100 protein-coding genes, 6 pseudogenes and 1 riboswitch (1 of these 107 running past the window's edge) are annotated in these 114563 nt (G+C 69.5%); of the genes and pseudogenes, 39 read left to right on the forward strand and 67 right to left on the reverse strand.

Going from position 1 to position 114563, the window contains the following annotated elements:
- A pseudogene (locus ACFVYE_RS22310) lies at positions 1-73 on the reverse strand (nuclear transport factor 2 family protein); the annotation flags it as partial.
- 81 nt (positions 74-154) lie between these two features.
- Positions 155-1117: a TetR/AcrR family transcriptional regulator C-terminal domain-containing protein gene (locus ACFVYE_RS22315; protein WP_383971608.1), complete on the reverse strand. Its 963-nt coding sequence runs from the start codon at positions 1115-1117 to the stop codon at positions 155-157.
- A gap of 166 nt (positions 1118-1283) precedes the next feature.
- Here ACFVYE_RS22315 and ACFVYE_RS22320 point away from each other — a divergent pair, with 166 nt between their 5' ends.
- Positions 1284-2393 (forward strand): FAD-dependent monooxygenase, encoded by a 1110-nt coding sequence (locus ACFVYE_RS22320; RefSeq protein ID WP_389607032.1) that lies wholly within the window; start codon positions 1284-1286, stop codon positions 2391-2393.
- A gap of 63 nt (positions 2394-2456) precedes the next feature.
- Here the strand turns inward: ACFVYE_RS22320 and ACFVYE_RS22325 are convergent.
- Positions 2457-2711 (reverse strand): annotated as a pseudogene (locus ACFVYE_RS22325) (site-specific integrase); the annotation flags it as partial.
- A 713-nt stretch (positions 2712-3424) separates the two neighbouring features.
- On the opposite strand from ACFVYE_RS22325, the gene ACFVYE_RS22330 reads away from it, so the two are divergent.
- Entirely contained in the window at positions 3425-4438 is a 1014-nt protein-coding gene (locus tag ACFVYE_RS22330) for an NAD-dependent epimerase/dehydratase family protein (protein ID WP_383971600.1), read from the forward strand.
- Here ACFVYE_RS22330 and ACFVYE_RS22335 read toward each other — a convergent pair whose 3' ends face one another.
- Positions 4439-5761, reverse strand: coding sequence for a DNA-binding protein (locus ACFVYE_RS22335; protein ID WP_383971598.1), 1323 nt, complete (start codon positions 5759-5761; stop codon positions 4439-4441).
- A 380-nt stretch (positions 5762-6141) separates the two neighbouring features.
- On the opposite strand from ACFVYE_RS22335, the gene ACFVYE_RS22340 reads away from it, so the two are divergent.
- From ACFVYE_RS22340 to fxlM, 8 genes and pseudogenes are all read left to right on the forward strand, one after another.
- Positions 6142-6498 carry a hypothetical protein gene (locus ACFVYE_RS22340; RefSeq protein ID WP_383971595.1) on the forward strand — a complete coding sequence of 119 codons (357 nt, stop codon included), beginning with the start codon at positions 6142-6144 and terminating at the stop codon, positions 6496-6498.
- A gap of 34 nt (positions 6499-6532) precedes the next feature.
- Positions 6533-6673: pseudogene (locus tag ACFVYE_RS22345) on the forward strand (helix-turn-helix domain-containing protein); the annotation flags it as partial.
- Between the two features lie 75 nt (positions 6674-6748).
- Positions 6749-7363 carry a hypothetical protein gene (locus ACFVYE_RS22350; RefSeq protein WP_383971643.1) on the forward strand — a complete coding sequence of 205 codons (615 nt, stop codon included), beginning with the start codon at positions 6749-6751 and terminating at the stop codon, positions 7361-7363.
- Positions 7357-7806: a DUF6415 family natural product biosynthesis protein gene (locus tag ACFVYE_RS22355; RefSeq protein WP_383971592.1), complete on the forward strand. Its 450-nt coding sequence runs from the start codon at positions 7357-7359 to the stop codon at positions 7804-7806. Before ACFVYE_RS22350 ends, ACFVYE_RS22355 begins: the two co-directional genes overlap by 7 nt.
- Positions 7807-8333: 527 nt before the next feature.
- Positions 8334-9131 carry a hypothetical protein gene (locus tag ACFVYE_RS22360; protein WP_383971586.1) on the forward strand — a complete coding sequence of 266 codons (798 nt, stop codon included), beginning with the start codon at positions 8334-8336 and terminating at the stop codon, positions 9129-9131.
- A gap of 92 nt (positions 9132-9223) precedes the next feature.
- A complete protein-coding gene (locus tag ACFVYE_RS22365) occupies positions 9224-12310 on the forward strand; it encodes a lantibiotic dehydratase (RefSeq protein ID WP_389607035.1) in 3087 nt (1028 codons plus the stop codon).
- On the forward strand, positions 12307-13572 hold the full coding sequence (locus tag ACFVYE_RS22370) for a lanthionine synthetase C family protein (RefSeq protein WP_389607037.1): 1266 nt from the start codon (positions 12307-12309) through the stop codon (positions 13570-13572). The genes ACFVYE_RS22365 and ACFVYE_RS22370 overlap by 4 nt, the downstream gene beginning before the upstream one ends.
- Positions 13573-13585: 13 nt before the next feature.
- The gene (gene fxlM / locus ACFVYE_RS22375) at positions 13586-15670 is read left to right on the forward strand and encodes a methyltransferase, FxLD system (RefSeq protein ID WP_389607039.1); all 2085 of its coding nucleotides are present in this window, start codon (positions 13586-13588) and stop codon (positions 15668-15670) included.
- A 104-nt stretch (positions 15671-15774) separates the two neighbouring features.
- Here the strand turns inward: fxlM and ACFVYE_RS22380 are convergent, their stop codons facing one another.
- The 4 genes from ACFVYE_RS22380 to ACFVYE_RS22395 form a co-directional block, all read right to left on the reverse strand.
- On the reverse strand, positions 15775-16077 hold the full coding sequence (locus ACFVYE_RS22380) for a hypothetical protein (RefSeq protein WP_383971574.1): 303 nt from the start codon (positions 16075-16077) through the stop codon (positions 15775-15777).
- A 215-nt stretch (positions 16078-16292) separates the two neighbouring features.
- Positions 16293-17738 (reverse strand): aldehyde dehydrogenase family protein, encoded by a 1446-nt coding sequence (locus ACFVYE_RS22385; protein ID WP_383974695.1) that lies wholly within the window; start codon positions 17736-17738, stop codon positions 16293-16295.
- Positions 17739-17953: 215 nt separating this feature from the next.
- Positions 17954-19549, reverse strand: coding sequence for a PucR family transcriptional regulator (locus ACFVYE_RS22390; RefSeq protein ID WP_389607041.1), 1596 nt, complete (start codon positions 19547-19549; stop codon positions 17954-17956).
- A gap of 123 nt (positions 19550-19672) precedes the next feature.
- Positions 19673-22066, reverse strand: a complete 2394-nt coding sequence (locus ACFVYE_RS22395; RefSeq protein ID WP_389607043.1) for an ATP/GTP-binding protein — start codon at positions 22064-22066, stop codon at positions 19673-19675.
- A gap of 300 nt (positions 22067-22366) precedes the next feature.
- Here ACFVYE_RS22395 and gabT point away from each other — a divergent pair, with 300 nt between their 5' ends.
- Positions 22367-23707, forward strand: coding sequence for a 4-aminobutyrate--2-oxoglutarate transaminase (gabT, locus tag ACFVYE_RS22400; protein WP_383974702.1), 1341 nt, complete (start codon positions 22367-22369; stop codon positions 23705-23707).
- 148 nt (positions 23708-23855) lie between these two features.
- Complete coding sequence (locus ACFVYE_RS22405; protein WP_383974705.1) at positions 23856-24671, forward strand: phosphatase PAP2 family protein; 816 nt, start codon at positions 23856-23858, stop codon at positions 24669-24671.
- Here the strand turns inward: ACFVYE_RS22405 and ACFVYE_RS22410 are convergent.
- The 8 genes and pseudogenes from ACFVYE_RS22410 to ACFVYE_RS22445 form a co-directional block, all read right to left on the reverse strand.
- A pseudogene (locus ACFVYE_RS22410) lies at positions 24622-25254 on the reverse strand (chitinase); the annotation flags it as partial. The gene ACFVYE_RS22405 and the pseudogene ACFVYE_RS22410 sit on opposite strands and share 50 nt — an antisense overlap.
- Positions 25253-25498 (reverse strand): annotated as a pseudogene (locus ACFVYE_RS22415) (hypothetical protein); the annotation flags it as partial. The pseudogenes ACFVYE_RS22410 and ACFVYE_RS22415, both read right to left, overlap by 2 nt.
- 144 nt (positions 25499-25642) lie before the next feature.
- The gene (locus ACFVYE_RS22420; RefSeq protein ID WP_389607046.1) at positions 25643-27058 is read right to left on the reverse strand and encodes an NAD(P)/FAD-dependent oxidoreductase; all 1416 of its coding nucleotides are present in this window, start codon (positions 27056-27058) and stop codon (positions 25643-25645) included.
- Positions 27059-27082: 24 nt separating this feature from the next.
- Entirely contained in the window at positions 27083-27883 is an 801-nt protein-coding gene (locus ACFVYE_RS22425) for an ABC transporter permease (protein ID WP_389607048.1), read from the reverse strand.
- Positions 27883-28809 carry an ABC transporter permease gene (locus tag ACFVYE_RS22430; protein ID WP_383974714.1) on the reverse strand — a complete coding sequence of 309 codons (927 nt, stop codon included), beginning with the start codon at positions 28807-28809 and terminating at the stop codon, positions 27883-27885. The genes ACFVYE_RS22425 and ACFVYE_RS22430 overlap by 1 nt, the downstream gene beginning before the upstream one ends.
- Positions 28806-29972, reverse strand: a complete 1167-nt coding sequence (locus ACFVYE_RS22435; RefSeq protein WP_383974718.1) for an ABC transporter ATP-binding protein — start codon at positions 29970-29972, stop codon at positions 28806-28808. Before ACFVYE_RS22435 ends, ACFVYE_RS22430 begins: the two co-directional genes overlap by 4 nt.
- A gap of 59 nt (positions 29973-30031) precedes the next feature.
- Entirely contained in the window at positions 30032-31282 is a 1251-nt protein-coding gene (locus ACFVYE_RS22440; protein ID WP_383974721.1) for a PotD/PotF family extracellular solute-binding protein, read from the reverse strand.
- Between the two features lie 42 nt (positions 31283-31324).
- Positions 31325-32839 (reverse strand): gamma-aminobutyraldehyde dehydrogenase, encoded by a 1515-nt coding sequence (locus ACFVYE_RS22445; RefSeq protein ID WP_383974724.1) that lies wholly within the window; start codon positions 32837-32839, stop codon positions 31325-31327.
- A gap of 215 nt (positions 32840-33054) precedes the next feature.
- Here ACFVYE_RS22445 and ACFVYE_RS22450 point away from each other — a divergent pair, with 215 nt between their 5' ends.
- The gene (locus ACFVYE_RS22450) at positions 33055-33594 is read left to right on the forward strand and encodes an NADAR family protein (protein ID WP_383974727.1); all 540 of its coding nucleotides are present in this window, start codon (positions 33055-33057) and stop codon (positions 33592-33594) included.
- Positions 33595-33704: 110 nt separating this feature from the next.
- Here ACFVYE_RS22450 and ACFVYE_RS22455 read toward each other — a convergent pair whose 3' ends face one another.
- Positions 33705-34463, reverse strand: coding sequence for a DUF4190 domain-containing protein (locus ACFVYE_RS22455; protein ID WP_389607051.1), 759 nt, complete (start codon positions 34461-34463; stop codon positions 33705-33707).
- A 135-nt stretch (positions 34464-34598) separates the two neighbouring features.
- On the opposite strand from ACFVYE_RS22455, the gene ACFVYE_RS22460 reads away from it, so the two are divergent.
- The 6 genes from ACFVYE_RS22460 (at position 34599) to ACFVYE_RS22485 (ending at position 40447) form a co-directional block, all read left to right on the forward strand.
- Positions 34599-35633, forward strand: a complete 1035-nt coding sequence (locus ACFVYE_RS22460) for an adenosine deaminase (protein WP_389607053.1) — start codon at positions 34599-34601, stop codon at positions 35631-35633.
- A 24-nt stretch (positions 35634-35657) separates the two neighbouring features.
- Positions 35658-36362 carry a glycerophosphodiester phosphodiesterase gene (locus tag ACFVYE_RS22465; RefSeq protein WP_383971938.1) on the forward strand — a complete coding sequence of 235 codons (705 nt, stop codon included), beginning with the start codon at positions 35658-35660 and terminating at the stop codon, positions 36360-36362.
- Positions 36363-36430: 68 nt separating this feature from the next.
- Positions 36431-37231 (forward strand): SAM-dependent methyltransferase, encoded by an 801-nt coding sequence (locus tag ACFVYE_RS22470; RefSeq protein WP_383971941.1) that lies wholly within the window; start codon positions 36431-36433, stop codon positions 37229-37231.
- A 12-nt stretch (positions 37232-37243) separates the two neighbouring features.
- Positions 37244-38440, forward strand: a complete 1197-nt coding sequence (locus ACFVYE_RS22475) for a sensor histidine kinase (protein ID WP_389607056.1) — start codon at positions 37244-37246, stop codon at positions 38438-38440.
- The gene (locus ACFVYE_RS22480; protein WP_383971947.1) at positions 38437-39129 is read left to right on the forward strand and encodes a response regulator; all 693 of its coding nucleotides are present in this window, start codon (positions 38437-38439) and stop codon (positions 39127-39129) included. Before ACFVYE_RS22475 ends, ACFVYE_RS22480 begins: the two co-directional genes overlap by 4 nt.
- A gap of 109 nt (positions 39130-39238) precedes the next feature.
- Complete coding sequence (locus tag ACFVYE_RS22485; protein ID WP_383971986.1) at positions 39239-40447, forward strand: serine hydrolase domain-containing protein; 1209 nt, start codon at positions 39239-39241, stop codon at positions 40445-40447.
- Position 40448: 1 nt separating this feature from the next.
- Here ACFVYE_RS22485 and ACFVYE_RS22490 read toward each other — a convergent pair whose 3' ends face one another.
- The 3 genes from ACFVYE_RS22490 to ACFVYE_RS22500 form a co-directional block, all read right to left on the reverse strand.
- Positions 40449-40994, reverse strand: coding sequence for a hypothetical protein (locus ACFVYE_RS22490; RefSeq protein WP_383971950.1), 546 nt, complete (start codon positions 40992-40994; stop codon positions 40449-40451).
- A gap of 53 nt (positions 40995-41047) precedes the next feature.
- Positions 41048-42211: an extracellular solute-binding protein gene (locus ACFVYE_RS22495; protein WP_383971989.1), complete on the reverse strand. Its 1164-nt coding sequence runs from the start codon at positions 42209-42211 to the stop codon at positions 41048-41050.
- A 190-nt stretch (positions 42212-42401) separates the two neighbouring features.
- Positions 42402-43841, reverse strand: a complete 1440-nt coding sequence (locus tag ACFVYE_RS22500; protein WP_383971953.1) for a gamma-aminobutyraldehyde dehydrogenase — start codon at positions 43839-43841, stop codon at positions 42402-42404.
- Positions 43842-44019: 178 nt separating this feature from the next.
- On the opposite strand from ACFVYE_RS22500, the gene ACFVYE_RS22505 reads away from it, so the two are divergent.
- The 5 genes from ACFVYE_RS22505 (at position 44020) to ACFVYE_RS22525 (ending at position 49295) form a co-directional block, all read left to right on the forward strand.
- Positions 44020-44511 carry an Lrp/AsnC family transcriptional regulator gene (locus ACFVYE_RS22505; RefSeq protein WP_383971956.1) on the forward strand — a complete coding sequence of 164 codons (492 nt, stop codon included), beginning with the start codon at positions 44020-44022 and terminating at the stop codon, positions 44509-44511.
- Positions 44496-45875: an aspartate aminotransferase family protein gene (locus ACFVYE_RS22510; protein ID WP_383971959.1), complete on the forward strand. Its 1380-nt coding sequence runs from the start codon at positions 44496-44498 to the stop codon at positions 45873-45875. Before ACFVYE_RS22505 ends, ACFVYE_RS22510 begins: the two co-directional genes overlap by 16 nt.
- A gap of 334 nt (positions 45876-46209) precedes the next feature.
- Positions 46210-46947, forward strand: a complete 738-nt coding sequence (locus ACFVYE_RS22515) for an ABC transporter ATP-binding protein (protein WP_383971962.1) — start codon at positions 46210-46212, stop codon at positions 46945-46947.
- Complete coding sequence (locus tag ACFVYE_RS22520; protein WP_389607060.1) at positions 46929-48113, forward strand: hypothetical protein; 1185 nt, start codon at positions 46929-46931, stop codon at positions 48111-48113. The genes ACFVYE_RS22515 and ACFVYE_RS22520 overlap by 19 nt, the downstream gene beginning before the upstream one ends.
- 57 nt (positions 48114-48170) lie before the next feature.
- On the forward strand, positions 48171-49295 hold the full coding sequence (locus tag ACFVYE_RS22525) for an LOG family protein (RefSeq protein WP_383971968.1): 1125 nt from the start codon (positions 48171-48173) through the stop codon (positions 49293-49295).
- An 11-nt stretch (positions 49296-49306) separates the two neighbouring features.
- On the opposite strand, the gene ACFVYE_RS22530 is transcribed toward ACFVYE_RS22525, so the two are convergent.
- From ACFVYE_RS22530 to rpsB, 10 genes are all read right to left on the reverse strand, one after another.
- The gene (locus ACFVYE_RS22530; RefSeq protein ID WP_383971970.1) at positions 49307-49759 is read right to left on the reverse strand and encodes an SRPBCC domain-containing protein; all 453 of its coding nucleotides are present in this window, start codon (positions 49757-49759) and stop codon (positions 49307-49309) included.
- Between the two features lie 203 nt (positions 49760-49962).
- Positions 49963-50988: an ABC transporter ATP-binding protein gene (locus tag ACFVYE_RS22535; RefSeq protein ID WP_383971973.1), complete on the reverse strand. Its 1026-nt coding sequence runs from the start codon at positions 50986-50988 to the stop codon at positions 49963-49965.
- A 2-nt stretch (positions 50989-50990) separates the two neighbouring features.
- The gene (locus ACFVYE_RS22540; RefSeq protein WP_383971991.1) at positions 50991-52604 is read right to left on the reverse strand and encodes an ABC transporter permease; all 1614 of its coding nucleotides are present in this window, start codon (positions 52602-52604) and stop codon (positions 50991-50993) included.
- Positions 52605-52765: 161 nt separating this feature from the next.
- Entirely contained in the window at positions 52766-53875 is a 1110-nt protein-coding gene (locus tag ACFVYE_RS22545) for a thiamine ABC transporter substrate binding subunit (RefSeq protein WP_383971976.1), read from the reverse strand.
- Positions 53876-53949: 74 nt separating this feature from the next.
- A riboswitch (TPP riboswitch) is annotated at positions 53950-54066 on the reverse strand.
- A gap of 41 nt (positions 54067-54107) precedes the next feature.
- Positions 54108-55214: a 23S rRNA (adenine(2503)-C(2))-methyltransferase RlmN gene (gene rlmN / locus ACFVYE_RS22550; RefSeq protein ID WP_383971978.1), complete on the reverse strand. Its 1107-nt coding sequence runs from the start codon at positions 55212-55214 to the stop codon at positions 54108-54110.
- 101 nt (positions 55215-55315) lie between these two features.
- The gene (locus ACFVYE_RS22555; protein WP_389607063.1) at positions 55316-56401 is read right to left on the reverse strand and encodes a phosphatidate cytidylyltransferase; all 1086 of its coding nucleotides are present in this window, start codon (positions 56399-56401) and stop codon (positions 55316-55318) included.
- Positions 56401-56958: a ribosome recycling factor gene (gene frr, locus ACFVYE_RS22560; protein ID WP_093899080.1), complete on the reverse strand. Its 558-nt coding sequence runs from the start codon at positions 56956-56958 to the stop codon at positions 56401-56403. The genes ACFVYE_RS22555 and frr overlap by 1 nt, the downstream gene beginning before the upstream one ends.
- 180 nt (positions 56959-57138) lie before the next feature.
- Entirely contained in the window at positions 57139-57915 is a 777-nt protein-coding gene (gene pyrH, locus ACFVYE_RS22565) for a UMP kinase (RefSeq protein ID WP_114246924.1), read from the reverse strand.
- A 158-nt stretch (positions 57916-58073) separates the two neighbouring features.
- Positions 58074-58910, reverse strand: a complete 837-nt coding sequence (gene tsf, locus ACFVYE_RS22570) for a translation elongation factor Ts (protein ID WP_327272669.1) — start codon at positions 58908-58910, stop codon at positions 58074-58076.
- A 102-nt stretch (positions 58911-59012) separates the two neighbouring features.
- On the reverse strand, positions 59013-59927 hold the full coding sequence (gene rpsB / locus ACFVYE_RS22575; RefSeq protein WP_389607066.1) for a 30S ribosomal protein S2: 915 nt from the start codon (positions 59925-59927) through the stop codon (positions 59013-59015).
- A 277-nt stretch (positions 59928-60204) separates the two neighbouring features.
- On the opposite strand from rpsB, the pseudogene ACFVYE_RS22580 reads away from it, so the two are divergent.
- Positions 60205-60699: pseudogene (locus ACFVYE_RS22580) on the forward strand (peptidoglycan DD-metalloendopeptidase family protein); the annotation flags it as partial.
- A gap of 214 nt (positions 60700-60913) precedes the next feature.
- Here the strand turns inward: ACFVYE_RS22580 and ACFVYE_RS22585 are convergent.
- The 18 genes from ACFVYE_RS22585 to proS all read right to left on the reverse strand — a co-directional run bounded on the left by ACFVYE_RS22585 (position 60914) and on the right by proS (position 75412).
- Complete coding sequence (locus ACFVYE_RS22585; RefSeq protein ID WP_383966369.1) at positions 60914-61480, reverse strand: TetR/AcrR family transcriptional regulator; 567 nt, start codon at positions 61478-61480, stop codon at positions 60914-60916.
- Between the two features lie 117 nt (positions 61481-61597).
- Positions 61598-62434: an RNA polymerase sigma factor WhiG gene (whiG, locus tag ACFVYE_RS22590; RefSeq protein WP_383966291.1), complete on the reverse strand. Its 837-nt coding sequence runs from the start codon at positions 62432-62434 to the stop codon at positions 61598-61600.
- Positions 62435-62676: 242 nt separating this feature from the next.
- Positions 62677-63831, reverse strand: a complete 1155-nt coding sequence (gene dprA / locus ACFVYE_RS22595) for a DNA-processing protein DprA (RefSeq protein WP_383966294.1) — start codon at positions 63829-63831, stop codon at positions 62677-62679.
- Positions 63832-63917: 86 nt separating this feature from the next.
- Entirely contained in the window at positions 63918-65543 is a 1626-nt protein-coding gene (locus tag ACFVYE_RS22600) for a YifB family Mg chelatase-like AAA ATPase (protein WP_389607069.1), read from the reverse strand.
- Positions 65543-65902, reverse strand: a complete 360-nt coding sequence (locus ACFVYE_RS22605) for a YraN family protein (RefSeq protein ID WP_093899088.1) — start codon at positions 65900-65902, stop codon at positions 65543-65545. The genes ACFVYE_RS22600 and ACFVYE_RS22605 overlap by 1 nt, the downstream gene beginning before the upstream one ends.
- Positions 65903-66029: 127 nt before the next feature.
- Positions 66030-66338, reverse strand: a complete 309-nt coding sequence (locus ACFVYE_RS22610; protein ID WP_003965949.1) for a DUF2469 domain-containing protein — start codon at positions 66336-66338, stop codon at positions 66030-66032.
- Positions 66339-66402: 64 nt separating this feature from the next.
- Positions 66403-66891, reverse strand: a complete 489-nt coding sequence (locus tag ACFVYE_RS22615) for an NUDIX hydrolase (RefSeq protein WP_383966299.1) — start codon at positions 66889-66891, stop codon at positions 66403-66405.
- On the reverse strand, positions 66881-67630 hold the full coding sequence (lepB, locus tag ACFVYE_RS22620; RefSeq protein WP_383966302.1) for a signal peptidase I: 750 nt from the start codon (positions 67628-67630) through the stop codon (positions 66881-66883). Before lepB (ACFVYE_RS22620) ends, ACFVYE_RS22615 begins: the two co-directional genes overlap by 11 nt.
- Before the next feature lie 51 nt (positions 67631-67681).
- Positions 67682-68596, reverse strand: a complete 915-nt coding sequence (lepB, locus tag ACFVYE_RS22625) for a signal peptidase I (RefSeq protein WP_389607123.1) — start codon at positions 68594-68596, stop codon at positions 67682-67684.
- Positions 68496-69572, reverse strand: coding sequence for a signal peptidase I (gene lepB, locus ACFVYE_RS22630; RefSeq protein WP_389607072.1), 1077 nt, complete (start codon positions 69570-69572; stop codon positions 68496-68498). Before lepB (ACFVYE_RS22630) ends, lepB (ACFVYE_RS22625) begins: the two co-directional genes overlap by 101 nt.
- Positions 69565-70335: a signal peptidase I gene (gene lepB, locus ACFVYE_RS22635; RefSeq protein ID WP_389607074.1), complete on the reverse strand. Its 771-nt coding sequence runs from the start codon at positions 70333-70335 to the stop codon at positions 69565-69567. The genes lepB (ACFVYE_RS22630) and lepB (ACFVYE_RS22635) overlap by 8 nt, the downstream gene beginning before the upstream one ends.
- Positions 70336-70380: 45 nt before the next feature.
- The gene (rplS, locus tag ACFVYE_RS22640; RefSeq protein WP_093899094.1) at positions 70381-70731 is read right to left on the reverse strand and encodes a 50S ribosomal protein L19; all 351 of its coding nucleotides are present in this window, start codon (positions 70729-70731) and stop codon (positions 70381-70383) included.
- 129 nt (positions 70732-70860) lie between these two features.
- Positions 70861-71682, reverse strand: a complete 822-nt coding sequence (trmD, locus tag ACFVYE_RS22645) for a tRNA (guanosine(37)-N1)-methyltransferase TrmD (RefSeq protein WP_389607076.1) — start codon at positions 71680-71682, stop codon at positions 70861-70863.
- Positions 71682-72266, reverse strand: a complete 585-nt coding sequence (gene rimM, locus ACFVYE_RS22650) for a ribosome maturation factor RimM (RefSeq protein ID WP_189279058.1) — start codon at positions 72264-72266, stop codon at positions 71682-71684. Before rimM ends, trmD begins: the two co-directional genes overlap by 1 nt.
- Before the next feature lie 79 nt (positions 72267-72345).
- A complete protein-coding gene (locus ACFVYE_RS22655) occupies positions 72346-72585 on the reverse strand; it encodes an RNA-binding protein (protein ID WP_005311361.1) in 240 nt (79 codons plus the stop codon).
- 2 nt (positions 72586-72587) lie between these two features.
- On the reverse strand, positions 72588-73031 hold the full coding sequence (gene rpsP, locus ACFVYE_RS22660; protein WP_030928571.1) for a 30S ribosomal protein S16: 444 nt from the start codon (positions 73029-73031) through the stop codon (positions 72588-72590).
- Positions 73032-73188: 157 nt separating this feature from the next.
- The gene (locus ACFVYE_RS22665; protein WP_030928573.1) at positions 73189-73782 is read right to left on the reverse strand and encodes a hypothetical protein; all 594 of its coding nucleotides are present in this window, start codon (positions 73780-73782) and stop codon (positions 73189-73191) included.
- 214 nt (positions 73783-73996) lie between these two features.
- Entirely contained in the window at positions 73997-75412 is a 1416-nt protein-coding gene (proS, locus tag ACFVYE_RS22670; RefSeq protein WP_389607078.1) for a proline--tRNA ligase, read from the reverse strand.
- Between the two features lie 238 nt (positions 75413-75650).
- Here proS and ACFVYE_RS22675 point away from each other — a divergent pair, with 238 nt between their 5' ends.
- Positions 75651-76511, forward strand: coding sequence for a methyltransferase domain-containing protein (locus tag ACFVYE_RS22675; RefSeq protein WP_383966316.1), 861 nt, complete (start codon positions 75651-75653; stop codon positions 76509-76511).
- 31 nt (positions 76512-76542) lie between these two features.
- Here ACFVYE_RS22675 and ftsH read toward each other — a convergent pair whose 3' ends face one another.
- A complete protein-coding gene (gene ftsH, locus ACFVYE_RS22680) occupies positions 76543-78456 on the reverse strand; it encodes an ATP-dependent zinc metalloprotease FtsH (protein ID WP_389607080.1) in 1914 nt (637 codons plus the stop codon).
- Between the two features lie 165 nt (positions 78457-78621).
- On the opposite strand from ftsH, the gene yhfZ reads away from it, so the two are divergent.
- From yhfZ to ACFVYE_RS22720, 8 genes are all read left to right on the forward strand, one after another.
- The gene (gene yhfZ, locus ACFVYE_RS22685; protein WP_383966322.1) at positions 78622-79560 is read left to right on the forward strand and encodes a GntR family transcriptional regulator YhfZ; all 939 of its coding nucleotides are present in this window, start codon (positions 78622-78624) and stop codon (positions 79558-79560) included.
- A 96-nt stretch (positions 79561-79656) separates the two neighbouring features.
- Complete coding sequence (locus tag ACFVYE_RS22690) at positions 79657-80043, forward strand: PRD domain-containing protein (RefSeq protein ID WP_383966325.1); 387 nt, start codon at positions 79657-79659, stop codon at positions 80041-80043.
- 67 nt (positions 80044-80110) lie between these two features.
- Positions 80111-80467: a DUF2620 domain-containing protein gene (locus ACFVYE_RS22695; protein ID WP_389607084.1), complete on the forward strand. Its 357-nt coding sequence runs from the start codon at positions 80111-80113 to the stop codon at positions 80465-80467.
- 41 nt (positions 80468-80508) lie between these two features.
- Positions 80509-81843 carry a YhfT family protein gene (locus ACFVYE_RS22700; RefSeq protein ID WP_383966330.1) on the forward strand — a complete coding sequence of 445 codons (1335 nt, stop codon included), beginning with the start codon at positions 80509-80511 and terminating at the stop codon, positions 81841-81843.
- Between the two features lie 36 nt (positions 81844-81879).
- Positions 81880-82836 (forward strand): phosphotriesterase, encoded by a 957-nt coding sequence (locus tag ACFVYE_RS22705; protein ID WP_389607086.1) that lies wholly within the window; start codon positions 81880-81882, stop codon positions 82834-82836.
- Between the two features lie 2 nt (positions 82837-82838).
- On the forward strand, positions 82839-83954 hold the full coding sequence (locus ACFVYE_RS22710; RefSeq protein ID WP_383966336.1) for an aminotransferase class V-fold PLP-dependent enzyme: 1116 nt from the start codon (positions 82839-82841) through the stop codon (positions 83952-83954).
- 2 nt (positions 83955-83956) lie between these two features.
- A complete protein-coding gene (locus ACFVYE_RS22715) occupies positions 83957-85120 on the forward strand; it encodes an alanine racemase (RefSeq protein ID WP_389607089.1) in 1164 nt (387 codons plus the stop codon).
- A 26-nt stretch (positions 85121-85146) separates the two neighbouring features.
- A complete protein-coding gene (locus tag ACFVYE_RS22720; protein ID WP_383966342.1) occupies positions 85147-86388 on the forward strand; it encodes a phosphopentomutase in 1242 nt (413 codons plus the stop codon).
- Between the two features lie 59 nt (positions 86389-86447).
- Here ACFVYE_RS22720 and ffh read toward each other — a convergent pair whose 3' ends face one another.
- The 5 genes from ffh to ACFVYE_RS22745 form a co-directional block, all read right to left on the reverse strand.
- Complete coding sequence (ffh, locus tag ACFVYE_RS22725; protein ID WP_266357542.1) at positions 86448-87998, reverse strand: signal recognition particle protein; 1551 nt, start codon at positions 87996-87998, stop codon at positions 86448-86450.
- A gap of 132 nt (positions 87999-88130) precedes the next feature.
- Entirely contained in the window at positions 88131-90590 is a 2460-nt protein-coding gene (locus tag ACFVYE_RS22730) for a [protein-PII] uridylyltransferase (RefSeq protein ID WP_383966346.1), read from the reverse strand.
- A gap of 29 nt (positions 90591-90619) precedes the next feature.
- Complete coding sequence (locus ACFVYE_RS22735) at positions 90620-90958, reverse strand: P-II family nitrogen regulator (RefSeq protein WP_093899110.1); 339 nt, start codon at positions 90956-90958, stop codon at positions 90620-90622.
- Positions 90955-92313, reverse strand: coding sequence for an ammonium transporter (locus tag ACFVYE_RS22740; RefSeq protein ID WP_383966349.1), 1359 nt, complete (start codon positions 92311-92313; stop codon positions 90955-90957). The genes ACFVYE_RS22735 and ACFVYE_RS22740 overlap by 4 nt, the downstream gene beginning before the upstream one ends.
- A gap of 370 nt (positions 92314-92683) precedes the next feature.
- Positions 92684-94159, reverse strand: a complete 1476-nt coding sequence (locus ACFVYE_RS22745) for a hypothetical protein (RefSeq protein WP_389607093.1) — start codon at positions 94157-94159, stop codon at positions 92684-92686.
- Positions 94160-94581: 422 nt separating this feature from the next.
- Here ACFVYE_RS22745 and ACFVYE_RS22750 point away from each other — a divergent pair, with 422 nt between their 5' ends.
- Positions 94582-95241 carry a bifunctional DNA primase/polymerase gene (locus tag ACFVYE_RS22750; RefSeq protein WP_389607095.1) on the forward strand — a complete coding sequence of 220 codons (660 nt, stop codon included), beginning with the start codon at positions 94582-94584 and terminating at the stop codon, positions 95239-95241.
- Positions 95242-95406: 165 nt separating this feature from the next.
- On the opposite strand, the gene ftsY is transcribed toward ACFVYE_RS22750, so the two are convergent.
- Positions 95407-96618: a signal recognition particle-docking protein FtsY gene (gene ftsY / locus ACFVYE_RS22755; protein ID WP_389607097.1), complete on the reverse strand. Its 1212-nt coding sequence runs from the start codon at positions 96616-96618 to the stop codon at positions 95407-95409.
- Between the two features lie 109 nt (positions 96619-96727).
- Here ftsY and ACFVYE_RS22760 point away from each other — a divergent pair, with 109 nt between their 5' ends.
- Entirely contained in the window at positions 96728-98128 is a 1401-nt protein-coding gene (locus ACFVYE_RS22760; RefSeq protein ID WP_389607099.1) for a purine-cytosine permease family protein, read from the forward strand.
- A 58-nt stretch (positions 98129-98186) separates the two neighbouring features.
- Complete coding sequence (locus ACFVYE_RS22765) at positions 98187-99152, forward strand: LLM class flavin-dependent oxidoreductase (protein ID WP_389607101.1); 966 nt, start codon at positions 98187-98189, stop codon at positions 99150-99152.
- 76 nt (positions 99153-99228) lie between these two features.
- Here the strand turns inward: ACFVYE_RS22765 and ACFVYE_RS22770 are convergent, their stop codons facing one another.
- The 4 genes from ACFVYE_RS22770 to ACFVYE_RS22785 form a co-directional block, all read right to left on the reverse strand.
- Complete coding sequence (locus ACFVYE_RS22770) at positions 99229-100647, reverse strand: sugar porter family MFS transporter (RefSeq protein ID WP_383966363.1); 1419 nt, start codon at positions 100645-100647, stop codon at positions 99229-99231.
- A gap of 223 nt (positions 100648-100870) precedes the next feature.
- A complete protein-coding gene (smc, locus tag ACFVYE_RS22775; protein ID WP_389607103.1) occupies positions 100871-104500 on the reverse strand; it encodes a chromosome segregation protein SMC in 3630 nt (1209 codons plus the stop codon).
- Positions 104501-104817: 317 nt separating this feature from the next.
- Positions 104818-105030, reverse strand: coding sequence for a hypothetical protein (locus ACFVYE_RS22780; RefSeq protein ID WP_018551753.1), 213 nt, complete (start codon positions 105028-105030; stop codon positions 104818-104820).
- 439 nt (positions 105031-105469) lie between these two features.
- Positions 105470-105751, reverse strand: a complete 282-nt coding sequence (locus ACFVYE_RS22785) for an acylphosphatase (protein WP_030928628.1) — start codon at positions 105749-105751, stop codon at positions 105470-105472.
- Positions 105752-105896: 145 nt separating this feature from the next.
- Between ACFVYE_RS22785 and ACFVYE_RS22790 the strand changes: the two genes are divergently transcribed.
- Complete coding sequence (locus ACFVYE_RS22790; protein ID WP_389607105.1) at positions 105897-106838, forward strand: CAP domain-containing protein; 942 nt, start codon at positions 105897-105899, stop codon at positions 106836-106838.
- Between the two features lie 73 nt (positions 106839-106911).
- Complete coding sequence (locus ACFVYE_RS22795; RefSeq protein ID WP_383976672.1) at positions 106912-107316, forward strand: winged helix-turn-helix transcriptional regulator; 405 nt, start codon at positions 106912-106914, stop codon at positions 107314-107316.
- Here the strand turns inward: ACFVYE_RS22795 and mutM are convergent.
- From mutM to recG, 8 genes are all read right to left on the reverse strand, one after another.
- Complete coding sequence (gene mutM / locus ACFVYE_RS22800) at positions 107313-108182, reverse strand: bifunctional DNA-formamidopyrimidine glycosylase/DNA-(apurinic or apyrimidinic site) lyase (RefSeq protein ID WP_383976670.1); 870 nt, start codon at positions 108180-108182, stop codon at positions 107313-107315. The genes ACFVYE_RS22795 and mutM overlap by 4 nt on opposite strands.
- A 93-nt stretch (positions 108183-108275) precedes the next feature.
- Positions 108276-109100: a ribonuclease III gene (gene rnc, locus ACFVYE_RS22805; RefSeq protein WP_329836320.1), complete on the reverse strand. Its 825-nt coding sequence runs from the start codon at positions 109098-109100 to the stop codon at positions 108276-108278.
- Positions 109101-109119: 19 nt separating this feature from the next.
- Positions 109120-109293 (reverse strand): 50S ribosomal protein L32, encoded by a 174-nt coding sequence (gene rpmF / locus ACFVYE_RS22810; RefSeq protein WP_003965982.1) that lies wholly within the window; start codon positions 109291-109293, stop codon positions 109120-109122.
- Positions 109294-109295: 2 nt separating this feature from the next.
- Entirely contained in the window at positions 109296-109964 is a 669-nt protein-coding gene (locus tag ACFVYE_RS22815; RefSeq protein ID WP_383976668.1) for a YceD family protein, read from the reverse strand.
- 147 nt (positions 109965-110111) lie between these two features.
- Positions 110112-111185, reverse strand: coding sequence for a cell division initiation protein (locus tag ACFVYE_RS22820; RefSeq protein ID WP_383976666.1), 1074 nt, complete (start codon positions 111183-111185; stop codon positions 110112-110114).
- A gap of 99 nt (positions 111186-111284) precedes the next feature.
- Complete coding sequence (coaD, locus tag ACFVYE_RS22825) at positions 111285-111764, reverse strand: pantetheine-phosphate adenylyltransferase (protein ID WP_189279123.1); 480 nt, start codon at positions 111762-111764, stop codon at positions 111285-111287.
- A 26-nt stretch (positions 111765-111790) separates the two neighbouring features.
- A complete protein-coding gene (gene rsmD, locus ACFVYE_RS22830) occupies positions 111791-112375 on the reverse strand; it encodes a 16S rRNA (guanine(966)-N(2))-methyltransferase RsmD (RefSeq protein ID WP_327272708.1) in 585 nt (194 codons plus the stop codon).
- Between the two features lie 96 nt (positions 112376-112471).
- A protein-coding gene (gene recG, locus ACFVYE_RS22835; protein ID WP_383976665.1) for an ATP-dependent DNA helicase RecG crosses the window boundary here: on the reverse strand, positions 112472-114563 show its 3' portion. Its footprint extends 179 nt past the window's final position; the window shows 2092 of its 2271 coding nt (coding positions 180-2271); its start codon lies off the right edge, out of view; the stop codon is at positions 112472-112474.

Below are 114563 nucleotides of genomic sequence, written 5' to 3' on the forward strand. Positions count from 1 at the left end.
CATAGCTGTCGTCCGAGGCGTTAAACGCGGAGATGAACGTGTCGATCGCGGAGCGTGCCGTCTCTTCCTGCATGCCCCAGTAATACCAGCCGTTGCGCGTGCGCTCGTCCCGCAAGCCGCCTTCCGATCACGGTGGACCATCCCGGTCACAGCACTAGGCGACAGCTTCCTGACCTTCGACGATGGAAGTCAGGCCGTCGAGGAGCGCCTTGAGGCCGAATTCGAAGAGCGCGTCGAGACGCAGGTCGTAGCCCTCCTCGAAGGCTCCGACCACCTTGGTGAAGGTCGGGAAGCGGCCGGATTCCACCAGTTCTTGGAGGGCGGGGGCGCGGCTGTCCATCCACTGGTCCTCCGACTGGCCCGTGGCGGCTTCGGCGTGCGCTTCCATCTCCAGGTGCATCGCCAAGCCCTGGACATGGCTGTAGAGCAGGACGTGGATGTCGAACAGCGTCGTGGGGTCGAGGCCGTGGCCGTCGAGGGCGCCCAGCACCCACTCGCCGTGGACCATCAGATTGGGTACGAGCAACGGGCGCGTCAGGGAGCCGAGTTGGGCCAGCCACGGGTGCTTCCGGTACAGGCTCCACTGGGTCCGGGCACCCAGCTCGATGCGGGTACGCCAATCCTCGGGGGCGTCCGCGCGGTAGGACTCCTCGCCGAACGCGGCGTCGGCCATGTGCAGGACGAGGTCTTCCTTGCTCGGGACGTACCGGTAGGTCGACATCGCCGCGACGCCGAGGCGGGCTGCGACGCCGCGCATGGAGAGCGCCGAGAGCCCTTCGGCGTCGGCGATCTCGATGGCGGTACGGACGATCCGGTCGAGGCTCAGCTCCTGCTCGGGGTCCGGGGCGGGCAACGGGCGCCTGCGGGCCGGCGCGGCGGGGGCGGCTCCGGCGACGACCGTGCCGATCCGTGGCCGGGCCTCGACAAGTCCCTCCAGCCGCAGGCTGGTCAGGGCCTTGGTGGCGGTGGCGAGCGCGACGCCCCATTCCCCGGCGATCTGGCGGGTCGAGGGAACCCGGTCACCGGGGGCGAGTTCACCGTCCGCGATGCGCCGCCGGATCGCTGCGACGATGCGCAGATAGGGCGGATCACCGGCTGCTCCTGTGGTCTTCGTCACGACCTGTCGCCTTCCTGTCCTGTACTAGTGCAGAAGGTAGCAGCAACAACGCCGATCGGAAGGCTTCTGTCCTAGTACACCTCGCGCATTTGGCCAGTTGAAGCGGCTGAGCGTACGACGTACGTTCACAGTGCGTACACCGTACAGAGCACTGGAGGAGCTTCTTATGCGCACCGTACTCATCTCCGGCGGCGGAATTGCCGGGCCTGTCTTCGCCTACTGGCTGCGCCGCCACGGTTTCGCGCCCACCGTCGTCGAACGCGCTCCAGGCCAACGCCCCGGCGGCCAGGCGGTGGACATCCGCGGTGTCGCGCTCGAAGTCGTGGAGCGGATGGGCCTGCTGGAGCAGGCAGGCCGCGTACGGACCCGGATGCGCGGCATGTCAATCCTCGACCCCGACGGCCACGAGGTCGACCGCTCCACCGAGGCGACCTTCAGCAGCGGCCGGCTCGACAGCGAAGACATCGAGGTGCTGCGCGAGGACCTGGTACGGATGGTGTACGAGCACACGCGCGCAGGCGTCGAGTATCTCTTCGGCGACAGCATCACCGCACTCGACGAGGACGAGACCGGCGTGCGCGTCGACTTCGCGCACAGGCCCTCCCGCGCCTTCGACCTCGTGGTCGGGGCCGACGGCCTCCACTCCACCGTACGACGCTTGGCCTTCGGTCCGGAGGAGCGTTTCGCCCACCACCTGGGGAGCTACCTCTCGGTGTTCAGCGCGGACAACTTCCTCGCCCTGGACAACTGGCAGATGTGGCTGCGGGACGGCGACGCGGGCTTCGGCATCATGCCCGTACGCGACAACACCGAACTCAGGATCGCCTTCGGCTTCGAGTCCGCCCCCCTCGCTCATGACCTCCGCGACGGCGGCACTCTGCGGCAGCTCGTCGTGGACAAGCTCGCGTCGATGCGGTGGGAAGGGACCCGCCTGGCCGAGGCCGCCCGGACGGCACCCGACTTCTACTGCGACGCCATGGCCCAGATCCGCATGGACCAGTGGTCGCGGGGCCGGGTGACCCTGCTCGGAGACGCCGGCTACTGCCCTTCCCCCCTCTCGGGGCAGGGCACCAGCCTGGCCCTCGTGGGCGCCCATGTGCTGGCCGACTGCCTTGCCCAGGACAACGGCGACCACCGCACCGCGTATGCCCGCTACGAGCAGCGGATGCGCCACTTCGTCACCCTCAACCAGGCCCTGGCCACCGAGAATCCCGGCGGACCCGCCTCGGAGGAATCCTGCACCCACGCCAAGAACGCACTCTCACTGGACAGCTGATCTCCTGCACCGAACGGACATCAAGGCAGGCAGGAACAGCACAGAACAGAACCGCTCCCGCGCTCAGCGCCTGCTGTCGCCGGGCCAGCAGGCTGGTGAGCCGGGCGATCGCCTCCGGGGAGGGCTTCAAGCAGCGGCGGACGTTCTCCGGCTTCTTGTGCCGGGACTTCGTCATCAGCATCAGCAGGATCGCCCGGCCTCGCCGAGATGGGTCGGAGAGGAATGGCGGTACTCGTGCAGGTCCCAGCCGGTGCCCGGCCCCCGTATGGCGGTGTACTCGTCGAGCAAGGCGCGGGCCTGCCCGTACGGCAGCCGGGCGAAGCGGAACGATGCTTGCCATGGCGGGAGACCGGCTCCGTTTTCCCACCGGTTTCCCAGCCACCCATGCGAACTAGCCAAGATCTAGCGATACTTGCAGGTCAGGGTGCATATACGCAGGAACGGCCGGAGCCCCCGCACAGTGGGCCCCTTGCGCCGCCCTGACCTGCGGATTTCCTCAGACCTGCGTGAACTCTCAGCGCTTCGGCCCGTCCTGGCCCGTTCTGGACCGCCTCAAGCCTTTTCGGCCCGCCGTGGTGTTCCCGTGGGAACACCACATGGGAACCATGGCCGCGACGTCGCCCTGGCCTGCGGTTACCTACCCTCAGGGCTTCACGCGCCCGTACCGGCCGCCAGGGCGACCGAAAGCGTTACGGAGACTGACTGAGCCGGGCTTGCGGTGGATGGAACCTCACGTACCGGCGGGGGTCTCATACCTCTGGCCCGTCAGGTCCGGCGGTGTGTGGCTGCGAACACGACCACCACGTAGACGAGCACGAGCACGACCGCTGCGGTGATGAGCGGTCGACGGCGTGCCGAGTCGGGCCTGGCTCCATCTCGGCCTCACGGAGGGTCGTGCTCCGGTGGGCGCGGAGGGTGGGCCCGTTGCCGTTGCCGGGTCAGGGACACCGCGCAGATAGTGAGCACAGTTCTGAGGTGATTCGCCGGTCTTAGGGAACGTCGGTACAGCTTTTAGGGGAGGATCCGTAGCTATGAGACTCCTCGTGATGGGTGGCACTTGGTTCTTGGGCAGGCACATTGCCGAAGAGGCCCTGGCCAGGGGCTGGGACGTGACGACCTTCAACCGGGGTCGGACCGGCAAGGACGTGTCCGGAGTCAAGGTTGTTCACGGGGACCGAACCATCATCGACGACGTGCGGGGGCTCGCAGCGCATGGTCCGTGGGATGCCGTCATCGACACATCGAGTTCCGAGTTGCCGCCACGCGATGTGCTGCTGACGGCCTCGATGCTCAAGGACTGTGCTGCCCGCTGGGTTCACGTCTCTACCGTGTCCGTTTATCGAGGCTGGCCCCACCACCACCTGACTGACGCCTCGGAGCTTTTGGAGTGCCCGGCGGACGCGGATGAAAGTTACGGCTATACCGGCGAGGACGGCAGCCCGACGGTCTACGGCTACCAGAAAGCGGGTGGCGAGCGAGCCGTGACCGAGTCATTCGCCGGCCGATCCGTAATCCTTCGCCCTGGCGTGATCCTCGGCCCTGGCGAGTACGTCGGACGCCTGCCGTGGTGGCTGCGCCGTGCACATCAGGGAGGCCGCATCCTGGCGCCCGCACCTAGAAAGCAGCTGATCCAGCCCGTGGACGTCCGCGATGTTGCTGCTTTCGCGCTCCATCAGGCCGCAAGCGACGAGACCAGCAGTTACAACGTCACCCACCCGGAAGGCATCACTTTCGAGGACTTCGTGGCGGCCTGCCTAGAAGCCACGGGCGGAGCCGGGCGCCCCGTATGGGTGGACCCCGCCATCCTCATCGAAAACGGCGTGAAGCAGTGGACCGAACTTCCCCTGTGGCGTACCCACGGCGGCGTCTGGTCAGTGGATTCGAGCCAGGCTGTTGCCGCAGGACTCCGCTGCCGGCCGCTGCGCGAGACCATTCGCGACACCTGGAATTGGCTGCAGAACGACGGCTGTCCCGTGGACCACCCGCGGTGGGCGGAACACGGGATCAGCCTTGAGAAGGAGGAGAAGATTCTCGCTTCGCTCTGATCAGGCGTCCAGCGCGGGCATTTCGTACGGGGGGAGGAGCTGATGCTGGCCTGGAAAGCGGGTGAACTCCTCCAGCCGCTCGCCGAGATCGGCGGCGAGGGCCGTCCCCTGCAGGTGCTGCTGGGTGAGAGCACGCCGCAGACTCATAGCCCTGGTCACGAGCCCGGTCCCCCGATGCGTGCTGTTGATCGACAACATCGCCTCAACGGCTTCTGCTGCCCCGTCCAGATTATTCGTCAGCAACCGGGCCATGGCGAGGTCGGCCGATGCCTTTCCGAAAACGATGGAGGATCGGTGCTTAGCCGGCTTGGCCGCCACAAGGTCAAGCGCCCGCAGGGCTGACACCTCCGCGGTGCGGCCGTCGCCCAGGAGCAAAGCGGTCGAGGCATTCGACATAGCCAACCGGTCGTCGGTGAACCCGAACTCGCCGCCAACGCAGTCGTGTAGTTCGTCCGTGGTGTCGGTGTCCACCTCTTCCGACATTCTCAGTGCACGTTGGGCTGCCTCTGCATGCCCAAGGTGCCCATAGGCCCGAGCCTCGATCGAGTGAAGACGCCGCGCCGCTACGTCTCCAAGACCTCCGTAGGTGAGCGCGTGTCGGGCGTGGACGGGGGCCAGCGACAGATCGCCGGAGTAGTAGGCGATGTAAGCGAGGCTGCCTGCGGCATAGGCACGTAGCGGCTCGTACCGCGCGGTCTCGCCGTAGAGTGCAGCCGTGCGTGCCAGACGCTTGGCTGCGTCGAGAGAGCCCAGGTCGAACGCAGCGGTAGCCAGCAGCGCGGATGCCTCGCCCGCGAGAATGAGCAACGCCTGCTGCTGAGCGGGGACGGCGGTGCGGTCGCGGTTGTTCTGCACGTCCTCCCGCAGATTCTTGGCTTGCTGCCAGACGTCGAGAGCCGTCAAGTTGCCGTAGTTCCTGGCCAGCGCGTGTACGTCGTCACGCAGTTGGTCGACGGTCAGGTCGGAGACGGAGGATGCGGCAGCGGCGCCAGCATCGTCCTGTGCTTCATGTGCGGTCATTGCGATCTCGGCTTCCAAGTCGAACGTCGATACATCGGGGTCCGTCGACTCAGGCGGAGGCGCGAAGAGTTTCGACGCCTCGACATGGAACATCTCTTCCAGCACCCGGCAGGCATCGGCGCTGGGAAGCCCCTTGAGCTGGCCGCTCGTCCACCGGCGGTATTGAGTCTCGCCGACCGTGGGGTTATGTGACCCTCGGCCAATGACCGTGTCCGCTGCCTTCGCGAACTCGATCGCGAAGATTGTCCACGTCCACCTTCGTTGATCAATCAGGACTTTGAGCAGCGTCCTCGGCTTGATCACTTCGGCCCCCAGGTCTCTGAGCGTCGTCCTCAACCAGTCGTCTGCGGAACCCTCATGAGAAGGGGATACCGCGCGCCATCGACCAGACAACAGGCCGTGCGCAAAAGGCACTTAGAAACTACCCCGAGGCCACATCTGTCGCCCGGAAGTGTCCTGAGAAGCCACCCGCAGGCCATGGTGAAGCCACCCCGGCCAGCAGGACTCTGATCACCCACGACAGCTACCGAGTGCGCTGATCCGAACACATCCCGAGGTCAGGAGTGAGAGCCGTGCATCCGAGACACGCCGAGCCGGCGACGCCGGTCTCTTCCCTCACGGGGAATTTGCCGGTCGCCGTGGAGTGGTCGAGGACGTTTGATCTCTTATCCCCGGCTTCCCAGTTGGCTCGCCTGCACACGCGGACGCGGCTGACGATGTTCAAGTGGGCGGGGAATGTGGAGGGCGCAACGACCGTCGTAGGAATCCTCGTTCGCAACGCCGTGGACCATGCCGACCCGGGCCCGAAGGCAGAGAACCGGCAGGTGCGGCTCAGGCTCGCCGTCACTGAGGACCACGAACTGACGATCGACGTCCGTGATCCGATCCCGCAGTTCCGGGACTTCGAGCAAGCCGCGGCCGACCAGGAGGGGCGCGGCCTCTGGACGCTCCGCCGACTTGGCGGTGAGCTCAGCTGGTTCCTGTGCGACGAGGGCAAAGCTGTCCGCGCACGAATGGAACCGGGGCTGGTGCCAGCATGACCGCGTTTGACTCCAGCACGGGCGGGGGTGCGGTATGCCGGTAGACGTTGACGTGCCCCGGCTGGTGCGGCTGTACGACAGCGGGCTGAGCATCAGACAGACAGCAACACTCGGCGGCATTTCCTATGGAACCGCACATAAGCGTCTGCGAGACGCAGGTGTGAAGTTTCGGGCGCGTGGGGGCCATCAGCCCCGTAGGCGGCCACGAAAGGCTCCGCTGGACATCCCTGAATGCGGATCGCTGGAAGAGATGATTGTTGCGCTGCATGCTGCCAACCTCACGGTGGCTGAGATCTGCGCTGCTACCGGCAGGTCCCGTGTTTTCGTGCACGATCGTCTTGCTGAGGCCGGCGTTCAGGCTCGTACCAGGCCAGACGCCTTGGGTGTCGACCCGTCGCGGCTGGCAGAGGTCTACCGCGCGGTCCGCTCCGCCTCCGTTACCGGCGAGTTCTTCCACATCGGCAGACGATCCGTCCTCAGTCGACTGCGTGAGTACGGCGCGGAGATCCAGCCGGCAGCAGGGCAACCCCGAAGCGCTGGTCCCGACACACCGCCCGTCGTCATCGTCTTTCCTCAAAAGGCGTGGGAGAGGAAGGACACGGAGATCGTCGCCCGTTTCATCAACCGCAAGGAGAGCGCAGCTCACATCGCGGCCGATATGGGAATAACGCTCAAAAATGTCAACGACACGGTCCGGTTTCACCTTCACCGCGACCGGACCGCTTCGGAAATCATCCGCCGAGGCGAAAAGGGAGAGCCTCCCAATGTGATCGCAGCTCGCCTGGGCATCAGGCCCGAGCTTGTCAGCACCCTGCTCTCCGGTGTCCGCCGTCAGCGCAGCGCCGAAAGGAGCAGGCGATGCTGAACTCCCCCACAGCTCCGGTTCGGGATATGCGCGTCGTCTTTCCTAAGGCCAGCGTCCCGAAGTGGACGCCTCCGCTCGACGAGGACGGCTTGAGGCATGTCCTGGAGCGGATCACTGCGTGGTCTCCGCTCGACGTCGAGGCGATCTTCGACGACCTGGACACGACGATCGGAGACCAGCCGCCGCCCAAGGCCGCGACCCCGGCGCTTGTCGAACGCCTGCGCAGCCATCTGAAAAGGCTCAGCGTCATCGCGGTAGCCGACCCCAAGTTCCCGCCCACCGATGAAATGGTGCAGCTCATCGAGCGAGGACACCCCATGCAGGATGCGCGCCTGCCAGCCGACCATCAGCAGGCCGTCGGGATGGCTCGGCGCATGGCTTTCGTGGCCTCCGACCTCGTCGAGAAACTGATCGAGGCTCGGTACATCAAGGACGTCGCATGATGCCTCGAACCGGTCGTCTCCACGCAGCTGTGTTGTCGCTCCGTGGAGACGACCTTCCATCGGGGTCCTCCGGTTCCCGCCTCGATCGCCCCGCCCTGCACCGGCGGGCGCCGATCGGCGGACAGCACGGAGGACCGGCTCACACTCCCCCGCCGATCACGGGTGTGAGCCCCGGTCGCCCTCCCACTCCAATCGAGGGCGACCGGCCTGCCCACCAGCTTCCGCGCAGATCAACCAACCCAGATAGGTGGGCGCAGTATCAAACGTGACATTTGGTGGTCCGCAGCCACGGGGGTAATCGCCGTTGCGCTGATCGTGATTGCGGCGTCCGTCAAACCCTTCTGACGGCAGTAGAACGGCCGCCCCCTTCCCCCAGAGAGAATCCCCATGGCGAAGTTGCTCCTCCTCAGCGCCGTTGGCGCCACCTTCCTGTACTTCGCGCGCGCCTCTGCCCCGGAGGCACCGATAGCTCGCCTGCAGCGCGCTGACGACCTCCGCTTCGGCGAGCTGTGCAGGAAGGCGGCGGCATGAGGGCGCACCGGCTGGTTCCTCATCTGGAGAACGACACCGATGAGTGGCGCCCCTGGTGCGACAACACGCCACGGTTCCGAATCAACCCGACCAACCGGCTCAACGCGATCCGCCGCACCTTCTACGAGCAGGCCATCAGCTTGCGAGCGCAGCAGGGCCGACAGGTACGGGTCACCACGTACGTACTGGCACCGCGCGGAGTGGACGCAGACGGCGTGCACGCGGCGTTGGCGGCTCACGCCAAGAACATGGGCTGGCAGATCGGCACGGAGCGCTTCACCGATGTGCCCGCGAGAGTCCGGGACAACTCAAGACCGGCGTTCAGCGGCGCCTGCCGGTACGCCGCATCCGGGTTCGTCGACGGAGTTCTCACCCTGGACCGCGCCATGCTCACGCCGGACGACGAGGCGTACGAGGCGGACCTGCGCTGGTTGAACGGCCGGTTGTCGTTCATCGCGTTCGCCCCGCTGGCAATCGCGGCCCCACAGACTTCCCAGCTTCTGGCGCCTGCCGGCTCCGGAGGTCGGGATGACCAGGAACCATCCACCGGCAGTAGCGGCATAGCTACGGCCCGCCCGATGGCGCCTGGTAGCCACCGCATCGGCAACACCCAACCCGTAGGAGGACTTGCCATGAACACCCACACTCTCGCGCAGACGCAGGTGGCTGGCACTGCCGCCGAGCCGGTCGAGCTCGACCTGAGCGTCAGCATTGTCACCGCCGGTCCCGTCTCGGCGGCCCTGCTCAGCAGCACCGACGACGGCTGTGACACGCAGAAGGGCGGCGACTGCTGACCTGACGACCGAGGGGTGTCTGCGGCGGAGAGCTCTCCGCCGCAGACACCGTCCCGCGTACACACGAGTTCGGCCGCCCGGGAGGCATGCAGGTGACCACGAGCAACCCCACGCCGTACTACCGGCCGCTGCCGGCGGCGGTGCTACGGGCGAGCGTGCACGGCGTGGAGGTGAGCCTGCCGTCCTGGCCCGACGACGCCGACGGCGAGCTGTGGCGCACGTGGCTCGCACAGGTGTGGGCGATGCGGCCGCTGTCCGAGGCCGTCGCCCTGGCCAGCCCAGTGCTGGCCGACCAGATCGAGACGATGCTCTCCGGGCGTCAGACCGATGCCGGACAGGCTCGCCGCATGGTGAGGGCCCTGGCCCGATACCTGTTGAGGATGCGCGGCCGGGCCACTCCCTTCGGCGCCTTCGCCGGAGTCGCCGCGACTTCCTTCGGCCCGCACATCTCTCTTCAGTGGAACGAGGACCATCAGGTTCGCACCCGGGCGGATGCGGTGTGGCTCGCCAACATCACCGCCCGCCTCGAAGCCAGTCCGGCCCTGCTGCGGCGGCTTCCGGTCGTCGTCAATGACCTCGCCGTCGAGCGCGGCGACCGGCTGGTCGTGCCCTGGCAGCCTCACCAGGCCGCCGCCTCTCACGGCTCGCAGGAAGCGGTGGAGATCTCGGTGAGGCTGATCCCCGTGGTGCGGACGGTCCAGCGTGCAGCTCACTTGCCGCTGCGGGCCGAGGAGCTGGTCGACAAGATCGCCGCCGACCATCCCGGTCCTGTCCGGGAGGCACTGGAGTCACTGGTGGGCCAGCTGGTGGCGTCCGGTGTACTGATCACCAGCCTGCGGGCCCCCTCGACCGTCGTCGATGCTCTCGCCCACCTCCTGGACCAGCTCCGCGCGGCGGACGCCGACAAACTGCCCGAACTCAAGCCCTTGATCGGCGATCTGAGCGCCGTCCAGGCCCAGTTGAAGGCTCCCGGCAGGGTAAGCACGTGGGCTAGCGAGCGAGACCGGCGCGGACTCATCGCGCGGATGCGGGGACTGTCGAGCGCCGTCGACCAGCCCCTGGCGGTGGACCTGCGGCTCGGCGGCACTTTGGTGCTGCCCCGCGTGGTGGCCGACGAGGCCGCCGCAGCGGCCGAAGCGCTCATCCGGCTCAGCCCGATTCCGACCATGAGCGAATCGTGGCGCGAGTACCACCGCAGCTTCCTTTCCCGGTACGGGCCCGGCACCTTGGTCCCCGTAGCCGAACTGGCCGACCCAGTGGCCGGGCTCGGTTTCCCCCGCCACTTCACGAGGCCCACGTCCGATACCCGGGCGGTGACGGCCCGAGATGAGGCCCTGCTCGCGCTGGCCCAGCAGGCCGCTCTCGACGGCTCGGACGAGATCGTCCTGGACGCCGCCGCCCTCGACCGGATCGCCCCCGAAACGACGAAGGCGAAGCGGCCGGTGTCGCCCGTGGACCTGTGGGCCGATATCCGCGCCATGACCCCCGAGGAGATCGCCGAGGGCAGCTTCACCCTGGGCGTGTGCGGGTTCGGCCGTCTCGCGGCCAACACCGGCCGCTTCCTTCCCCTGCTGGACGAGCCCGACCGGCAGCAGATGACCACCCTGTACGCCGGGCAGCAGACCGGGGTCGAAGGGGCGCTCGCCGCCCAACTGTCCTTCCCGCCACGGCATCTACGCGCCGAGAACGTCCTGCGCGTCCCGCCCGTGCTGCCGCAGGTGATCTCCCTGGCCGAGCACCGCGCCGCCGCCGACGGGCACCTCTCGGTGGCGGATCTCGCTGTGGCCGCCGACTCGACGCGGCTGTATGTCATCTCGCGCTCCAGGAGGCAGGTGGTGGAGGCGATGCTGTCGCATGCCGGGGCCCGGCACATCATGCCGCCGCTGGCCCGGCTGCTGTTTGAGGTCCCCCGCTCGATCCACCCGGCGGTCACCTCCTTTGACTGGGGCACGGCCTCCTGCCTGCCGTACCTGCCGCGGGTGCGCTACGGCCGCAGCGTCCTCGCCCCGGCCCGGTGGCGTCTCGACCCGGCCGACCTCCCCGGCCCCGAGACTTCGATGGCCGCCTGGTCCTCGGCGCTGGAGGCGGTGCGCGAAAAGCGGCGTCTTCCCGTCGGCCTCGCGGTGGGCGGCGGTGACCGCCACCTGCGGCTGGACCTGGGCGAGGCCCTGGACCGCTCGGTACTGCGAGCCCACCTGGACGAGGCCGACGGCCCGGTCACCGTGGCCGAGGCGCCCACCACTCCCGATCACCGTTGGTGCGACGGGCGGGCTCATGAGGTCGTCATCCCGCTGGCCGCAACCGCGCCGCCCGGCCCCGCGCCGGTGTTCCTGACCGGCTCGGCTCCGCTGCCGGTCACCGACCGCAAGCACGGGGCGAAGGTGGTGTTCGTCAAGCTGTATGCCCAGCTGGAGGCGTTCGACACGCTCCTCACCGCGCACCTCCCGGCGTTGCTGCAGCGGTGGACCACACCCCCGCGCTGGTGGTTCGCACGCTACCTCCACCCTGTCCCGCACCTGCGGCTCCGCCTGCACGATGCGGACCACGAACACGCCGCCGGACTGATGGCGGCCTGGGCCGCCGAGCTGCGACAATGCGGCCTGCTCGGGGAGATCGCCTTCGACGCCTACCAGCCGGAAACCGGCCGCTACGGGACCGGCGCGGCCATGGCCGCGGCGGAGGAGTTGTTCGCCGCCGACTCGACGGCCGTCCTCGCCCAGCTCGCCTTCCTGTCCGTCAACCGGGATCTCCACCCGCAGGCGCTGACCGCCACGAGCCTGGTCGACCTGGCGGGCGCCATGACCGGCAGCCGGTCAGCGGGGTTGCACTGGCTGACCGCACACCCCGAGTACGCGGCCGGCACCGGCAAGCAGGATCGCAATGTACGGCAGCAGACTTTTCACCTCGCCGACGGCGAGAGGATCACCGGCCTGCCGGGCGGGGCAGCACTCACCGACGCCTGGGCCGCCCGCACGAAGGCGGCGGCCTCCTACACCGCCCGCCTTGATCCCGAGACCACCCGCCTCACACCGGAAACCGTGCTCGGCTCACTGCTGCACCTGCACCACGTTCGCGCTCTCGGCATCGACAGCGAGGCCGAAGCGGTCACGTACAAGCTGGCGCGGGCCGTCGCCCTGGCCCACACCCGCCGCACCGACAAGAAGGGAAAGGACCGGTGACCGTACTGAGGGATGCCGGGCTGCGGGAGGCCGCCGCGGTCATGGCCGATGAACTGGCCGCCGCCCTGACTGTGCCGCCGCCGGTGGACTACGGCGACGACTACCGGCCCGACAGTCCGCGCTGGCGCGACCAGTCGCTGTCCAAGGGCGCCGCCGGGGTCGCCGTCCTGCACGGTCTGCGCGCCCAATGCGGCCTCAGCGGCGAGGAGGCGATGCACGCGTGGCTGGCCCGCGCCACCCGCGACAATCTCAGCGCCGGTCCCGGGGCCGGCCTGTGGTTCGGCGCCCCCGCCGTCGCCTTTGCCATCTCCACCGCAGCCCCTGGCCGCTACCCCGGTGCCATGGCCAGCCTGGACGCGGCCGTCGCCGACCTCACCGAGAATCGCCTCAAGACCGCGCTCGCCCGCATGGACGCCGAACGGCGCCCGGCACTATACGAGTTCGACCTCGTGCGCGGCCTCACCGGGCTGGGCGCCTACCTGCTGCACCGCGACCCCGGCGGCGACCTCGTCCGCCGCGTCCTGTCCTACCTGGTCCGGCTCACCCATCCGGTCCGGGCCGGTGACGCGGCCGGTCTGAGTGCGCCGGGCTGGTGGACCGCCGAGATCCCCGCCAAGGAGGACGATCCCGCCTTCGCCGCCGGGCAAGCCGACTTCGGGGCCGCGCACGGCATCGCCGGGCCGCTGTCCTTGATGTCGATCGCGATGCGAGACGGCGTGACGGTGGACGGGCACCGCGAGGCCATCGAGATCATCTGCCGCTGGCTAGGCTCCTGGCGGCAGCATGCCCCGGCGGGCATGTGGTGGCCCGAGCGGATTACTCTCGCCGAACTCCGTGACGGCCGGCCGCACCGAGACGGACCGGCGCGGCCCTCCTGGTGCTACGGCACCCCCGCGCTGGCCCGAGCTCAGCAACTCGCCGCCCTCTCCATCGGCGACACCACCTGGCAGCAGGCGGCCGAGGACGCCCTGCTCCGCTGCCTGGACGACCCCATTCAGCTCGCCCGGATCACCGATCCCGCTCTGTGTCACGGCTGGGCAGGTGTGCTAGCCACTGCCTGGCATGTCGCCGCCGACGCGGCCGCCCCCACCCTCGCCCACCGGCTTCCGGGACTGCTGGGCGCCCTGCTCGACCACGCCCGCGAGATCCCGCCCGAAGCTCTGCCTGGCCTGGTCGAGGGCAGTGCCGGGATCGCCCTGACCCTGCACACCATCGCCACCGGCCAGGCCGGTGGCTGGCAGACCTGCCTCCTTCTCGACTGAACGGAGACCCGTGATGACGAACGAGCCGAACACCGCCTGGCAGCAGGTGAATCTGTGGTGCGAGTCCTGGCAGACCGCTGAGCGCATGGCCGCCGAACATCTGCAGCCGCTGCTGACCGCAGCCGAGGATGCCGGGGACCTCTCCTCTTGGTGGTTCATCCGAAAGCGCGAATCCTGGCGTCTCCGGCTCCTGCCTGCCCCCGGCCACGAGGAGGCCCAGGCTGCATTGCTCACCCGGCTCACGGCGACGCTCACCGAGTCCGGCGTGATCCGCGAGTACGCCACCGGCATCGTCTACGAGCCGGAGACCCGCCGCTTCGGCGGCCCGGAAGCCATCGAGGTCGCCCACGGCCTCTTCCACACTGACAGCCGCCACATCCTGAACCACCTCGCTCACAATGACGGGCGAGACCTGCGCCGCGAGCTGGGGGTCCGGCTGGCCACCCGCATGATGCAGGCGGCCGGCCAGGACTTCTACGAGCAGGGCGACATCTGGGCAGCGCTCGCCGAGCACCGCGCCACCGCGGACAGCCCCGAGCCGTCAGCGGCGACCCTCGCCGCCGTGCAGATGCTCATCACCGCCGACAGCGACACCGCCGACAGCCCGCTCACCCAGGCACCCACCTGGCCCTCCGCCTTCGAGGACGCCGGATGGGACCTCGCCGAGCTGGCCCGCCGCGGGACCCTCACCCAGGGCATACGGACCGTCCTCACCGCCCACCTGATGTTCGCCTTCAACCGGCTGGGCATCTCCGCCGACCACCAGGCCGCGCTCGCCACCGCCGCCAGCCGGGTCGTCTTCCACCGTCAGCCCACCTCCGACGCGGCCCCGCCGCATGCCCGGACCACCTCCTCTCAGACCACTACAGTCAGGCCAGTGACCATGGACACCACCCACATGACCGCCAATCCGCAAGCGCTTCGCGACGCCCTCGTCGCCAAGATCGACAGCCTCGGAACCTTCCGCACCAAGGCGGTCAAGGACGCTTTCCTCACCGTGCCCCGGCACCTGTTCCTGCCCGGCATCGACCTGGCCACGGCGTACGCGCCCAAGCAGGTGGTGACCAAGCGCGCGGACGACGGCACCGCCGTCTCCTCCGCCTCCAGCCCCAACATCGTGGCCAAGATGCTCGAGCAGCTCGACGTCCACCCCGGCCACCGCGTCCTGGAGATCGGCGCGGCCACCGGTATCAACGCCGCCCTCCTGGCGGAACTGGTCGGCCCGACCGGCTCGGTGGTCACCATCGAACTCGACGACGACCTCGCCGAAGGCGCCCGCGCTCACCTGGCCGAGGCCGGATACGACCAGGTCACGGTGATCTGCCGCGACGGCGCGCTCGGCGACCCGGACGGCGCCCCATTCGACAGGATCATCGTCACCGCGGGCGCCTGGGACATCCCGGCCGCCTGGTGGCAGCAACTCGCCCCCGCCGGGCGCCTCGTCGTCCCGATCCGTCTGCACGGCAGCGGCCTGACCCGCTCGATCGCCTTGGACCGCACCGAAGAAGACTGCATGGTCAGCACCAACGCCGCGGTGTGCGGGTTCGTGCCCATGCGCGGCGCCGCCGAAATGGGCGAACGCCACGTCCGCCTCGCCGACGACGTCATCCTCAAGCTCGACGCCGACGACCTGCCCGACGAAGCCGCCCTATCCAAGGCCCTCACCCACCCTGCCCACCAGCAGTGGACCGGAATCCAGGTCCGCCACGACGAGCCCGCCGCCCACCTCGACCTCTGGCTCGCCACCATCAGCAGCGACCACAGCTTCGGCAAGTTGTCCGTCTCCCCAGCCGCCCGCGAGCTTGGCCTGGCCGACCCCGCCATCCGGTGGTCCGGGGCCACCCTGTACGGCGGCGGCACCATCGCCTACCTCGCGGCCCGTCCGGTCAGCGACGAAGCCGACGAGCTGGGCATCGTCACCCACGGCCCAGACAGCAGCAAGATCACCGGCCAGGTCAACGACCTCCTGAACTGCTGGAGCAAGCAGCGGCCCGCGCAGCCCGTCATCACCGCTTACCCCACCGCAACACCCAACGACCAGCTCGCACCCGGCGCCCGCGTCACCAGGCCGGACACCCGCCTGACCATCAGCTGGTGATCGAGCACGAACCCTTACGACAGCAGGACATCGAGCCGTTGAAGATCCTTCGATGACTCCGAGAGCCCCGGTAGAGCGTGACCTCGCCGTCACGTCGCCGGGGCTCAGATGCGACCTAGTACTCGCTTGCTCGCGGTGCGGTTCTCGACGGACTCAACGGCCCAGCGGTCGAAGCGGTAGCGCAACTGGTCGGCGACCGTGGGGTCTATGTAGCCCTCGCCCTTCACCCAGCCGAAAGGCCAGTTATGACCGGCCTCTTCGACGGCCTCCTTGAAGACCTTGGCCGGGTCCTCGTCGTCGAAACGTTCGGTCTGCCAGTCGCCAGAGGCCGAGCCACCGTCTCTCCACTTCACCTGGTAGCTGGTTACTTGCCCAGCCTTGTTCTTACGGGGAGTCAAGGACGCCATGTGCGCAGAGTAGCGCCAAGTGTTCCCACGGTGTTCCCACGACCCTATGAGAACTAGCCAAGATCTAGCGATACTTGCAGTTCAGGGTGCATATACGCAGGAACGGCCGGAGCCCCCGCACAGTGGGCTCCGGCCGTTCATCTGCCGCCTGCTGTCGTGCTGTCCAGGCGGATCACAGGCGGCGCTGGTGGATCGGTTCGATCCTGTTCACGGACCTACAGGGCGAGGCCGGTGAGGACCAGCACGCGCTCGTAGGTGTAGTCGTCCATGGCGTAGCGGACGCCCTCGCGGCCGACGCCGGACTGCTTGGCGCCGCCGTACGGCATCTGGTCCGCGCGGTAGGAGGGGACGTCGCCGATGATCACGCCGCCGACCTCGAGGGCGCGGTGGGCGCGGAAGGCGGTCTGCAGGTCGTGCGTGAACACACCTGCCTGCAGGCCGTACTTGGAGGAGTTGACGGCTGCGAAGGCCTCGGCCTCGCCGTCCACCTTCTGCACGGACAGCACCGGTCCGAAGACCTCCTCGGAGGAGAGGGTGACGTTGTCCGGGAGTTCGGCGAGCACGGTCGGCGCGTAGGTGGCACCGTCCCGCTTGCCGCCGGTGAGCAACTGGGCGCCGGCCTGCACGGCCTCGTCGACCCAGGACTCGACACGCTTGGCGGCGTCCTCGTTGACCAGCGGGCCGACGTCGGTGGCGGCGTCGGACGGGTCGCCGGTGACCTGGGCCTCGACGGCCGCGACGATCTTCGGGAGGAGTCGGTCGTAGACCGCGGCGTCCGCGATGACGCGCTGCACCGAGATGCAGGACTGGCCGCCCTGGTAGTTGGAGAAGGTCGCGATACGGGTCGCGGCCCAGTCCAGGTCCTCGTCGGAGGCGTAGTCGCCGAGGACGACCGCAGCGCCGTTGCCGCCGAGCTCCAGGGTGCAGTGCTTGCGCGGCACCGACTCCATGATCGAGTAGCCGACCGGGGCGGACCCGGTGAAGGAGATCACGGGCAGCCGCTCGTCCTGGACGAGGGCGGGCATCCGGTCGTTGGGGACCGTCAGCACGGACCACGAACCGGCCGGCAGGTCGGTCTCGGCCAGCAGCTCGCCCAGGATCAGCGACGAGATCGGGGTGGCCGGGGCGGGCTTCAGGATGATCGGGGCACCGACGGCAATGGCCGGGGCCACCTTGTGGGCGCTCAGGTTCAGCGGGAAGTTGAACGGTGCGATGCCGAGGACCGTGCCGCGCGGGAAGCGCCGGGTCAGGCCGAGACGGCCGGTGCCGCCGGCGTCGGTGTCGAGGCGCTGGGCGTCACCGCTGTTGAAGCGGCGGGCTTCCTCGGAGGCGAACCGGAACACGGAGACGGCACGGCCGACCTCGCCGCGCGCCCACTTGATGGGCTTGCCGTTCTCGGCGGAGATCAGCTGGGCGATCTCCTCCGTGCGCTCCACCAGGCGCCGCACGACGTGATCGAGCGCGGCGGCCCGGACGTGGGCCGGGGTCGCGGCGAACTCCTCGCGCACGGCGTGCGCGGCCGCGACGGCCTCCTCGATCTGCGCGTCGGTCGGCACGCTGACGGTGCCGACGAGACGGCCGTCCCAGGGGTTGGTGACGTCGAAGCTGTCCTCGCCGGTGGCCTGGCGGCCGGCGAGCCAGAAGGCGTGGGTGGAAGTCATGGAGGTTCCGGCCCTTCGGAGTCGTGGGGTGTGTTGTCCCCACCGTAGGGCCGCACGGCCGGGCCGGCGTTTGTCCGAGGTGGAGCAGAGCGCGGCGGGCACACGCCGGTTTGTCGGATGCATCGGCGTGAGCAGGGGCGCATGGCCTTCCGGCAGCGGCCACGGCACCGGCGCCGACGGGAAGCTCGTGGCCCTTCCACCGACGACGGCAACCGCTACGGCACCGGCGCCGACGGGGAGCTCGTGGCCTTCAGCGCCAGCCACAGCTCCATCCGGACGTCCGGATCGTCCAGTGAGCGGCCCAGGATCTCCTCCACCCGGCGCATCCGGTAGCGCAGGGTGTGGCGGTGCACGCCCAGGTCCGCCGCTGCCGCGTCCCACTGGCCGTGGTGGGAGAGCCAGGCCCGCAGCGAGGCGACCAGGTCGCCGCGGCCCTTGGCATCGTGTTCGTACAGGGCGCGGAGCATTCCGTCGGCGAAGGCCCGTACGGCGTCGTCCGCCAGCAGCGGCAGCACCGAGCCGGTCGCCAGCTCCTCGTGCTCGACCAGTGCCCTGCCCCGGCGGCGGGCCACCGACAGGGCCTGCTCCGCCTGCTTGTACGCGGCGGAGACGGCGATGGGGCCCGCTGGTGCGGACAGGCCGACGACCACCTGGCCCTCCTCCGCCGTACCCGGTTCGCGCGGGGGCCGCGCCTCCTGGGCCTCCTGTGCCTCCTGTGCCTCCGCGTACGCCGCGCAGGCCGCGACCGCCGCTCCGCCGTCCGCGGCCAGGACGACGAGTCGTTCGCCCTCGGGCACGGCCAGCATGGTCTCGCCGGTCCGGAGGGCCGCCGCCTCCATCGCCTCGCCGAGCGGGGCCGGTGTCGAGGGGGCGGACGCCTCCGCGATGAGCAGCCGGAACGGGGCGTCGAGCAGCCCGCCGTACAGATCCCCGGCGACGGCCCGTGCGTGATCCGGCTGGCCGGCGAGCAGCATGCGCAGCACCGCGGCGCCCAGTCGCTGCTCCGCGCCCTGGAGGGACCGGGAGCGGGCGGTGGTCAGGGTCAGCAGCGCGACCGCCGAGTGCACGGCGTACCGCTCGGCGGTGCCCAGGGCCGCGCCGGTACCGACGGCCAGCGCGCCCCGGACCCGGCGGCCGGTGCCCAGCGACTGGAGCTCGACCCGGTCGTCGGTGTCGCCGACGACCATGCTGGCCGGGGCGGGGCGCTCCCGCAGCCGTTCCACATCGGGGGTGAGCCGGGCGGCCCGGCGGGCGGCCCAGTCGGGGGCCGCGGCGACCACCGCGCCGGAGGCGTCGTACAGCGCCGCCCAGCCGTCGACATGAGCGGCGAGCCGGGTGAGGATTTCGCCGGGGCCGTCGCCCGCGAGTGCGGCCTTCGTCAGCTCCCGCTGGGCCTCGAACCCCGCTGTCACCGCCCGGTACTGATCTGCGGCGATCTCCGACGACACGGCCTTGGCGATGGCGAGGAACGGGGTGCGGCGCGGCACTTCGAGAAGCGGCAGTCCCGTCTCCTCGGCGGCGTCGACCAGCGCCTGCGGTATGTCGTCGTAGTGGACGCCGACGGCGAAGCCCAGCCCGACGACTCCGGCCCCGGCCAGCCGCCGCACGTACCGCCGCATCGCCTCGGGGTTCCCGGCGTCGAGGTTGGTGGCGGTGACGAGCAGGAGCTCACCGCCCTCCATGTACGGGACGGGATCGGTCAGCTCGCTGGCGTGCGCCCAGCGGACGGGCGCGTCGAGCCGGTCCGCCCCCGCACGCACCGTGAGTTTGAGCGCCGAATGCTGGACGAGCGAGGCGAGAGTGGGGGGCATGGGGACCGCGGGACCTCAGGGAGTCGATTTTCGCCGTCCCGTATGAACGGCTCCTACCGATTCTGCCAGGGCGGCAGGGTCCGCTGTAACCGCTCCGGCGCCGCGGGCCTCTCTGCGTACCGCTCAGCCGTTCAGATCCACCAGCAGGGGCGGCGCGTGCTCCCCCCGTACGGTCGTCAGGGACAGCACCGCGTGTCCGGCCGGTACCCGGTGGGCCAGTTCCGAGGCCGACCAGCGTTCCCGCTCGACCTGGCGCACGGTCACCGCGTCCGTGGTGACCGCCTTGCCGGTGACCAGTTTGCGGAAGGCATGGATGGCCCGGGTCATCGGCTGGTCGGCGAAGACGGTGCGCTGGGTCACGTCGCGGGTCTCGACCCACTCCGTTCCCCATGCCTCGGCGAACTTCTTCCCGTCCCACGTCGTGATTCCGGAGAACGTCATCCGGCAGCCGACCGCACCGAGCAGCGCCGTGTGCAGCTGCTCCGGTACGTCGTCGAGGGTGCGCAGGGTGAGTACGGCCCCGGCGTGCGCGGAGCGCAGCCGCTGGATTCCGCGGACGGTGTCGGGGGTCAGGGTGTGGGTCGCGTCGTCGAGGACCAGACAGGCGAAGAGGGAACGGTCGGTACGGGACGCGGCGCTCGCGGTGAACTGGGCGAGTACCAGACGTGCCAGTAACCGGGACGCCTCGGCGTGGCCGCGTTCGGGCAGATCGATTCGGACCCGGAGCGGGTGTTCCAGGGCGCGCAGCGAGAAGGGGCGGGCCTTGCCCGTGGTGTCGAAGAACTCGGCGAAGGCGGGCCGGTCGAGCAGGGCGACGCGGTCGGCGAGAGCCGGGCCCGGGTCGCCGGGCGCACCGGACTGGCGGGCGCGGCCGTCGAGCTCTCGCTGCATGCCGGGGTGTCCCGTCGCGTCGAGAGCCTCCCGCAGGGCGGCGAGGGCACCGGGCACACCGTCCAGGAGTTCCCGCAGCTCCGGTACGGAGGGGAAACGGCCGTGGGCGGCCCGGAAGGGGCCGAGGAGCTGGGCGAGGGCCGTGGCGGCGCGTCTGCTGTCCACCTCGGGGAGGTCACCGACCAGGCCGTCGGCGAGGACGGTCGCGGCCTCGTCGGGGTCGGTGGTGCCGCCGTACAGATCGAGATCGTGCACGGATGACGGGTCGCCGACCTTGATGACGACGTCGAACCCCTGGTCGCCGCCGAGCTGGGTACCGGCGGCGCACACGGCGACGACGGCGGCCTGTCCGGCGAGCGCCTGCAGTGCGAGGGATTCGACGACGGGCCGGATCAGTGCCCGGCTCTTGCCCGCGCCGGGCGGGCCGACGGCGAGCAGGGATGTGCCCAGCAGCCCGGGATCGAGGGCGATGCCGCTGCCGCGGCGGGCGTACGGATTGCGCTCGCCGCCCTCGACGGTGCCGAGCCTGACCTGCTGGACCAGCAGATCGTGCCGGGCGGCGCGGACCGGGAGGTCACGCGCACCGGAGGGATGGGTACAGGCGGCGGAGCCGTTGCGCAGCACGGCGTCGGTGAAGGCGGCGAGCCGGGAGTGGTCGGCACGCACGGACGTCCAGGCGCGGCGGATGCGGGCGTAGTCGACATCGTTCATCCGCCCGGACCGGGTTTCCCTGGCGAGTGCGGCGGCGGCCTGGTGCTGTCCGGCGGCGCGCAGATCGGGCCATTCGGCCGGGTCCTCCTCGCTGCCTTCGACGATGGCATCCGCACCGCCGGACGCGTGCGGCTTCGCCGGGTCGCGGCCGTCCCGGCCCGGTGCCGGCTGCGGGGACCGGCCGCGGCGCCACGCCTCGGTCCAGCGTCCCAGCTTGGCGAACGGCCACACGATCACCAGGGAGAGCAGGACGTACAGCCCGTAGCTGATCACCGGGGACATCGGCTGGTCGGGGCCCAGCCAGGAGCCGGGAACCAGGCCGAAGGCCAGCCCCATCCCCGGCACGGTCCCGTTCCAGACGAGGATCCAGACCAGCAGGGCCCCGATCGCCGCACCGCCCGCCCGTGCGGCGGCCCCCCTGGCGGCGACGCACCGCTCGAAGGCGGCCGGCCAGTTGCCCAGCCGGCCGAATCCGTGGACGAGGCCCCCGATGATCAGCAGACGGTAGATGTCGAGCGCACGGACCGCGCCCCGGGTCTGCGGCTCGTCGCCGAACGGCCCCCACCAGTCGCCGGGGGTGAAGAGCTTCAGCGGAACCCGCCAGTACGGGATGTAGTTGTTGCGCCAGAGCGACCAGACGAGGATGCAGGCCAGCAGCGAGATCACCGCACCGCTCACCAGCGTGCGGTCCGGGGTGCGCTCCTTCTCCTCGGCGGGCCGGGGAGCATGGCCGAGCCGCCAGACGCCGGGTTCCGCGGCGGGCCTCGGGGTGCGGAGCCAGTCCCCGAGGGAGGGGCCCGAGGCGGGGGCGTAGCCCGGCCTGGGTGGCAGTCCGGGCGGTGGCGGGCCGGCCGGGCGCGGCACCGGATGACCGGAGCGGGTGCCGCGTGAGTCGTACGTGCCCTCGGTGTCCATGTGCTGTCCCTCGTCCCCTGACCAGCGCCGACCGGTAACTCCGGGCGCAGGCGCCCGAAGTCATCAATCTAGTGCCCCGTACCACTCCGTCAGACGTGGTCCGGCGGGAAGTCTTCGCCGGTGCCCGGGGCCTTTCGTCCCGCCCGTGCGCCGCCGCGGCCCGGCCCCCGCACCCCGTCGCTATGTCCGTGGAGGACAACCGCGTGCGGCCACCACTCCCGAACGGAACATGCCGGACCCCGGGCCTCGCCCATAGCCTGCAGAAAGAGAAGCGTCCGAAACACCCCACAGGAGCCCCTCATGACCGCAATTCCGCAGGAGCGCCGCGTCGTCACTGCCATTCCCGGCCCGAAGTCGGTGGAGCTGCAGGCCCGCCGTCTCGCGACGGTCGCCGCAGGTGTGGGCTCCACCCTGCCGGTGTTCACCGCCCGCGCCGGTGGCGGAATCATCGAGGACGTGGACGGCAACCGTCTGATCGACCTCGGTTCCGGTATCGCCGTGACGTCGGTCGGCGCCTCCGCCGAGGCCGTCGTACGCCGTGCGTCCGCGCAGCTCGCCGACTTCACCCACACCTGTTTCATGGTCACGCCGTACGAGGGGTACGTCGAGGTCTGTGAGCAGCTCGCCGAGCTGACGCCGGGCGACCACGCCAAGAAGTCCGCGCTGTTCAACTCGGGCGCCGAGGCCGTCGAGAACGCCGTGAAGATCGCCCGCGCCTACACCAAGCGCACCGCGGTCGTCGTCTTCGACCACGGCTACCACGGCCGCACCAACCTCACGATGGCGCTGACCGCCAAGAACATGCCGTACAAGCAGGGCTTCGGCCCGTTCGCGCCCGAGGTCTACCGGGTGCCGGTGGCGTACGGCTACCGCTGGCCGACCGGTGCCGAGAACGCCGGCGCCGAGGCGTCCGCCCAGGCCATCGACCAGATCACCAAGCAGATCGGCGCGGACAACGTCGCCGCGATCATCATCGAGCCGGTGCTCGGCGAGGGCGGCTTCATCGAGCCGGCCAAGGGCTTCCTCCCGGCGATCGCGCAGTTCGCCAAGGACAACGGCATCGTCTTCGTCGCGGACGAGATCCAGTCCGGTTTCTGCCGTACCGGTCAGTGGTTCGCCTGTGAGGACGAGGGCATCGTCCCCGACCTGATCACCACCGCCAAGGGCATCGCGGGCGGTCTGCCGCTCTCCGCCGTGACGGGCCGCGCCGAGATCATGGACGCCGCGCACGCGGGCGGCCTCGGCGGTACGTACGGCGGAAACCCGGTGGCCTGCGCGGGTGCGCTCGGCGCCATCGAGACGATGCGCGAGCTGGACCTGAACGGGAAGGCCAAGCGCATCGAGGAGGTCATGAAGGGCCGTCTCGCCGAGATGCAGGCGAAGCTGCCGAACGGCGATGTCATCGGTGACATCCGCGGCCGCGGCGCGATGATCGCGATCGAGCTGGTGAAGTCCGGCACGAAGGACCCGAACCCGGAGGCCACCGCGAAGCTCGCGAAGGCCTGCCACGCGGAGGGCGTGCTGGTCCTCACCTGTGGCACCTACGGCAACGTCCTGCGCTTCCTGCCGCCGCTGGTGATCGGCGAGGACCTGCTGAACGAGGCTCTCGATGTCATCGAGCAGGCTTTCGGCCAGATCTGACCTGTGCGAACCCCGGCGGCGACGGAAGGCGTTTCCGCCGGGGATGCGGGGGGCCCGCGTGAGGGCCTGTGAAGAACGTGTGGGGGGCCGATGGCGGGATCCGTTTCCGTCTGTCGGTCCCCCATCGGCTGACGTACGGTTTCTGCAGATGAGAGAAACACCCCGCCCGCAGGGGACTGCCGGCGACGCCGGGCCGGAGCTTCCCCAGCACCGTCCTGGTCGTGCCTTCGCGCACACCGCTGGAGCCTCTGGCTCCGGAACTCCTCACCGATCGGATGGCCGCTCGCCCCAAACCCCCCGGGGCGCGCGGCAAACCGATCCGACCGGCCGCCCCGGAACCACCCCCCCTGTTCCCGGGCGGCCGGCTCTTCTCATTTCTCTGGTGTCATCCCTCCTGGCGCTTCTCGCGCTCACCACCTGGCAGGTCGCGGCCGACGGTCCGCTGCTCTCGCTGGACGAGCGGACCGGCCGGGCCGCCGTAGGACACGGCCCCGCCCGGCTGACCGAATTCCTCGCCGATCTCGGCAATATGCAGCTCGCGCTCCCGGTGCTGGGCTGCGCGATCGTCTGGTCCCTGGTGCGCGGCGCCCGCCGTGAGCCGTTGTACGCGGCGCTCACCATGGCGGCGGTGCCCCTGCTGGTCGTCCCGCTGAAGGACTGGATCGCCCGCCCGGGACCCCTGACCGACATCACCGGCTACTACCCGTCCGGCCATGCGGCGACGGCCGCGGTGGCGTACGGGGCGGCGGCGCTGCTGACCGCGCCGTACGCGAGGCGGTCCTGGATGATGCCCGTCGCCGCGGTCTCGCTGACAGCGGCGACGGGCATCGGTCTGGTGCTGCGCGGCTATCACTGGCCGCTGGATGTGCTGGGCAGTTGGTTCCTGTGCGGGCTGCTGCTCCTGCCGCTGGGCCTCAGCTGCCGAAGTAGGCGTCGAAGTTCCTCGAGAACTCCCCGTTGTTGAAGCGGTCCCAGTTGATCGACCACGTCATCAGTCCGCGCAGCCCCGGCCACGTCCCGTGGGTGGCGTACGAGCCGCAGTCGGTCTTCTTCGTCAGGCAGTTCAGCGCCTTGGTGACCTCGGCGGGCGTGGTGTAGCCGTTGCCCGCCTGCGTGGAGGCCGGCAGACCGATGGAGACCTGGTCGGGCCGGAGCCCGGGGAAGACCTTGGTCTGGTCGCCGGCCACCGGGAATCCGGCGAGCAGCATGTCGGTCATGGCGATGTGGAAGTCCGCTCCGCCCATCGAGTGGTACTGGTTGTCCAGACCCATGATGGAGCCCGAGTTGTAGTCCTGGACGTGCAGCAGGGTCAGGTCGTCGCGCAGTGCGTGGATGACCGGGAGGTAGGCACCGGCACGGGGGTCCTGACCGCCCCAGGGGCCCGAGCCGTAGTACTGGTGGCCGAGCTGCACGAAGAAGGTCTCGGGAGCCATGGTGAGGACGAACTTGTCGCCGTACTTGGCCTTGAGGGTCTTCACCGCGGAGATCAGGTTGACGATGACCGGGGTGGTGGGGTTCCTGAAGTCGGTGTCCCCGGTGTCGAGCGAAGAAGCCCATGCGGGCATCGCCGAAATCGGAGAGAACCGGCCCGGGGCGGTCGATGAGACGGGTGAGCACATCGAGTGTGGGACAGCCCAGCTCCCCCGGAAGAATCAGTACGTCCCAGCGCCGGCCGGCGGGAAGAAGCGCGACTTCCTGGGGATTGCGCTTCCACTCCCACCGGCAGGCGTCCGGATCCGGTGCCACCGATGCCAGCCACTCGACCGCTGCTTTGACCCCCGCGCCAGCCATGACCGGCCTCCATTCCGTGTGCACCGGCCATGCGTTGCCGGTGCGTCCACACGGAAGAGAGGGATGGCGCCGATCCATTACGCGGGTTCGGGCCACCGGTTGACAGCGAGTCGGATCACACCCCCGAGGGGGTGCCCGCCGTGCTCAGCTGTCGAAGCCGAGCCCCAGCCGGTCCATCGTCCGCAGCCACAGATTGCGGTGCCCGCCATTGCTGTCCGCCCTGGCCAGGGACCGCTTGGTGAGCTCGATCCCGGTCCAGGCGAAGGGCTCCGGCGGGAACGGCATCGGCTTGCTGCGGACCATTTCCAGAGCGGTCCGCTCATTCTGTTCGCCCGCCAGCAGATCGAGCATCACATCGGCCCCGAACCGGGTGGCTCCGACGCCGAGTCCGGTATATCCGGCGGCATAGGCGACCCGGCCCTGATGGGCCGTACCGAAGAATGCGGAAAATCGGGAACAGGTGTCGATGGCCCCGCCCCAGGCATGGCTGAAACGGACCCCGGCCAGCTGCGGGAAACAGTCGAAGAACTGGCCCGCGAGCTTGAGGAAGGTCTCCGGTCGCTGATCGAGATCGGCGCTCAGCCGGCCCCCGTACGGATAGATCGCGTCATAGCCGCCCCACAGGATCCGGTTGTCGGCCGACATCCGGAAGTAGTGGAACTGATTGGCGCTGTCGCCCAGTCCCTGCCGGTTCTTCCAGCCGATCGAGGCGAGCTGGTCGGCGGTGAGGGGCTCGGTCATCAGCGCGTAGTCGTAGACCGGCACGGTGTACGGGCGTACCCGCTTGACCAGCGAAGGGAAGATGTTCGTACCGAGGGCGACACGGCGTGCGAAGACCCTCCCGTACGGCGTGCGGACCGCCATTCCGGTGGTCGACCTGGCCAGTTCGAGGCCCCTGGTGTGCTCGTACATCCGCACCCCGAGGCCGAGACATGCCTGCTTCAGACCCCAGGCCAGCTTCGCGGGATGCAGCATGGCGACCCCGCGCCGGTCCCAGAGCCCGCCCAGGAACGTGGGCGAGTCGACCTCGGCGCGCAGCGCGTCCCGGTCCAGGAATTCCACCCCCGTGAAGCCGAGCCTTTCGGCCTCCTGGTGCCATTCCTGAAGCTCTGCGAGCTGGTGGGGTTCGGTGGCGACATCGATTTCGCCGGTGCGCTCGAATTCGCAGTCGATGGAATAGCGGGCGACGGCGGCCTCGATGGCATCGAGGTTCCGCTCGCCCAGTTCCTCCAGCTTCCTGATCTCGTCCGGCCAGCGCTCCAGGCCGTTGGGCAGGCCATGGGTGAGGGAGGCGGCGCAGAATCCGCCGTTGCGGCCCGAGGCGGCCCAGCCCACCTCGTGCCCCTCGATCAGTACGACGTCCCGCTCCGGGTCGCGTTCCTTGGCGATCAGCGCGGTCCACAGTCCGCTGTAGCCGCCACCGATGACGAGGAGATCGCAGTGCTCGTCACCGGTGAGCGCGGGCAGCGCTTCGGGCTTGCCGGGGTCGTCGAGCCAGAACGAGACCGGCTTGGCGCCGGAGAGTGATTGTGCAGCAGTACGCATGGCAACCGGGGCCATGGTTTCCAACTCCTTCGTGGCTTTCTATCGTGCGTTGTTCTTCCGCCGGTTCGCGATCAGCTGGCCGACGACAACCACCGTGACGGCAATGATGAACATCGCCGTACCGATGACGTTGATCTGTACGGGCGTGCCGCGCTGTGCCGATCCCCAGACGAACATGGGGAAGGTCACGGTGGAGCCCGCGTTGAAATTGGTGATGATGAAATCGTCGAAGGAGAGCGCGAAGGCGAGCAGCGCTCCCGCCGCGATTCCGGGGGCGGCGATCGGCAGCGTCACCCGCAGGAAGGTCTGCACGGGTCCCGCGTACAGATCGCGGGCCGCCTCCTCCAGCCGCGGATCCATCGACATCACACGCGCCTTGACGGCCGTCACGACGAAGCTCAGGCAGAACATGATGTGCGCGATCAGGATCGTCCAGAAGCCCAGCTGTGCGCCCATGTTGAGGAAGAGCGTGAGCAGCGAGGCGGCCATGACGACCTCGGGCATCGCCATCGGCAGGAAGATCAGCGAGTTGATCGCGCCGCGCGCCCGGAAGCGGTAGCGGACCAGCGCGAAGGAGATCATCGTGCCCAGGACGGTCGCGCCGATGGTTGCCCAGGTGGCGATCTGCAGGGACAGCGAGAGCGAGCCGCACATGTCGGCGACGCCGCAGGGGTCCTTCCAGGCGTCCAGGGAGAAGTGCTGCCAGGCGTAGTTGAAGCGTCCGTTCGGTTTGTTGAACGAGAACACCATCACGACGACGTTCGGAAGGATCATGTACGCGAGGGTCAGCAGACCCGCGATGACGATCAGATTCCGGCGAATCCAGCGCAGTACGGGCATCAGACCAGGTCCTCCGTCCCGGAGCGGCGGATGTAGACGGTGACCAGGATCAGGACGACCGCCATGAGCATGAAGGAGAGCGCGGCCGCCGTCGGATAGTCGAGGACGCGCAGGAACTGGGTCTGGATGACGCTGCCGACCATCTTGGTGTCGGTGGAGCCCAGCAGTTCCGCGTTGACGTAGTCACCACTGGCCGGGATGAAGGTCAGCAGCGTTCCGGAGACGACGCCCGGCATGGAGAGCGGGAAGGTCACCTTGCGGAAGGTGGTGGCGGGGGTGGCGTACAGATCGCCGGCCGCCTCGTGCAGCCTGCCGTCGATCCGCTCCAGCGAGGTGTAGAGCGGCAGGATCATGAACGGCAGGAAGTTGTACGTGAGACCGCAGACCACGGCCATCGGCGTGGCCAGCACTCGGTTGGACTCGGTCCAGCCGAGCCAGCTGGTGACGTCCAGGACGTGCAGCGTGTTCAGTACGTCGACGACCGCACCGCCGTCGGCGAGGATCGTCTTCCAGGCGAGCGTACGGATCAGGAAGCTGGTGAAGAACGGCGCGATCACCAGGACGAGGACGACATTGCGCCAGCGGCCGGCCTTGAACGCGATGAGATACGCGAGCGGGTAGCCGAGCAGCAGACACAGGATCGTCGCGGTGCCCGCGTACAGCAGGGACCGGATGAACTGCGGGTAGTAGTCCTTCGCCGCGTCCCAGTAGGTCTGGAAGTGCCAGGTGACCTCGAATCCCTTCTCCAGGGAGCCGGTCTGTACGGAGGTCGACGCCTGGTAGACCATCGGCAGCGCGAAGAAGACGACGAGCCACAGGATGCCGGGGAGCAGCAGCCAGTAGGGGACGAGGCGCTTGCGGGTGGAGGCTTTGCGTACCTTCAGCTCCGTGCTGGGCGCGGGTGGCGCCTCCTTGGTGACGGTCACGCCGCGTCCTCCACCGTCTCCACGCCGGCGTCGCCCATCGTCCCTGCAAGCATGGACTGGGCGGCGTCCAGGCCGAAGGTGTGTGCCGGGTTCCAGTGCAGGACGACCTCGGCCCCAGGGGCGAGCCGGGTATCGCGCTCGATGTTCTGCTCGTACACCTGCAGCGCTTTGCCGGCGGGGCTCTCCACCACGTACTGCGTGGACACTCCGATGAAGCTGGAGTCGACGATCCGGCCGGTGACCCGGTTGCGGCCGTCGGCTATCGCGTCCGCGTCGTCGGCGTGCGCGAGCGAGATCTTCTCCGGGCGTACGCCGAGGAGCAGCTTGCCGCCGTTGGCGGTCGGGGCCGTACATCGGCCGGTGGGCAGCCGCAGCTTCCCGCCGCCCGCCGCCACGACGATGTCCGTGCCCGCGGAGAGGATCTCGCCCTCGATGAGGTTCGAGGTGCCGAGGAAGTTGGCGACGAAGGTCGTCTTCGGGTTCTCGTACAGATCGGCGGGGGCGCCGAGCTGTTCGACCCGGCCCGCGTTCATCACCGCGACGGTGTCGGCCATGGTCATGGCCTCCTCCTGGTCGTGGGTGACATGGATGAACGTGATGCCGACCTCGGTCTGGATGCGCTTGAGCTCCAGCTGCATCTGGCGGCGCAGCTTGAGGTCGAGGGCGCCGAGCGGCTCGTCGAGCAGGAGCACCTGCGGGTGGTTGATCAGGGCGCGGGCGACGGCGACGCGCTGCTGCTGGCCGCCGGAGAGCTGGTGCGGCTTGCGCTTGGCGAAGTCGCCGAGCTGGACGAGTTCCAGCATCTCGTCGACCTGCTTCTTCACCGACTTGATGCCGCGCCGGCGCAGACCGAAGGCGACGTTCTCGGTGATGTCGAGGTGCGGGAAGAGCGCATAGCTCTGGAAGACCGTGTTGACGGGCCGCTTGTACGGGGGCAGGTCGGTGATGTCCCGGCCGCCGAGCGAGACGGTGCCGGTGGTCGCCTCCTCCAGGCCCGCGATCATCCGCAGGGTAGTGGTCTTGCCGCAGCCGGACGCGCCGAGCAGCGCGAAGAAGGAGCCCTGCGGGATGGTCAGGTCGAGCGGCTTGACGGCGGCGAAGGAGCCGTACGTCTTGCTGATCCCGGTGAGGCGGACGTCGCCGCCTGTCTGCTGCTGTGTCATGGGTCGCAGTCCCAGTGGTGTCAGGGGGGAGATCGGGCGAGGGGGCACAGGCGCGGCGGTCAGGCGCCGATGAGCTTGGCGAACTTCTCTTCGTACGCCGTCTCCTCCTTGCTTGTCAGCGAGCGGAAGGCGTGCGAGCGGGCCGCCATCTCCTTGTCGGGAAGGATCAGTGTGTTGGAGGCCATGTCCTTGTCGATCTTGGAGAGTTCCTCGCGGACACCGTCGACCGGGCAGACATAGTTGATGTACGCGGCGAGCTTGGCGGCGACCGGCGGCTCGTAGTAGTAGTCCATGAGCTTCTCGGCGTTGGTCTTGTGCCGTGCCTTGGCGGGGACCAGCATGTTGTCGCTCGACGTGATGTAGCCGGCGGCCGGGATGGCGTACTTGATGTCCGGGTTTCCGGCCTGGAGCTGGATGATGTCGCCGGCCCAGGCGACGCAGGCGGCGATGTCGCCCTTGTCGAGGTCCGCGGTGTAGTCGTTGCCGGTGAAGCGGCGGATCTGCTTCTTGTCGACGCCCTTCTGGATCCGGCCGATCGCGGCGTCGTAGTCGGCGTCCGTGAACGAGCCCGGGTCCTTGCCCATGTCGAGCAGGGTCATGCCGACGGAGTCACGCATTTCGGAGAGGAACCCGACCCTGCCCTTGAGCGCGGGGTCGTCGAGCAGCTGCGTGATGGAGTCGACCTTGCGGCCGCCGGTCGCCTTGGAGTTGTACGCGATGACGGTGGGGATGCCGGTCCAGGGGTATGAGTGGGCACGGCCCGGATCCCAGTCGGGGGTGCGGAACTGGGCCGAGAGGTTGGCGAAGGCGTGCGGCAGGTTCACCGGGTCGAGCTTCTGGGCCCAGCCGAGCCGGATGATGCGGGCGGCCAGCCAGTCGGTGACGATGACGAGGTCGCGGCCGGTGTCCTGTCCCGCGGCAAGCTGCGGCTTTATCTTGCCGAAGAACTCGACGTTGTCGTTGATGTCCTCGGTGTACTTGACCTGGATCCCGGTGCGCTTCGTGAACGCCTCCAGGGTGGGCCGGTGCTTCTCGTCATCGCTGACGTCCATGTACTCGGTCCAGTTGGAGAAGTTGATCTGCTTCTCCGTGGCCGAGTGGTCGTCGGAGGCCGCCGCGGCGTCCCCCTCCCGCTTCGCCGGCGGGATGCCGCAGGCGCTCAGCGTGCCGAGACCGCCGATCGCGAGCGCCCCCATGCCGGAGGCGCGCAGCAGCGATCGGCGGGTCAGGGCGCCCCGGCCGCTGGTCAGACTGCGTCGCATCGCGGCCAGTTGGGCCGCGGAGAGACGCTCGGGCTCGTACTGCTCCATGCGCGTTGCCCTTTCGGGTGTGTGTGGCCGGGGCCGGCCGGGTTATCGGTCCCCGAAGATCGTGCGGTGCCAGTCCTTCCGGGCGACCGCGGTGTTGTCGTACATGACGTGCTTGACCTGCGTGTACTCCTCGAAGGAGTACGCCGACATGTCCTTGCCGAAACCGCTGGCCTTGTATCCGCCGTGCGGCATCTCGCTGATGATCGGAATGTGGTCGTTGATCCAGACGCAGCCCGCCTTGATCTCGCGGGTGGCGCGGTTCGCCCGGTACAGGTCGCGGCTCCAGGCGGAGGCGGCGAGGCCGTACGGGGTGTCGTTGGCGAGGCTGATGCCCTCGTCGTCGGTGTCGAAGGGCAGCACGACCAGGACCGGGCCGAAGATCTCCGACTGGACGATCTCGCTGTCCTGGGCGGCGCCGGCGACCAGGGTCGGCCGGTAGTAGGCACCAGCCGCCAGTTCGCCGCCGGGGGCCTCGCCGCCGGTGACGACGGTGGCGTAGGCGCGGGCTCGCTCGACGAATCCGGCGACCCGGTCCCGCTGGGCGTGGCTGATCAGCGGGCCGAGGTCGGTCGACGGGTCGAAGGGGTCGCCGAGCCGGACGGTTTCCATCAGCTCGGCGACGCCCTGCACGAAGGCGTCGTGGAGCGGGCGCTGGACATAGGCGCGGGTGGCGGCGGTGCAGTCCTGGCCGGTGTTGATGAGCGCTCCGGCGACCGCGCCGTGGACCGCGGCTTCGAGGTCGGCGTCGTCGAAGACCACGAAGGGAGCCTTGCCGCCGAGTTCGAGGTGGAGGCGCTTGACGGTGGAGGTGGCGATCTCCGCGACCCGCTTGCCGACAGCGGTGGAGCCGGTGAATGAGGTCATGACGACGTCCGGGTGGCCGACGAGATGCTCGCCGGCGTCCCTGCCCGCACCGGTGACGATGTTGATCACACCGTCCGGGATGCCTGCCTCGGTGGCCGCCTGGGCGAACATCAGCGAGGTGAGCGGGGTGATCTCGGCGGGCTTCAGCACGATGGTGTTTCCCGCGGCAATGGCCGGGAGGATCTTCCAGGCGGCCATCTGGAGCGGGTAGTTCCAGGGTGCGATGGAGCCGATGACGCCGATCGCCTCACGGCGTACGTACGAGGTGTGGTCGCCGTCGTACTCGGCGGCCGACTTGCCCTCCAGATGGCGGGCGGCGCCCGCGAAGAAGGAGGTGTTGTCGACGGTGCCGGGCACGTCGAACTCGGTGGAGAGCTTGATCGGCTTGCCGCACTGGAGGGACTCGACGTGGGCGAAGTCGTCCGCCTGCTCGGCGAGGACGGCGGCGAAGCGGTGCATCGCCTCGGCCCGCTCCGCCGGAGTCGCACCCGACCAGCCGGGGAACGCCTCTCGTGCGGCGGCGACGGCCGCGTCGACATCGGCGGTGCCCGCCAGTTCGTAGGTGTGGACGGTCTCGCCCGTTGCCGGGTTCACCACCTCGTGATGACGTCCCGATGTACCGGACCGCAGCTTTCCGCCGATGAATTGTGCGCCGTCCGCGAAGCGGTCCCGCACCTGGATGCCGTTGCCCATGACGCTCTCCTCCGCCGCAGTCCCCGGAATGTGGGGCGGCGTAGCCTCTGCTCGATTTGAGTGCCGATCCTGACAGAGCGGATCGACCCCAACAAGTGATTCCGTTGTTGCCTTTTGGTTACGCGACGGAATCTGTCGACCATGTGTCGCGTCGTTGCGGAATTCCCCGTACGGAGTGTCAGTGGCGGATGCCAGACTCGCGTGTCATGGAACACATGCACGATCTCCTGGCTCGGACCGAGCGCGGCGCGAAGGTGAAGTACCTGCACTTCTGGGGGCACCGCCCACGGCCCGACGGCAGCATCGGTGCGAGCTGTCTCAGTCAGTGGTGGCCGGCCCCCTTCACGGTCGACGGGGTGACGTATGCGTCGGCCGAGCACTGGATGATGGCCGCCAAGGCGCGGCTCTTCGGCGACGCGGAGTCGGAGGCCGAGGCGGTGTCGGCGAAGAGCCCGGCCCAGGCGAAGAAGGTGGGCCGGCTGGTCCGCGGTTTCGACGAGGCGGTGTGGGAGCGCGAGCGGTACGCACTGGTGGTGACCGGCAGCGTCCACAAGTTCGCCCAGGCCCCGGAGCTGCGGGAGTTCCTGCTGAACACCGGGGACCGCGTGCTGGTCGAGGCGAGCCCGATGGACCGGATCTGGGGCATCGGGCTGGCGGCGGACGATCCGCGTGCGGAGAATCCGGCGACCTGGCGGGGGCTGAATCTGCTGGGGTTCGCGCTGATGGACGCGCGGGCGGAGCTGCGCGCTCCATGAGACGGCCGGGATGACCGATGGCCGGGCGGGCCGGAGTCCGGCCCGCCCGGCCATCGGGTGGGATACGGCGCCGGCGCCGCAAGGGATCCGGCACCGGCGCTCGACGTCGGCTATCGGGTGACGTCGACGACCAGAGACGTGGAGTACGGGTCGTCGTTGTACGAGTTGTCGTCGAATTCATCGGCATGGGTGGCGAACAGCCAGATGAAGAAGCTGATGATCGCCACACCGAAAACGATGCCGATGGACCCCATGATGATCCCGGCGAGCGCCTGACCGCTGTTGGTCGCCTCACCGCGCTGCACCCGCTTGCGGCCCAGGATGCCGAAGATCAGGGCGAGTGCGCCCAGAATCAGGCTGGGTATCCCGTAGATGCAGAACAGGCAGATGGCCAGGATGCCGAGCACCATGGCCGCCGTACCCATGCCGTTGGAAGGTGAGGAACCGCCCCAGGCTGCCTGGTTGTAGCCGGTGTACCCGGGATAGCTGCCGTACTGCGGAGTCGGCGCGGCAGGGTAGCCGTACTGCCCCGCGGCCGGCGCGGCCGGATAGCCGTACTGCCCCGCAGCCGGCGGGACCTGCTGGCCCGGTCCGTTCGGTGCGACCGGCGGCGGCGGTACCTCCCCCGGGCCGAACCCGGCCCCGGAGCCGGAAACCGGCCCGGTCTGCCCTCCCGCGCCGGACCCCGGTCCCGTGGCCGGCGCGGGACCGTCCCCCACGCCCGGCATCGAGGTCACCGTCGGCTGATTGTGCACAGCAGGCGGCCGGGGATCACCGGCCGGCTTCTCCAGCGGCACCCTGCTGTCCGGCGGAGCCCACGGATCGCGCGGCGCGGCCCCGCCCGCGGGCTGCTCTGTGTTGTCTGACATGGGCCTCCCCCATCGTGATCCCGTCATGCTACGGCCCACCACCGTCCGGCAGGACCCGGCCTACGATGATCCCCGTCCCCCTGCCCGGCCGACCGCGCCCGGCACCCGAACCGTCCCACGCCCCCGGAGTATCCGATGACCGATCTGCACCCCTTCATCGCGGGGCTGCCCAAGGCGGAACTGCATGTCCACCATGTCGGGTCCGCCTCGCCCCGTATCGTCGCCGAGCTGGCCGCGCACCACCCCGACTCGAAGGTCCCCACGGACCCCGAGGCACTGGCCGACTACTTCACGTTCACGGACTTCGGCCACTTCATCGACGTGTATCTCTCGGTCGTGGACCTGATCCGCACCCCGGAGGACGTCCGGCTGCTGACCTTCGAGGTCGCCCGTGACATGGCCCGGCAGAACATCCGTTACGCGGAGCTGACCGTCACCCCGTTCAGCTCGACCCGGCGCGGCATCCCCGAGCAGGGGTTCATGGAGGCGATAGAGGACGCCCGCAAGGCCGCCGAGGCCGAGCTCGGCGTCGTTCTGCGCTGGTGCTTCGACATTCCCGGCGAGGCCGGGCTCGAAGCAGCCGAGGAGACCACCCGGCTCGCCGTGGACCTGCGGCCCGAGGGGCTCGTCTCGTTCGGGCTCGGCGGCCCGGAGGTCGGCGTGGAGCGCCCGCAGTTCAAGCCCTACTTCGACCGGGCGATCGCCGAGGGCCTGCACTCCGTGCCGCACGCCGGGGAGACCACCGGGCCGCAGACCGTCTGGGACGCGCTGACCCATCTGCGCGCCGAGCGCATCGGCCACGGCACCAACTCCGTCCAGGACCCGAAGCTGCTGGCCCACCTCGCCGAGCACCGCATCCCGCTGGAGGTCTGCCCGACCTCGAACATCGCGACCCGCGCGGTGGCCGACATCGAGCAGCACCCGGTCAGGGAGATGGTGCAGGCGGGCGTCCTGGTCACCATCAACAGCGACGACCCGCCGATGTTCGGCACGGACCTCAACAACGAGTACGGGGTGGCCGCCCGTCTCCTCGGTCTGGACGAGCGGGGTCTCGCGGCGCTGGCGAAGAACGCGGTCGAGGCGTCGTACCTCGACGCGGCCGGCAAGCGGACGCTGGCCGCCGAGATCGACACGTACACGACGAACTGGCTGGAGCGCACCGGCCGCTGACCCCGGTGTGGCCACAATGGCCCCATGGCCACCACTGTCACCGCCGTAGCCCATCGAGGCGATCCATACCGTGTCCGTGAGAACACGCTGCCTTCGATCCGCTCCGCCCTCGAACGGGGGGCGGACGCGGTCGAGGTCGATGTGCGAGTCACCCGCGACGGTGTACCGGTCCTGCTGCACGACTCCACGCTGGAGCGGCTGTGGGGCCATGACGTGCGTCTCGGCCGGCTGACCCACAAGGAGCTCACCGAGCTGACCGCGGGCGGTGTGCCCACACTGCGCGACGCGCTGCTCGCCGCCGGGAAGCACCGCGTCATGGTCGATCTGCCCGGCTCCACCGATGATTCGGTACGCAGGATCGTCGGCGTGGTGCGCGAGTGCGGGGCCGGTGAGCGGGCGTATTACTGCGCGGGCCCGGATGCCATGCTGCGGGTGCGCGCCGCCGATCCGTCCGCGGAGATCGCCCTGACCTGGACGACACTCGCGCCACCACGCGCCGCGCTGCTCGACGCGGTGAGGCCGAAGTGGCTGAACTACCGCTTCGGCCTGGTGGACCGGGAGCTGACGGACCGTCTCCACCGGGACGGACTGCTGGTCTCCGCCTGGACGGCCGACACCAAGCGCACCATGCGCCGCCTCGTCCGGCAGGGGGTCGACTCGATCACCACCAACCGGGTCGACGCCCTGCAGAGAGTCCTCATCAACTCCTCGGCCACCGGCTCCTCTTGATCGGTCCGGCATGATGGACAGCGTCGCATCCGCCGTGATGCCAGGCCGGGAGCCAGAGGAGCACAGACGTGACAGAAGCCCGTACCACCCCTCTCGACGACCGCATCCGTTCCGATATCGCCCACAACGCGCGGGTCTGGAACCACTGGCTCGGTGGCAAGGACAACTACCCCGTGGACCGCGCTGTCGGCGACCAGGTCACCGGCATGTATCCGAGCATCGGCGAAGTGGCGCGTGCCGACCGGGCGTTTCTGGGGCGGGCCGTCCGGTATCTCGCCGGTGACGCGGGGATCGGCCAGTTCCTCGACATAGGCACCGGCCTGCCGACCGCCGGAAACACGCACGAGGTCGCCCAGCACACCGCCCCCGACTCCCGCATCGTGTACGTCGACAACGACCCGACCGTGCTGGTGCACGCCCGCGCTCTGCTCACCAGCTCACCGGAGGGCGCGACCGAGTACATCGACGCGGACGCCCGCCACCCGGAGCGGATCCTGCGGGCCGTCGAGCCGACGCTGGACCTGAAGAAGCCGGTCGCGGTCCTGCTGCTCGGCATCCTCAACTTCGTCCTCGACACGGACGAGGCGCAGCGCATCGTCAGGACGCTGATGGACGCGATGCCGTCCGGCAGCCATCTGGTACTCACCCACCCCACGCTGGAGCTGGGCGGCGAGGGCAACGAGGCGGCGATGCGGTTCTGGAACGAGAACGCCACCCCGCCGATCACCGCGCGCAGCCGCGTCGAGTTCGCCGCGTTCCTGACGGGGCTCGAACTCGTGGAGCCGGGCATCGTGTCGTGCGCACGCTGGCGCGCCGAGCCCGGTGCGGTGGAGGTCGCCCAGTTCGGCGCAGTGGCGCGGAAACGCTGACACCGCCGCCCGATGCGAATACGGAACATCGGGGCGAGGGTGCTCGGGGCCGGTCCCCGCACCGTCGACCTCCTCATCGCTCTGCTGGTACAGGCGGCCATGACCATGCCGTTCGTCGTGCCGCGCGCCCCGGAGCTGCCCGACGCAACGTGGACGGCGTACGGGCTGACGACCCTGATGGTGCTGCCGCTGGTCGCCCGGCGCCGGGCGCCGGTCACGGTCCTCATCGCCGTGCTCGCGGCCGGCGGTCTGTACAAGTTCACGGTCGACGGCCCGGGCCAGCCGCTTCCGTACACCGGCCTTGTGGCGTTCTACACGGTGGCCGAACTCTCCTCGCCGCCGAAGCGGACCGGGATCGCCGTGCTCACGACACTGGCGGTGCTGTGCTCGGTCGGGCTCGACAGCAACGACATGAGGGAACTGCTCTTCTCCCTCTTCGTGTTCGCCGCGGCCTACGCCTTCGGCCGGCTCGCCGTGACGCGCAAGGCCTATCTGCGTGCGGTGGAGGACCGGGCCCGTCAGCTGGAGCTGACGCACCGCATCGAGGCCGAGCAGGCCGCGGCGCGCGAACGGGCCCGGATCGCCCGGGAGATGCACGACATCCTGTCCCATGCGGTGAGCCTGATGATCGTGCAGGCGGAGGCCGGCCCGGTGGCGCTGCGCACGGCACCGGAGCGTGCCGAGGCGGCGTTCGACGCGATCTCGGAGACGGGGCGGGACGCCATGGTGCAGCTGCGCCGCATGCTCGGTGTACTGCGCGAGAACGAGAGCGTGCCGGGCGCGCCGCGCGAGCCTCAGCCCGTACTGGACGAACTGCCCGGACTGGTCGAGCGGGTACGCGGCAGCGGTCTGGAGATCTCGTACGAGGTCACGGGCCCCGCCCGCCCGCTCGGCCTGGCTGTCGAGGCCACCGTCTACCGGATCGTGCAGGAGGCCCTGACGAACGTGGTCAAACATGCCGCCGCAGACACGGTCTCCGTTCAACTGGATTACGGGACGGGGGCGTTGATCATCACGGTCACCGATGACGGGTGCGGTTCCGTGGGCGGTGACGGCATGGGTCTGATCGGCATCGGGGAACGCGCCGCCGCGCACGGCGGCACGGCCGACACCGGCCCGGGCCCGGGCGGCCGGGGGTTCCGGGTCCGGGTGACGATTCCGCAGACGCAGACGCAGACGACGCAGACACAGACAGGGGTGGAAAGTTGACGATCCGTGTGGTGGTGGCCGACGACCAGGAGCTGGTCCGCAGCGGCTTCGCGATGATCCTGGACGCACAGCCGGACATCGAGGTGGTCGCGGAGGCGGGCGACGGCGCCGGGGCAATCGACGCGGTACGCCGGCTGGCGCCGGAGGTGGCTCTGCTCGACATCCGGATGCCCGGCACGGACGGCATCGAGGCCTGCCGCACCATCAACGCCGAGACCGGCTGCCGGACGGTCATGCTGACCACGTTCGACTCCGACGAGTACGTCTACGAGGCGCTGCACGCGGGCGCGAGCGGTTTCCTGCTCAAGGACGTGCGCCGCGACGACCTGGTGCACGCGGTACGGGTGGTGGCGGCCGGGGACTCGCTGCTGGCGCCGTCGGTGGCGCGGCGACTGATCGAGGAGTACACCTCGCGCCCGGCCGCCTCGGCCGTGGAACCATCGGCGCGCCTGGACGTACTGACCGCCCGGGAGCACGAGACGCTGCTGCATCTGGCCCGCGGGCTGTCGAACGCGGAGATCGCGGCCGCGCTGGTCGTCAGCGAGCACACGGTGAAGACCCATGTCGGCAATGTGCTGTCCAAGCTGGGGCTGCGCGACCGGATCCAGGCGGTGATCTGTGCGTACGAATGCGGTGTCGTGACTCCCTCTCCGGAGGGACAGGCGCCGCCGTCTCCCCCGCACAGGTGAGAGGAGATCATGCCGAGGACCGCTCGGCCGGGTGATCCGCCGGGGCCTGCGGATCAACAGGATGGAGTCCACCAGCAGTTACGGATTCCACTCCCCGGAGGCACCGGACATGAACGCCCGCGCTACCCGTACCGTCGTCGCCACCGCCCTGGTCCTCGGCATCGCCGCCGGCCCGGCCGGACCGGCACTCGCGGCAGCCCGCGCTCCAGTGGCCGCCGTCACGGCCGTCCAGGAGACGCCGGACACCAAGGCCCTCGACGCGAAGGCTCTGCGCGCCGCGATCGCCGGGCTGCCGAAGACCGACGCCACGGCCGCACTCGTACAGGTCGCGGGCACCGACGGCGACTGGCGGGGCAGTTCCGGCGTCCGCGACCTGGAGTCCAACCGTCCGGCGGACCGGGACGCCCGCTTCCGGGCCGGCTCGGTCACCAAGGTCTTCACTGCCGCCGTCGCGCTCCAGTTGGCAGGCGAGGGAAAGCTCGACCTGGACCGCCCGGCCCGGCACTATCTGCCGGAGCTGATCCCCGCGGCGTACCAGCAGGTCACGGTGCGCCAGCTGCTGAACCACACCAGCGGCATCCCGTCCGTAGGCTCCGGCGGCGACACCCTGGACGAGTGGTACGCACACCGCTTCGATCTGCACGACGCGGCGGAGACGGTACGCGAAGCCACCTCCCACGAGCCGGACTTCGCGCCGGGTACGCAGCAGCACTACGACAACATCGGCTACACCGTGGCGGGCCTGCTGATCGAGAAGGTCACCGGCCACACCTACGCGGCGGAGGTCTCCCGCCGCATCCTGAAGCCTCTGCACCTGAAGGACACGTACTTCCCCGGCACCGACCCGACGATCCGCGGCCCGTACAACCACGGCTACCAGATCTTCACCGGGCCCGACGGGACCGGCGAGCTGCGCGATGTGTCGGTGTGGGGGGCGACGGACGCCTGGGCGGCGGGTGACCTGATCTCCACCACCGCCGACCTGGAGCACTTCACCCGGGCGCTGTTCCGCGGGCAGGTGGTGCGCGGTCCGCTGCTGGAGGAGATGTTCACGCTGCCCGACGCGTCGGTGCACGAGTACGGCACGGGCAACCCCGCCGCGTTCAGCGTGGGTCTGTCGGTGATGAAGCTGGGCGGGCGCGAGGTCTGGGGCAAGACGGGTGGCCGCTGGGGCTACAACACGGCCATTGCGGCCACCCGTGATCTCTCCCGGACACTCGTCTACAGCGTCAACTCGACGGACGCGAAGGGTGAGGGCATGAACGCCACGGCGATGAACGTCGTGGTGGCCGCCTTCGGTGCCCCGTCGTCCGGCTGACTCAGACCGCCGGCGCGGCCGTCGGGGCGGGCACCGGCCGCGGTGTCCGCTCCACGGCCTCCAGCCGCTTGATCATGCGGCGTACGACGAGCAGCGGGATCACCCCGAAGACCCCGAACGACATGTCGATGACCGACCACCAGAAGGGGATGCCCCGGATCGGTCCGCAGATCAGGGCGAGCGGGATGATCCCCGCGCAGGCGATCATGCCGAACTCGACGACCCAGATGTTGCGGACCGGGTCTCGGTAGGGGCCGTAGAAGGCGACCGCGATGACGAGGTGCGCGAAGGCCAGCCAGTCGGTGCCGTACAGCACGAAGGGGTACTTCGCATCGGCCTCGTCGAGACCGGTGCGGACCCGGGTGATCCACTCCATCAGGGCCGGGAAGTGCTCGGGTACCGGAGAGGCCGAGGACTTCAACAGGTCCTCGGCCCAGTGGAGTTCGTGGACGAGCGGGAAGGCGGTCAGCCCGCTCAGCGCCAGACAGACGATAAAGACGACCAACCACACGCGTATGCGCCTCAGCAGGGCTCTTCGCTCGCTCATGTCTGCAGCGTACGCCCGCGTTTACCGGCTCTTTACGCCAGCCCCGACACGGCTCACAGGCCGACTATGGAGTTCCACTTCTTGGCGAACTCGGTGCGCTCCTCGGACGTGATGTCGCGGGCGATCGCAAGCCGTCTGCGCATCGCGTCGTCGGGGAAGATCAGCGGGTCCTCGGCGAGCGCGGCGGCCTCCTCGTCCTTGGATGAGGCCAGCACCTCGCGGGCGGCCGGGACGGGGCAGACGTAGTTGACCCAGGTCGCCAGCTCCGCGGCCACCTCCGGCTCGTAGTAGTAGTCGATGAGCTTCTCGGCGTTGCCCTTGTGGCGGGCGAGGTTGGGGATCATGAGGGACTCCGCCCAGAGTTCGGCGCCCTCCTCGGGCACCACGAACTCGATCTCCGGGTTGTCCGCCTGGAGCTGGATGACATCGCCGGAGTAGGCCTGGCATGCGAGCACATCGCCGGTCGACAGGTCCTTGATGTAGTCGTTGCCGGTGAAGCGGCGGATGTGCCTCTTCTTCACCAGCTTCTCCACCTGGTCGCACACCTCGTAGAAGTCGTCCCGCTTCCAGCGGGTGATGTCGACGCCGTTGCCCTGCATCAGAAGGGCGAAGGACTCGTCGAGCCCGGACAGCAGCGTCACCTTGCCGCTCAGGTCGTCCGCCCACAGATCGCTCATGTGCTTAATCTCGCGGCCGAGCTTCTTGCGGTTGTACGCGATGCCGGTGATCCCCGACTGCCAGGGGACGCTGTGCAGCCGGCCCTTGTCGAAGGCGGGCGAGCGCAGCTGCGGATCCAGGTACTTGGCGACGTTGGGCTGCTCGGCCCGGTTCATCTCCTGCACCCAGCCGAGGCGTACGAACCGGGCGGCCATCCAGTCGCTGATGACGAGCAGGTCCCGGCCGGTCTCCTGGTGGTTCATCAGGGCCGGGCTGATCTTCCCGAAGAACTCGTCGTTGTCGTTGATCTCCTCGGTGTACGTGACGGAGATCCCGGTCCGCTTGCTGAACGCGTCGAGCGTGGGCCGCTTCGACGTGTCCTCGTCGTCGGTGTCGATGTACAGGGGCCAGTTCGCGAAGTGCAGGGAGTGGTCACGCGCCGATACGTCGCGTCCGGCGCGGTCACCGGGCTCCACATAGGCAGCGGGCACTCCGCAGCCGGCCAGCGTGACACCGGCCGCTGTGGCCCCGAAGGCGCGCAGCAGGGACCGGCGGGACATGGGGTTCTTCGGGGTTGCTCGCACCTGCGCAGGATGCCGGTCGGACGACGGCGGGGGCAATGGACCAACCGTCCAGCGGCACACGCTCCGTCCGCACACCTTGTCGATGCCGTCGCCGGTGCCGATGCCGATGCCGAACGGAACGGCCCCGGACTCATGCCCGGGGCCGCTCACCGCAACTGACGAAGGCTCAGCCGTCGAGCGAGGTCATGACGTGCTTGATGCGGGTGTAGTCCTCGAAGCCGTACGCGGAGAGGTCCTTGCCGTAGCCGGACTTCTTGAACCCGCCGTGCGGCATCTCGGCGACGAGCGGAATGTGGGTGTTGATCCACACACAGCCGAAGTCGAGGTTCTTGGACATCCGCATGGCGCGGGAGTGGTCCTTGGTCCATACCGAGGAGGCCAGGGCGTACTCGACGCCGTTGGCGTACGCGACGGCCTGGGTCTCGTCCGTGAACTTCTGGACGGTGATGACCGGGCCGAAGACCTCGTTCTGGATGATCTCGTCGTCCTGCTGGAGGCCGGAGACGACGGTCGGGGCGTAGAAGTAGCCCTTCTCGCCGACCCGGTGGCCGCCCGCCTCGACCTTGGCGTGGGCGGGGAGCCGCTCGATGAAGCCGCTGACCTGCTTCAGCTGGTTGGCGTTGTTGAGCGGGCCGTACAGCACGTCCTCGTCGTCCGGCTGCCCCGTCCTGGTGTCGGCGGCGGCCTTGGCGAGGGCGGTGACGAACTCGTCGTGGATCGACTCGTGGACCAGGACGCGGGTCGCGGCCGTACAATCCTGGCCCGCGTTGAAGAAGCCCGCGACGGAGATGCCCTCGACGGCCTTGGCGATGTCGGCGTCCTCGAACACGACGACCGGGGCCTTGCCGCCGAGCTCCAGGTGCACCCGCTTGACGTCCTTGGCGGCGGACTCGGCGACCTGCATGCCGGCCCGCACCGAACCGGTGATGGAGGCCATCGCCGGGGTCGGGTGCTCGACCATCGCGCGGCCGGTGTCGCGGTCGCCGCAGATGACGTTGAAGACGCCCTTGGGAAGGATCTGGCCGATGATCTCGGCGATCAGCACGGTCGACGCCGGGGTGGTGTCGGACGGCTTGATGACGACGGTGTTGCCCGCGGCGAGCGCCGGGGCGAACTTCCAGACGGCCATCATCATCGGGTAGTTCCACGGCGCGACCTGCGCGCAGACGCCGACCGGCTCGCGGCGGATGATGGAGGTCAGGCCCTCCATGTACTCGCCGGCCGAGCGGCCTTCGAGCATCCGCGCCGCACCCGCGAAGAAGCGGATCTGGTCCACCATCGGCGGGATCTCTTCGGTGCGGGTGAGCTCGATCGGCTTGCCCGTGTTCTCCGACTCGGCGGCGATGAGATCCTCGGCGCGCTCCTCGAAGGCGTCCGCGATCTTCAGCAGGGCCTTCTGGCGCTCGGCGGGCGTGGCGTCGCGCCAGGCGGGGAAAGCGGCCGCGGCGGCGTCCATCGCGGCATCGACATCGGCCTGGCCGGAGAGCGGCGAGGTCGCGTAGACCTCTTCCGTCGCCGGATTGACCACGTCGATGGTCCGCCCGTCAGCGGCGTCCCGGAACTCTCCGTTGATGTAGTTGCGCAGACGGCGCACCTCGGTGGTCACAACCACCCCTCCTGTCGACACGTCCAATGGATGAGATGGCCAGCCTAGTCGCTCAGGTATCGCTTTCGACATGCCCAACCACCGCGAACTTCGGATTCAGTGAGATCGAGACCCTCAGACAACGAATTTCATCGATTCGGGGTTGCCAGACCGACGAGTCCCGGTGCACAGTGGATGCGTGGCCAGTCGCAGCGCAGACTCCAGGACCGGGAACGGATCGTCCCCAACGGTCGATGCCGTATCCCTCGCAATCATCGAGCAGCTCCAGGAGGACGGGCGTCGCCCGTACGCCGCGATCGGCAAGGCCGTCGGCCTCTCCGAGGCGGCCGTGCGGCAGCGCGTCCAGAAGCTGCTCGACCAGGGCGTGATGCAGATCGTCGCCGTCACGGACCCGCTCACCGTGGGGTTCCGACGGCAGGCGATGGTCGGCATCAATGTCGACGGCGACCTCGATCCCGTCGCCGAGGCGCTGTCGGCCATGGCCGAGTGCGAGTACGTGGTGATGACCGCGGGCTCCTTCGACCTGATGGTGGAGATCGTCTGCGAGGACGACGACCACCTGCTGGAAACGATCAACAAACGCATCCGGGCCATCCCCGGCGTGCGCTCCACCGAGAGCTTTGTGTACCTGAAGCTCAAGAAGCAGACCTATATGTGGGGAACCCGATAGCCGTGAGCAAGGACCTCAGCCGAACCGCGTACGACCACCTGTGGATGCATTTCACCCGCATGTCGGACTACGAGAACGCGCCCGTTCCCACCATCGTGCGTGGCGAGGGCACCTACATCTACGACGACCAAGGCAAGCGCTACCTCGACGGCCTGTCCGGCCTGTTCGTGGTCAACGCCGGTCACGGCCGTCACGAGCTCGCCGAGGCGGCGTACAAGCAGGGCCAGGAGCTGGGCTTCTTCCCGGTCTGGTCCTACGCCCACCCGAAGGCCGTCGAGCTCGCCGAGCGCCTCGCCGACTACGCGCCGGGCGACCTCAACAAGGTCTTCTTCACCACCGGTGGCGGCGAGGCCGTGGAGACCGCCTGGAAGCTGGCCAAGCAGTACTTCAAGCTCCAGGGCAAGCCGACCAAGTACAAGGTCATCTCGCGTGCGGTCGCCTACCACGGCACCCCGCAGGGCGCCCTGTCCATCACCGGCCTGCCGGCCCTGAAGGCCCCCTTCGAGCCGCTGGTCCCCGGCGCGCACAAGGTGCCGAACACCAACATCTACCGCGCCCCGATCCACGGCGACGACCCGGAGGCCTTCGGCCGCTGGGCCGCCGACCAGATCGAGCAGGAGATCCTGTTCGAGGGCGCGGACACCGTCGCCGCCGTCTTCCTGGAGCCCGTGCAGAACGCAGGCGGCTGCTTCCCGCCGCCGCCCGGATACTTCCAGCGCGTGCGCGAGATCTGCGACAAGTACGACGTACTGCTCGTCTCCGACGAGGTCATCTGCGCCTTCGGCCGTCTCGGTACGATGTTCGCCTGCGACAAGTTCGGCTACGTGCCGGACATGATCACCTGCGCCAAGGGCATGACCTCGGGCTACTCCCCGATCGGTGCCTGCATCGTCTCGGACCGCATCGCCGCGCCGTTCTACGAGGGTGACAACACCTTCCTGCACGGCTACACCTTCGGTGGCCACCCGGTCTCCGCGGCGGTCGGCCTCGCCAACCTCGACATCTTCGAGCGCGAGGGCCTCAACCAGCACGTCCTGGACAACGAGAACGCCTTCTACACGACGCTGCAGAAGCTGCTCGACCTGCCGATCGTCGGCGACGTCCGCGGCAACGGCTTCTTCTACGGCATCGAGCTGGTGAAGGACAAGGCCACCAAGGAGACCTTCACCGACGAGGAGACCGAGCGCGTCCTGTACGGCTTCCTCTCCAAGGCGCTGTACGACAACGGCCTGTACTGCCGGGCCGACGACCGCGGCGACCCGGTCGTCCAGCTCGCGCCGCCGCTGATCTCCGACCAGTCGACGTTCGACGAGATCGAGGGCATTCTGCGGAGCGTCCTCACCGAGGCGTGGACCAAGCTCTGACCGGCGGTCCGATCGGCTGACCGGCCACGGACCGGGCAGCCGATCGCCCCTGTCCGCCCGTCCGCCCGACGGGCCAGGATCTGTCCGGCCGTGATCCGCCGGACGGCCCTGCGGCTTGACCACCGGCTGACCACCGCTTGACCGGCTTCCAGCGGTCATTTCATACGGTCCACACGGCCCGGATGCGCCCATTCGAGTGGGATGGAGCGCACCCGGGCCGTGTGCTGTGCCCACACCGCGGTTCGAATCCTTACGGTGCCGAGTGACCGATCGGCCCCCTCTTCGTTCCCCCGTAAGGGGGACGGGACATACGATCTGAACCGAGGTGTACGCCATGGCGGCCCCGCCGGACAACGACGTGATCTGGGCGCGTTCCCTGCACCACTCCCACAACGGCTCACCCGCGCTCGGTGGCGTCTCCCTGGGTGTCCACGACGGCGAGATCCTCGCCGTGACCGGCCCCAGAGGCAGCGGCAAGACGACCCTGCTGCACTGCCTCTCCGGTCAACTGGTGCCCCAGCAGGGCGAGGTGTGGTTCAACAGCGTCCCCGTCCACACCATGGGCCCCCGCTTGCGCGAACGGCTGCGCCGAGACAAGTTCGGCTGGATCGCCCCCGAGCCCCAGCTCGTACCGGAGCTGAACACCTGGGAGAACGTGGCTCTTCCGCTGCTGCTGCGCGGCGCCTCGCACCGGGAGGCGAAGAAGACCGGCCTGGAGTGGCTGGAGCGGCTGGACATCGGTGCGTGCGCCAAGAAGCGACCGCACACGCTGCCCCAGGGGCAGCGCCAGCGGATCGCCGTGGCCCGCGCGCTGGCCGCCTCCCCCTCGGTGATCTTCGCCGACGAGCCGACCGCGACCCTGCACCGCACCGACCGGACGCATGTGCTGCGCACCCTCACCAGCGCGGCCCGCTCGCACGGCATCACGGTCGTGCTCGCCACCCATGACCCCGAGGTCGCCACCCTCGCCGACCGTACGGTCCCGTTGCTCGACGGCCGCCCCGTCGCCACCGTCGCCCTGCCCGCCGTATCCGATGCGGAGGGCAGGGCGGCGTGCTCGCTCTCCGTCTAGCCCGGGGTTCCCATCCGCTGGTCCTGATGCGACGGCTGCTGGTCGCGGCCGCCTCCGCCGGGGTCGGCTTCCTGCTGCTGTGCGCCCTGGGCTACGCATCGGGGCACCCGGCGCACTCCGCCGCGGCCGTGCTGCGGCTGCTGTGGTGCCTCGTGCCGCTCGCCGCCACCGTGCAGTTCGCGGTCGCGGTGGCCCGTACGGATCCGAGCACCCGGCCACGCTCCGGGCTGTCCGCCGTGGGCCTCGGGCCCGTCAGGCTCACCGTGCTCGCCGCGGTCTCCACAGCCGTCTCCTGCACCCTCGGGTCGATGGTGGCGCTGCTGTTCTTCCTGCATCTGCGCGGCGATCTGTCCGGGCTGCCGTTCGACGGTGCGGCGGCAGGGCTGCTCGACGCGGACGCCCCGCTGCCGCTCGCGGCCGTGCTCATGCTGCTGGCCCTGGTCCCGGTGGCCGCGGCGACAGCGAGCGGGCTGGCACTGCGCACCCGGCCGGTCCAGCCGGCGGTCCCGGACGGAATCTCCTCGGACGAGGCGTCGGAGGACCGGCCACCCGCTCCGGCAGCACCCCCGACCGGGCTGCCGTGGGGGGTGGCACTGATCGCGGCCGGCCTCGCCGTGGAGGCCTACCTGAGCCACGGCGACGGGCGCAGCCTGCTCCCGCTCCCCGGCAGGTTCGACGCCACTCCGGCCGGAGTGCTGGCGGGGTGGACGCTGACGGCGATCGGCCTGGCCGTGGCCGGACCCGGCCTGGCATATCTCTGCGGGCGGCTGCTGCAGGCGGTGCGCCCCGGCGCCGTACGGCTGCTGGCCGGCCGGGTGCTGATGGGCGAGGCGCGCCGGATCGGAGGGCCGCTCGGTGTGGTCTGTGCGGTGCTCTCCGCGGTGATCGCCGCCTACGCGCTGTACGGGACGGGGCCACGCCCCTTCGGCCCGCTCACGGCACTGGGCGGGGTGCTCGTCCTCGGCTGTACGTCGGCGACGCTGCTGACCTCGGCGCTGGAGGCGAAGCAGGATCGCACCCGGACGGCGCGGGCGCTGTCGCGGCTGGGTGCCCCGGCCTCGGTGCTGTGGGCCGCGACGGCCCTTCGCGCCGCCGCGCTGCTGGTCGTCTTCGCCCCGTTGACCTGGCTGGTCGCCGAGCTGGCGGCGCTGCCGCTGACGGCCTGAGGTCGCGCGCCCCGCCGGCCACGCCCGTGCACCTCGGCCGCTACGTAGCATGACAACGTGGACAACCCGGACGACAGCTATCCCGTACCCGGCCCGGAGATCGAGTCGCTCGCCGAATTCGACGCGGTGGTCGCCTCCGGGAGGCTGGCCGGACACCGGGTCCAGTCCGTCGACCTGACGGACCGGGGCGCCGCCCTGCTGGCCGCCGATACGGCCGGTGCGGTCTTCCTCGGCTGCCTGATGGCACCCGGAACGGCGGCGAAGGTACGGGCCGACGGTGCGTTCGTCTTCCCACCGGTGCCCGGACTGCCCTTCGATCCGTACCGCGGCCTGCTCTACTCCCCCGACGCGCTCTACGAAGGGCTGACGGCCGGCGGCTACGCGGCGACGCCCGATGCCCGCGCCTACCGCTGGTTCCGGGAGACCCGGTCGAGCGGCGACACCTTCGCGTCGATGCTGCGTGCGCTCCACGACGACGCGGTCTCCGACGCGCTGGACGAACAACTCGCCGGCGCTTTTGTCGTCGGGGTGATGGGCGGCCATACGACGGCCCGCGGCAGCGCGGAGTACGCGGCCGCGGCCCGGCTGGGCCGGACGCTGGCCCGGAACGGCCTGACGGTGGCCACCGGCGGCGGGCCGGGCGCGATGGAGGCCGCGAACCTCGGGGCGTACTCGGCGCCGCACCCCGATCCGATGCTGGACAAGGCCTGCGAACTCCTGGCCGCCACCCCCTCGTTCACCCCGTCGGTCACCGACTGGGCGCTGGCCGCCTTCGCCGTACGGGAGCGCTGGCCGGGCGGCGGCGGCTCGGTCTCGATCCCCACCTGGTTCTACGGACATGAGCCGCCGAACCCGTTCGCGGACCACATCGCCAAGTACTTCGCCAACGCGCTGCGCGAGGACGGACTGCTCGCCCGCTCCACGGCGGGCGTGATCTTCCTGCCGGGCGCGGCCGGCACCACACAGGAGATCTTCGACAACGCGACGCCGAACTACTACGGCTCCCGCGGCAGGCCGACCCCGATGGTGCTGGTCGGCCGCGCGCACTGGACGAGGGAGCTGCCCGCGTGGCCACTGCTGCGCGCGCTGGCCGACAGCCGGCCGATGGAGTCCCGTATCGCGCTCGTCGACACGGTGGACGAGGCCGCCGAGGCACTCGCCCAATTGTCGGCGAAGCGGTAGCCGAGGCCGGTTCAGAGGGACGCGAGACGGGCCACGAGCGCATCGAAGAAGGCCTCCCAGCCGTCCTCGGCGGCCGCGTACTGCTCTGCCGTGAGGTTGCCGCCGCGCTGCTTGAAGACCATTTCGGTGGTCTTGTCGCCGCGGTCGGTGAAGGTGACGGTGACGGTCTCGCCCTCGATGTCTGCGGGTGCGGTGGCGTCCTTCAGCGTGAACACCAGCCGCTCGGGGGCAAGGACCTCGCGGTAGACCCCGTGAAAGGGCATCTCGGTGCCCGGAACCACGATGACCAGGCTCCAGGCGCCGCCCGGCCTGACATCCATCGACACTCGGTCGAGCGGCACCTCGGCGTCCCCGCCGTACCAGGCGGCGAAGTGCTCGGGCGTCGTCCAGGCCTCGAAGACCAGTTCCCGCGGGGCGTCGAGGACGCGGGTGATGTCGATGCCCTCGCGTGCTGACTCAGTCATTGTTCCCGTCCTTCTCGCAGTCGTTCCGGATCTGCCGCATGTCCTCCTACAGCTTGCACGGACACCACTGCGCAGACCCGCCGCGTGCGATCGGTCCGGGCCGCTCCAGCAGTTCCGGACGCCGGGAGACGGCGGGCGGGATCGCCCGGCACGGCTCGGCCGGTCAAGTGAACCCGACCGCGCCCTCCGCCGGACGCGCGAGGTCAGAAGGCGGCGGGCAGGACGACGGTCTCCGCCGCGTCGAAGCGGACCCCGACCGTCGCGCCCTCCTGCGGGGCGTCCCGCAGCGTGCACTCCGCCTCCAGGACCGGACCGCCCACCGGCATCAGCTGTACGGCGACATGGCTGCCCCGGAACGTACGCGTCCCGACCGTGCAGCGCAGCCCCCCGTCCGGGGAGCCGATCCGGACCCCGGCCGGGCGCACCAGCAGATCGCACGCCCCCTGCGGCGAGCCCTTGGGCACCGGCACCTTGCCCCACACCGTGTCGGCGGCCGTGCCGGCCACCGTCGCCTCCACCACGTTGTCGAAGCCGAGGAACCGGGCGACAAAGGCTGACGCGGGCTGCTGCCAGACCTCCAGCGGCGTGCCCACCTGGGCGATCCGCCCGCCGCGCATCACCACCACCCGGTCGGCGAGGGCGAACGCCTCGCCCTGGTCGTGGGTGACGGCGAGCACCGTCGTACCCAACCGTCCGAAGAGCGTGCGCAGTTCGACTACGAGCCGTTCACGCAGGCCGCGGTCGAGCTGGCCGAGCGGCTCGTCCAGCATCAGCAGCTTCGGGCTTGGCGCGAGCGCCCTCGCGAGGGCGACACGCTGCTGCTCACCGCCGGACAGCGCGGCGACGGCCCGCCGTTCGGAGCCGGGCAGGCCCACCAGGTCGAGGAGTTCATCGACCTTGCGCTCCTGATCGCGCCGCGACATCCCGCGCATCCGCAGACCGAAGGCGACATTTGCGCCGACATCCCGGTGCGGGAAGAGCTGGTGGTCCTGGAACATCAGGCCGAGTCCGCGCCGGTGCACCGGCACCCCGGCCTGGTCCGCGCCGTCCAGCAGCACCCGGCCGCCGTCCGGCGGGTGCAGTCCGGCGACCACCCGCAGCAGGGTCGACTTGCCGCTGCCGCTCGGCCCCAGCACGCACACGATCTCGTGCTCGGCGACCTCCAGATCCACCCTGTCGAGTGCCGCCCGCTCACCGAAGCGGACCGTGGCCGATTCCAGTGTCAGCATCTCTAGAACTCCCCGGATCGGTCCGTGCGGATACGTTCGAGCAGCAGCAGCGAGAGGGCGCAGACCACCATCAGAATGGTGCTGAGGGCCATCGCCTGGCCGTAGTTGAGCTCCCCGGCCCGCCCCAGCAGCCGGGCCACGGCCACCGGCAGCGTCGGGCGGTCGGGCCGTGCGATGAACACCGTCGCGCCGAACTCACCGAGTGACACGGCGAACGCGAACCCGGCCGCCACCAGCAACGCCCGCCGCACCAGCGGCAGATCGACCTCCCGCCAGGCCCGCAGGGGTGACGCCCCGAGCACCGCGGCCGCCTCCCTCAGCCGGCCGTCCACCGCCCGCAGGACCGGCAGCATGGTCCGTACGACGAAGGGCACACCGACCAGCGCCTGGGCGAGCGGCACCAGAATCCATGAAGTCCGCAGATCCAGCGGCGGCTTGTCCAGGGTGATCAGAAAACCGAAGCCGACGGTGACCGCGGACACCCCTAGCGGCAGCATCAGCAAGGCATCGAAGCCGCGGACGAGACGCCCCGCGCGCCGGGTCAGAGCCGCGGCGGCGAGCCCGCCGATGACCAGCGCGATGACGGTCGCGACCAGTGCGTACTGAGTTGAGTTCCAGATGGCTTCGAGCGGGGCGACCAGGAAGGTACCGCCGCCGGCGTCGGCGGACCGCAGGGCGCGGTAGAAGTCGAAGCCATGGCCGCCGGGTGTGTCCAGCGAGCGCTCGACCAGCACCCCGAGCGGCAGCAGTATCAGCACGAGCACGGTCAGCAGCACCCCGCAGAGCAGCGCCCACTGCCCGGCGCCGCGCGGCCTGCGGGCGGTCTGTGCCGGGTCGACCAGCTTCAGCGCGGTCTCCCTGCGCCGTACGGTCCACGCGTGGACGGCGAGGATCGCACCGACCGCGGCGAACTGCACCAGCGTCAGCACGGCGGCTGTCGGCAGGGCGAGCAGTTGGGCGGTCTGCCGGTAGATCTCCACCTCCAGCGTGGAGTACCCCGGGCCGCCGAGGATCTGTACGACCCCGAAGGAGGTGAAGGTGAAGAGGAAGACCATCAGCGCGGCGGCGGCCACGGCGGGCGCGAGGGCCGGCAGGGTGACCCGCCGCCAGGCGGCGAACCGCCCGGCGCCCAGCACCCGGGCGGCCTCCTCCTGCCGTGGGTCGAGCTGTGACCACAGCCCGCCCACGGTCCGCACGACCACCGCGTAGTTGAAGAAGACATGGGCGAGCAGGATTGCCCAGACGGTGGTGTCGAGCCGTACGCCCCAGAGTTCGTCGAGAAACCCGCCGCGTCCCAGCAGCGCGAGGAAGGCGGTCCCGACGACGACGGTCGGCAGGACGAACGGCACGGTGACGACCGCCCGCAGCAGTTGTTTGCCGGGGAAGTCGAAGCGGGCGAAGACATAGGCGCCGGGCAGCGCGATCAGCAGGGTCAGCGCGGTCGAGGCGAGCGCCTGCCAGGTGGTGAACCAGAGGACGTCGCGAATGTCCGGCCGGGTCAGCACTTCGCCGATCCGGCCGAACTGCCAGCCCCCGTCCACCTTCAGTCCACGGCCGACGATCGCGGCGACGGGGTAGGCGAAGAACAGCGCGAAGAACGCGACGGGCACGGCCATCAGGCCGAGCCGCACCGCGCTCGCGCGCCACGCCTTTGCGCGCGCCGAGTTCGCGTGCCCGGAGCAGGCGCGCGGCCTCTTCCCGCGCGGCCCTTCCCCGTGCTCGCTCTTCCCGTGCTCGCCCCTCCCGCCCGCGTCCGTTCCGCGTACGGGGGTCTTCGCTACTTCACTACGAGCGAGGACCACGACTGAACCCACTGCTCACGGTTCTTGGAAATCTCGTCGGGGGCGACGGTCGCCGGCCTGTCCACCGTCGCACCGAACTTCGTGAAGAGTTCCGGCAGTTCCGCGCTCTTGGTGACCGGGTTCACGAACATGTTGAGTGGCATGTCCTCCTGGAATTTCTTGCTGATCAGGAAGTCCAGCAGGGCCTTGCCACCCGCCTCGTTCTTCGCGCCGTTCAACAGACCCGCGAATTCGATCTGACGGAAGCAGGTCCCGGTGGCGACCCCGGTCGGGGCCTCGGCCGGCTGCGGCTTCGCGTACAGCACCTCGACGGGCGGGCTGGAGGCGTACGAGACGACGAGCGGCCGGTCGGCCTTGGCCTTCTTACCGCCCGCGGAGCCGGAGAACTCCTCGTTGTACGCCTGCTCCCAGCCGTCGACGACCTTGACGCCGTTGCTCTTCAGCTTCTTCCAGTAGTCCTGGTAGCCCTTCTCGCCGTAGGTGGCGACGGTGCCGAGGAGGAAGCCGAGGCCGGGCGAGGAGGTCCCGGCGTTCTCGGTGACGAGGAGGTTCTTGTACTCGGGCTTCGCCAGGTCGTCGAAGGACTGCGGCGGCGCGAGCTTCTTGTCGGCGAAGTACTTCTTGTCGTAGTTGATGCAGATGTCGCCGGTGTCGATCGGGGTGACCCGGTGCTCGGCGTCCAGTTGGGTGCCGGCCGCCACCTGATCGATGCCCTTCGCCTCGTACGGCGTGAAGAGACCGCTGTCGAGAGCGCGGGAGAGCAGGGTGTTGTCGACACCGAAGAACACATCTCCCCGCGGGGAGCCCTTGGTCAGGATTTCCTGGTTGAGCGCGACACCCGCGTCACCGCTCTTCAGCACCTTGACGGTGTAGCCGGTCTCCTCGGTGAACTCCTTGAGCACATCCTTGGAGGCGTTGAAGGAGTCATGGCTGACAAGAGTCACGGTCTTCGAACCGGAGCTCTTCGTACCGCCGGAACCGGAGTCCGACTTGTCGGAGCTCCCGCATCCGGCAAGTGCCGTGACGCCGAGCGCGGCGGCGACAGCCGTCGCCGCAAGCTGCTTGGTTCTGCGTGTGGTGCTCATTGTGGATTCCTCCTGGGTTTTGGCCAGGAAGAGACGCGGCCCTGCCCCTGGAAAAGCGGGCAGGGCGCAACAGCATGAGTTGATGACCGAACTTCCTACCCGGAATGACCCGGGCGAGGTTCAGAGGGTCTGCGGCCGACCTGTTCTCGGTGCCGCACTCTCAGCGCTGTGGCGCTCCCCTGTCGGAATATGAAGTTGATTTCAGGCCCAGGCTACACGGGCCGTTCCGGCCTCAGCGCTCGGCTGCCGCCAACTGCCCGCAGGCCCCGTCGATCTCCTGGCCGCGGGTGTCCCGCACGGTCACCGGCACTCCGTGTGCCGCGATCGCGTCGACGAACGCCTTCTCGTCCTCGGGCCGCGAGGCGGTCCACTTGGAGCCGGGCGTCGGGTTCAGCGGGATCAGGTTGACGTGCACACGCTTGCCCTTGAGGAGCCGGCCGAGCCGGTCACCACGCCACGCCTGGTCGTTGATGTCCCGGATCAGCGCGTACTCGATGGAGATGCGGCGGCCGGACTTCTCCGCGTACTCCCACGCGGCGTCCAGCACCTCGCCCACCTTCCAGCGCGTGTTCACCGGGACGAGCGTGTCGCGCAGCTCGTCGTCCGGTGCGTGCAGGGAGACGGCGAGACGGCACTTGAAGCCCTCGTCGGCGAAGCGGAGCATCGCGGGCACCAGGCCCACGGTGGACACGGTGATCCCGCGCTGCGAGAGCCCCAGCCCGTCCGGCTCGGGGTCGGTCAGCCGGCGGATCGCGCCGACCACCCGGTTGTAGTTGGCGAGCGGCTCGCCCATGCCCATGAAGACGATGTTGGAGAGCCGCGCCGGACCACCGGGGACCTCCCCGTCGCGCAGCGCGCGCATGCCGTCCACGATCTGGTGGACGATCTCCGCGGTCGACAGATTGCGGTCGAGACCGGCCTGCCCCGTGGCGCAGAACGGGCAGTTCATCCCGCATCCCGCCTGCGAGGAGATGCACATCGTCACCCGCTCCGGGTAGCGCATCAGGACGGACTCCACGAGCGTCCCGTCGTGCAGCTTCCACAGCGTCTTACGGGTGGTGTCGTCGTCACAGCTGATGTGGCGGACCACCGACATCAGGTCGGGGAACATCGCCTCGGCGAGCTTGTCCCGCGAACCGGCCGGGATGTTGGTCCACTCTGCCGGGTCGTGCGCGTACCGCGCGAAGTAGTGCTGTGAGAGCTGCTGGGCGCGGAACGGCTTCTCGCCGATCGCGGCGACGGCTTCCTTGCGCTCGGCGGGCGTGAGGTCGGCGAGGTGCCGCGGCGGCTTCTTGGCTCCGCGGGGCGCGACGAAAGTGAGTTCTCCGGGCTTAGGCATGGTTCATCCAGTGTCGCAGACAGAACAGTGAGGGCCCGCCGCCCTGTGGACAACGGACCCTCACTCGCAAAAGCCCAGGTCAGGGCGGCAGAACTCGGGGATCAGCCGGAACCCACGAACAGCACCAGCAGCAGCCAGACCACCGGGGCGGTCGGCAGCAGCGAGTCCAGCCGGTCCATGATGCCGCCGTGGCCCGGCAGCAGCGTGCCCATGTCCTTGATCCCGAGGTCCCGCTTGATCATCGACTCGCCCAGGTCACCGAGAGTGGCACTGGCCGCGACCGCGAACCCCAGCAGCAGTCCCTGCCACCAGGAACCGCCGTCGATCAGGAACTGCATGCACAGCGCACCGGCGACCATCGCGAAGGCGACGGCCCCGAACAGGCCCTCGCGGGTCTTTCCGGGGCTGATGCGCGGCGCGAGCTTGTGCTTGCCGAAGCGCCAGCCGACGGCGTACGCACCCGTGTCGCTGACCACGGTCAGCAGCAGGAAGGTGAGCACCCGCTGAGGGCCGTCGTCCGCAGTCAGGAGCATGGCGACGAAGGTGGCCAGGAACGGTACGTAGAACGCGGCGAACACGCCGGCCGTAACGTCCTTGAGGTAGCCCTCGGGAGGCTCGGTCATCCGCCAGACGAGCACCGCGAGTGCGGTCAGCGCCATCGCCACCCAGGCGCCCTCGGCGCCCCGTGCGTACCCGGCCACCACCATCGCCGCGCCACCGACCGCCAGCGGGATGAGCGGCGCCTTGATGCCCTTGCGCTCCTGCAGCCGGGAGGTGAGCTCCCACAGGCCCACGACGACGGCGACGGCGATCACACCGACGAAGACGGCCTTCACGATGAACAACGAGGCGACGATGATGGCGCCGAGCCCCACACCGACCCCTATTGCGGATCGCAGATCACGGCCCGCACGTTTCTTCTGCGGGGGCGGTGGCGCGGTGGACATGGGCTCCTGCGGCTTCTCGTCACGGAACAGGGGGCCGTCGCTCAGGCGTGCGGCCCCCTGGTCCCGGTCATCACGGTCGTCAGCGTCTCTACCTGCGTCGGGAACGTCCGGCACTATGGGCATGGGCCGAGTCTGCTGGGCGCCATACACATCGTATGCAGGACCCGCCGGAGCTGCCTGCATCTCGGGCGTACCCCAGTGGCCGGCTCCCTGCGGGGCGCCCCAGGAAGAGTCGTTCATCAGACTTCGAGCAGCTCGGCTTCCTTGTGCTTGAGCAGCTCGTCAACCTGTGCGACGTACTTCGCGGTGGTGTCGTCGAGCTCCTTCTCGGCGCGACGCACCTCGTCCTCGCCGGACTCCTTGTCCTTGACCAGCTTGTCCAGGGTCTCCTTGGCCTTGCGGCGCACGGCCCGGATGGAGATCTTGGAGTCCTCGGCCTTCGTCTTCGCGACCTTGATGTAGTCGCGGCGACGCTCCTCGGTGAGGTCCGGGAAGGTCACCCGGATGATATTGCCGTCGTTGCTCGGGTTGACGCCGAGGTCCGAGTCACGGATGGCCTGCTCGATGTTGCGCAGCGCGCTCTTGTCGAACGGCGTCACGACAGCCATGCGCGGCTCGGGCACCGAGAACGAGGCGAGCTGGTTGATCGGGGTCAGCGCGCCGTAGTAGTCGGCGACGATCTTGTTGAACATCGCCGGGTGCGCACGGCCGGTACGGATCGCGGCGAAGTCCTCTTTCGCAACGACGACGGCCTTCTCCATCTTCTCCTCGGCCTCAAGGAGGGTTTCTTCGATCACCACGTGCTCCTGCGTGTCTTGAGTGGGCCCGGCGTGCTCGGGCCCGGCGGGTCCTGCGTCGCGTCCTCACCTGCACGGTGTCCGACCGGCAGGCCGTTGTCCATCCTTCGGGACCTGTCCCGGGGTGTTCCCCGCAGGCCCCGGACCTTCCCTTGACTTCCCGGGAAGGTCCCCCGGTTCTCAGGCCCGGGTGCCCTGGTCACTCACGAGCGTGCCGATCTTCTCACCCTTGACCGCGCGGGCGATATTGCCCGTGGCGGTCAGCTCGAAGACGAGGATCGGCAGCTGGTTGTCACGGCAGAGCGTGATGGCGGTGGCGTCGGCGATCTTGAGATCGCGGGCGAGCACCTCGCTGTACTCAAGGGCGTCGAACTTCACCGCGTCGGGGTTGGTCTTCGGGTCGGAGTCGTAGACCCCGTCCACCCCGTTCTTGCCCATCAGCAGACCCTGGGCGTCGATCTCCAGGGCGCGCTGGGCGGCAGTGGTGTCGGTGGAGAAGTACGGCATCCCCATGCCGGCGCCGAAGATGACGACACGGCCCTTCTCCAGGTGGCGCACGGCGCGCAGCGGGATGTACGGCTCCGCGACCTGCCCCATGGTGATGGCGGTCTGGACGCGGGAGTCGATGCCCTCCTTCTCCAGGAAGTCCTGGAGCGCCAGGCAGTTCATGACCGTGCCGAGCATGCCCATGTAGTCGGAGCGGGCCCGGTCCATGCCGCGTTGCTGGAGCTCGGCACCGCGGAAGAAGTTGCCGCCGCCGATGACGACCGCGATTTCCGCGCCGTCGCGGACGACTGCCGCGATTTCCCGGGCGATGGCGTGTACGACGTCGGGGTCGACACCGAGACCCCCGCCGCCGGCGAACGCCTCTCCGGACAGCTTCAGCATGAAGCGCCCGGGTACTTTGCCGTCGTCGCGCTTGTGGTCACCTGTTGCGGCGTCCGCGCCCTTGTTCATGGAGATTCTCCTCGTGCACATACGAAGAAGGCCATTGCCGGTGGGTCTGGTGTCCCTCAGCGGCAATGGCCTCCTCGTCAGATCTGCGGTCGTACGGCATGTGTGCGGCCGACGACTGCACTAGACCCTATCGGGTCCACCGTTGTTCGCGGACGGACTCAGATGCCGACCTTGATGCGCGAGAAGCGCTTCAGGGTGACACCGGCCTCGTCCAGAACCTTCTGGACGGACTTCTTGTTGTCCTTGGCGAACGCCTGCTCCAGGACGACGACGTCCTTGAAGAAACCGTTGACGCGACCCTCGACGATCTTCGGAAGGGCGGCCTCGGGCTTGCCCTCCTCGCGAGAGGTGGCCTCGGCGACACGACGCTCGTTCTCGACCGTCTCGGCCGGGACCTCGTCGCGGTTGAGGTACTTCGGGGCGAAGGCGGCGATGTGCTGCGCGACGTCCTTGGCAACCTCGGCGTTCTCCTTGTCGAGCTCGACCAGGACGCCGACCTGCGGCGGAAGGTCGGGCATCGTGCGGTGCATGTACGCAGCCACGTAACCGCCGGTGAACTGCGCGAAGCGGTCCAGGACGATCTTCTCGCCGAGGTTGGCGTTGGCCTCGTCGACGTATGCCTGAACGGTCTTGCCGGCCTCGATCTCGGAGGCGAGCAGCGCGGCCAGGTCGGCCGGGGAGGTCGCGGCGACGTGGGCGGCGAGCGTGTTGGCCACGGTCTGGAACTTCTCGCCCTTGGCGACGAAGTCCGTCTCGCACTTCAGCTCGAGCAGAACGCCGGAGGTCTTGTCCTCGGAGATGAGGGAGACGACGGCGCCGTTCTCGGCAGAGCGGCCCTCGCGCTTGGCGACGCCCTTCTGACCCTTGATACGGAGCGCCTCGACGGCCTTGTCGACGTTGCCCTCGGCCTCGTCGAGCGCCTTCTTGCAGTCCATCATGCCGGCGCCGGTCAGCTCGCGGAGCTTCTTGACGTCAGCGGCGGTGTAGTTCGCCATGAGTCTGTGTTTCTCTCTCGAAGTCTGAAAGATCTACGGGTGGACGGCGGGGGCGGTGCTCGTGGCACCGGCCCCCGCCGTCATTCAGCCGTGACGGAGGTGTCAGGCCTGCTCGGCGTCCGCGGCCGGAGCCTCGGCAGCGGGGGCCTCGGCAGCGGCCTCGGCCTCGGCCGGCGTCTCGGCGGCGTCCGCGACCTTCTCGGTCTCGGCAGAGGTCTGCACCTCGGCGTCGGCCTTCTTGTCGCCCTCGAGCAGGTCGCGCTCCCACTCGGCGAGCGGCTCGCCGGCGGCCTTCTCGCCCGGCTTCGAGTCACCGGTGGCGGCACCGGAACGGGCGATGAGGCCCTCGGCGACGGCGTCGGCGATCACGCGGGTGAGCAGGGTGACGGAGCGGATCGCGTCGTCGTTGCCCGGAATCTTGTAGTCGACCTCGTCGGGGTCGCAGTTGGTGTCGAGGATCGCGACGACCGGGATGTGGAGCTTGCGCGCCTCACCGACGGCGATGTGCTCCTTCTTGGTGTCGACGATCCAGACGGCGCTCGGCACCTTCTGCATCTCGCGGATACCACCGAGGGTCTTCTCCAGCTTGGCCTTCTCGCGGGAGAGAACCAGGAGCTCCTTCTTGGTGAGGCCGGAGGCGGCCACGTCCTCGAAGTCGATGAGCTCGAGCTCCTTCAGACGCTGAAGGCGCTTGTAGACGGTGGAGAAGTTGGTGAGCATGCCACCGAGCCAACGCTGGTTGACGTACGGCATGCCGACGCGCGTCGCCTGCTCGGCGATGGCCTCCTGGGCCTGCTTCTTGGTACCGACGAACATGATGGAGCCGCCGTGCGCGACGGTCTCCTTGACGAACTCGTAGGCGCGGTCGATGTACGACAGCGACTGGAGCAGGTCGATGATGTAGATGCCGTTGCGCTCGGTGAAGATGAAGCGCTTCATCTTCGGGTTCCAGCGACGGGTCTGGTGACCGAAGTGGACGCCGCTTTCCAGCAGCTCCCGCATCGTGACGACGGCCATGGCCGTACTCCTTGAGGTGCTCGGTTGTCGCGACCGCAGGATTGCTGTCGCGCCTGACGCCCCGACGCGCCGTGCCACAAGGGACCGAGGAGCGCGGCCACCGTCCGCAGAGAGGGAGGTGGCGGGGCGTGCGAAGTCGACCCGGTGACCCGGATCGCCATAGGAAGTGTACGGGACAGGTCGGGTGCCGGGTGACGGCGCTGTCCACAACCGGTCGGTAGTCCACAGATCCGGTTCATGATCCCCGCGATTCCGAGCGGTGCGGGACGGTTCTGCCATGCGATGTACACCCGATCCGACCGTTTCCCTTTTCAGGCACAGATTCCGCTTCTGCGACGCCGCGCTCGTGGCGGCGTCGGCCCTTCTCTCAGCGCTGTGCGTCGCGCCGGCCGCGGAAGCCGGAGAGCCGGCGCCCGCGCCTGTTCCCGCGCCCGCTCCCTCACCGGCGCCCCGGCCGGACGGTGCCCGGTTGTGGCCGCTTGCCGGGCGGCCCGCGGTCGTACGGGGATGGGAGCCGCCGGTCAGCGCCTACGGACGAGGCCACCGCGGGGTGGATCTCGCCGCAGAGCCGGGCACGGCGGTGCTCGCCGCGGCCTCGGGCCGGGTCTCGTTCGCGGGGCGTGTGGCGGGGCGTGGGGTGGTGGCGATCGAGGTGGCCGGGACCGGCGATCCGCCACTGCGGACCACGTACGAGCCGGTGCGCGCGCTGGTCGCGAAGGACGAGACGGTGACGGCAGGACAAGTAGTGGCGGTCATGGAGGCAGGGCGCTTCCACTGCGCATCGGGCTGTCTGCACTGGGGACTGCGGCGCGGTGACACATACCTGGATCCGCTGTCGCTGCTGCCGCCGGAGCTGCTGCGACGGGGGCCGTCCCGGCTGCTGCCGGTGTTCGGTGTGCCGGAGCCCCGGCCCTCGGCGGAGGGGGCCGGGGACGGACTCGCTGCCCCCGGCATTGTGTTCCTCGGTGCCGCGGCGCGGCCCCGACTCAGTCCTGTACGCCCTGTACGCCTCGCAGGACCATGGCGACGGCGGTGTCCGCGATCACGGCCGGCTCCTCCGCCACGCCGAGTTCGATACGCCGCACCGCGGCGTCCACCGAGCCCTGCAGCAGCATCGCCGCCAGCCTCGGCTGCTCGTGGCCGAGATCGCCGAGCGCCTCGACGATCATGGCGATGAGCCCGCCGTGCGCGGCCCGGATCTTCTCGCGTGCGCCCGCATCCAGCTCGCTCGCCGAGATCGCGACGACCGCCCGGTGGCGGCGGTCTCCGACGAGGTCGAGCTGCCGTCGCACGTAGGCCTCGATCTTCTCCACGGGCGTGGTGGCCTGCTCCATCGCGTTCTCGACCTCGGCCGCCCAGACGGGGAAGTCGACGGCGCAGAGCTCTTCGACGACGGCCGCACGGGAGCGGAAGTACTCGTAGACGGAGGACCGGGCGAGGCCCGTGCGTTCAGCGAGGGCGGGGAAGGTCAATGCCTCCGTACCCCCCTCGGACAGCAGGGAGCGGGCGGCGTCCAGGAGGGCGCCGCGCTGCATGGTCCGGTGCTCGGCCACCGAGGCCGCTCGAATCCTGGGCACGCGTCCACTCTACGGCGGCCGGTGTTCGGGAGGGCGGGTGTGGCCCCGATCAGTGGCCGAAGCGGCCATGGCCGTCAGCTGCCACCGGTGGTATCAGCGTCCGGCGTCGGCCAGTTTCGCACGCAGTTGCAGCACCGACTTGGTGTGGATCTGACTCACACGGCTCTCGGTCACCCCGAGCACATTGCCGATCTCGGCGAGGGTGAGGCCCTCGTAGTAGTAGAGCGTGACGACCGTCTTCTCGCGCTCCGGAAGCGTATTGATCGCCCGCGCCAGCAGCCGTCTGAGCTCACGGTCCTCGGCGACCTCCACCGGATTGTCGGCGGCGGTGTCCTCCAGCGTGTCCATCAGGCTCAGCCGGTCACCGCCCTCGCCGCCGACATGCAGCAGTTCCTCCAGCGCGACCACGTTCGCCAGCGACAACTGGCTGAAAACCGCGTGCAGTTCCTCCAGCGTGATGCCCATCTCCGCAGCGACCTCCGGCTCGGAAGGCGTGCGTCGCAGCTGTGCCTCCAGCGTGGCATAGGCGCGTTCCACGGCCCGCGCCTTCTGGCGCACCGAGCGTGGGATCCAGTCCAGCGCACGGAGTTCATCGATCATCGCGCCACGGATGCGGGTGATCGCGTACGTCTCGAACTTGATCGCGCGCTCGATGTCGAACTTCTCGATCGCGTCGATCAGTCCGAACACCCCTGAGGAGACGAAGTCCGCCTGCTCGACATTGGAAGGCAGGCCCACACTCACCCGGCCCGCGACGTACTTCACCAACGGCGAGTAGTGCAGGATCAGCTGCTCCCGCAGCCGCTCGTCGCCCGTGGACTTGTATGAACGCCACAACTCGTCGAGCGAGGAGGGGGCGGGGGGGCGCACAGTGCCACGCGCAGCCGGTGGTACTGCCGCGCGGTCAGACCCGGAGGTGTGCTGGGGCATGTGGTGCCTTGAGCCGTTCTGCTGTGAAGTGCTGGGGGACTTGTGTCTGAGTCGGGATTCACGTGAGCGTAGCGTGACTGAGGCGTCGCGGACCGCGCAGGACAGCGGATCGGCGCTGTGCGATTCCGGCCGATCGAACATGACTGAGGTCCGGGGCCGTCGCCACGTGCGCCGGCCCCGGAGGCGTCGCTGAAGGATCCGCCGAGGTCATCGGCATCACCTTTTCACCCGAATGCTCCAGGTCAAGTACCGCCTCGCCGCGCGTCCCCATTGCATGTCGGTCTCGGCGTCAACCGCCATCCATCGCCATCACGTTCGACGAACCCCAGTGAGTGCAGTTCGTACAGTCTGCCGAGCGCTTCATCGATGCTGGTTCCAGCGCCGCGGGCCACATCGCGCCCGCCGACGGCGCCGCGGGACGGCAGCGCGTCGAGAACCCTGGCGGAGACCGCATCCAGCAGGTCCCTGGGGTGTACGGGGCCGCGTCTGGCCGGGGCGAGTTCGCCGATGTCCCCCACCAGTTCGGCGACTTCCGAGGCATCCGTCACCAGGGTGCCCTCTCCCCGGAGGAGTTCATGGACTCCTGCTGACAACCCGCTGGTGGCGGGGCCCGGCACGCCCATGATGAAGCGGCCGAGCCGCTGCGCGTTGCGTGCGGTGACCAGCGAACCGCTGCGGTATTCGGCCTCGACCACGACCGTCCCGCGCGTCAACGCGGCGATGACCCGGTTCCGGAGAATGAATCTGCGGCTGGTCGGATGATCGGACGGTGGTAATTCGCCGATGACGAGCCCCTGTTCCGCCATGCGTCCGATCAGCTCGGCATGTCCCCGGGGATAGGCGACGTCCACCCCGCAGGCCAGGACCGCCATCGTCGCCCCGTCAACGGCGAGCGCGCCACGATGGGCTGCCCCGTCCACCCCGAACGCCGCTCCCGACACGACCACCCACCCCAGCTCCGCCAGCCCCGCGCCGAGGCTCGCCGCCATATGGGATCCGTACGGTGTGCAGGCACGGCTGCCGACCACGGCGACCGAGCGCAGCGCCCAGAGCCGCAGATCGCGCGGCCCCCGCACCCAGAGGCCGGTCGGCCTGGCGTCTGCGAGGTCGTCGAGTTGGCTGGGCCATTCCCGGTCGCCGGGGCAGACGAACCGCCCGCCGAGCGCGGCGACCGTCGCCAGGTCCCGCTCGGGCTCGGCGCTCTCGGCCCGTAACCGGTATCCCTCCAGACGTTTCGGAGTCATTCCGCTCAGCCTCTCCGCGGCCCCGTCCCTGGTGGTGATCCGCCGCAACAGTTCGACGGCACCGCACTCGCGCAGCCAGCGGCCGCCTCGCTCGTCCCCCGGCTCCAGGATGCGGGTCAGTGCAGCCCGCGCCAGCCGTTCCCGATCCCTCACCGCCGCCACCTGCCCCACGCCCCGCTCCGGGTCCCGCACCGGAAGGCACCCCGGTTCCTGCCCCTGCCCAGGGTCCGCCCGCGGATTCATGACGCTCCGGCCTTCGTCAGGGCGCCCCGCGGGATCCCGGTCCGCAGTTCCAGCGCCACCGCGATGTCGGAGGCCTCCGGGCGGTCGGCACCGCGCAGATCGGCGACCGTCCACGCCACCCTGAGCACCCGGTCCAGGCCCCGTGCGGTGAGCACGCCCCGTTCCATGTCCCGTTCGGCCTCCATCAGCGCGCCCGGTGCCACGACCAGCCGGGTCCGCAACTCATGGCCGGGCACCTCGCTGTTGGTGGTCCACACGGTGCCGGCCAACCGGTCCGCCGCCCGCGCCCTGGCCTCCCGGACCCGGGCCGCGACGGTGGCCGTCGACTCACCCTTGCCGCCCTGCCCCATCAGGTCCTCGCGTCTGACCGGGTCGACAACCACCCTCAGATCCACCCGGTCCAGCAACGGCCCGGAGAGTCTCGCCTGATAGCGCCGGACCGCCGAGGGCGCGCACTCGCAACCGGCACCGCTGAGGGTGTGCCGACCGCACGGGCAGGGATTGGCGGCCAGCACCATCAGGAATCTGGCGGGCAACCGCACCACCCCGGCGCTGCGTGCCACCACCACATGCCCCGACTCCAGCGGCTGGCGCAGCGCGTCCAGCGCCCGCACGGAGAATTCCGGCGCCTCATCCAGAAAGAGAATCCCCCGGTGGGCCAGAGAGACCGCACCGGGCCGCGGCAGCCCGTTTCCCCCGCCCACCAGCGACTGCATGGTCGCCGAGTGGTGCGGTGCGCAGTACGGCGCACGGGTGACCAGTGGTTCCCCCGGCGGCAGAATGCCTGCCACCGAGTGCACCGCTGTGACTTCCAGGGACTCCTTCCTGGTCAGCGTCGGCAGAATCGCCGACAGCCTTTCGGCCAGCATGGTCTTGCCGGCGCCCGGCGGTCCGGAGAGCAGCAGGTGGTGACCGCCCGCCGCAGCAACCTCCAGCGCCTTGCGGGGCCGCTCCTGCCCCGCCACATCCGCCAGATCCGGTGGGCTGCCGTCACCCTGCCCGGGCACCCGGGCGAGCCCGGTGCCGATACCCGCGCCGGGCACCATCAGCCCGGCCAGCATGGTGTCGGGGCGCCCCTCGTCGTGAGCCTGCCGCTCGTCCGGCACCGGCTCGTCGCAGAGCACCGCGATCAGCTGCCGCAGGCTCCGTACCCCGAGGACCGAGACCCCGGGCACCAGCGCCGCCTCCCCCGCGGTCTGCTCGGGCACGACGACCTGGCGGTACCCGGCCTCCGCTGCGGCGAGCACAGCGGGCAGCACGCCGCGCACCGGCCGCACCCGGCCGTCCAGCCCGAGCTCACCGATCATCACCACATCGGCGATGGAGGCCGGGTCGATCCGCTCGGCCGCGCCCAGCACCGCACAGGCGACCGCCAGATCGAAACCGGAACCGCCCTTGGGTACGGAGGCCGGTGACAGGCCCACCGTGAGTTTCTTCTGCGGCCACTCGGCCCCTGAGTTCGCAACCGCGGCCCTGACCCGGTCCCGGCTCTCCACCAGGCTCTTGTCCGGCAGCCCCACCAGGGTGAATGCGGCCACCCCCGCCTCCAGGTCCGCCTGGACCTCCACCACCACACCCTCGACGCCGACGAGCGCCACCGAGCACGCCCGTGCGAACCCCATCAGGCCACCCCCCGCGCATGCTGGGCGACGGGTGCTCCGCGCCTGGGCAGCACGACGCCGACCAAGTCGATCCGGACCCCACCGGGCGGCGGGCCGCCGTGCCGGTGGAGCCAGATCCCGGCCAGCCGTCGCAGCCGCTCAGCCTTGACCGGTGTGACGGCTGCCATCGGATGCTCGAAGGCACCTGCCCTGCGGGTCTTCACCTCGCAGACCACGAGTGCGTCGCCGTCCATCGCGACGATGTCGATCTCACCGGCACGACAGCGCCAGTTCCGTTCGAGTACGGACATACCGGCGTCGGTCAGCAGCCGCGCCGCCAGATCCTCGCCGTACCGCCCGAGTGCCCCCCGTGCGTTCATATCGGCACCACCTCCGGCACCGACTCTGACGCGTCCGGTCCCAGCTGGTGGATCTTGGTGGACAACTACGGGATTGTGGATAACTCGGCCACCCGGAAGTGGGAATCAACCCCCCGGAAAAACGGGCTCAGCCACCCGGAAGTTCGAGATCGCTCTTGTTGAGCTCCTCGATGTTGACGTCCTTGAACGTCAGCACCCGTACCTGCTTGACGAACCGTGCGGGCCGGTACATGTCCCAGACCCAGGCATCCGCCATGGATACTTCGAAAAACACCTCACCCTGAACCGAGTGCACCTGCATCTCGTAGTCGTTGGTGAGGTAGAAGCGCCGTTCGGTCTCGATCACATATTTGAACAGACCGACGACATCTCGGTACTCCCGGTAGAGCTTCAGCTCCATCTCGGTCTCGTACTTTTCGAGGTCCTCGGCGCTCATTGGCATGTTCCCCTTCAGCCGTGCGTGCCCCCATTGTGCGCCAGGCTCCGGCACCCCTGGGCGCTTAGGCGATTTCGGGGGCCAGAACCAGTGGCGTACGCGGAGGACCCTCGTCGAGCAGCGTGCGCAGCAACTCGGCAAGCCTGGTCGGGTATACCGTCTCACGCGCCGCCGACAGTTCGGCGGAGGTCCACCACCTCAGACCCGCGACGCTGCGCTGCTCCAGCCCGGTCAGCCCACTGGTATCGGTGGCGGTCTGCGTCGTACGTGCCAGGAAGTACCACTCGTCCTGGTTCCAGCGGCGCCCGTCGAACGGGAACGAGCACATCCGCTGCCAGAGCAGCGGGCCCAGTTCGACATCGGTGATCCCGGTCTCCTCCGCGAGCTCGCGCAGCGCGGCCTGTTCCCGGGTCTCGTCACCCTCCAGACCGCCGCCGGGGGTGAACCACCAGGTGCTCTCGGGGTCCTCCGGCTCGAACCCGTGTATCAGGAGAATGCGGTCGTCAGGGTCCAGGAGCACCACCCTGGCGACCTTCCGCTCCTCAACGCGCACCGGCAGGCATCCTTTCGCGCCTGTTCCGTGCCGACCGCGCGGACCGTGCCGCGATCGGGCCGGATGCGGCACCGACGAGGATGAGCACCACACCCGCCACCACAGCCCCGAGCTGCAGCCGCAGCGGTCCGGGCGACGACACCCCACCGGGGAAGGAGGCGAAGGTCTGCGGCCGTCCGACCATGCCGCCCAGCGGCCAGGCGATGGCGTCCACCCGGGCCTGCACCTCGCTGCGCGGCACGGAGCCCTGCCCCGGGTCGTCCAGGTGGACCCGGGAGTCCAGCGAGGTGCCGCGCTCGTCCCCGAGCAGGAAGAGCTGCCCCTTGGGAACATCCGCGGTGAAGTCGTTGGCCGAGGCGAGGCCATCGGTCTGCAGATACGGTTCCTCAATGGGTTTGCCGTTGACGGTGAGCCGGCCCTTGTCGCAGCAGGCGATCTTGTCGCCGCCGATCCCGACGACCCGCTTCACCATCGGCACGGCACCCCACGCCGGATCGGTGAAGACCACCACGTCGCCCCGGTGCACCTCGCTGCCGTCGATCCGCTGTGCGAGCACCCGGTCGCCGGCGTGCACCGTCGGTGTCATCGACTCGGTCGGCACGGTGTACGGCTTGTACACCACGGCTCCCCAGGCGAAGCCGCCGAGGAAGAGCACACAGCCGACGGCCACGGCCAGCCCCGACAGCATGCTGCCGAGCCGACCGTGGCCGTCATCCGTACGTCCTGCTGTTCCACTCATCCCAGCGTCCCCCACCTCGGAGATCGACAATCGCTGATCCGAGTCGGCACCCTACCCGGCGGTACGCTCGCTGGTCAGCCTCCTGCGACGCCACAACACGAGCGGCAGCGCTCCGGCTACACCGAGTGCTCCCGGAGCCAGGCCCATCGCCGTGTTGATCACCGGCTGGTCGTTGATCCCCGGCTGGTCGAAGGTCTTGGGGACGGGCAGGGTCGCCCAGCGGTTGATCGGCCACGCCACGACGATGGCCCGGCCGACGACCTCGTCGTCGGAGACCGTGCCGCCGCCCAGCAGCTCCTGGTGGTAGCGGGAGTCGAGGGAGTTCTGGCGGTGATCGCCCATCACCCAGATCCGGCCCTCGGGCACCTTGATCGGGCCGAACGGCTCGTCATTGCAGGGGGTGTTTCCCGGGAAGATGTACGACTGGTCGTCCAGTGCCTTGCCATTGACGACGACCGGGCCGTTCTTCTTGCACTCCACCGTGTCGCCGCCGACTCCGATGACCCGCTTGATCAGGTCCTTCTCCTCGACGGACGGCATCAGTCCGATGAAGCTGAGGAACTTCTGCACCACATTCGGATTCGGCGTCTGGGTGTCCTCCAGCCAGCCGCCCGGGTCGTGGAAGACCACGACCTCGCCACGCTTGGGCTCCGCGCCGAACCAAGGGGTCAGCTTGTCGACCAGCACCCGGTCGCCCCGCTGGAGCGTGTTCTGCATCGAGTCCGAGGGGATCGAGAACGCCTGCACCAGAAACGTCTTGATCAGCAGCGCGAGAACCAGCGCGATGCCGATGAGCAGGGGCAGCTCCTTCCAGAAGGAGCGTGGCTTCTTCTGGGACGTACTACCGCCGTTCGGAGAGTCGCCGTCACTCTGCGTGCTGTCCGCCGCTCCGGCGGACTCCACGTTCTCCGGATTGTCCGGCCGGTCCTCGGGTTCGTCGTGTCCGGATCGTGCGCCGACCGCCAAATCCCCCACATCCACTCCTTACTCCGTGCCACCGCCTGCGCCCTAGCCGGTGCAGGCCCACCACTCCCATAACGAGCGGGAGTTCCGCAGGGGTCGGGAGAGGGATCATTCCGTTGGGATCCTTGGACGACACACTATTCGACGGGCCCGACGCAGCAGCCGTCCCGGCGCGCGAGTCAGGGACCGAGTCGAATGTTGCCGGTTCTTCCAGTTTTCGCCAGTGCCCGAAGGGCCAGGCGATCACCACAGCCCGTCCCACGACCTCGTCCTCTGAAACCGTGCCGTGTTCCGGCTCGTCCAGGTGATAGCGCGAATCGGCCGAATTGGACCGATGGTCGCCCATCACAAAGATCCGGCCGGCCGGAACCTTTACCTCGAATTTGATGAGGGAGGGCGGATTACCGGGATACAGATAGGGCTCGTCCAGCGGTATGCCGTTGACGGTGATCCGGCCGTCCTTGTCGCAGCATTTCACCGTGTCGCCGCCGACCGCGACCACCCGCTTGATCAGATCCTGTTCGTCGTCGGACGGCAGCAGCCCGATGAAGGTCAGTGCCTCTTTCACCTGCTTGACGACGACGGGCGAGTCCTTCTTCCCGACGTTCTCCTGCTTCAGCCAGTCACCCGGGTCCTTGAAGACGACGACATCGCCGCGCTGAGGCCTGGATCCGAACCAGGGCGTCAGCTTGTCCACGAGCACCCGGTCGCCGATCCGGATGGTCTGCTCCATCGACCCCGACGGGATCACGAAGGCCTGCACCAGGAAGGTCTTGAGCACGAGCGCGATCAGCAGCGCCACGGTGATGAGAAGGGGGATCTCCCGCACGGCCGACCTGCGCCGCCGCCGCTTGACCTTGCGGGCCAGCTTGCGCCGGTCCGCCCTGGTCGGCAGTGAGCGCGCGGCCGTCGGCCGGCTGCCGGTCGGCAGCGGTATCTCGGGGTCGGGCCCGTCCTGCCGCCGCCCCCGGTTACCCATGCGCCCCGCCCGTCACCCGTACGCCGGCGAAGGCGGCACTGTCCGGCAGCGAGCCCAGCCGGCCCAGCGGCCAGCCGATCCAGTCCACCCGGCCGATCACCATGTCGACCGGGACCATGCCACCGCCCGGTTCTCCCAGATGGTCACGTGAGTCGCGGGAATTGCTGCGGTGGTCGCCCATCATCCACAGCGTGCCGTCGGGCACGACGATGTCGAAGCGCACCCCGGACGGCGCATCTCCCGGATACAGGTACCCCTCGTCGACCGGCCGGCCGTTCACCTCGACCTTTCCGCGCCTGTCGCAGCAGACCACCCGGTCGCCTCCCACGCCCACCACCCGCTTCACATAGTCGGTCTCGGCAGGCTCTGCCAGCCCCAAGGACGCTGCCACACCGTGCAGCAGCCCGGTGACGGGATTCTCCTGGGGAGCTTCCTGCACGAACGATCCGGTGCCGTCGAATACCACCACATCGCCGCGCTGCGGTACGGAGCCGAAACGGTACGCCAATTTATTGACCAGCACGCGGTCCCCCACTCGCAGTGTCGGCTCCATCGAGCCGCTGGGAATCAGGAAGGGCTGCACCACGAAGGTGCTGAGGAGCAGCACGAAGACCGAGCAGACGGCTCCAAGTGCGGCGGTCCGCCGCCACGAGATCGAGGTGGTCAACCGGTCCGGGATACGCGAGAAGCGCGGCCCCTCCTCCGACCCTGCTGCGGGTGCGGAGGAGCGGTCGCGCTCCGAGGGCTTGGCTTCCGTGTCCATCGGGGCCAGAGCTTATCCGGCCGTCCTGTGGACCTGGGAGTTAGCTCAGTTGTCGCGCTTCTCCTTGATCTTCGCGGCCTTGCCGCGCAGCTCACGGAGGTAGTACAGCTTGGCGCGACGGACGTCACCGCGGGTGACGAGCTCGATCTTCTCGAAGATCGGGCTGTGCACCGGGAAGGTGCGCTCGACGCCGACGCTGAAGGAGACCTTGCGGACCGTGAAGGTCTCGCTGACGCCCGAACCCTGGCGGCGGATGACTACGCCCTTGAACTGCTGGATACGGGAGCGGTTGCCCTCGATCACTCGGACGTGGACGTTGACGGTGTCACCGGGGCGGAACGCCGGGACGTCGGTACGCAGCGATGCGGCGTTGACGCCATCGAGCAGGGAAGCCATGTTGTCTGCTTTCTTCGCCGATGCCACAGGTCATCGACGGGAGATAGTAAGGAGATGGGGGTGCTGATCGCGTCGGGCGGGCGTCGTTCCCCCTGTGGCAGGGGCGCACGCCGGACGTACAGCAGCGGCCTATTCTTCCACAGCCTCGGGCCTGCGCCAAAATCGGCCACCGGGCTCCGGCGACCAGCCGAGGATGGAGAGGATCTCGCGGTCCTTCTTGTCGAAGCCGCCCGCCTCGCAGCGCTCGATGAGATCGGGCCGGTTGAGCGCGGTACGACGGAACGCCTCGTCCCGCCGCCAGCGTGCGATCTTCCCGTGGTGACCGCTGAGCAGGACGTCCGGGATGCCCCTGCCGCGCCACTCGGGCGGCTTGGTGTAGACGGGCCCCTCCAGCAGATTGGCCATCTCTCCGGGGGCGAAGGAGTCGTCCCGGTGCGATTCGGCGTTGCCGAGCACGCCGGGCAGCAGCCGGGCCACCGCCTCCGTGATCACCAGCACCGCGGCTTCCCCGCCGGCCAGCACATAGTCCCCGATGGACACCTCGACGACCGGCATGCGGGTCGCGTACTCGTCCATCACCCGTCGGTCGATGCCCTCGTAGCGGGCCGGCGTGAAGATCAGCCAAGGCCGCTCGGAGAGCTCGACGGCGAACTCCTGGGTGAACGGACGGCCGCTGGGTGTGGGCACCACGAGGACCGGGGAGTGCGCCCCGGCCTCGTACCCGCCCGCCAGGGCGTCGTCCAGCGCCTCGCCCCACGGCTCGGTCTTCATGACCATGCCGGGGCCGCCGCCGTACGGGGTGTCGTCGACCGTGTTGTGCCGGTCGTACGTCCAGTCCCGCAGGTCGTGCACGTGCACATCGAGGCGGCCGCGCGCGCGGGCCTTGCCGACGAGGGAGACGTTCAGCGGTTCCAGGTACTCCGGGAAGATCGTGACGACGTCGAGGCGCATCAGGCGTCCTTCCCGGACTCGGGCGCCTCGTCCTCGTCGCCCTCTTCGTCGCGCGAGGAGGCGATCACGGCCTGGCTCTCGTCGATCAGACCGGGCGGCGGGGTGATCACCGCGCGCTGCTCCTCCAGATCGATCTCGGTGACGATCTCCTCGACGAACGGGATCATCACCTCGCTGCCGTCCGGCCGCTCGACGATGAAGAGATCCTGGGACGGCAGATGCGTGATCTCGGTGATCCGGCCGATCTCGGTGCCGTCGGCGAGGACCACGTCGAGGTCCATGAGCTGATGGTCGTAGAACTCCTCGGGGTCCTCGGGGAGTTCCGCCGGGTCGACCTCGGCGATCAGGAGCGTGTTGCGCAGGGCCTCGGCAGCCGTACGGTCGCGTACGCCCTCGAAGCGGAGCAGCAGCCGTCCGCTGTGCACCCGGCCGGTCTCGATCGTCAGCGGTCCGGCGGTGGCCGGTTCGGTGGCGAGTACGGCCCCGGGCGCGAGCCGCAGCTCCGGTTCGTCCGTACGCACCTCGACGGTGACCTCGCCCTTGATGCCGTGGGCACGGCCGATCCGCGCGACTACCAACTGCACCTTGTGTCTCTCCTGTCATACGACGACGGGCCGGGGTGGGCGCATGGCCCTCCCCGGCCCGTGCCGGTGTTCAACTCTGTCAGCGAACCTGATCCACATCGACGAGGTCGACGCGGATGCCACGTCCGCCGATGGCGCCCACGACGGTACGCAGTGCGCGTGCGGTGCGGCCGTTGCGGCCGATCACCTTACCGAGGTCGTCGGGGTGGACCCGGACCTCGAGTACGCGACCACGGCGCAGGTTGCGCGAGGCGACCTGCACATCGTCGGGGTTGTCGACGATGCCCTTCACGAGGTGCTCGAGAGCCTCCTCGAGCATGCTCAGGCCTCGGTCGACTCGGCGGGCGCAGCCGCGTCAGCAGCCTCGTCCGCCTTCTTGTCGGCCTTCTTCGCCTTCTGCGTGATGGCCTCGCCCTTGGACTCCTCGCCGGTGTCCTTGGCCAGGGCCTCGAACAGGGCGCGCTTGTCAGCCTTGGGCTCCGGCTGCAGCAGCGGCGCGGGGGCCGGGAGACCCTTGTGGGCCTGCCAGTCGCCGGTGAGCTTCAGGATCGCGAGAACCGGCTCGGTCGGCTGGGCGCCGACGGACAGCCAGTACTGCGCACGCTCCGAGTTGACCTCGATGCGCGAGGGGTTCTGCACCGGGTGGTACAGGCCGATCTCCTCGATGGCCCGGCCGTCACGGCGGGTACGGGAGTCGGCGACGACGATGCGGTAGTGAGGCGAACGGATCTTGCCCAGACGCTTCAGCTTGATCTTGACTGCCACGGAAGTGGTGTCTCCTGGTCTATGACGTGGTTGGGCACAACGAAGATGCCACGTGGGGTTGCGGTACTCGGGTGCCCGATGGACGCGTCAGCCGGAGGAGAGAGGGGTCCTGTGCGACTGTCGAGTACAGCTAGCCATTGTGCCACACCACATCGGGTCACCCCACCGCGACCGCGGCTTCCGGGATACGGAACGGCTTTCCGCAGCCACCGCAGACGATCGGCGCCTGCGCCAGGACCGACGGTACGACTCGCACATTGCGTCCGCAGTCGCAGACGGCCTTGACGCGGACGCCTCCGCCGGAGGAGCCGTGCCGGGCGGCCGGGCCACGGAAGGAACGCTTGGTGTCGGCGGCGGTGGCGACCGTATGCGCCTTGAGGGCGCGCTGCAGCCGCTCGATCGTCGGGCGGTACCTGCGCTTGGCCTCGGGATTGAGCGTGACCAGCGAGAAGCCACTGCTGGGGTGGGGCTCCTCGGCATGGTCGAGGCCCAGCTCCTCGGCGATCGCCAGGAATCGACGGTTGTGGTAACGGCCGGCCCGCGAGGTGTCGCGGACACCTCTCGCGGCGGCGATGCCATGGACTGCCTCATGCAGCAGTCGTTCGAAGGAGAGCTCGGCGCCACAGGCGGACGAGGACTCTCCGATCAGGGACTCGGGCGCGGCTAGATCCGGCAGCTCGGGGTGGTACCGCTGAATATCGGCCCACGCCTGCGCCAGCTCTGCGGCAAGTACAGGTGGTGTCGTGCTCACGTCGTGACAACGAGCGCGAGTGCCCAGGTGTTCCGATTCCGGGCCATCCCAAATAATTTGCACGTACCAGTCAGTTGCCGTTGATGCGTCCTGACGAGGGCGGGTGCGCAGATCTGTGGAGAAGTCTCACAGCTCACACCAAGGTGGTACGTAGCGCCCCGTACGCCCGGACACGTAGGCGGCGACCGTACGCCGGGTGCCGAGCGGCCACGCGTCAGTAGGCGCGGGCCACCAGGGCGACAGTACCGGGGGCATCGTCCGCGTCCGGCACCGACCCGTCCTCGGCGACCAGGCACCGTACGGACACCCCGTGCTCCGCGAGCCGGGCCTCCCCCGCCGCGCCGAGGGCCGACCAGTCGATACGCGCCCAGCCGCCCGCGGCCGCCGCCTCCACGGCCTCTTCGACGGACGCGACCTCGCTGGTGGACGACTCGCGCCGGCTCCGGGACTCCCTCAGCAGCGTCGCCTGATCCTCCTCGAGGACCACCGGAAGCAGCGCGGGCAGGGCCTCGATCGCGACCGGCTCCTTCCCGCCGGGGATGCGCCGGGCCAGCATCGCGGTGCCGTTCTCCAGATCGCGCGGGCCGATCTCGATCCGCACCGGCACGCCCTTCAGCTCCCAGTCGACCGCGCGGCGGCCGAACGGGGTGTCGGTGCGGTCGTCGACCTCGGTCCTGATCCCCGCGGCGCGCAGCCGCTCCCCGATGGAGCGGACCGCGGTCAGCACCGCTTCGTCCCCCTTGATCGCGAGGACGACCGCCTGGACGGGCGCGAGCCGCGGCGGCACCCGGAGGCCGTGATCGTCGCCGTGCGCCATGATCAGCCCGCCGACCATGCGGGTCGACGAGCCCCACGAGGTCTGCCAGACGAGTTCCTGCCTGCCTTCCCTGGACAGGTAGCTGGTGTGGAAGGCCTTGGCGAAGTTGGTGCCGAGCTCATGGCTCGTACCCATCTGCAGGGCCTTGCCGTCCCGCATCATCCCTTCGAGCGTCAGGGTGTTGACGGCCCCCGCGAACCGCTCGGCGGGGGTCTTGCGGCCGAGAACCACATCGATGCCCAGCACGTTGACCATGAAGTCCGCGTAGACGTCCCGGTGGATGTAGGCCGCGTACTCCCGGGCCTCCTCGTAGGTGGCGTGGGCGGTGTGGCCCTCCTGCCAGAGGAATTCCGTCGTACGGAGAAAGACCCGCGGGCGCATCTCCCAGCGCACGACATTCGCCCACTGGTTGATCAGCAGGGGCAGATCCCGGTAGCTCTGCACCCACTTCGAGAAGTACTCGTTGATGATCGTTTCGGACGTCGGCCGCACCACCACGGGCTCTTCGAGCTCTTTTCCGCCGGCGTGGGTCACGATCGCGAGCTCCGGCTCGAAGCCCTCGACGTGCTCGGCCTCGCGTGTCAGGTAAGACTGGGGGATGAAGAGCGGGAAGTAGGCGTTCCGGGCGCCCGCCTGTTTGATTCGGGCATCCATCTCCTGCTGCATCCGCTCCCACAGGCCGTATCCGTACGGCCGGATGACCATGGTGCCGCGCACCGGACCGTTGTCCGCGAGTTCGGCCTTGTTGATCAGATCCTGGTACCAGCGGGGAAAGTCCTCGGCCTGGGGCGTGAGAACGGGTGCCTTTGCCATGGCGCGCATCGTACGGCGATACCGCCCACCACACAGGGCGACGGGCCCCGCCTCCACGGGCCGTCCCCACGGGCGCACCACCGGAGCACGCAAGCATTGCCATCAGACCCCTGGACGCGGGCGCGGATGCGCAGTTCTCTGACATACGGGGGGAGCGGGCGCACACGCACAGGGGGACATCCACTCGGGGCACGACCGATCGGACATGACCGACCTCTCGGCGGATTGGGGCGCTTCCATGACACCAACGCTCGTCCGGCACCACAGCTACGCGCACACGGCCACCCCGGTGGACTCCGGTAACCGTGCCCGGGACTGGGCCGAGATTCAGGAACGGATGCTCGCACCGCTGTACGAAGCGGTGTACGAGCGGCTCGAAGTGGGAAGCGGCACCCGGCTGCTCTCCCTCGGCTGCGGCTCCGGTCTCGCGCTGCTGATCGCGGCCGCGCGCGGGGCGCGCGTCACCGGCGTCGACACCGACCCCGAACGACTGGCACTCGCCCGGGCCCGGCTGCTGCCCGGTCCGGGGAGCGACGCCGGGCCGCCGGACGGGCATCCGCGGCTCCTGGACGGCGATCCGTCCGCGGCCGCCCCGGACGACGGGACGCCGTACAACCTGCTCACCGCGTTCACCCCGATCGGCTGCTCGTCCGGCGACGGGGAAGGGCTCGTGGAGGCGCTGCGGTCCGCCGTACCGCTGGCCGCCCGGGGCAGCACGGTCGTACTGACCGGATGGGGTCCGCCGGAGCGGTGCGCGACGGCGCCGGTGCTTCGGGTGGCGGGCCGGCTCTCCGACGGGTCGCGGGCGCCGCGCACGGGCGGCTGGCGGCCTTGGAGCCGGGACGATCTGGAAGAAGTGGCGTTCCGGGCCGGTCTGAATCCGGACGGCTCCGGCCGGGTCGCGTGCCCGTTCGGCTACGCGGACATGGACAGTGCGGTGCGGGGGCTGCTGTCGACGCGGCTCTTCGATACGGCGGTACGGGCGACGGACCGGGACCAGGTGGCCAAAGAGGTCGCGGAGGCCCTGCATCCGCACCGGCGCCGGGACGGCACGATCTGGATGCCGAACGTCTTCCGCTATCTCGTGTGCACCACCTGAGCCATTCCGTGAACGTCGTGCGCACCGGCCGTTACTTGCCCAGGCGGGTGATGCCGGCCGCACGGTAGGCCGCGGCCTCGTCCAGCGTCTCGCTCTCCAGCAGCGCCGCGGCCAGCGAGTCCAGCCTGTCCCGGTTCTCGCTCAGGAGCCGGCACGCCACTTCGTAGCACTCGTCGACGATGCGCCGCATCTCGCCGTCCACCGCGTCGAGCGTCGCGGGGGCCGCCGACAGTCCGTACGCCTGCTGAGCATCGCTCGGGATCGCCGTCAGCCTGCCCACCTTGTGGCTCATGCCCCAGCGGCCGACCATGCCCCTGGCCAGGTTGGTGACCTGTTCCAGGTCGCTCTCCGCGCCGGTGGTGACCACACCGAAGACCACCTGCTCGGCGGCCATGCCGCCGAGCGCACCGATGATGCGGCCGCGCAGATACTCCTCGGTGTAGGCGTACTTGTCGGCGTCCGGCGTCGAGAGGGTGACGCCCAGGGCCCGGCCGCGCGGCACGATGGTGACCTTGCGGACCGGGTCGGCGCCCGGCTGGAGCATGCCGAGCAGGGCGTGCCCGCTCTCGTGGTACGCGGTCCTGCGGCGTTCCTCGTCCGACATGACCAGTGAACGCTCCGCCCCCAGCTGGACCTTCTCCAGGGCGTCCGAGATATCGGACTGGCTGACCTCGGACTGCCTGCGCTTGACCGCGAGCAGCGCGGCCTCATTGGCCAGGTTGGCGAGATCGGCGCCCGTCATACCGGGGGTCGTACCGGCGACCTGGGCGAGGTTCACATCCTCGGCAAGCGGAATCTGCCGGGTGTGGATCTCCAGGATCGCCTCCCGGCCGCCCCTGTCCGGCGGGCTCACCTGAACGATCCGGTCGAAGCGGCCGGGCCGGGTGAGGGCGGGGTCGAGGACGTCGGCGCGGTTGGTGGCGGCGAGGACGACGACGCCCTCCGAACCGGAGAAACCGTCCATCTCGGTGAGGATCTGGTTGAGCGTCTGCTCTCGCTCGTCGTGGCCGCCCATGCCGGAACCGCCGCCGCGGGCCCGGCCGATGGTGTCGATCTCGTCGATGAAGACGATGGCGGGGGCGACCTTGCGTGCCTCCGCGAAGAGTTCCCGTACCCGGCTCGCGCCGACGCCGACGATCATCTCGATGAATTCGGAGGCCGATGCCGAGAAGAACGGCACCCCGGCCTCACCCGCGACGGCCCGTGCGAGCAGTGTCTTGCCGGTGCCGGGCGGTCCCGCGAGGAGCACTCCCCCGGGCATCCGGGCACCCATCTTCCGGTACGCCTGCGGGTTCTTCAGGAAGTCCACGACGTCGTTGAGCTCGCCCTCGACCTCGTCGATCCCGGCCACGTCCTGGAAGGTGGTGCGCTTGCCGCCCTCCAGTTCGACGGGCTTGGGCGGCGCCTTGCGCCCGAAGCCGCCCATCCCGCCGCCCACGCCCCTGGACATCCGCCGGGCGATGAACACCCAGAGCAGGACGAGCAGCAGCATCGGGGCCAGCGAGATCAGCAGATTGGCGAGGAAGCTGCGCTGCTGGACGACCGGCTCGGCGGTGACCGTGACGTCGTCCTTGACCAGTTCGGCCCAGAGGTTGTCGTCCGCGAAGGCAGGCCGCTGAGTGACGAACTTGGTGAATTTCTTGTCGCTCCCCGGGACCTTCGCCTCCTTCTTGAGCTGTCCCTGGATGGCATCGCCCTTGGAATAGATCTTGGAGACATTGCCCGAGGTGACCTGCTTGCTGAACTCCGTGTACGCGATCGTCCGCTCCTGCGCCCCATTGAAGAAGGACAGCACCAGATTGGCGATCAGATAGACGGCGAGCGCGGTCAGCAGCAGTCCGCCCCAGCCTCCCGGCATCTTCCGGCCCGGCGGCGGAGGCGGCGGGGCGCCCTCGGAGCGCCACGGCTGATCGGTTCGGTCGCGGGGAGGTACGGGGTTGGTCACGCGCGCTCCTCTGCCGACAGCCAGTGAATGTGACATTAGATGAGAAATCGATCCAAAGCCCCCTGTGGGCCCATCCAGTGGGCCCACAGGGGGAAGCGGCGCCCGGCGGATGAACCCCTCGCGAACTCCTTGTCAATATCCAGAATCCTGTTTACTGTTTGATTCGTGAACGATTTCGATGACCGCTTCCTCACTCGGAACGGCCTCGCCGCCCGGCAGCTCGCCGTCCTGCTGCTCAACCATGAGCCGGACACCCGCCTGCCCCGCGTCCGCGACTTCGCCGAGGAGCTGGGCTGCGGAAACGGGACCGTTCAGGCAGCCCTGCAGCTGCTGGAGGATTCCGGGGCGATCGAGACGACCGCCCGTGGCCATCTCGGCACGTTCCTCGTCCGCTCGGACCGCTCCATCCTCTGGCGGCTGTCCGGACTCGGCACACTGCTCGCCGCGATGCCGCTCCCGTACTCACGCAGGTACGAAGGCCTGGCGACCGGGCTGCGCAGCGCCTTCGAGGAGGCGGGCGCCCCGTTCGCGATCACGTTCATGCGGGGCGCCGGAGCCCGTACGGCCGCGCTGCTGGAGGGCAAGGTCGACCTCGTCGTCCTGTCCCGCTTCGCGGCCGACCAACTGATCGCCGAGCACCCGGTGGAGCTCGTCGCCGACCTCGGCCCCGCCACCTACGTCGGCGCGCACGGCATGCTGCTGCGGCACGGCGTCGACCTGGACTCCCCCGGACTGCGGGTGGCCGTCGACCACGCGTCCGAGGATCTGCGGATGCTCGTGGAGCGGGTCTTCGCCGGCCGGAAGGACATCGAGTGGCTGGAGGTCTCATACATGCAGCTGCGCGATCTCTTCGCCCGCAACGAGGTCGACGCCACCGTCTGGAACCTGGACGAGGTGCAGGACCGGCTCGGGCTCGGCGTCGATGTGCTCCCGCTCGGCGACGAGGTCACCCGGGAACTGTCGCTGCGCAACTCCAGTGCTGCCGTCATCGGCCGGACCGACGGGGCGAAGGCCCTCGCCGCGGTCCGGGACTCGCTCGATCTGTCCCTGGTGACCCGGCTGCAGAGCGAAGTACTGCGGGGCGAGCGCGTGCCCTCGTACTGACCGGCGGGTCGGGTGACGTAGATCTCGCCCGCGCGGGAGGCTCGTCGAGATCAAAATACAAAATCCTGGTTATTGTTTGAATTGAGGAGGATCACCATGGACGACCAGCTCGCACTGCGGATCCAGCTCTTCCGCGAAGGCGGTCAGGTCCGGCCCGAGGTGGCCGACTTCGTCACCGCCGAGCTGACCGCCCTCGAAGCCGACGGCCGCACCGTCACCGAAGCGACCGCGGGCATGCTGACCAGCCATCTGATGATGGCGCTCACCCGGCTCCTCGACGGCGAACCGATCGAACAGTTCCTCACCGACGACCAGGTCGCCGCCGAACTGGCCGGACACCCCGACGCCGTCGAACGCGCCCGCGCCGTATCCGCGCGGGCCGAGCGGGAGCTCGGCGCCGCGCTCCCCGACTCGGAGGTCAACTTCCTCGGCATGCACCTCGCCGTACTGGCCCAGCAGTCACCGGCCGCCCCCGCTTCCTGACCGGTCCCGGCGCACGGCACAGACACACCCCGGCACGCGGAAACAGACACAGAGAGAAGAGACAGTCATGACGAAGATCCTCACCGGTGGAGTCGGCAAGGTCGAGGTCGCCCAGACCATCGGCAAGCTCGGGATCGACTCCCTCGACATCGTCACCTCCAGCGACATGGACGCCGCGATGAAGCTCCGTGTCGGACAGGCCGACTACTACCTCGGTACGTGTCGCACCGGTGCCGGTGCCTCCCTCGGCGTCCTCGTCGGCCTCATGGGCAGCGCCGCCTGCCACACCTTCGGCCGCAGTGTGCCCACCGAGGAGGAGATCAGCGCCCTGATCGCCGACGGCAAGAAGGTCTTCGGCTTCTCGATGGACCAGATCGACGCCATCGCCCCACTGATGGCGCGCGCCATCGCCGCCCGCGGCTGATCCGGCCGCATCTCCCCGTCCCGGGCACGAAGGAGTGATTCGTGAGCACCACACTCGCCGCCGGCACCAGCCTTGATTTCACGCTGGCCCAGCAACTGACCGTGATAGCCCTCTGTGCGCTGACGGCGTACATCTCGCACATGGCTCTGGCCGTCTTCAACGACGGCGTGCGTCCGTTCCTGCTGGACTTCATCCAGGGGCGCACCACCCGCAGCGCGACGGCGGCGGTCTCCTTCGGCCTCTCCGCCGGGTTCATCTTCGGACTCGGCGCCCCGATGGCACTCTCCACCGGCGTGCTCAACCCGTGGCTCGTCTTCCTGCCCACAGACATCCTCGGCATGCTGGCGCCGAAGAAGTGGCTCGCGCCGATCCTCGGCGGCGCCTGGGGCGCGGTCGTCGTCTTCGGACTGAACGGCGCCAACAACGTCGCGCACGACCTGCCCGTCGACTTCATCACCGCCATGCAGCAGATGTCGACACCGATCCTCTTCCTCTTCACGCTGTTCCCGGTGCTCGCCATCACCAAGCAGTTCGGCCGCAAGTGGGGCAGCATCGCCGGAGTCCTGGAACTCGCTCTGGTGGTCATGACCATGAAGGTCTGGCCGAAGATGTTCGCCGGGGCGCTGGCCATGGCCGTCGGCGTGCTGATGCTGATCGCCCTGGCCGTCGCCAAGGACATGAAGCAGCGCAGGGCCGACCGGGCCGCGGGTGTCACCGAGGTCGTCCTGGAGGACGACCCGATGGCCTCGCTCTTCAGCGCCAGCGCGGCCCGCCTGCGCAAGTACCTACCGCTGTTCATGGTGCTCGGCGCCGGAGTCTGCGTGCTGGCCCAGATGCACATATTCGGCGGCGGCGAAGCGACCAGCTTCCTGATCGCCAAGGGGCAGTACTCCGAGGCCGCCCAGGTCGACTTCTACCGGGTCTTCGGCTTCATCCCGCTGATCGCGACGACCGCGCTGGCCTCCGGCGCGTACGGCATCGCGGGATTCACGCTGGTGTACCCGATCGGCTACCTGATGCCGAACCCGTTCCTGGCAGCGGTCGTCGGCGCCGCCGTCTTCGCCGCCGAGGTCCTGGCCCTCTCGTACATCGGCAAGGTCCTCGGCAAGCTCCCCAGCGTCCGTGACTCCTCGGAACACCTGCGCAGCGCCATCGGGGACACCCTGCAGCTGGCGATCCTCTTCGGCTCGCTGATGGCCGCCAACGCCATGGGCGGCGGACTCGGCATCCTCGTCGTCGGCGGGCTCTACCTGCTGAACGAGGCGATGGGCCGGCCGGTCGTGAAGATGGCCGCCGCTCCCGCCGCGGTGATCGTCGGCGGCATCCTCCTCAACGTCCTGTACTGGCTCGACCTGTTCACCCCGATCAAGGGCTGAGGCCGGGTACGTACACGAAGAAGGAACCCCCCCACGATGAACCACCCCGCACCGCCCCTCCTGCGCACCGTCGTCGGCGATCTCGCAGCCGATTCCGTGGCCGGCCCCGCCCTCGCCCATGAGCACCTCGTCCTCGACCTGGACCACAAGGGCGACGGCGCGGCCGTCCTCGACCCGGGCCTCCACTCCGCGGCGGTCACCGCCGAGCTCGCCGCGCTGCGCGCCGAGTTCGGTCTCTCCCTCGTCGTCGAACTGACCTGCCGCGGCATGGGCCGCGACGTCCGCGCCCTGGCCCGCATCGCCCGGGACGCGCGAATCGCCGTGGTAGCCGCGACCGGCTGGTACTACGAACCGTTCCACACCCCCGAGATCGACGACAGCAGCATCGAGGAACTCACCGGGGCGCTCGTCCAGGAGATCGACGGCGGTATCGGTGCCACCGGCATCCGCCCCGGTGTTCTCGGCGAGATCGGCAGCCACGGCGACACCCCGACAGCGCCCGAGGCCAAGGTGCTGCGCGCCAGTGCGCGGGCCGCCCTCGCCACCGGCCTCTCCGTCGCCACCCACGCCCAGCTCGGCCACGGCGGAATCGCCCAGCTGGAGCTGCTGACCGGAGAGGGCCTGCCGGCCCATCGCATCAGCATCGGCCACCAGGATCTGCTCGACGACCCCGCCGTCCACAAGGAGCTCGCGGCGAGCGGGGCGTACGTCGCGTTCGACACCGTCGGCAAGGACGGCTACCAGAGCGACGACACCCGGCTGCGGCTGCTGCTCGCCCTCGTCGAGGCCGGGCACGCCGACCGGGTACTGCTCAGCTGCGACATCTCCCGCCACGGCTACCTCCTCGACGAAGGCGGCCGGGGATACGGGCATCTCTTCCGGAGCTTCCTGCCCAAGGCCCGTGCCGCCGGTGTCGACGACGACCTGATCGACCTGATGACCCGCCGTAATCCGCTCCGCTTCCTGACCGGCGCGCGCGTGGAGGAGTTCTGACCATGAGCCCTGTACTTCCGCAGACCTTCCCGCTCGCGACGGTGGAGCTGGACGACGCGATCGCCAGACAGTTCCGGCTCCTGGAGGCCACCGCCGCGCACTTCGAGGGCCCTCAGCTCTTCGACGCGGACGCCGGCGTCGTCCCCGGTCTCGGCCGACCCCGCACCACCGCCCGCGTCGAAGCCGTACTCGCGGACTTCTTCGGCGCCGAGGACGCCGCCTTCGTCCAGGGCGCGGGCACCGGCGCGATCCGTGCCGCCCTGGGCGCCGCCGTACGGGCGGGCGACCCACTGCTCATCCACCGGGCCCCGGTCTACCGCACCACCGAGGTCACGCTGCGCGGCATCGGTGTACGGACCGTCGAGGTCGACTTCAACGACGCGCGGGCGCTGCACGAGGCCCTGGGGTCCGGCCGGTTCCGATGGGCCTACGTACAGCACACCCGGCAGCGGCTCTCCGACTCGTACGACCCCGCGGAGGTCCTCGCTGCCTGCCGGGCCGCCGGAGTCCGCACCCTCGTCGACGACAACTACGCCGTCCTGCGCACCCCCGCCTCGGGAGTGGAGCTCGGCGCCGACGCCTCCTGCTTCTCCCTGTTCAAACTGCATGGCCCCGAAGGCGTCGGCATCGTGGTCGGCGCCCGCGATCTGGTCGGGCACATCCGCCGCGACAACTACTCCGGCGGCGGACAGGTCCAGGGTCATCAGGCGCTCGACGCCCTGCGCGCCCTCACCCACGTACCGGTCATGTGGTCCGTGCAGTCCCGGGTCGGCGCCGAGGTCGCCGAGCGGCTGGCCGCGGGCGAAGTGGACGGCGTCGCCGAGGTACGGATCGCCAACGCCCAGGACCGCTGCCTGCTCGTCCGCCTCGACCGGCCGGTCGCGAAAGAACTGCCCGCCGTCGCCGCCCGCTTCGGAGCCGCCCCCTACCCCGTCGGCTCCAACTCGCGCTACGAGATCGCGCCGCTCTTCTACCGGATGTCCAGCTCCGCCCTGGACGACTCCCCCGAGCTGGCCGACTGGACCGTACGCATCAACCCGATGCGGGCGGGCGCTGATCTCGTCATCGACATCCTGCGCCGCTCGCTCGACGTGCTGAACGACCCGAAGGACGACTGACCGTGTTTCTCGACACCGTGCTCACCCGCAACCCCGAGCTCGTCGACACCGCGGCCACCCTTCACCGGCGCGGCGAGATCCCGCCCGACACCTACGTGATGGACCTCGACGCCGTCGAGGCCAACGCCGCGCTGCTGGCGGCCGAGGCCGAACGGGTCGGCATCGGCCTCTGGTTCGTCGTCAAACAGCTGGGCCGCAACCCCGAGCTGATCAGGGCCGTTGCCCGGCACATCCCCAAGTTCGCCGCCATCGACCCGCCCGAGGCCCGCACCCTGCACGCCGCGGGCGCGCAGGCCGGCAACCTCGGCCACCTGGTCCAGATCCCCCGCCGCGCACTGCCCGAAATGCTGGCCTGGCGCCCCGAGACCGTCACCGTGTTCGACCTCGCCAACGCCCGGGCCGTGTCCGAGACCGCACAGCGGCTCGGCTTCGTACAGGACGTTCTCGTACGCCTCGAAGGCGCCGAGGGCACCGTCTACCCCGGCCAGGAGGGCGGCGTCCCGCTCGGCCGCCTCGACTCGTTCGCCGAAGCGGCCGAGCAACTGCCCGGTATCCGGATCGCGGGCGTCACCGCCTTCCCCTGCGTCCTGTGCGATCCGGCGACCGGCATCCCCCGCGCCACCCCCAGCTTCGCGCTCGCCCTCAAGGCCCGCGAAGTCCTGGCCGCCCGGGGACACGAACACCTGAAACTGAGCGCCCCCAGCGCCACCTCGATGGCGTCCCTCCCGCTGCTCGCCGAACTCGGCGCCACCCACGGCGAACCCGGCCACGCCCTCACCGGCACCACCCCGCTGCACGCCCTCGACCCGCAGCAGCCCGAGAAGCCCGCGTACGTGTACGTCAGCGAGATCGCCCACACCCTCGACGACGGCCGCCCGGCGATCCGCGGCGGCGGCTTCTACGCCCGGTCCCACATCCGCAGCGCCCTGCTGCCGCGCACCGGCGCACGCCTCGGCGTACAGGACGCGCCCGCCGAGAACATCGACTACTACCGGCTGCTCGACGCTCCCGTCGACGGCCAGGACGTCCGGCTCGGCGACACCGCACTGCTCGCCTTCCGTACCCAGATCTTCGTCACCCGCTCGACCGTCGCCGTCGTCTCCGGACTCGCCTCCGGCACACCCCGGCTGAGCGGGCTGTACGACGCCCAGGGCCGGGCCCTGTAAGGCCGACCCCTGAATAGGAGGCACCCATGGCCAAGACCGTCATCGTCGTCATCGACGGATTCGGCATCGGCGCCATGCCCGACGCGGGCACCCTGCGCCCCGGCGATCTCACCGCCGACACCTGCGGACACGTCCTCGACCACTGCCGCGTGGCCCTCGGCCGGCCGCTGCGCCTGCCCGTGCTCGGCGCGCTGGGTCTCGGCCTGGTCCACCCGCACCAGGACCTCGCCCGCCGTACCCATCTGTCCGTCGCCGCGGGCCGTGCCGCGCTCGGCTATCCCGGCGCCGACACCTTCGCGGGCCACCAGACGATGATGGGCGCCGACTTCAGCCGCGTCACCGTGGCCCGGCTCGCCGACCATCTGGCCGAGGTGGCCGCCGCCCTCGAAGCGGCCGGCCACCACGTCGAACCGCTGGACGGCAAGCCGCTCCTCGTCGTCGACGGCACGGTCCTCGTCCACGACAACCTGGAGGCCGACCCCGGGATCAACTGGAACGCCTCCGGCCGCCTGGAGGACCTGTCCTTCGACGGCCCCGGCGGGATCCTCGCCGTCGCCCGTACCGTCCGCGCGGTCGCGCCCGTCGCCCGGGTCATCGCGGTCGGTGGCCACGCGGACGGCCCGCTGAGGCAGTTCGTGCGCCCCGGCGATGCGGGAACCGTCGGACTCGACACCCCCGCCACCGGCTTCTACCGCAACGGCGGCCTGGAAGTTCAGCACCTGGGCGCCGAGCTCGACCACACCCGCCAGCTCCCCGGTCTGGCCGCCCGTGCCGGCATCCCGGTCACTCTGGTCGGGAAGGCCGCCGACATCCTGGCCTGCGAGGCGGCGCGGCGGCACCCGGCCGTGCAGACGGCCGACGTGCTCTCCCACACCCTCGAAGCGGTACGCGCCCCCGGCGACGCGCTCGTCGTCGCCAACGTCCAGGAGACCGACCTGGCGGGGCACCAGCAGGACACCGAGCGCTACGGGCACCTCCTGGAGCAGGTGGACTCCGGGCTCGCCGGGCTCGTGGCGCTGCTCGACAGCCCCGGCGACCGGCTGATCGTCACCGGCGACCACGGGAACGACCCCACGATCGGACACGCCTACCACACCCGCGAGTACGTGCCGGTGCTGATCCACCGGCCCGGCACGGACGGCGTGGAACTGCTGCCGGACGCGGACAGCCTCGCGGATGTGGGCGCCACCGCCGCCGTATCGCTGTCCCTGGACCCGGCCGGGCTGGCCAACGGCACGACGCTGCGGCCGGGACGGCACGCCGCATAGAAGCATGCGCAAGGGGCGCCCACCGGCGGTGGGCGCCCCTTGCGCATGCTCCCGGGCGATCAGCCCATGAACTTCTTGAACTCGTCCGGCAGCTCGAAGTTCTTGTCCTCCTGCGCCGGCAGACCGAACGCACCGCCCTGCGCCGCCGCCTGCTCGCGACGGGCCGCCGCGGCCTGCTCCTCGGCCTTGCGCTTCATCGGGTTGCCGCTCTTGCGCTTGCCCTTGGCCTGCTTGACCTGCTTCTTCTGCCGGCCGGGACCGCCACCCATGCCCGGCATCCCGGGCATCCCCGGCATGCCGCCGCCCTGCGCCATCTTCGACATCATCTTGCGCGCGTCGAAGAACCGCTCCACCAGGTTCTTCACGGCACTGACCTCGACACCGGAGCCCTTGGCGATACGGGCCCGGCGCGAGCCGTTGATGATCGTCGGCTCGGCGCGCTCCTTCGGGGTCATCGACTTGATGATCGCGGCGGTACGGTCCACGTCGCGCTCGTCGATGTTGTTGATCTGGTCCTTGATCTGCCCCATGCCCGGCAGCATCCCGAGCAGCTTGGAGATGGAGCCCATCTTCCGGACCTGCTCCATCTGGGCCAGGAAGTCGTCGAGCGTGAAGTCCTTGCCCTTGCTGGACGCCAGCTTGGAGGCCATTTTGGCGGCCTCTTCCTGGCTGAAGGTCTTCTCCGCCTGCTCGATCAGGGTGAGCAGGTCACCCATGTCGAGAATGCGGGACGCCATGCGGTCGGGGTGGAAGGCGTCGAAGTCCTCGAGCTTCTCGCCGTTCGACGCGAACATGACCTGCTTGCCCGTGACGTGGGCGATCGACAGGGCCGCACCACCGCGGGCGTCACCGTCGAGCTTGGAGAGCACCACGCCGTCGAAGCCGACGCCGTCGCGGAAGGCCTCGGCGGTGTTGACCGCGTCCTGGCCGATCATCGCGTCGACGACGAAGAGGATCTCGTCGGGGCTGACGGCGTCGCGGATGTCCGCGGCCTGCTGCATCAGCTCCTGGTCGATGCCGAGGCGGCCGGCAGTGTCGACGATCACGACGTCGTACTGCTTGGAGCGGGCGTGCTCGATCGAGTCCTTGGCGACCTGGACCGGGTCACCGACGCCGTTGCCCGGCTGCGGCGCGTACACCGCGACACCGGCGCGGTCGGCGACGACGCTGAGCTGGTTCACGGCGTTGGGGCGCTGGAGGTCACAGGCGACGAGCAGCGGGGAGTGGCCCTGGCCCTTGAGCCAGAGGCCGAGCTTTCCGGCCAGGGTGGTCTTACCGGCACCCTGGAGACCGGCGAGCATGATCACGGTGGGCGGGTTCTTGGCGAACCGCAGCCGCCGGGTCTCGCCGCCGAGGATGCCCACGAGCTCCTCGTTGACGATCTTGACGACCTGCTGGGCGGGATTCAGCGCCTGGGAGACCTCGACGCCGCGCGCCCGCTCCTTGACGTTGCCGATGAAGGCGCGGACGACGGGCAGCGCGACATCCGCTTCGAGCAGGGCGATACGGATCTCGCGGGCCGTGGCGTCGATGTCCGCCTCGGACAAGCGGCCCTTGCCCCGGAGGTTCTTGAAAGTCGCGCTAAGGCGGTCGGAGAGAGTATCGAACACGGCGCTCGTCGGTCCTCAGGGTCGGGGGCGGGGCAGGTCAGTCGTCCCCAAGGGTATCCGGACCCCGGGAAACACAAAGCCCTCGCCCGGATCTCACTGGCGGACGAGGGCCTGTGGGCGCGGCAGCGGGGCTCAGCCCAGGGCCTTCTCGACCTCCCGGGCCACCTCCGCGGCCCGTACCTCGGGCAGCGGCTCACCGTCCGTGTCCGTGACGTAGAAAGCGTCCACCGCGTTCGCCCCCAGCGTCGAAACATGCGCGCTGCGCACCCGTACCTCGCACTGCTCCAGCGCCCGGCCGATCCGGTGCAGCAGTCCCGGGGCGTCCTGGGCCCGTACCTCGATCACCGTCGCCAGCTGTGAGCCGGCCGCCGCGACCGTCACCCTCGGCGGCGGGGCCTTCACCCCGCGCCGCCTCGGGTAGGCGGCCTCGCGTTCGGCGAGGCGGGCCCGGATGTCCAGGGAGCCGTCCAGGGCGCGTACGAGGTCGGCGCGGAGACGGGTGGCCTGCGGCAGGGAGCCGTACTCGGCCGCGACCCGCCAGCTGAGCAGCAGCAGGTCGGCGGATTCGCCCTCACCGAGCTCGGTGGGGAGCTCCACGGCCCGCAGATCGGCTGCTCGCACGGTGAGGCGGTGCAGGGCGAGGACGCCCGCCGCCGCGGGCAGCACGCCGGGGCGGTCGGGCAGGGCGATGAGGAGTTCGACGCCGACGGGTTCCGGTTCGCCGTCCTCGTTCGGGGTCTCGGCCTGGGCGTGCAGGGCGAGGACGGGTTCGCCGGTGCGCAGGGCCTCGATGGCGAGGCGTTCCTGTTCGGCACTGGGTGCGGCGGGTTCCGGTTCCTCCGGGGCCTGGCCGGCGAGCACGGCGGCGACGCGTTTGACGAGGTCGGCGACGAGGGAGGCGCGCCAGGTGGACCAGGCGGCGGGCCCGGTGGCGAGTGCGTCGGCCTCGGTGAGGGCGTGCAGGAGCTCCAGGGTGGAGGTGGTGGAGACGGCGGTGGCGACGGAACGCACGGTCGCCGGGTCGTCGAGGTCACGGCGGGTGGCGGTCTCGATGAGCAGCAGATGGTGGCGTACGAGGGTGGCGATGACGCCCACGTCGTGCTGGTCGAAGCCGATCCGGGCCGCCATGTCGCGGGCGATGACCTCCCCGGCGACGGAGTGGTCACCGGGCCAGCCCTTTCCGATGTCGTGCAGGAGTGCGGCGACGAGGAGGAGGTCGGGGCGGCCGACGCGGCGAGTGAGGGAGGAGGCGCGGACGGCCGCTTCGACGAGGTGGCGGTCGACGGTCCAGGTGTGGACGGGGTTGCGCTGGGGACGGCAGTGGACGCGTTCCCAGTCGGGGAGCAGCCGGGTGATCAGTCCTTCGGCTTCGAGTGCTTCCCAGACGGGGACGGTGGCCTCGCCCGCGCCGAGGAGGGTGACGAGTTCCTCACGGGCCTCGGCGGGCCAGGGCACCGGCAGCGGGCGTGCGGCGGTGGCGAGGTGGCGTACGACGTGGCGGGAGAGCGGGAGTTCGGACTGGGCGGCCGCTGCGGCGGCGCGCAGTACGAGCACGGGGTCACGTTCGGGGCGGGCGGAGCGGGCGAGGACGACTTCGCCGTCGGCCTCGACCACGCCCTCGGCGAGCGGGGTGCGTTCGGTGGCGGCGGTCCTGCCGCCACCGAGAATCGCTCGGAGCCGGGGACGCGCCGAGCGGGCGCGCAGGACGCGGTTGACCTCGCGCCAGGTGACGTCGGTTGCGTAGGAGACGGTGCGGGCGGCCTCGTACACCTGGCGGAGCAGGGCGTCCGCGTCGAGGAGACCGAGGGCGGTGGCGACCTGGTCCTGCTCCTGAAGGGCGAGGCGGTCGGTGGCACGACCGGTGGTGAGGTGGAGCGCGTCGCGGGCGTCGAGGAGGACGCGACGGGCTTCGACGAGGCCTTCGCGGGGGGCGTCGGCGACCCAGGAGGCGGCGACGGCGCGCAGGGCGGTGGCGTCGCGCAGTCCGCCGCGGGCCTCCTTGAGGTCGGGTTCGAGGAGGAATTGGAGCTCGCCCTGGCGTTCGGCGCGTTCGCGGCAGAGCTCGTCGAGGGCGGGGAGGCGTTTGGGAGCCTGGTTGCGCCAGTCGGCGAGGATCGCGGTGCGCAGGGCGGCGACGAGGCCGAGGTCTCCGGCGACGGGCCGGGCGTCGAGCAGTCCGAGTTGGACCTTGAGGTCCTCGCCGGCCGTTTTCCGGGCTTCGGCGGGGGTGCGTACGGAGTGGTCGAGGGCGAGGCCGAGGTCCCAGACGGGGTACCAGATGCGGTCGGCGAGGGAGGCGATGGCCCCGGCGTCGGCGTTGCCGTCGTGCAGGAGCAGGAGGTCGAGGTCGCTGCGCGGGGAGAGTTCGCCGCGGCCGTAGCCGCCGACGGCGACGAGGGCGGCGCCGCGGACGCCGGTCTGTTCGGCCGCGGCGGTGAACAGCGTGGTGAGCCAGTCGTCGGTGAGCGATGCGAGGGCCGCACGGCGCGGCGGCCCGGACTGCGCCTTCTCCTGGAGGAGGCGCAGCCGGGCCGCCGCGTAGCTGCTGGGTTCCGAGTCATCGGATTCGGTGGTCACTTCGGTGCTCGTCACCCGGCTGCCTTTCGTTTCGGGACCGTGGGTCAGAGTGCGTCCGGGCCGCGTTCGCCCGTTCGTACGCGAATCGCGGTGTCGACCGGCACGCTCCAGACCTTGCCGTCACCGATCTTGCCGGTTCGGGCGGCCTTCACGACAACGTCGATGAGCTGTTCGGAGTCCTCGTCCTCGACAAGGACCTCGATACGGATCTTGGGGACGAGGTCGACGGTGTACTCGGCGCCCCGGTAGACCTCGGTGTGGCCGCGCTGACGCCCGTATCCGCTGGCTTCCGTGACCGTGAGGCCCTGGATGCCGAAGGCCTGGAGGGCCTCCTTGATCTCGTCGAGACGGTGTGGCTTCACGACTGCGGTGATGAGCTTCATGCGTCCACCTTCTTCGTCTGCGGTGCTGCCGTCGTGCCCGGTGCCGTTGCGGAGGCCGTGGTGCGCGGGGCCGCGCCGCCGCCCGCTCCGCTGAAGTCGTACGCGGTCTCGGCGTGTTCGACCTGGTCGATACCGGAGATCTCGTCGTCCTCGTCGACTCGCATCCCGATCGTCTTGTCCAGGAGGAGGGCGAGGATCGCGGAGACGACCAGAGAGTACGCGAGGACGGCGAAGACACCGACGGCCTGCTTGCCGAGCTGGTCGAGGCCGCCGCCGTAGAAGAGGCCCTTGGCGTCGGACTGGACACCACCGGTGGCGAAGAAGCCGACGAGGAGGGAACCGGCGACACCTCCGACGAGGTGGACGCCGACGACGTCCAGGGAGTCGTCGTAGCCGAACTTGTACTTCAGGCCGACGGCCATGGCGCACAGGACACCGGCGATGGCGCCGACCGCGATGGCGCCGAGCGGGCTGACCGCGCCGCCGGAAGGTGTGATGGCGACGAGGCCCGCCACCGCGCCGGAGGCCGCACCGAGGGTGGTGAAGGAGCCGTGGCGGAGCTTCTCGTAACCGAGCCAGGCGAGCATCGCGGCAGCGGTGGCGACCTGGGTGTTGACGAACATGACCGCGCCGACGCCGTCGTCGTTGCCGAGCCACGAGCCGGCGTTGAAGCCGAACCAGCCGAACCAGAGCAGTCCGGCACCGAGCATGACGAGCGGCAGGCTGTGCGGCCGCATCGGGTCCTTCTTGAAGCCGACGCGCTTGCCGATGACGAGGATCACGCCGAGCGCCGCGGCACCTGCGTTGATGTGGACGGCCGTGCCACCGGCGAAGTCGATGACGCCGAGCTCGAAGAGCCAGCCGCCCGCGCCCCAGACCCAGTGGGCGACGGGGAAGTAGACGACGGTGACCCAGAGCGTGATGAACAGGGCCCAGGAGGTGAACTTGACCCGGTCGGCGAGGGCGCCGCTGATCAGTGCGGGGGTGATGATGGCGAACATCAGCTGGAAGACGGCGAAGACGTAGACGGGGATCGTGTAGCCGTCCCAGAGCTGGGTGATACCGATCCCGCTGAGGCCGACGTAGTCCGAGCTCCAGCCGATGACGGAGCCGATGTCGGTGCCGAAGGCGAGGCTGAATCCGTAGAGCACCCACAGGATCGTGACGATCCCGAGGCTGATGAAGCTCATCATCAGCATGTTGAGGGTGCTCTTGACGCGGACCATGCCTCCGTAGAAGAAGGCCAGGCCCGGGGTCATGAGCATCACCAGGGCGGAGCAGATGAGCATGAACCCGGTGTTGGCGGCAGACAGCGTCGGGGCGTCTGCGGCTAGCGTCGTGATGCCTGGGGGCATCGGCGTCTCCTCGTCGTCGGTGCGGCCGCGTGCGGGCGATAAGAGCGGGACCACGTGCGGGACCACTGGGGAAAAGGTGCGGGCCGGTTATGCGCCATGAGATTCGCCCAGCACGGTTTCCGCCGATGCCGCACGGTGTTTCGCGATAGTGACGAAGAGGTCCGGTGTGTTACGTCGCCATGAACCGGCCGTGGCGTATTCGGGGCCGGGCCTACTCTGCAGCCGCGGCCGCATACGGTGCGGTTACGACTCTCCCGTACGGGAACGGCAACGCGAACCGGCCACGCCGACCACCCGCTGACCTGGCAATTGGGGGAGCCGAAGTCGGTCTGTGCGGGGTGGTCGCCGTGGCCGGGTCCTGGGGTGCTGCTCAGACCGCTTCTGCGGTCTCGGGCAGCTGCTCGGTGAGGAGATCGGTGAGCCTGGCGACTTCGGGAATGTCTCCGAAGTCCCTGGCAGCGGTGTCGACGGTCTTGCGGAGCCGGGTGTTGACGCGCTCGGAGCGGATCTTCTTGGCGACGCGCAGCGCCTTCTCGGCCAGCACCGTGGACTGCTCGGGCTCGCGCTGGAGGAGGTGGACGGTGGCGAGGCCGACCAGGTTGAGTGCGTACGACCGCTGGTGCTCGTCGTCCTCGCCGAAGAGCTGGACGGCCTTCTTCATGAGGGGTTCGGCGAGCGTGGCGTACGTGGGGCTGCGGCCCGCGACATAGGCGAGGTCGCGGTACGAGTGGGAGTTCTCGCCGTTGAGCTCGGCCTCGGAGAAGAAGCGGATCCAGTCGGGCTCGGGCTCACCGTCGATCCCGACATCGAGGAAGGTGTCCTCGGCCATCCGGACGGCTCGTTTGCACTTGCTGGGCTGGCCCATGTTGGCGTACGCACGAGCCTCCATCGCATACAGCATGGCCTGAGTGCGCGGAGTGGCGCAGTCCCGGCTGCCGTACTGCGCGAGATGGATCAGTTCGAGGGCGTCGTCGGGCCGTCCGAGGTGGATCATCTGACGGCTCATGCTGGACAGAACATACGAACCGAGCGGTTTGTCACCGGCCTCTTTCGAGGCGTGGAGCGCGAGGACGAAGTACTTCTGGGCGGTGGGCTGGAGGCCGACGTCGTAGCTCATCCAGCCCGCCAGCTCCGCCAGTTCGGCCGCGCAGCGGAAGAGCCGCTTCGCGGTGGCCGCCGGCTGCGGTTCCTGCAGCAGGTCGGTGACCTCGTGGAGCTGACCGACGACGGCCTTGCGGCGCAGTCCGCCGCCGCACTGCGCATCCCACTGGCGGAACATCGCGGTGGTCGACTCCAGCAGGTCGAGCTCGGGGCTGGAGAGCCGGGAGGGCCGGCGGGCCGCGGCGGCCGACTCCGGCTGTGCGGGTCCGGTGGCGGCGACGGGTACCAGCCAGCGCTGCATGGGCTCGATCAGGGCGGGTCCTGCGGCGAGCGCGAGCGAGGAGCCGAGAAATCCGCGGCGGGCGAGCATGAGATCGCTGCGGGAGAACTCGCTGAGCAGGGCGACGGTCTGCGGGCCCGCCCAGGGCAGGTCGACCCCGGACACGGACGGTGACTGATGCGCCGCGCGCAGTCCGAGGTCCTCGATGGCGACGACGGAGCCGAAGCGCTCCGAGAAGAGCTCGGAGAGGATGCGCGGGATCGGCTCGCGCGGCTGTTCACCATCGAGCCAGCGCCGCACCCGGGAGGTGTCGGTGCTGATGTGGTGAGCGCCCATCTGCCGCGCCCGGCGGTTCACCTGCCGCGCCAGCTCACCCTTTGACCAGCCGCTGCGCACGAACCATGAGCCCAATTGCCCGTTGGGGCGCTTACCGGCATTCGTATCGCCTGCGCCGTTGCCACTCACTGGAACGCCCCCATCCGCTGAATACTGTCGCGCGAACCACTATCAGATTGCCCTGATCCGATGCTGCCCATACAGAGGTTGCGCACGATCGAACAGGAAATCGGGTTGCCTCCGGCATACCCATGGGCGCACATACTTCCACGGTTCGTGTACCGACGGTAATCCTACGATCACTGCCTTCGCGAGGGCGATTACAGAAACGCCACCATTCGCCACCCCTTCGAATGAACGCCACCGCCGTCGGGCGCGATTCACTTGACACACGGCGATCAGCAGTGGGCGCAGTGACGCACGACGGGGCGCATGGAACATGTCGCAAGACTCCGAGTGCACCGGCGCGCCACGGATCGACAGCGACGACGGAGCGTCACGATTGGACTCCACGTCGTAACCACTGGCGAGTCGGACACGTTGGAGGGGGCATGGGCTTCACGATCGGCGGCATCCGCGAGATGCGCACCGGCTCACGGCGCCGCGGCCGCACGGCCGAGTGCACGGCAGTGGCCGAGTACACAGGGCTGTGGGGCTGGGCCGTCGCGCCGGGAGCGCGGGCCGCGGCCGGCCGCTGCTCGTGCGGGGAGGCGAACTGCTCCTCCCCCGGCGCCCATCCACTGGACTTCGCCCACGAGGTCCCCGCAGGGGCCACGCTCGACGCGGCGGCGGAGGCCTGGGCCCAGGTGCCGGGCGCCTCGATGCTGCTTCCGGTGGGCCGCACCTTCGACATCCTCGACGTCGCCGAAGCGGCCGGGCGCCGGGCCCTGGTCCGCATGGAGCGGATGGGGCTGCCACTCGGCCCGGTCGCGGTGACACCGGCCGGGCGGGCGCAGTTCTTCGTGGCCCCGGGTGCCGCCGCCGAGCTCCCGCGGCTGCTGTACCGGATGGGCTGGGACGACGCGGGTCTGGACCTGCGGGCGCTGGGGCCCGGCTGCCACATCACTGCCCCGCCGTCCGACGAGGGCGGCCTGGGACCGGTCCGGTGGCTGCGCCCGCCAGTGCTGGACACGGCGGCCGCACCGCCGCAGGCGCGGCTGCTGCTGGGCATGCTGGCGTACAGCTGCCATCGCGCGCCCCTTTGCGGCTGAACCGCCGCCGCTTTCGTGGAGGCGGGGTCCAGCCGTCGGGGTTGCTCAATCGGTGGTCGCTCTCGGCCGCAGAGCCCGGCAATTCCGGGCGCAGAGCCCGGCAAGACGAAGAGCCCGACCGCAGTTGCATCATGCGGTCGGGCTCTGTTGTCGGCGCGCGAGGCGTCAGTCTCCGATCAGGGCGTCCACGAACGCCTCAGGCTCGAACGGAGCCAGGTCGTCCGGCCCCTCGCCGAGACCGACCAGCTTCACCGGTACACCCAGTTCACGCTGGACGGCGATGACGATGCCGCCCTTGGCGGTGCCGTCAAGCTTGGTCAGCACGATGCCGGTGATGTCGACGACCTCGGCGAACACCCGGGCCTGCACCAGACCGTTCTGTCCGGTCGTGGCGTCGAGGACGAGCAGGATCTCGTCGAGCGGTCCGTGCTTCTCGACGACGCGCTTGACCTTGCCGAGCTCGTCCATGAGCCCGGTCTTGGTGTGCAGCCGTCCCGCGGTGTCGATGAGGACGACATCGGCGCCCTCGGCGATCCCTTCCTTCACCGCGTCGAAGGCGATCGACGCCGGGTCGCCGCCCTCGGGTCCTCGCAGGGTGCGGGCGCCGACGCGCTCGCCCCAGGTCTGGAGCTGGTCGGCGGCGGCGGCCCGGAAGGTGTCGGCGGCACCGAGCACGACGCTGCGGCCGTCGGCGACGAGCACCCGGGCCAGTTTGCCGGTGGTGGTGGTCTTGCCGGTTCCGTTGACGCCGACGACCATCACGACACCGGGGGTGTCGACACCGCTCTCCGTCTTGACCGCACGGTCGAAGTCGGTGCCGAGCAGGGTGAGGAGTTCCTCGCGCAGCAGCGAGCGCAGCCCTTCGGGGGTACGGGTGCCGAGAACGCGGACGCGTTCACGGAGCCGCTCCACCAGTTCCTGGGTGGGCGCGACGCCGACATCGGCGGTGAGGAGGGTGTCCTCGATCTCCTCCCAGGTGTCCTCATCGAGGTTGTCGCGGGACAGGAGCGTGAGCAGCCCCTTGCCGAGGGAGTTCTGCGAGCGGGCCAGCCGGGCACGCAGCCGTACCAGACGGCCCGCGGTGGGCTCGGGCACCTCAAGGGCGGGGGCGGCGGGCGCCTCCGGCTCGACGGCCTCGGGGGCTTCCTCGGCGGGAGCCTCGACCGAAGGGGGACCGACCTCCTCGATGGTGCGGCGCGGTTCCTCGCGCGGCGTCTCGGCTTCCTCGCCGACATGGGGCTCGGCGGGAGGAGTGATGGTCGGCGTGCTCGACGGTGCCGGGGGCAGCTGCTTCTTCTTGCGGCTGCTGACCACGAGCCCGCTGATCACGCCGACCGCGACCAGGGCGATGACTACAGCAAGGATGACGAATTCCATAACCCACCCAGTATCAGTCACGTCCGCCGCGGGGTGCCGCCCCGAAGGATCACCCACGAATCCTTTTGGGAGTTATGCGCCTTTTGGCGGCAAAGGTACGATCTTGCCTGTGGAGACCCGTGGCCTGGAACCCGTCCCCGACAGCGAGCGCACCGGCCGGGTCCGGACCCTCTTCCCCACCTGGGTCGGCGCGAACCTGACCGTGCTGCTGCTCACCATGGGGGCGGGACTCGTCGTCTTCAACGGGCTGAACTTCTGGCAGGTGCTGGCCGTCGCGATCACGGCACCGGTCGTCAGTTTCGGACTGGTCGGCCTGGTCTCGATCGCGGGCAAGCAGGGCGGGGCTCCCGGCATGGCACTCTCCCGGGCCGTCTTCGGCCAGCGCGGCAATCTGCTGCCCGGTGCGCTGATCTGGATCGCCCGCTGGGGCTGGGAGACGGTGAACGCGGTGACCGGCGCCTACGCCCTGCTCGCCGTACTGAATCTGCTCTTCTCCATCGAGAGCGGCAACACCCTGATCACGGCGACCCTGCTCACCTTCGTGGGGAGCAGCTTCCTGGTGTCGGGGCTGGGCGTGCGCGCCCTGCGGGTGTGCTCCACCTGGTCGGCGTATCTCTTCGGAGGCTTCAGCGTCCTCGTACTGATCCACCTCATCGGCCGGACCGAATGGCGAGACGTCCTGGACAGGCCCGCCGGCCCCACGGCGATGATGATCGCCGGAGTCGGCACACTGGCGGCCGGCGGGATCAGCTGGGTTCCGACCGGCCCCGACTTCGCCCGCTATCTGCCGCGCACCGCGTCCGGCCGGGCGATGATCGTGGCGACCGTGGGCGGTGCCGGGATCGTGTTTCTGCCGATGGTGCTGATGGGCTCCGTGATGGCGGTCGCCACGCCGGGCCTGGCTGTCACCCAGGATCCGGTCTCGTTCATCGGCCCCCTGCTGCCGGACTGGCTCTCGGTGCCGTATCTGCTGATCGCCGTGGTCGGCATGGTGCTGATCAATGCGATGTCGATGTATTCCGCCGGATTCACCGCACAGTCGCTGGGATTCATGATCCCCCGCGCGTGGGCGGTCGGGGTGAATGCCGCCATCAGTCTGTTTCTGGGCTCGTTGCTGATGATGACGGCGTCGGGTTTCCTGGATTCCTTCGTTTCTTTTCTGACGCTGCTCGCGGTGACGTTCTCGGCATGGATCGGGGTCTTCGGCGTGGATCAGCTGCGGGGGCGTACGTACGATCCCGCGGCACTCCTGGACACCACACCGGCCAGCGCCTACTGGTACACCGGAGGATTCGCCGTGACCGCCGTGACCGCGTGGAGCGTGGGCCTGGTGATGGGCCTGCTCTTCACCGGTGTGGAGTGGTTCTCCGGCCCGCTCGCCGCCACCTGGATCGGGCGCCACGGACTGGGCTGGGCGGCCACGATCGCCGTGTCCGCCGCGCTGTACGCGATCCTGCCGCGCCCCACCGGCCGGGAACGGCCCGGAGACGTCGCGCCTCTACACTTCTGACGCAGCGTCAGCTAATGTCCCGCCTCGCCGAGTCCGCCCGACGCAGGGGACAAGTGTCATGGCCTTCACAGTGGTCCGGTTCAATCTCGTCGATCCCGATGCCACCCCCGAGTCGCTCTCGGCCCGGTATCGCGCCGCGCTGGAGATGGCCGCGTACGCCGACGGGCACGGCGTCGACACCGTACAGACCGAGGAGCACCACGGCGCCGCCAACTCCTGGCTGCCCTCCCCCTTCGTCTTCGCGGGTTCGGTCTTCGGCGCCACCCGCCGGATCGCGGTCACCGTCTCGGCGATCATCGGCCCCCTGCACGACCCGCTGCGGCTGGCCGAGGACATCGCGGTCCTGGACCTGCTGAGCGCGGGCAGGCTGGTCACGGTGGCGGGGATCGGCTACCGGCCCGAGGAGTACGAACAGGCGGGTGTCGAATGGGGCAGGCGCGGCCGGCTCCAGGACGAGCTCCTGGAGACTTTGTTGCAGGCGTGGACCGGGGAGCCGTTCCCGTACCGGGGCCGTACGGTCCGGATCACGCCACGCCCGTACACCCAGCCGCATCCGCTGCTGCTGGTGGGCGGCAGCTCGCGGGCGGCGGCGCGGCGGGCCGCCCGGTTCGGGCTGCCGTTCTTCCCGAGCGCGCATCTGCCGGAACTGGAGGCGTACTACCACGAGCAGCGTGCGGAATTCGGGACGGACGGCTTCTGCATGATGCCGTCGGCCGAGACGCCGCTGCTGCATGTGTCCGAGAACCCGGACCGGACCTGGGCGGAGTACGGCGAGCACTTCCTGCACGAGGCTCGTACGTACGCCTCCTGGCAGTCCAAGGACATCCGCTCGGCCGTGCGCTCGGCGGCGACGACGGTGGCGGAGTTGCGGGACGAGGGGGTCTACCGGGTCGTCACGCCGGACGAGTGTGCCGGGGCGGCCGGGGAACTGGACAGCCTGGTGCTGCATCCGCTGTGCGGCGGGATGCCCGTCGAGGAGGGGTGGCGCAGTCTGCGGCTGTTCTGCGAGGCGGTCGCGCGCTGACCCGGACCACCGGAACTGCCCCGGCGCGCGGGTGCGGGCCGGGGCATTCCGTGGTCGAGGAGAGAGGCAGCGGGGATTAGCCCATCTCCTCCAACGCCTTGCCCTTGGTCTCCTTCACGAACTTGAGCACGAAGGGGATCGAGAGCGTGGCGAAGCATGCGTAGATGATGTACGTGCCCGAAAGGTTCCAGTCGGACAGGCTCGGGAAGCTCGCGGTGATCGCCCAGTTGGCGATCCACTGCGCGGACGCGGCGACGCCGAGCGCGGCGGCGCGGATCTTGTTCGGGAACATCTCGCCGAGGAAGACCCAGACCACGACACCCCACGACAGGGCGAAGAAGAGCACGAACACATGGGCCGCGACGAGCGCCACGATGCCCTGGGTGTGCGGCAGTTTGCCGTCTACCAGGTGGGCGGAGAAGGCCCAGGCCTCGAAGGCGAGGGCGATGGCCATACCGGTGGAACCGACCAGCGCGAGCGGCTTGCGGCCCACCCGGTCCACCAGCACCATCGCGATCACGGTACCGACGATGTTGATGATCGACGTGGTGAACGAGTAGAGGAACGAGTCCGAGGGGTCGATGCCGACGGACTGCCACAGCGTCGCCGAGTAGTAGAACGCCACGTTGATGCCGACGAGTTGCTGAAAGACCGACAGGCCGATACCGACCCAGACGATCGGCAGGAATCCGAAGCGGCCGCCGAGCAGGTCCTTGAACCTGGACTTGTGCTCACGGTGCATGGCGGTCTCGATCTCGGCCACCCGGGTGTCGAGGTCGACGTTCTTGCCCTCGACCTCCTCGAGGATCTGCCGGGCCCGGTCCTTCTTGCCGACCGAGATAAGGAACCGCGGCGACTCGGGGATCGCGAACGACAGGAGTCCGTACAGGACGGCGGGGACGACCATCACACCGAGCATCCACTGCCAGGCCTCGATGCCGCCGATCTTGCCGCGCTGATCTCCGTCGGCAAGTTGCAGAATGCCGAAGTTGACCAGCTGGGAGATGGCGATCCCGATGACGATTGCCGCCTGCTGGAAGGAGCCGAGCCGGCCGCGGTAGGCGGGCGGCGAGACCTCGGCGATGTACGCCGGGCCGATCACCGAGGCCATACCGATGGCGAAGCCGCCGATGATGCGCCACATCGCCAGGTCCCAGAGCGCGAACGGGAGCGCGGAACCGACGGCACTGATGGTGAAGAGCACGGAGGCGATCTGCATGCAGCGGATTCGGCCGATGCGGTCGGCGATGCGCCCCGCCGTGGCCGCGCCGATCGCACAGCCGATCAGGGCGATGGCGATGACCTGGGCGAGCGTTCCCGAGCCGATGTCGTACCGGCTGCGGATCGCCTCGACGGCGCCGTTGATGACGGAACTGTCGTAGCCGAACAGGAAGCCACCCATCGCAGCGGCTGCCGTGATGAAGATGACATGGCCGAGGTGGTCCGGATGGGCCTCTCGGGCTCCGGACGCCGGTCCCTGCGATGTGCTGGTCACTTGTACTCCTGATGCCTGGCCGCGTCGTCAGGTGGGGGGCGAGCTCTTGTGGGGGGCGAGCTCTTCCAAGTGGCGCATAACTTCACAACTGCCACCACTTGAACATAAAGACGACGTTGCAGAGACTATGCGTTCAAGTTTCGAAGTCAAGATTGCACATTGCCGCACATCTACCCAGAAACGCCCAAAAGGTAAGTTGAAGTATTGAAGATTTGGTAAAGGCTCAGCGCAGCCGCTGGCTGATGACCTTGGAGACGCCGTCACCCTGCATCGAGACGCCGTACAGCGCGTCGGCGACCTCCATCGTCCGCTTCTGGTGAGTGATCACGATCAGCTGAGAGCTCTCCTGGAGCTCCTCCATGATCCGGATCAGCCGCTGCAGATTGGTGTCGTCGAGCGCCGCCTCGACCTCGTCCATCACATAGAACGGACTCGGCCTGGCCTTGAAGATCGAGACCAGCAACGCCACCGCCGTGAGCGAGCGTTCCCCGCCGGACAGCAGCGAGAGCCGCTTGACCTTCTTGCCGGGCGGCCGGGCCTCGACGTCCACACCGGTCGCGAGCATGTTGTCCGGGTCGGTCAGGACGAGCCGCCCCTCGCCGCCCGGGAAGAGCCGCGAGAAGACGCCCTCGAACTCACGGGCCGTGTCCCGGTACGCCTCGGTGAACACCTGCTCGACCCGCTCGTCGACCTCCTTGATGACCTGTATCAGATCGGCCCGGGTCTTCTTCAGGTCTTCGAGCTGCTCGGAGAGGAACTTGTGCCGCTCCTCCAGCGCCGAGAACTCCTCAAGGGCAAGCGGATTCACCTTGCCGAGTTGCTGATACGCCCGTTCAGCCGACTTCAGCCGCTTCTCCTGCTCGGCCCTGACGAACGGTTTCGGCTGGTTGCGCGGGTGCTCCGGGTCCTCCGGCAGCTCCTCGCCCTCGGCGGCCGGTGACGGCGGTACGAGCTGGTCGGGGCCGTACTCGGCGGCCAGCCCGGCCGGCTCGACGCCCAGCTCCTCCAGTGCCTTCGCCTCCAGCTGCTCTATCCGCAGCCGCTTCTCGGCACCGAGCACCTCGCCGCGGTGGACGGAGTCGGTGAGCTTGTCCAGCTCGTTCTTGAGCTCGCGGCCCTGGTTGCGCTCGGCCGCCAGTTCCCGCTCCCGCTCCGCCTTCGCCGCCTCGGCCGCGACCCGCTCCTGTTCGGCACGTACGACGGACACCTCGACATGGGCCAGCAGCTGACGGGCGCCGGACGCGACGGCGGAGGCCACCGCCACCTCGTGCCGCAGTCGGGCGCGGCGCTGCTCGGCGCGGGCACGGGCCTCGCGTTCGGCGCGGGCGCCCCGGTCGAGGGAGTCCGCGCGGCCCGCGAGTCCCTTGACCCTCTCCTCATGGGTACGCACCTGGAGGCGGGCCTCCATCTCGGTCTGGCGGGCGTTGGCACCGTCGGCGGCGAGCCGGTCGCGTACGGAGGTGTCCGGCTCCTCCTCGACCGGCATCTCCTCGGCGACGAGCAGCCGCTCGGCCAGCTCCTCGGCCTCCTCCGTCGCCCGCTCCAGCGCCTCCTGGGCGCGGGCGGCGGACGCGGTCATCCGCTCGGCCTCGCCCGCGGCGCCACGGGCCTGCCCGGCGAGCCGCCCGAGCTGCTGGGCCACCCCCGACTTCTCCCGTTCGGCGGCCCGCCGCTGCTCCCCCAACTCCTCTACCAGCCCGGCGCTCGCGCTGCGCCGCTCCCCCGCGAGCCGCTGGGCCTCGGTCAACTCCAAGCACCGCACGGCCAGTTCCTCCAGCTGAGTGGCGGCCTCGTCAACCGATGCCTGCACTTCGAGGAGGCTCGGCGCCCCGGCGGAACCGCCGTGCGCGAAGTGGGCCGAGAGGATGTCCCCCTCGGCAGTCACAGCCGTCAGTTCCGGGTGTACGGCGACGAGATCCTCCGCATCCTCCAGGGTGCCGACGACCACCATGTCCCGCACCAGCCTCCGTACGGCGCCCACCAGTTCGACGGGCCCGCGGACGAGGTCGGCCACTGCGTGCGGACCCCCGGCGGGCGCTCCGGCCACATCGCCCCCATCGGCACCAGAGGCACCAGAGGCACCAGAGGCACCAGCGATCCCACCAGCGCCACCCTGATCAGGCAGCCCACCCCGCGCCCCGCCCAACAGCAGCGCCGCCCGCCCCGCGTCCTGCTTGCGCAGCAACCGGATCGCGTCCGCTGCCGTGGCCGGATCCGTCACAGCGACCGCGTCCGCCGCCGCGCCCAGTGCCGCCGCCACCGCCACCTCATGCCCCGGCGCCACCGTCAGGAGTTCCGCGGCCGGGCCGAGCAGGCCCGACAGGCGGTCCCGCGCACCGAGCAGCACACCGGTGCCGTCCTTGCGGCGCAGACCGAGGGCAAGTGCCTCATGGCGGGCCGCGACCGCCGCACGTTTCCGCTCGGCGGAGGTGGCTGCCTCCCGGGCCGCGGAGAGCGCCGCCTCCGCCTCCGTGAGTTCCTGCTTGGCTGCCTCGTGCCGCTCACCCAGCTCCACGTCGCCCGCGTCCAGGCCCTCGACCTCGGCCTTGAGCTGTTCGTACTCCTCCTGCGCGGCGACCGCCCGCTCCTGCGCCTCGTCGCGCGAAGCGGCCAGCCGGTCGATCTCCGCCTGTGCCGAACCGGCGCGGCTGCGGGCCGCGTTGACCTGTCCGTTCAGCCGGGCGAGCCCTTCGCGGCGGTCCGCGATGGCACGGGCGGCATCCTTGAGCCTGCGCTCCTCGGCCGCCAACTCCCTTTCCAGTTCGGCCCGGTGGGCGGCGGTGTCCTCCAGTGCGTGTTCCGCCGCCTCCAGCGCGGCCTCCAGCTCCGCCTCCTGCTCACGGATCCGGGCGGCCTCGCGCTCCATGCTTTCAGGATCCCGGCCGCGCTGCTCCTCCTCGGGGGCGGCGCCGGCGCTCTTCACCCGGGCATCGGCCAGCGAGATCGTGCCGCGCACCCGCTCGGCCAGCTGCGACAGCTCGTACCAGGTCTGCTGGGCCCGCTGCAGCCGCGGCGCCAGCCGCCGCACCTCGTCCTCCAGCTCCGCCTCGCGCGCCAGGGCGGACTTGAGCTCTGCCTCCGCGGCCTCCCTGCGCTGCTTGAGCGCCGCTTCGTCGGCGATCTCGCTGCGCAGTGCGGTGTGCAGCCGCACCAGGTCGTCGGCGAGCAGCCGCAGCCTGGCGTCGCGCAGGTCGGCCTGGATGACGGCGGCCCGGCGCGCCACGGCCGCCTGCCGGCCCAGAGGTTTCAGCTGCCGTCGCAGCTCGTCGGTCAGGTCCTGGACGCGGGCCAGATTGGCCCCCATCGCGTCCAGCTTCCGCAGCGCCTTCTCTTTCCGCTTGCGGTGCTTGAGCACGCCCGCGGCTTCCTCGATGAATGCGCGCCGCCCCATCGGATCGGCATGGAGTACGGAGTCCAGCTGGCCCTGGCCGACGATGACATGCATCTCGCGGCCGATACCGGAGTCCGAGAGGAGTTCCTGGATGTCCAGGAGCCGGCAGGTGTCGCCATTGATCTGGTATTCGCTGCCGCCGTTGCGGAACATGATCCGAGTGATCGTCACTTCGGCGTACTCGATAGGCAGTGCGCCATCGGAATTGTCGATGGTCAGCGAAACTTCCGCCCGCCCGAGCGGCGGCCGCCCGGTGGTGCCGGCGAAGATCACATCTTCCATCTTGCCGCCGCGCAGGGATTTGGCACCCTGCTCCCCCATGACCCAGGAGAGCGCATCCACCACATTGGACTTGCCCGACCCATTGGGACCGACGACGCACGTGATACCCGGTTCGAACCGCAGCGTCGTGGCGGAGGCGAACGATTTGAAACCACGCAGGGTCAGAGCCTTGAGGTGCACGCCGCCGGACTCTACCTTTCACTCTCGGTTTCGCTGATGAAGGTGCAGGGCACATCAGACGGTAAGGGAAGGGGTGTACGTCCGGGGTGGGTCCCGCACAGGTCCGAGCAGAAAAGAAAGAAGGGACGCCGAAGCGCCCCTTGTGAATCTTGTGCGGTGTTACGTGTGCGGTGTTACTGGTGCAGCGCATGACGGATCAAGGACATGTCACGGTGGTGACAGATCAAGAGCAGTGATCTTCGATGATCCGGCGACGATCCGGGTGATGATCTCGGACGGCTGACGCGGACAGCCCGACCGGCCCTGGGGGCCATCGGTCAGGTCAGCGCCGGCTCCGCCTGAGGTACGTCGATGTCGATGCTGTCGAGCAGCGACTCTTGGTGCTGGGCGGCGGCATTGAGTGCGTCGTTCTCGTCCTGAATCCGTACGAGCTCGGATTCGAGGTCCTGGACGCGCTGCTGGAGCCGTCGCATCTCGGCGAGGAGTCGCGGGTCGGAACCGCCGACGTAACCGAGAAGCGCCTTTGCCATGATGGATGGTCCTCCACACTGAGTGACCGACCGATGCGGTGTGGGTCGTGAGGGAATCGCACCCGCGGTGCTCGGCAGTGCTCTGTATTCACTGCTGTTCTGCTGCCAAACAGCTCTGCCAAACAGCTAAGGTGCGCGGGGATTTCAGCGTCTCACCAAAAAGTTTGACGGTCAACACGATCACGCCCTGTAGAGACGGGCGGCCCGGGGGCGCGCGGCTTGACGATCATGCGGCGCGACTCTCCTGCGGGACCCTCGGGGGCGTGGAGATCATCCTTACTGCCGCAGCCTGGCACGCCAACCGAATCTTGGCAACCACCCGGTCATTCCGCAGGTCATTTCATGTGTACGCAGATGAGCGCCCTCTCCGTCACCTCGCGCCGCCCGTCGAACACGGTCCGAACACAGTCTCTCGTGACGGCCCCGGACCGAACCCGGATCAGCGGATCGCGAAGCCCTCGTATCCGCCGCGCGGGGTGTCCCAGATCTCAGTGACTCCGTCAACGCGCCCGGGTGTGTCGTCCGAGCGCAGCCATTCCAGCAGACGGTGGCAATTCTCACGTCGGCCCTCGGCGACGACCTGCACCCTGCCGTCGTCGAGATTCAGGGCGAATCCGGTGAGGCCACCGATCTCCAGAGCATTTGCCCTGGTGAACCAGCGGAACCCTACTTGCTGTACTCGGCCGCGTACCCAGGCGGTGAGCCGTACATCTTCGTTCATGCCCGAACGCTAACCGGCCAATTGCTCTCGGAGCACTTCCCGCCGATAGAGCATGGGCTACAGTCCCGTCGCAATAGCTTCACCCCATCGGGTGAAGCATGTTGACGCCGAGAGCGGCGTCCAGACCGTCAGAAGGGCTCAGCAGATGGGACGCCATCGACGCTCCGCCGCAGCTCCTGCCGCTGAGTCCCAGGCGGCGGGGGACGCAGGCCGGCACCGGGGTGCGCGCCGCAGGAAGCGGTCCGGGATACCTGTTCGTACGGGACTGATCGGCGCGTCCGCGGCCCTTGCCGTGGGGGCTGTGGCGGTCGCCTCCGGTCTGCTGCCCGGCGGCGACACCTACACGGTCGGCGGCGGTACGGCTGCCGACCAGGTGCGTACCAAGGGAGCCCCGGATCTGCTGACCCAGGGCGCCTCCACCACTGCCCCTGCCGACCGCGACGCCGCGGCCGGACGCGGCGTCGGGCGCGCCGACGGCGCGACGAAGGCGAAGTCTCCCACCGGGTTCCCGTCGTCCGACTCCCCGTCGAAGACGTCCGGACCGACCGGGCGGGCGAAGCCGTCCGAGTCTCCGGCGTCGTCCGAGTCCGCTGCGACGGAAGCCGGGAAGAGCACTGCCCCGGCCACGGTCGAGAAGTCGTCGGCCGCGCCGACAGCCGCGGCCTCCACTCCGGCCGCCCGCAGGTCCGTGGAGCCGACGCCGGCCGCCGCAGGCTCAGCGCAGGCCGCTGTGCTCGCCCTGGTCAACCAGGAGCGCGCGAAGGTCGGCTGCAGCCCCGTGACGGCAAGCACCTCGCTGGCCTCGCTGGCCCAGGACTTCAGCGACGACATGGCTGCCCGCGGCTTCTTCGACCACACCGACCCCGATGGCCGGACCCCATGGGACCGCGCCTCGAAGGCCGGCGTGCGGGGGCTCGGCGGCGAGAACATCGCCCGCGGCCAGGCCGACGCGCAGGCCGTGATGGACTCCTGGATGAACAGTGACGGCCATCGGGCAAACATTCTCAACTGCGATTACAAGACCCTCGGCGTCGGCGTGCACTTCGGTGCGGGCGGCCCCTGGTGGACCCAGGACTTCGGCTTCTGAGTACTACCCGGCACGCTCACCCCAAGAAAGCGCAACCCAGTGGTAAGCGCTGTGCGGGCGTACGCTGGTCGGCATGGACGAGAACACCCGTCTGGACGCGCTCGCTTTTGATGTGTTCTCCAGGCAGTGCCCCTCACGCGGCACCCTGGAGCATGTCACCGGGCGCTGGGGCAGTCTGACGCTGGGAGCGCTGTACGAGGGCAGCTTCCGCTTCAACGAACTCCGTCGCCGGGTCGACGGGGTGAGCGAGAAGATGCTCTCGCAGACGCTCCACGCCCTGGAGCGGGACGGTCTGGTCCACCGCGAGGCCCAGCCGACCAATCCGCCGCGCGTCGACTACGAGCTGACGTCTCTGGGCCGGCAGGTCGCCGAGCGGCTGCTCGGACTGATCGAGCTCGTCGAGGGCCGGATGCCCGAGGTGCTCCAGGCCCGTGACCGTTACGACGAGGCCCACCCGAGTCCGGAGGCCGGCGCCTAGGAAGCCGTGCGCGGCGGTCGCTGGCAGCGCGGGCAGAAGTAGCTGGAGCGGTTCATCCACGGGCGGCGGCGCATCGGCGTACCGCAGCGGTGACAGGGCTCGCCCTCTCGCCCGTACGCGTCGAGCGAGCGGTCGAAGTAGCCGGACTCGCCGTTCACATTGACGTAGAGGCTGTCGAAGCTGGTGCCGCCCTGGTCGAGCGCCGCGTTCATCACGTCACGGACGTGGCCGAGCAGCTCGGCCGACCTGGGCCGGGTCAGGGACGCGGTGGGCCGGTCGTAGTGCAGCTTCGTGCGCCAGAGCGCCTCGTCCGCGTAGATGTTGCCGACGCCGCTGATCAGCGACTGGTCCAGCAGGGCGCGCTTGACCGTCGTACGGCGCAGGCGCAGCGCGGTGTGGAAGGCGTCGTCGTCGAACGCCGGGTCCAGGGGGTCGCGGGCGATGTGCGCGATGGTGTCGGGCAGCCCGTCCGTGCTGTCGGCGGCACATTCGTGGAGAGAGAGCCCGCCGAAGGTCCGCTGGTCGACGAAGCGCAACTCGGTGCCGAGCGAGTCGTCGAAGCGGATCCTGACACGAAGATGCTTCTCGTCGGGGGTGTCCTGCGGCTGTACGAGCAGCTGACCGCTCATGCCGAGGTGGCCCAGCAGTGAGCTGGACGCATCGTTCAGCGGCACCCAGAGGTACTTGCCGCGGCGCATGGCCGTTCCGAAGCGGGCGCCGCCGAGCCGGGCCGCGAAGTCCACGCCGCCCGCGAGATGGCGGCGGACCGCACGCGGGTGCAGCACCTCGACGTCGCCGACCCTGCGGCCGGTGACCCAGCGTTCAAGACCGCGTCGTACGACTTCGACCTCGGGCAGCTCGGGCACGGTGTCGCTCCTGGAGAAGTGAACTGGAGAGATGAAAAGAATATCCGGGCAGGAAAAACCCCTCGGTGCGCAGGGCACCGAGGGGCTCTCGGGTCAGGCCGGAGCGACGTCCGTGGACGGCGACGGGTTGGCAGGGGTGTCGGCGGCCCCTCCGTCGGCAGCGGCCTTCGCCGCAGCCTCCCGCGCCTCCGCGGCGGCGCTGATCTCGCGCCAGGCGGACTCCGCCGCCTGCTGCTCCGCTTCCTTCTTGCTACGGCCGGTGCCGGTGCCGTACGAGACACCACCGACGCGAGCAGCAGCAGTAAAGGTCTTCTCGTGGTCCGGGCCGGTCTCCGTGACGAGGTACTCGGGGACTCCGAGGCTCTCGCTCGCGGTGAGTTCCTGGAGGCTGGTCTTCCAGTCCAGGCCGGCGCCGAGGTTCGAGGACCTGTCGATCAGCGGGTCGAAGAGCCGGTGGACCAGCTCCGAGGCCGCGCTGAGACCCTGGTCGAGGTAGACCGCGCCGATCACCGCTTCAAGCGTGTCGGCGAGGATGGACGCCTTGTCCCTGCCGCCCGTGCCCTCTTCACCGCGGCCGAGCCGGATGAAGGAGCCGAGTTCGAGGCCGCGGCCCACCTCCGCAAGTGCACGCGAGTTGACCACCGCGGCCCGCAACTTGGCCAGCTGGCCTTCGGGCAGGTCGGGGTGGGTGCGATACAGCGTGTCCGTGACCACCAGGCCGAGCACCGAATCCCCGAGGAATTCGAGCCGCTCGTTGGTGGGCAGACCGCCGTTCTCGTATGCATACGAACGATGGGTCAGCGCACGCACCAGAAGGGCGGACTCGAGGTGATACCCGAGCCGCCCTTCCAGAAGCGTGTGGGACGAGGCTGTGTTGACGTTGTCTGCCTGCTTCTTGGCGTTGGACAACTCAGACATCGGGCCTCTCACCAGCCGCTCAGACCTCGAGGACCTGGCGCTTGTTGTACGTGCCGCAGCTGGGGCACGCGATGTGCTGCAGCTTCGGCTCCTGGCAACGCTCACACGAAACCAGGGTGGGGACCGCAGCCTTCCACTGCGACCGGCGGTGGCGCGTGTTGCTGCGCGACATCTTCCGCTTCGGAACAGCCACGGCTACTTCTCCTGCTTCTCGTCGACGCCCGCTTCGGCGCCGCCCATGTTGTCCTTCTCGCCGTCCTGAACGGTGTCGGCGAGTCCTTGCAATGCCGCCCAACGGATGTCGACGGCATCGTGGTGGTGACCGGGGTTCTCGTCCAGCCTGATTCCGCATTCGGAACACAGACCGGCACAGGACTCCCGGCACACCGGCTGCATCGGCAGTGCGAGCACCACCGCATCGCGCAGCACTGACTCGAGGTCGAACAGGCCGTCCTCGATGAAGAGCCTGTCCTCGTCGTCCTCGGCGTCGTCGGCCGGTTCCGCTTTGCTGCGGCCCCGGTCATCGGCGTCAGGGTACGAGAACATCTCCTGGAAGTCCGCCACGACCTCTTGGCGCAGCGGCTCCAGACACCTTACGCACTCCCCCTCGGCCGACGCACGGGCGGTGCCTGTGACAAGCACCCCTTCCATGACCGATTCGAGGCGGAGGTCCAGCTCCACGGGTGCGCCTTCCGGCACACCGATGACCCCGTCGATGCCGAGGACCGGTGAACCGGGTGCGTCCACCGAGCGGGTCAGCCGCTGGAGGGCACCGGGACGCCGACCCAGCTCGTGCGTATCGAACACGAGGGGGTTTCGGTGGTCGAGGTGGCCGTTCAGGGCTTTTCCTGCTTTCGAAGTCATGTGCATCGCGCATCGTGGGGAGGGCCGACCGGATTCGGATTCGAAACGGGCAGCCGGGATCGCGGACATACGCGCGACCGAAGAGCCAGGATACTGGACGCGCCGCTCAGCTCCCAATCCGGTCCGCCCCGCCTCCGCGCCGCCCGGTCAGCGCTCCTGTTCGTACCGCCGGAGCTGGTCCAGATCGATCATGCTGGTGTCGAACAGGCTGGTCTCGTCGAGGGCGCTCTCGCCCTGCGGCTGCAACGCCTGCTGGGGCTGTACGGCCTGCTGCTGCCAGCCGTCGTACCCCTGGACCGGGATCTGGGCCTGGCTCTGGTCGTAGCCCTGCTGCTGATAGGCGGCGTACGGGTCCGGCTGCTGCTGGTACCCGTAGACGTCCTGCTGCGGCTGCTCCTGGTACGCGTACGTCTCCGCGTAGCCCGGCTGGGTCTGGGCGGGGAAGTGCGGCTGGACCTGCTGGTGCACCGGCTGCGGCTCCGGGGTGGCGATCTCGGCGAGGCCGGCCCAGTGGTCCTCGTCGCTCATGTGCCCCTGATTGCCCGCCGCGTCCTGGGCGGCCACGTGCGCGCCGAGTTCATCGGTGGCGACCCGGCCGTGCAGCTTCTGCCGGCCGCGGCCGACCGCCTCCAGGGTCTTGGCGAGCACGGCCTCGAAGGCGCCGAGCTTGGTGTCGACGTACTCGTCCGCACGGCGCTGGAGCGTGGCAGGGTCGGTGCTGCGCTCGGGTGCCTCGGCGAAGTCCGGGTCCTCGTATCCCTGCTCGTCGAAGGCCTGGCCACGGCCGAGGAGCTTCTCGCGGCCCCGGTCGACGGAGCCGATGGTCTTGGTGAGGACGACCTCGAAGTTGGCGAGTTTGCTGTCGACGTACTCGTCGGCCTCGGCGCGGACCTCCTCGGCCTCCCGACGGGCCTCGCCGAGAATGCGGTCGGCCTCGCTGCGGGACTGCATGGCGACCTCGGTCCCGGAGATCAGCGAGGTGCGTTCCGCGTGTGCGGTCTCGATGATCCGCTCGGCCTCCTGACGGGCCTGCTCGACCATCTGCTCCCGGCCGCCGATGAGCTCCTGGGCATGGGCGAGCGAGCCGGGCAGGGCCTCGCGCACCTCTTCGAGCATCGCGAGCAGCTCGGCGCGGTTGACCACGCACGAAGCCGACATGGGCATGGACCGGGCGCTCCCGACCGCCTCGACGATCTCGTCGAGCTTCTTCTGCACGTCCACCGTGTGCTCGCCACTCTCTACAGCCGATTTGGAGACGGACGGGACGACTGTACGGCCAGTCGGCGCCCGCCCGACACCTGGTGACGGTCCGTCAGTTCTTCAGCGCTGAGCGAGACGTTCGGTGAGGGCTTCATGGACCACCGGGGGCAGCAGGTGGGAGACGTCGCCGCCCCAGGTGGCGACCTCCTTGACCAGGGAGGACGACAGGAAGCTGTAGGTGGGATTGGTCGGCACGAAGAGCGTTTCGACGCCGGAGAGGCCGTTGTTCATCTGGGCCATCTGCAGCTCGTAGTCGAAGTCGCTGACGGCCCGCAGGCCCTTCACGATCGCCGGGATGTCGCGCTGCTTGCAGAAGTCGACCAGGAGACCGTGGAAGGACTCGACCTCGACGTTGCCGAAGTCCGCGGTGACCTGGCGGATCAGGTCGATCCGCTCGTCGACCGTGAACAGGCCCTTCTTGGACTGGTTGATCATCACCGCGACATGTACGACGTCGTACAGCTTCGAGGCGCGGCCAATGATGTCGAGGTGTCCATTGGTGATGGGGTCGAATGACCCCGGACAAACGGCGCGGCGCAACTTGGTTCCCTCGCTCTCCGGTCCGGTCATCGTGCGTCTTCGCACGTAGAGGCGGCGCGACCGTACCAAAGCGTTCCCTCGCCGTAGCGACGGGCCCGCAGTGGCTCGAATCCCTTGGGCCAGTTGAATTCTCCGCCTCTGGTGCTGCGTTCCACGGTGACGAGGGCGTCGGCTGTGAGCCACCCCTGGGCACGGAGTGTGAGCAGTATCTCGCCAAGATCGTCGTCGGTCACGGCGTACGGCGGGTCCAGGAACACCACGTCGTACGGCTCCGCGGGCGCCGGTCCCGTCACGATCTGTTCGGCTTTGCCGGTTCGGACTTCGGCGCCGGGCAGGCCGAGTGTGCGGACGTTGTCCCGGACGGTGCGGACGGCCTTGGGGTCGGCCTCGACGAGCAGGGCGTGGACCGCGCCGCGGGAGAGTGCCTCCAGGCCGACGGCCCCGGAACCCGCGTACAGATCCGCGATACGGGTGCCGTGGAGGCTGCCCAGGAGGGCTTCCCAGGTGGAGAAGAGGCCCTCGCGTGCACGGTCGGAGGTGGGGCGGGTGCCGGTGCCGGGCGGGACGGCCAGGCGGCGTCCGCCGGCCGAGCCGGCGATCACGCGGGTCATGGGTGTCTGATCCTCGGTTCGTGGGTGGCCCACAGGATGCTGCGGCGCCGTGCCACCCACGATATGGCGTCGTGGCGGATGGGGCCCGCACACCTGTCACCCCTTGTCGAGGTACTGCTCGCGCTCCTTGTCCAGCAGTGCGTCCAGCGCGATTCGCAGTTCGGGCAGGTGTTCCAGTTCCGGGTCGGCTGCGACGATCGTGGCGGCCTCCTCGCGGGCGGCGGCGATGATCTCCTCGTCGTCGATGACGGTGAGCATCCGCAGCGAGGAGCGGACCCCGGACTGGGCCTGGCCGAGGACATCGCCCTCGCGGCGCTGTTCGAGGTCGATCCGGGACAGCTCGAAGCCGTCGAGGGTGGCGGCGACGGCGGAGAGCCGGGCGCGGGCGGGGCCGGCCTCGTGGGCCTCGCTGACCAGCAGACAGAGTCCAGGGGCGGAGCCACGGCCGACCCGGCCGCGCAACTGGTGGAGCTGGGAGACCCCGAACCGGTCGGCGTCCATGATCACCATGGCGGTGGCATTGGGGACGTTGACCCCGACCTCGATGACGGTGGTGGCGACGAGGACGTCGACCTGGCCCGCGGCGAAGCGGCGCATCACGTCGTCCTTGTCGTCGGGGCTCATCCTGCCGTGCAGCACCTCGACGCGAAGACCGGCGAGCGGACCCTTGGCGAGCTGTTCGGCGATCTCCAGGACGGCGAGCGGCGGGCGCTTCTCGCTGTCCTCCTCGGCCGCCTTCTTCTTCCCCTTCTTGCCCGCCGCCTCGTCCTCGGCGTCGTCGCCGATGCGGGGGCAGACCACATAGGCCTGGTGCCCGTTCTCCACTTCCTCGCGGACCCGTTCCCAGGCACGGCTGAGAAAGTGCGGCTTGTCCTTGGCGGGTACGACATGGCTGGCGATCGGCGAGCGGCCGGCCGGCAGCTGGTCCAGTACGGACGTCTCCAGGTCGCCGAAGACGGTCATGGCGACCGTACGGGGAATGGGGGTCGCGGTCATGACCAGCAGATGCGGCGGCTGCTTTCCCTTGGAGCGCAAGGCGTCGCGCTGTTCCACCCCGAAGCGGTGCTGTTCGTCGACGACGACCAGGCCCAGGTCGTGGAACTGCACCTTGTCCTCGATCAGCGCATGTGTGCCGATCACGATCCCGGCCTCGCCGGTCACGAGGTCGAGCAGGGCCTGGCGGCGGGCCGCGACGCCCATGGAGCCGGTGAGCAGCACCACCTTCGTCCCCTGCTCGGAGCCGCCGGGCGCCCGCCCGTCGCCCGGCCGCCGCCCCTCCTGAGGAGGCGCTTCGCGCCACAGTCCCCAGTTCTCGGCCAGCTCGCCCATCATTTCGGTGATGGAGCGGTGGTGCTGCTGAGCAAGCACTTCGGTGGGCGCCAGCATGGCGGCCTGCCCGCCCGCGTCGACGACGCCGAGCATCGCGCGCAGCGCGACCATGGTCTTCCCGGACCCGACCTCGCCCTGGAGGAGCCGGTGCATCGGGTGCTCGGTCGCCAGGTCGTCGAAGATCTCCTTGGAGACCTTCTGCTGTCCCTCGGTGAGGGTGAAGGGCAGCTTGGCGTCGAAGGCGTCGAGCAGTCCGCCCGGCCTGGGTCTGCGGGCCACTGCCGGGAGCTGGGTGTCGGCGTATCTGCGGCGGGCCAGCGCGACCTGGAGGACGAAGGCCTCGTCCCACTTCAGCCGGTCCCTGGCCTGTGCGATGTCCGCCTTGGTCTGCGGGCGGTGGACCTTCAGCAGCGCTTCCGGGAGCGGGGTGAACCCGCGGCCCTCGCGCAGACTCGGCGGCAGCGGGTCGACGGCCTCCCGCGCGCTGGGCAGCACGGTGTCGACGGCCTTGGCGATCCGCCACGAGTCCAGCTGCTTGCAGGCCGGGTAGATCGGCAGCAGCCGCCCGGCGAATGCGTCCACCGCCTCCGTGGCCTCGGCCCCGTCGATGGACTCGGCGTCCAGCAGCTGGTACGTGGGGTGGGCCAGCTGCATCTTCCGGTTGAAGACGGAGACCTTGCCCGCGAACATCGCCCGCCGGCCCGGCAACAGCTCCTTGTGCGGTTTGTGGACGCCATGGCCGAAGAAGACCAGCTGAAGGCGGCCGTTGCCGTCGGTGAGGGTCACTTCGAGGCGCTTGCCGCGGCCGTTGTTGAACATCATGATGCGTGCGTCGGCGACCTGGGCGACCACCGTCACA

Origin of the sequence: Streptomyces sp. NPDC058239 (assembly GCF_042882185.1) — a bacterium.
In the GTDB taxonomy this organism is placed as follows: Bacteria; Actinomycetota; Actinomycetes; order Streptomycetales; family Streptomycetaceae; genus Streptomyces.

What these genes read in the sequence shown, in the direction of transcription:
- ACFVYE_RS22320 (WP_389607032.1), top strand. Translation starts at nt 1,284, where the DNA reads ATGCGCACCGTACTCATCTCCGGCGGCGGAATTGCCGGGCCTGTCTTC.
- ACFVYE_RS22330 (WP_383971600.1), top strand. Translation starts at nt 3,425, where the DNA reads ATGAGACTCCTCGTGATGGGTGGCACTTGGTTCTTGGGCAGGCACATT.
- ACFVYE_RS22350 (WP_383971643.1), top strand. Translation starts at nt 6,749, where the DNA reads ATGATTGTTGCGCTGCATGCTGCCAACCTCACGGTGGCTGAGATCTGC.
- ACFVYE_RS22355 (WP_383971592.1), top strand. Translation starts at nt 7,357, where the DNA reads ATGCTGAACTCCCCCACAGCTCCGGTTCGGGATATGCGCGTCGTCTTT.
- ACFVYE_RS22360 (WP_383971586.1), top strand. Translation starts at nt 8,334, where the DNA reads ATGAGGGCGCACCGGCTGGTTCCTCATCTGGAGAACGACACCGATGAG.
- fxlM (WP_389607039.1), top strand. Translation starts at nt 13,586, where the DNA reads ATGACGAACGAGCCGAACACCGCCTGGCAGCAGGTGAATCTGTGGTGC.
- ACFVYE_RS22380 (WP_383971574.1), bottom strand. Translation starts at nt 16,077, where the DNA reads ATGGCGTCCTTGACTCCCCGTAAGAACAAGGCTGGGCAAGTAACCAGC.
- ACFVYE_RS22385 (WP_383974695.1), bottom strand. Translation starts at nt 17,738, where the DNA reads ATGACTTCCACCCACGCCTTCTGGCTCGCCGGCCGCCAGGCCACCGGC.
- ACFVYE_RS22390 (WP_389607041.1), bottom strand. Translation starts at nt 19,549, where the DNA reads ATGCCCCCCACTCTCGCCTCGCTCGTCCAGCATTCGGCGCTCAAACTC.
- ACFVYE_RS22395 (WP_389607043.1), bottom strand. Translation starts at nt 22,066, where the DNA reads ATGGACACCGAGGGCACGTACGACTCACGCGGCACCCGCTCCGGTCAT.
- gabT (WP_383974702.1), top strand. Translation starts at nt 22,367, where the DNA reads ATGACCGCAATTCCGCAGGAGCGCCGCGTCGTCACTGCCATTCCCGGC.
- ACFVYE_RS22405 (WP_383974705.1), top strand. Translation starts at nt 23,856, where the DNA reads ATGAGAGAAACACCCCGCCCGCAGGGGACTGCCGGCGACGCCGGGCCG.
- ACFVYE_RS22420 (WP_389607046.1), bottom strand. Translation starts at nt 27,058, where the DNA reads ATGGCCCCGGTTGCCATGCGTACTGCTGCACAATCACTCTCCGGCGCC.
- ACFVYE_RS22425 (WP_389607048.1), bottom strand. Translation starts at nt 27,883, where the DNA reads ATGCCCGTACTGCGCTGGATTCGCCGGAATCTGATCGTCATCGCGGGT.
- ACFVYE_RS22435 (WP_383974718.1), bottom strand. Translation starts at nt 29,972, where the DNA reads ATGACACAGCAGCAGACAGGCGGCGACGTCCGCCTCACCGGGATCAGC.
- ACFVYE_RS22440 (WP_383974721.1), bottom strand. Translation starts at nt 31,282, where the DNA reads ATGGAGCAGTACGAGCCCGAGCGTCTCTCCGCGGCCCAACTGGCCGCG.
- ACFVYE_RS22445 (WP_383974724.1), bottom strand. Translation starts at nt 32,839, where the DNA reads ATGGGCAACGGCATCCAGGTGCGGGACCGCTTCGCGGACGGCGCACAA.
- ACFVYE_RS22450 (WP_383974727.1), top strand. Translation starts at nt 33,055, where the DNA reads ATGCACGATCTCCTGGCTCGGACCGAGCGCGGCGCGAAGGTGAAGTAC.
- ACFVYE_RS22455 (WP_389607051.1), bottom strand. Translation starts at nt 34,463, where the DNA reads ATGTCAGACAACACAGAGCAGCCCGCGGGCGGGGCCGCGCCGCGCGAT.
- ACFVYE_RS22460 (WP_389607053.1), top strand. Translation starts at nt 34,599, where the DNA reads ATGACCGATCTGCACCCCTTCATCGCGGGGCTGCCCAAGGCGGAACTG.
- ACFVYE_RS22465 (WP_383971938.1), top strand. Translation starts at nt 35,658, where the DNA reads ATGGCCACCACTGTCACCGCCGTAGCCCATCGAGGCGATCCATACCGT.
- ACFVYE_RS22475 (WP_389607056.1), top strand. Translation starts at nt 37,244, where the DNA reads ATGCGAATACGGAACATCGGGGCGAGGGTGCTCGGGGCCGGTCCCCGC.
- ACFVYE_RS22485 (WP_383971986.1), top strand. Translation starts at nt 39,239, where the DNA reads ATGAACGCCCGCGCTACCCGTACCGTCGTCGCCACCGCCCTGGTCCTC.
- ACFVYE_RS22490 (WP_383971950.1), bottom strand. Translation starts at nt 40,994, where the DNA reads ATGAGCGAGCGAAGAGCCCTGCTGAGGCGCATACGCGTGTGGTTGGTC.
- ACFVYE_RS22495 (WP_383971989.1), bottom strand. Translation starts at nt 42,211, where the DNA reads ATGTCCCGCCGGTCCCTGCTGCGCGCCTTCGGGGCCACAGCGGCCGGT.
- ACFVYE_RS22515 (WP_383971962.1), top strand. Translation starts at nt 46,210, where the DNA reads ATGGCGGCCCCGCCGGACAACGACGTGATCTGGGCGCGTTCCCTGCAC.
- ACFVYE_RS22530 (WP_383971970.1), bottom strand. Translation starts at nt 49,759, where the DNA reads ATGACTGAGTCAGCACGCGAGGGCATCGACATCACCCGCGTCCTCGAC.
- ACFVYE_RS22535 (WP_383971973.1), bottom strand. Translation starts at nt 50,988, where the DNA reads ATGCTGACACTGGAATCGGCCACGGTCCGCTTCGGTGAGCGGGCGGCA.
- ACFVYE_RS22540 (WP_383971991.1), bottom strand. Translation starts at nt 52,604, where the DNA reads ATGGCCGTGCCCGTCGCGTTCTTCGCGCTGTTCTTCGCCTACCCCGTC.
- ACFVYE_RS22545 (WP_383971976.1), bottom strand. Translation starts at nt 53,875, where the DNA reads ATGAGCACCACACGCAGAACCAAGCAGCTTGCGGCGACGGCTGTCGCC.
- rlmN (WP_383971978.1), bottom strand. Translation starts at nt 55,214, where the DNA reads ATGCCTAAGCCCGGAGAACTCACTTTCGTCGCGCCCCGCGGAGCCAAG.
- ACFVYE_RS22555 (WP_389607063.1), bottom strand. Translation starts at nt 56,401, where the DNA reads ATGAACGACTCTTCCTGGGGCGCCCCGCAGGGAGCCGGCCACTGGGGT.
- pyrH (WP_114246924.1), bottom strand. Translation starts at nt 57,915, where the DNA reads ATGAACAAGGGCGCGGACGCCGCAACAGGTGACCACAAGCGCGACGAC.
- tsf (WP_327272669.1), bottom strand. Translation starts at nt 58,910, where the DNA reads ATGGCGAACTACACCGCCGCTGACGTCAAGAAGCTCCGCGAGCTGACC.
- rpsB (WP_389607066.1), bottom strand. Translation starts at nt 59,927, where the DNA reads ATGGCCGTCGTCACGATGCGGGAGCTGCTGGAAAGCGGCGTCCACTTC.
- whiG (WP_383966291.1), bottom strand. Translation starts at nt 62,434, where the DNA reads ATGCCCCAGCACACCTCCGGGTCTGACCGCGCGGCAGTACCACCGGCT.
- ACFVYE_RS22600 (WP_389607069.1), bottom strand. Translation starts at nt 65,543, where the DNA reads ATGGGGTTCGCACGGGCGTGCTCGGTGGCGCTCGTCGGCGTCGAGGGT.
- ACFVYE_RS22605 (WP_093899088.1), bottom strand. Translation starts at nt 65,902, where the DNA reads ATGAACGCACGGGGGGCACTCGGGCGGTACGGCGAGGATCTGGCGGCG.
- ACFVYE_RS22610 (WP_003965949.1), bottom strand. Translation starts at nt 66,338, where the DNA reads ATGAGCGCCGAGGACCTCGAAAAGTACGAGACCGAGATGGAGCTGAAG.
- lepB (WP_383966302.1), bottom strand. Translation starts at nt 67,630, where the DNA reads ATGAGTGGAACAGCAGGACGTACGGATGACGGCCACGGTCGGCTCGGC.
- lepB (WP_389607072.1), bottom strand. Translation starts at nt 69,572, where the DNA reads ATGGGTAACCGGGGGCGGCGGCAGGACGGGCCCGACCCCGAGATACCG.
- lepB (WP_389607074.1), bottom strand. Translation starts at nt 70,335, where the DNA reads ATGGACACGGAAGCCAAGCCCTCGGAGCGCGACCGCTCCTCCGCACCC.
- rplS (WP_093899094.1), bottom strand. Translation starts at nt 70,731, where the DNA reads ATGGCTTCCCTGCTCGATGGCGTCAACGCCGCATCGCTGCGTACCGAC.
- trmD (WP_389607076.1), bottom strand. Translation starts at nt 71,682, where the DNA reads ATGCGCCTCGACGTCGTCACGATCTTCCCGGAGTACCTGGAACCGCTG.
- ACFVYE_RS22655 (WP_005311361.1), bottom strand. Translation starts at nt 72,585, where the DNA reads ATGCTCGAGGAGGCTCTCGAGCACCTCGTGAAGGGCATCGTCGACAAC.
- proS (WP_389607078.1), bottom strand. Translation starts at nt 75,412, where the DNA reads ATGGCAAAGGCACCCGTTCTCACGCCCCAGGCCGAGGACTTTCCCCGC.
- ACFVYE_RS22675 (WP_383966316.1), top strand. Translation starts at nt 75,651, where the DNA reads ATGACACCAACGCTCGTCCGGCACCACAGCTACGCGCACACGGCCACC.
- ACFVYE_RS22690 (WP_383966325.1), top strand. Translation starts at nt 79,657, where the DNA reads ATGGACGACCAGCTCGCACTGCGGATCCAGCTCTTCCGCGAAGGCGGT.
- ACFVYE_RS22695 (WP_389607084.1), top strand. Translation starts at nt 80,111, where the DNA reads ATGACGAAGATCCTCACCGGTGGAGTCGGCAAGGTCGAGGTCGCCCAG.
- ACFVYE_RS22705 (WP_389607086.1), top strand. Translation starts at nt 81,880, where the DNA reads ATGAACCACCCCGCACCGCCCCTCCTGCGCACCGTCGTCGGCGATCTC.
- ACFVYE_RS22710 (WP_383966336.1), top strand. Translation starts at nt 82,839, where the DNA reads ATGAGCCCTGTACTTCCGCAGACCTTCCCGCTCGCGACGGTGGAGCTG.
- ACFVYE_RS22720 (WP_383966342.1), top strand. Translation starts at nt 85,147, where the DNA reads ATGGCCAAGACCGTCATCGTCGTCATCGACGGATTCGGCATCGGCGCC.
- ACFVYE_RS22735 (WP_093899110.1), bottom strand. Translation starts at nt 90,958, where the DNA reads ATGAAGCTCATCACCGCAGTCGTGAAGCCACACCGTCTCGACGAGATC.
- ACFVYE_RS22740 (WP_383966349.1), bottom strand. Translation starts at nt 92,313, where the DNA reads ATGCCCCCAGGCATCACGACGCTAGCCGCAGACGCCCCGACGCTGTCT.
- ACFVYE_RS22750 (WP_389607095.1), top strand. Translation starts at nt 94,582, where the DNA reads ATGGGCTTCACGATCGGCGGCATCCGCGAGATGCGCACCGGCTCACGG.
- ftsY (WP_389607097.1), bottom strand. Translation starts at nt 96,618, where the DNA reads ATGGAATTCGTCATCCTTGCTGTAGTCATCGCCCTGGTCGCGGTCGGC.
- ACFVYE_RS22765 (WP_389607101.1), top strand. Translation starts at nt 98,187, where the DNA reads ATGGCCTTCACAGTGGTCCGGTTCAATCTCGTCGATCCCGATGCCACC.
- ACFVYE_RS22780 (WP_018551753.1), bottom strand. Translation starts at nt 105,030, where the DNA reads ATGGCAAAGGCGCTTCTCGGTTACGTCGGCGGTTCCGACCCGCGACTC.
- ACFVYE_RS22785 (WP_030928628.1), bottom strand. Translation starts at nt 105,751, where the DNA reads ATGAACGAAGATGTACGGCTCACCGCCTGGGTACGCGGCCGAGTACAG.
- ACFVYE_RS22790 (WP_389607105.1), top strand. Translation starts at nt 105,897, where the DNA reads ATGGGACGCCATCGACGCTCCGCCGCAGCTCCTGCCGCTGAGTCCCAG.
- ACFVYE_RS22795 (WP_383976672.1), top strand. Translation starts at nt 106,912, where the DNA reads ATGGACGAGAACACCCGTCTGGACGCGCTCGCTTTTGATGTGTTCTCC.
- rnc (WP_329836320.1), bottom strand. Translation starts at nt 109,100, where the DNA reads ATGTCTGAGTTGTCCAACGCCAAGAAGCAGGCAGACAACGTCAACACA.
- ACFVYE_RS22815 (WP_383976668.1), bottom strand. Translation starts at nt 109,964, where the DNA reads ATGACTTCGAAAGCAGGAAAAGCCCTGAACGGCCACCTCGACCACCGA.
- rsmD (WP_327272708.1), bottom strand. Translation starts at nt 112,375, where the DNA reads ATGACCCGCGTGATCGCCGGCTCGGCCGGCGGACGCCGCCTGGCCGTC.